The sequence below is a fragment of the Streptomyces sp. NPDC052396 genome (genome assembly GCF_044593195.1).
GTDB lineage: Bacteria > Actinomycetota > Actinomycetes > Streptomycetales > Streptomycetaceae > Streptomyces.
Map to the genome: position 1 here is coordinate 1 of NZ_JBIUAW010000002.1, position 109,324 is coordinate 109,324.

Genomic DNA, 109,324 nt, shown 5'->3' on the forward strand with positions numbered 1-109,324 from the left:
ACCGCCGCGATCTGGCACAACGACCAAGCCGGACAGCCCGTCATGCGCTCCCTCACCGCGTACGACCACTGAACCCCTTGGCATCAGTCATCTAGACGAGTCTTTCCGAATGCCTGCGGGCATGAGGCGAGGGTGCTCAAGATCCGTTTGTGACGACGAACTTGACCACCCTCGTGACCGCACTCTACGTGAAGATCGACGATGGCTGGGCCGGAATCGCCCGTCTCCCCGGCAGGCCGCCGAAGCTGAGTCACTCCGAGTTGCTGTGCCTGGCTGTCATGCAGGCCCTGCTCGGCTTTCACAGCGAGGCCCGCTGGCTACGGCACGTGCGCGAGCACTACCGCGGGATGTTCCCCTACATCCCGCAGGACGCCGGCTACAACAAGCGCCTGCGAGCGGCGCTGCCCCAGATCAAACGCCTCATCCGGACCCTGGCCCAGGACACCGACTTCTGGCACGAAACGTGAACGACACGCTCAAGGGACAGCTTGACCTGGAGCAACACGGCGGGCGCACCTGCGAGGGCGTCGCTGTGCGCATCGCGCAGCGCGTCCTCGCGCTTGCCGCCGCGATCTGGCACAACTTCCGCACCGGCCAGGCGGTCAGCCGCTCACTGACCGCCTACGACCACTGAACGCGTTCGGAAAGACTCGTCTAGGCCGAGGAAGACGTCGATGTTGCCGGTATCGATCACGTGCAGGCCCCTCCATCACGCTTTCGTCCGGCCTTGCCAGGGCACCGAGCTGCCACATCCACGTTACGGAGAGCTCTTCCGGCTTGGGCGAAGCCGGTGCTCAAGCCCCTCATCAGCGGTCCGTCGATGCCTCCGGGCCCGGTGACACCACCCCCCGGATCATCAACCGCAACAAGGGGGGAAGTCATACCGGACCCGAAGGCCGGAGGCCCCATTGCGGAGCCACGAAGAAGGTAACGGGGGGCATGACGCCAAGTGTCCTACCAGTTGTTGGTGCACTGCACGCCGTACAGCGCACCGCTGTCCTTGGCGAAGCCCACGCAGGCGCAGGCGCGGTAGCAGTAGTCGTCTTGTTGTCGCAGGCGGTGCCGTAGCAGCCCGCCGTGTAGGACGTGCTGGCGAGCGGGACCAGACCCATCACGACGGTCGCGGCCGAGACGGCGGCGACACGAGAAGCGATCTCGAGCATGGAATTTCCCTACGTGCAAGGGAATATCGGCGGGTCCCCTGAACGCGGAAATCGCCGAGAGGCTTCCTAGGGCGAGGGCTAGCAGCAATGTCGATCAACATAGCGGCGGGGTAAGTTGCTTGCCCAGGAAAGTGGAACGACCCTTACTGGATGCGGCCCCGACGTATCGCGCAACTGACGGCGACGGTCAGCCCGCCGCCCGCCCGGCATCGATCGTGCCCCCGATGGCCAGCAGGACGGCGGGCAGGACGATCAGCAGGAAGGCCATGGCCCAGCCCATCCTCTTCGTCGTCCGGCGCGCGACCTTCCTGCACAACAGGATCGCCAACGACAGGTACAGGAAAGCACCGAGGAAGGCCATGTACAGGAAACCCATGAGGAATTCTCCTTGTGAACGACAAGGGGGAGGGAGGCTGGCCCGTGCGGCGGTCCGGTCCCCCTCCCCTCGGCGTGATGTTAAATCACCTGCCGCTCCTCCCGGTTACCGGGTGAGGTTGACGTCGAACTCCTTTTCCGGCTCGTCGCAGTGCACCACCTTGCCGGGCCGGTTCCCGGGCCCGTCACCGAAGATCGGAACTGGTGCGTCCACGCCCCACGGGTTGCCTCCGTTTCCCCGCGTGCCCACACCGCACCAGGCATAGGCATTGCCATTGGGCGCGGTGCCGGGGAAGTTGGAGAAGTTCTTCCAGTCCCCGCCGCTGATCCGCTGGTCGGACGGATGGCCGAGGTTGTCCGTCATGCGGTCGTCGACGTACAGGTAGAGGTCGGGCATGTAGGACTGGTAGACGATGCCGTTGGACGGGTGTGCGTCGTCGTTCTTCAGGTAGTGGGTCGGCTTGATGGACCCGTCGGCGCAGAAGGCGGCGGCGATGTCCTGCCAGATCGGCGGCGCGTTGCCGATCATGGAGCCCCACATGTTGTTGTTCCAGGAGCCGCTGTTCTTGAAGAACATCGAGTAGACGTCCCCGGCGAACCGCCGCACCGCAAAGTTCGTCTCCGTATTGGAGTTGACCGCGTCCACCCACGCCTTGACATTGTCGTTGATCGACTTGTGCCCGACCATGGCCCGGTAGCCGTGTACACCGCCGCCGATGGCGCGGAAGTCCACGCACTGCTTGGCGTCGTCGAGATGCGCGGCACGGAAGTGCGGGAAGTAGGCCTGGCCCGGGGTGTCCCCGTCCTCATAGGGGTGGGAGATCTTGAAGTCGCCGTACTCCAGCGCGTCCTGCGTGCTGTAGTCGATGTCCGGCGCGGGAATGCCGTAGTCCGCCTCGATCGCCTTCATGATCTTGGTAACGAAGTAGGGCAGGTGGGCGTTGCCGACCCGGGTGCGGTAGTCCGACCCCACGCTGCCGTCGACGATCTTCCCGTCCTCGCCGACCACGAAGGTCACGCTCACATCGGACTTGATCTTGTAGCTGTTCGGGTCCTTGTAAGCCTCGGAAGCCGGCTTGGATGGGTCGGGACGCTCGTTGGCCATGGCCATCCACCTCGGGATCGACATCGCCGGGGCGGAGCCGTCGGCGTTCGGCTTCCACCCGCCCGCCTTGATGTCCTTCGCCCACTGCTCGGCCGCGTCATAGGTCTTCTGACCCGTGCACTCACCCACAGCCTCGGGGTCCTTGCACCGCGCCTCGTAGGTCAGGCCGAATGCCTCGACACCATTGCCGTTGTTGTTCCACAGCTGGGCCCGTTCGGCAAGCCCCAAACCCCAGTCGTAGAGCGACTTCATCGACCGCACGGGCGTGTTGAGCTGATTCACCGGCCAGTTCGAATTCAGCTCCTGGTTCGGGTCGAAGACCGCGGCGGCGGTCAGCGACCGCTGGACGAACTTGCCCTTGATCGGCTTGAACGCCACGGAGTTCCAGGCGATGTCCTGGTCGGCGGTGCCGTCCTTCGTATAGTTCGTCAGCTTCACCTTGGGCGTGGAGCTGAACTTATAGGCACCGAGCGGCACCCACTTGCCGTTGTTCGCGTTCTGGTCCACGACCCGCTCGTACGGACCGCCGACGGCACCGTCGATGACGTACTTGGCGCGCCGGGTCTGCGCCCCGGTGTCGGGGATGTACGCGTAGACCGCGGCGAGGTCGTAGGACTTGCCCGCCGTCCACTCGCCCTCGAGCGTCATCCGGTTGCCGTCGCCACCGAGGTGGTCGTCGTTACGGGTGCGGGTGTACCAGAAGTGGCCTCCGTGGCCGCCGCCGACCGAATGCAGATCGGCCTTCGCCTCGTAGTGCTTGTCCCAGTCGGGGTAGAAGGTGAACTCGAACTTGCCTGTCGACGACGCCTTCCCGCACTCCGACCAGGTCTCCGTGCCGGCCGGGATCGAGGCGACGACGTCGGCGCCGTCCGGAGCGCCACCGCACACCGGCTGGCCGTTCTTCAGTCGGTAGCCGCGGCCGGGCTCGGCGCGGAGCGTCTTGTACTTGATGCTCTCGTTGCCGCACGAGTCCTTGCAGTCCGGCTTCCAGGTGGCGTTCTCCTGGGTCCACCAGAACTGCCGGTAGCACGCCTCGTCGGGGCAGTCGATCGGCTTGCCGGCGTTACAGCCGTTGTTGCTGTTGCAGAAGGTGTCCAGCGGCGGGCTGACGCGAGAGCGGCTCTGGGGAGTGAGCCACCAGGCGGGCATGAAGCCCGCGGTAGTGTAGCCGGACTCGCCCTTCCAACCCTGCTTGCCGTCCGTGTCGTAGGAGAAACCGGTGTCGATGGACCAGGCGGCCCAGCCCACCACCTTCTCCTCGTACGGCCAGAACTGCGGGTGCGCCGCGTCGGCGATGTATTCCGTGCTCAGGGACGTGTCCATGAACGGGTGGTCCCAGGCGCCCTTCTTGTACATGGGGTTCGCCGGGTTGTTGTACCAGCCCAGGCCCCAGTGCCCGCCGTTCTTGCCGGCCTCGGACCTGGGGTTGAAGCCGAGGTTGTAGTTCCAGACGGCGGTGAACCAGTTCTCCACGCGGGACGGGTCGTCGTTGTTGACCGTGATCCGCTGTCCGTCCGTGTGGACCTCGTTCCACTTGTCGGCGAGGATCTTCATGGAGGCGGCGATGTTGGTGGCGTAATCGATCGCGATGATCTTCTGGAGCTTCGGGTCGAGGCTCGTCTCGACCTTCTGGCCCGTCACCTTGTCCGTCTTCTCATGCCCCTTCAGACGCATGCCGTCCGTGACCTGGCCGACGCCGTAACCGCAGTCGGATTTATCCCAGTTGATGCGCCAGTAGCCGAGCAGCGTGTCCTTGGTGCTGTGGCCGTAGTAGCCGTCCACGGCGGCCAGTGGGTTGCCCATCTGACCGGGGATCGAACCGGACTCGGCCTGCCACAGGTTGGACTCCTGGGCCAGGATGCCGAGGAGGACGTTGGCGGGGATCTGCCCGCCACCGTTCAGCGACGGGCGGGGGAACAACCCCTGCGGGTCGACCGTCCCCAGCCCGGCCTGGTCGCGGTAGCCGCCCTGGCGGAGCCAGGTGCCGCGCAGCTGCCCGCGCACGGCCATATCCACCGCCCACTCGACCTGGTTCGGCGTCGGCTGCAACGCCTGGACACTCATGTCGTTGCGGGAGACCGAGCACCAGCGGTCGGTGTCGGTCGGATCGTGCGAGACAGGCGCGTCGACGGGCCCGCCCGCCTTCACCGAGGCGAGGGTCAGCGTACGCGGCTTGGTGCCGCCGGTCAGCGCGGGCGAGAGACCCGCCTTGAGACGCGGCTGCGCCGAGGTCACCCGCTGTTCGACCTTGTCCCCCGTCGTCGTGGCGGTCGAAGTGACGGTCAGCGTGGTGTCGGCGTCCGCTACCCCGGGAGCCTTCCCGGAACGGGCACGCACGCCCGCCTCCGGCTCGTCCGCCTTGACGAAGCCCTTCCCGCCGCCCTTGATGCGAGTCAGTCCGGCGCGGACGCCGGGGGCGAGCACGGGGTCGACAGCGAGGCGGCCGAGGGAGGAGACGTCGGTGTTGGCCGGCGCGTCGATCCTGGTGATCCCGCTCCCCTCCACCTTGACGTCCTTGGAACGGCCGGTGAGGAAGGTGCGGCCCTGCGCACCGGTCACGAGGTCGAGGTCACCGAGGGCACCGGTGGCCACCGTGCGCGGTGCGCCGTGTCCGTTGTACACCTTTGCCTGCGCCGTCTTCGTGCCCTTGCGGTCCACGAAGCCGATCCGGCCGTCGGTCATGGGACGGATGTCGAAGGGAATGCTGTCGCCCTTGGCGAGCCGGCGGGTCTTCCCCTCACCGTCGATCCGGACGAGGTCGATGCCGAGGCCGGCGACGACCCCGTCCTTCGCCGGAGCCGCCGACGACACCTGCCCGCGCAGCTCACCCGTCTTCATGACCGTCCTGCCGGACGTGTCCACGGTGATCACCCGCGACTTCGTCTGCGACGCGTCGTTCATGTCGCGGTACTGGGTGAAGGCGGCGGTGTGCGTGGTGGTGTTGCAGGTGGGGTCGAAATAGGCGAGCGTGGCGGTGAACGGCAGCTTTGTCACCGCACCCGTCGTAGTGTTCACGATCGCCGTGAACGCGCCGCCCTGCATCAGGTCGGGCTTGTTGGTGAACGAACGTGGGGCGTACACGGCGGCGACGTGCGAGTCGTCCATGACGCACTGGTTGCCGATCCATGTATCGGCCGACATCCCCGGCTCGTTGAGGACGGCCGCCGTCTTCCACGCGTAAGCCTGGCCCGATTCCGCGGCGAGGATCCGCAGGCCGGCGGAGTCCGCCACGGCGGTGACGGCCTGGTCCTTCGACGTTTCCCAGTTCTTCCCGAGGTGCTTGTCGGGATCGGCGACCCGCCCTGAACCGGCCGGGTCCCCGGTTGATTTGGGACTGTCCGGCGGGGCATCCGGTACGGCGTGCGCCGCGGTGCCCTGTATCAGACCGGTCAGGACGGCAGCGGCCACAAGCCCCGCGATCCCGGCACGGGTCGGTCTTAACGGTTTCAATTCGTTTACTCCCTCTGCGCGTTGGCAGCCGGCGGAGAAGGGCGGAGAACCCCAGGTGACGCCGGTGCGAATGATGGGCGCGCCATGAGGCGCCCAAATAGATGATCTTGGCCATCGTGAGCAGCACATAAGCTCAGGGCACAACCCCTGTGTTCGCGGCGGCAGTTGATGCCCTGACGCAGAGAAACAGAGCCGATATAGGCAATTCCGGGCGTGCCGGAAAGGGCCGGCCCACCCCGCGCGCACGACAGCGACCGGCCTCTCGGTCGGGAAGCGCGATCCTTCCGGGACTACCTGCGCGTCGGCGGGGTCTACCGTTCGGCCGCGACGGCCGGGGACGCCATCGACCCCTCATCCACGAGCCTGGTTCCCCCCGAGCACAACAACGCGAGCACGGCTCAAGCGCGCCATGGATCCCCACCCCTGAACTCAAAAAATCGCCGACGGGCTCCTCGTGATGGAGGCCGTCGCATGTCGATCAATATGAAGGCCGATTAAGTCTGCTGTCCAGCAGGCCATAACCGCCCCGGCCCGCGGAAATCTCCGGCGGAAGCGGATCAGTTGTGGACCGCCGCATCCCTCAAGGACAAAAAGGCTGCCCCTGTTACCAGCAGGTACAGAGGGAGCCTCTTCGTGGAGCCGCTACGACGACAGTGGGCCGCCGTTGTTGAAATGGAGGCCGTCGCTCCCCTTCAGTCGCCGTTGCCAAACTGGGGGTTGAGCCTCCCGGTGTTCTTCGCCGACGGGCCCGTCGAGTGTCTGGCGCCTCGGGCGTCCTAGGTGCCGGTGGAATCGACCTGGCCCCTGCCTCGACGGGGGCAGGGGCCAAGCGGGTGCCAGCCTCACTCATGCAGGACGACGTCGCCCCCGAGTCACCGAGTGCACCTTGCCCGTTAGCGCGGTCTGCACGAAGACCAGCAGGACTTCGGAATTATTCCCAGTAAATGCGGTCGTCGCTCGAGTTGCACGGATACGTCTTGGCAAACGTGTAAATGCCCTCCGTATTGCCCGATCCGAGACACCTTCCTGTGGCAACATTTTTGAGTACCCAGCCCTTGGACCACTTCTCTTCGGACCAAAGCTGATTTTTGTTGTTCCTCGGGTTGTCGCACCTGCCAATATAGACGGAGCCCCTGGTGTTACTGTCTAGGCACCAAACTTGATCGTCGTTCAAATGCTCCATCCAGTTGTTGCCGAGAGAGGGCCAGATCTCGTCGTACCAGTAGTCCGGGTACTTCTCGCAGTTGTCCAGGAGCGCCCCGATCGTCGAGTCCGCAAAGAGGCACAGCCCGGTCTGCTTGTTCTTCCAGTCGATCTTGCCGTCGGCCGCCGCAGGTCCAGCTGTCGCGAAGGCAATTGCCGAAGCTGCCAGGGCGGCAACGGCGACACTGCGTAAGCTCATCTTCTTCATGGGAAACTCCTTACCTTCCGAATGTGTAGAGGCTTCCCAACCTGCATTCCCGGGAAGCCTGCTTGGGGGAGCATGCGGTACGGAGACTGCTCAGTCAATGCTGGAGCTTTATGACGAGGACAGCGCCGGAAGTTCGTCAATTCGCTCAGTGTATATGGAAGTTGACGTCCAGTCACGTGGTTTCGGGAGGCGCATCGTATGCGCGAAGCGGCCGCCGTACTCCAGGAGGAGTGCGGCGGCCGCTTCGTCGGTTGCGTCCCGCTCGGACTACGGGCTCGGTGTCATCCCGTTGAGGTGGAGCCCGTCGTCCCCATCTGGACCGCCGTTGTCACCCGGCGAGTTGGGATTCCGGGTGTTCGGTGCCGGCCTGGCCGTTGGGGTCGTCGGAGGCTTCGGCGTGTGCGGCGTCTCGGGCGTCTTCGTCGCCGGCGGGCTGGACGGCGATGGCGTCGACGGGGCGTGCGTCACCGGGGCGCCGTGGTGGCGGGCGGCGGCGGGGCCTGCGTGGCGGCGGCGTTGTCCGTCTCCAGGTCGAACTTCGCGGGGGCGCCGTCGCCGAGGGCGGCGTCGGTGTAGTCGGCCCAGACCTCGGCTGGGAAACCACTGCTGTTCATGGAGGGGGGAGACCACCGGCGCTGTAGAGCTGCTCCTGCTTGCCGCCGGGCCCTTCACCGAACACTCACGACCACCGTCGTGAGTGTTCGGCGTGTAGGCCGCGAACCGAGCCGCGTGGTCCTGCTCGGCTGTACCGGTCTTGCCGGCGGCCTGGAAGCCGTCGCTGCGGAAATTGTTGGCCATGCCTTGCCGACCACCGCGGCGACGGCGATCGGCCGGGCCCGTCTGCGACTGGGCCCGGAGCCGCTGAAGACGCTGTTTGCCCGGGTGTGCCGGCCGGTGGCGACCGAGGACACGAGCGGGGCCTGGTATCGGGGGTGGCAGCTGGTCGTGGTGTACGGCACCACCTTCGACGTGCCGGACACCGAGGCCAATGCCGCCTGCTTCGGCCGCCTGGGAACCAGCCGCAGACAGGAGAAGAGCGCCTATCCGCAGGTGAGGGCGGCCGCGCTGGCCGAGTGCGGCACCCAGGCTGTCTTCGCAGCCGAGGCCGGACCGCTGGCTGTCCATGAAACCGAGCTGGCCCAGCACCTGTTCGGCTGGCTCACGCTGGGCATGCTGCTGCTGGCCGACCGCGGCTTTCGCGGCTTTGACCTGTGGCGAGCCGCCACCGCAACTGGCGCAGACCTGCTGTGGCGCGGCACCCCCCCGCGTGACCCTGGCCGGGCCGACCAGGGTCAGACCGACCTGCCGGTATTGCGTCTAGCTAGGGGGCGCTCTGCTCGCCGCTGGGCGGGCGGCCCGGGCGACGCATGGCGCCCACGCCCCGTGGCAGCCGCCCGGCCTCGGCGAGCGCTCTGCGCAGCAGGAACTCGATCTGGGCGTTGGTGCTGCGCAGCTCCTCGCCCGCCCAGCGGGCCAGGGCGTCGTGCACCAGCGGGTCCAGCCGCAGCAGCACCTGTTTGCGCTGCCGCGGCCGGTCTCCTCCGGAGAGCTCGTCGGTCACTGGTACAGGGTGCCGGTGTTGAGGACGGGCTGGGCGGCCCGGTCGCCGCACAGCACCACCAACAGGTTGCTGATCATGGCCGCCTTGCGCTCCTCGTCCAGTTCCACGATGCCCTGTTCGCTGATCCGGGCCAGGGCCTGCTCGACCATGCCCACCGCGCCATCGACGATCAGCCGCCGGGCGGCCACCACGGCGCCTGCCTGCTGGCGCTGGAGCATGGCCGAGGCGATCTCGGGTGCGTAGGCGAGGTGTGTGAAGCGGCACTCGATGATCCGCACTCCGGCGGCCCGGACCCGTACGGCCAGTTCGGCGGCCAGCTTCTCGGTGATTTCCTCGGCGTTGCCGCGCAGCGAGAGGGCGTTTTCCTCGTGCCCGTCATAGGGGTACTCGATGGCGATGTGCCGCAGGGCCGTCTCGGTCTGGATGCCGACGAACTCCTGGTAGTCGTCCACCTCGAACAGGGCCTGCGCGGTGTCCGCCACCTGCCAGACCACCACGGCGGCCAGCTCGATGGGGTTGCCGTAGGCGTCGTTGACCTTCAGGACGGGCGTCTCGTGGTTGCGCACCCGGGTGGAGATCCGCCGCCGGCTGGTGAAGGGGTTGACCCAGCGCAGGCCCTCGGTGCGGATGGTGCCTCGGTAGCGGCCGAAGAGCTGGACCACCCGGGCCTCGCCGGGGGCCATGGTGTTCAGGCCGCGCATGGCGATAAAGGAGGCGATGATCAGCGCGACGCCGCAGACGATCACCGCAGCGGCCGGACCGTGATGACCGGCACTGCCGAGCGCCGCGCCGCCGACGATCGTGCCGATCCCCAGCAGCAGCCCGACCAGACCCAGCAGCAGGGCCAGTCCGCCGCCGATGTCCTTGGCCGGAATCTCCCGCGTCCTTGGCTGAGATGCCTGCTCAGCAGGTGTTTCTGGCATGGCGGTTCCCCCCTTGATGACAGCCTAGCAATGTGATAGCAGTTTATCGCCCTGTACGGTTTCCCGCATCGCGCCGTACCCGGGCCCGCCCCCCGGGGTGCTGTATGTCACGTTTGGCAAACGCTTGATCGATGGGCCTTTCGTGACCGTTGCGGTGTTAGCTTCGTGAGCTGGTTCGGGGGCGGACAGACTGGAGCTACGGGAGAGATGGGCCGAGCGGAAGCACGAAGGGCGCAGAAGAGTCGCGGCGCCCGCAGCGCAAGGGGTAAGAAGCCCAAGAAGACCGGCATACGCCGCTTCTTTACCTGGAAGAAGCTGCTCGCCTACTTCTTCGGTCTGATAGCCCTGGGAGTCGGCGCCTTCGCGGCGCTCTACTTCTCTGTGGACGTACCCGCCAACGGAAACAGCGCGGCGGAGGCGCAGAGCAACGTCTACCGGTTGTCCAACGGCAAGGTCCTCGCCCACCCCGGCAAGTTCAACCGCGAGGCAGTTGACTACGCGAAGATCCCGGCGAACATCAAGGACTCGGTGGTCGCCGCAGAGAACAAGAACTTCTGGACCGACCCCGGCATCGACTTCATGGGCACCAGCCGGGGCATCCTCTACACGCTGATGGGCAAGGGCACCCAGGGTGGCTCCACGATCACCCAGCAGTATGTGAAGAACTACTACCTGGACCAGCGGCAGACCGTTCAGCGCAAGGTCAAAGAGCTGATCATTTCGCTGAAACTGCAGCAGAACCATTCCAAGGAAGACATCCTCGCCGGGTACCTGAACACCAGCTTCTTCGGCCGCAACGCCTATGGCATCCAGGCGGCCTCGCACGCCTACTTCAACAAGGAGCTCGACAAGCTCAGCATCGAGGAGTCCGCCTACCTCGCCGCACTGCTCCAGTCTCCGAGCTCGTACGACGTGGTGGTGGGCAGCCCGGCCGGCAAGGCGGCGGCCATCGCCCGCTGGAACTATGTGCTGGACAAGCTGGTCGAGATGCACAAGATCCCGGCCGACAAGCGCAAGACCATGCAGTTCCCCAAGGTCATCTACCCCAAGGCCGACCCCGGCCTGGACGGTCAGAAGGGCTACATAGTCGACCTGGCCCGAGAACAGGCCAGCCAGATACTCAAGGCCCAGGGGCGCGATCTGGCCGCTGGTGGCTACACCATCACGGTCACCATCGATGACAAGAAGCAGAAGGCGCTGGAGAACGCGGTCAAGACTCAGCTGACCGACCAACTGCAGCCCAAGACTCGCAAGGCCGACCGAAACGCCCAGGCCGGTGCTGTCTCGGTGGATCCCAGGAGCGGGCAGATTGCGGCGATCTACGGCGGCCCGGGGGAGAAGGGGCCGAATCCGCACTGGATCAGCAACGCCACCCGCTCCGACTTCCAGCCTGGCTCCACCTTCAAGCCGCTGATCTACACGGCGGCGCTGAAGAACGGGTCCAAGACCCAGAGCGGCCAGCCGATCAATGCCAACACCATCTACGACGGCACCAACCAGCGGAAGGTGGTGGGCTCCAACGGCCAGCCGGTCCAGCCGCCCTACGCCCCCGAGAACGAGAACCAGGCCAGCTACGGTCCGGTGACCGTGCAGTCGGCGATGAACCAGTCGATCAACTCGGTCTTCGCCCAGATGGCCTGGGATGTCGGTCTGCACGACGTCAAGTCGCTCGCCGGCGACATGGGCATGAACATCAAGGACCCGGACTTCGTGGAGAAGCCCGCCATGGCGCTGGGCTCCATGGGTGCCAGCCCGTTGGAGATGGCCGGGGTCTACGCCACCCTGGACGCCCACGGCAAGAAGGTCTCCCCGACCATCATCAAGTCGATCAGCTGGAAGGGCTCGGACATCAGCCTGCCCAAGGCGGTCGGCGCCAGCGACCCCATCGACCGCAACACCGCCGACGGCGTCACCTCCCTCCTCCAAGGCGTGGTCAACGACGAAGAGGGCACCGGTAGCGTGGTCAAGAGCGACCGTTACGCGGTCGCCGGTAAGACCGGTACCTCCGAGGAGGACCGCTCGGCCTGGTTCACCGGCTACACCCCGGACCTGGTGACCTCGGTCGGCCTGTTCGGTGATTCCCCGGACGGCAAGCACGTCTCGCTCTACGGCGTCGGCAGCGACGACCCGACCAAGCGTGTCAACGGTGGTAGCTTGCCCGCCAAGATCTGGGACGCGTACACCTCGGCCGCGCTCGGCGACGACGCCACGCCCAAGTTCGACCTGGAGACCGAGGACGGGCCCGCCACGGCCGTCCCGTCGGCGCCGGCGACCACCGCGCCGCCGTCCCGTGTGCCGACCACGCCGACGCCCAGCCACTCGCCGTCGCCGACGCACACCCCGCCGTCGACGCCGACGACCACCCCCCACACGCCGTCGCCGACGCGCAACCCGCCGTCCCGCCGGCCGACGGGCCTGCCGTCGGACCCCACGGGTGATATCCAGGGCAATGACATCGGAGGCCCGGGAGGCGACCCCAACAACCCCAACAACCTCAAGCAGTAGAGCGGCATATGACGGCCGCCGTCCCCCGGACCCGGGGGACGGCGGCCGTCGTCGTTCTCAGGCGCCGTTGACCTTGATGGCGATCCGGTCGCCGGTCGCCTTGTCGATGTTGCGCCAGTACTGCAACGCCCGTTCCAGGACCGGCCTGCTCACCCCGGCCAGCAGGTGGCCGGCCACATTGGAGACGAGCCGTTCCCGTGCCGCGTCGTCCAGTACGGAGCGCACCATGGTGCCGGCCTGCCCCCAGTCGTCATCGTCGCGGTGGAGCTTGTACGCCTCGCGGACCATCTCGCCGGACGCCGCCCAGCCGGCCACCTCGCCGAAGCGGGTGGTGTCGGCGGCGGGGCCGCCATAGGAGTTGGGGGCGTAGGGGCGGGCGGCGCGGGAGGGTTCGTAGCGCATCGGGCCGTCCTTGGCGTAGGAGTTGACCACGGAGTGCGCCCGGTTGGGCGGGAGCTGGGCGTAGTTGGGGCCGATGCGGTAGCGGTGGGTGTCGGGGTAGGAGAACAGGCGCCCCAGCAGCATCTTGTCGGGGGAGGGGCCGATGCCGGGTACCAGGTTGGAGGGCTCGAAGGCGGCCTGTTCGATGTGGACGAAGAAGTCCTCGGGGTTGCGGTCCAGGGTCATCCGGCCGACCTCGATCAGGGGGTAGTCGCCGTGCGGCCACACCTTGGTGAGGTCGAAGGGGTTGAAGCGGTAGTCCGCGGCGTCCTCGAAGGGCATGACCTGGACGTACATGGTCCAGGACGGGGCGTTGCCGCTCGCGATGGCATCGGACAGGTCGCGGCGGTGGAAGTCGCCGTCGGTGCCCGCGAGTTGGTCGGCCTCGGACTGGGTGAGGTACTCGATGCCCTGGTCGGTCTTGAGGTGGTACTTGATCCAGTGCTTCCGGCCGGCGGCGTTGACCCACAGATAGGTGTGCGAGCCATAGCCGTTCATATGGCGCCAGGTCCTGGGGATGCCGCGGTCGCCCATCAGCCAGGTGACCTGGTGGGCGGACTCGGGGGAGAGGGTCCAGAAGTCCCACTGCATATCGTGGTCGCGCAGGCCGTTGTCGGGGCGGCGCTTCTGGGAGCGGATGAAGTCCTGGAACTTGATCGGGTCACGGACGAAGAAGACCGGGGTGTTGTTGCCCACCAGGTCGTAGTTGCCGTGCTCGGTGTAGAACTTGAGGGCGAAGCCGCGCGGGTCGCGCCAGGTGTCCGGGGAGCCCTGCTCGCCGGCCACGGTGGAGAAGCGGGCCAGCATCGGGGTCTGCTTGCCCGGCTGGAAGAGCGTGGCCTTGGTGAACTGGCTGATGTCGTTGGTCACGCGGAAGGTGCCGTAGGCACCGCCGCCCTTGGCGTGGACCACCCGCTCCGGGACCCGTTCCCGGTTGAACTGGGCCATCTTCTCGATCAGATAGTGGTCCTGGAGCAGGATGGGGCCGGTGTCACCGATGGTGAGCGAGTGCTCGTCGCTCTCCACCGGAATGCCCACATTGTTGGTGGTGTAGCGGTCGCTCTGGGCCGAGTCGGTCATGGGACGCCTCCCGGAACACATGAGGATGAGGGCGTCGTTGGTGCCGCCCTCCGCTCCGGCCCAGTGAACTCCCGTCGACAGCCCGTCGGCAACAGCACTAATGCGTCTGAGTGGGCAGCCCCAGTTCGAACCACACCACCTTCCCGGTGCTCAGCCGGGTGGCACCCCAGCGCCGGGCCAGCTTGTTGACCAGATAGAGGCCGCGGCCGCCCTCGTCGGACGGGCGGGCCTGGCGGAGCCTGGGCAGCTGGGGTACGTCGTCGCCGACCTCGCAGCGCAGGACATCGGTGCGCAACAGCCGTAGCGTGATGGGGCGTTCGGCGTACCGCACCGCATTGGTGATCACCTCGCTGACCAGCAGTTCCACCGCGTCGGTGAGGTCCAGCAGGTCCCAGCGGGCCAGCGCCCGGCGGGCCAGGCGGCGGGCCTGTCCGGCGGTCTGCGGGCGCGGGTCCAGGAACCAGTAGGCGACATCGCTGGGGGCTATGCCCTCGAAGCGGGCGGCCAGCAGCGCGATGTCGTCGTCCCGGTCGCCGGGGCCCAGCATGCCCAGCACCTCGTCGCACAGCGGTTCCAGCGGCGGCGGGTTGGGGCTGGTGAGGCGGGCCGTGTCGGTGAGGCGTTCGCGGAGTTGCTCTATTCCGGTCCATACGTCCCGGATGCGGGACTCCACCAGGCCGTCGGTGTAGAGGAGCAGGGTGGCGCCGGCGGGGGCGTCCAGCTCCACCGCCTCGAAGTCCACGCCGCCCACGCCGATGGGGGCGCCCGGCGGCACCCGCAGCACCTCGGCCCGGCCGCTGCGGTGCAGCATGATGGGCGGCGGATGGCCGGCGTTGGCGATCACGATGCGGTGCGAGACCGGGTCGTAGACCGCGTAGAGGCAGGTGGCCATCCGGTCCGAACCCAGCCGCTGGGCCTGCTCGTCCAGGTGGTGCAGCACCTCGGCCGGCGGCAGGTCCAGGCCGGCCAGGGTCTGCGCGGTGGTGCGCAGCTGGCCCATGATGGCGGCGGAGGTCATGGAGTGGCCCATCACATCGCCGACCACCAGGGCGATGCGGTTGCCGGGCAGCGGTATGGCGTCGTACCAGTCGCCGCCCACCCGGGCCGTCTCGGCGGCCGGCAGATAGCGGCTGGCCAGCCGGACGCCGGTGGGCTGGGGCAGCGAGTCGGGGAGCATGGTGCGCTGGAGCTCGTCGGCGATATAGACCTCGCGGCCGTAGAGCACCGCCTTGTCCACGCCCAGCGCGGTGTGGGTGGCCAGCTGGGCGGCCACCAGCAGGTCGTCGCCCTCGAAGGCGGGCCGGTCCGGGCGGCGGATGAAGACCGCCGCGCCGATCACCCGGCGCCGGCCGCGCAGCGGCGCCAGGATGGTGCGCTGTCTTTCCGGTATGTGCCGTCCGGCGCCCAGCAGTTCGGGGAGCGCCGCCCGGGCGGCGGGGGAGTCGCCGAAGACCGGCCGCACTCCGCGCAGCACCTCCGCGAGCGGCCCGCCTATCCGCACCTCGCAGCGCTCGGCGGCCTCCTCGGCCAGCTCCAGACCCAGTCCGGCGTCCTGGAGCGGCGCGCTGCCCTCCAGCGGCCCGGGGAAGCCGGCCGTCTCCAGGCCGCGGGCGTACTCCGGCAGCCGGTCGGTGCGGCGCAGCCGCAGCACCACCGGGCCCACCGGGCGCTCGTCGCCGACCGGCAGCGGATCGCGCAGATAGACCAGGATGGCGTCGGCGAAGGTGGGCACGGTGGCCCGGCACAGGCCCAGCACGATCTCGTCCAGGTCGATGCCACGGGCGATCCGCCGGGTGGCGGCCCCGACGAAGCGCAGCCGTTCGCCGCCGGGGACGCCGGGGGTTCTTCCCGGGCCGTCCGGACCGTGGCCGTCGATGCCGTCGCCGTCCGCGCCGTCGGTGCCGTGATCGCCGGTGCCGGGACCGCCTTCGGCGGAGGGAGCGCCAGCGTTGGATGGAGCGTTGGCGTCCGAGGGGGCGTCGGCGCCGGAGGGAGCGTCGGCGGCCCCGGCCTGGGGAGGGTCCCCGGCGTTGGACGGATCCCCGGCGTTGGGCACGTCCCCGGCGCGGGGCGCGTCCGCGGAGGACTGCCGGCCGCGGGTGCCGTGGGGGCTTGTGCCGTGCGGGCGGGGGCCGTCGTCGCGTCCGGACGGCGCGGACTCGCCCGCGGGGGTCCGGGCGGCGCCCGGAATGTCATCGGGGGCGCGGTCCCGCTCCGCGGAGTGGGCGGTGTCGCGCGCGGGGGCGTGCCCGGGAGCGTTCACCACCGTCGGCGGGGCGCAGGCGCCGTCCCGGGGGCGTGCGGTCTCGTCGCCGGGGCGGGGGTCGGGGCCGGCCGCCTGGCGGGGCTCGGTGCCGGGGGCGCGGCGCTGCGCGGGCGTGCCCGGCGTCCGCCGGACACCGGCGCCTGGCCGCCCCCCATGGGCGTTGGGATGCTCCGTCACGCGTGGAATTCCATCCGTCGGGGCTTTCACAAGCCCGGTCGCACAGGGCGCACCGCTTCAGGCGGTGCGTCGCAGGTTGAGGAAGAGCTGGATCTCGGGTGGGACGTCGGTGCTCGCCGGTGCGTACGCCGGCGAGCTCTCGCCGACGATCTCGAATCCCGCTTGGCGTACGACCTCGCGCAGGTCGTCCCGTAGATAGCCGGATACCCGGATGCTGTGGCCGAGGAACGGGATGGCGTAGTCGTCCACGTCCGCCTCCACCATGGACAGGGCCAACAGGCCGCCCGGACAGAGCAGTTGGTGCAGCATCCGCAGGGCGTGCGGGATTTCCGCGCGCGGCAGCATCAGCAGCGAGAAGAAGGCGGCGATCCCGTCGAAGGGGCCCAGCCGGCCGTCCCTGAGGTCGGCCAGGTCGGCCAGGTGGAAGGTGGCCTCGGGCACATGGGTCCGGGCCAGTTCCAGCATGCCGGAGGAGAGGTCGACGCCGGTGACCCGGTGGCCGGCCGCGGCCAGCTGGCGGGCGGTGGGCAGGCCGGTGCCGCAGCCCACGTCCAGCACTCGGGAGCCGGGCGGCAGTGACCCGGCGAGCCAGGCGCCGGCCGCCAGTTGGCCCTCCTTGTGCGGAAACGCCTCGTCATAGCGGTCGCCGATGGCGTCGAAGGCCTCGGCCTGGCCGCTGCGGTCCAGTCCCGAGCGGGCGTAGTCATCGTATTCCCGCAGGTCGTCACCGCTCACGGTCCGCCCTTTCTGCTCCTGTGGTCGATGTGATTGAGCGTCATTTGCCGTGCCGGAATGGCAGTTACGGGTCTTCGGGTCTCGCGGAGGACGATCCTACGGTTGCCCGGTGGGGAGACGGCAAGCATCCCAGTCCGCCGGCAGCGAGGGCACCGGCCAGGCGGGGTCCGGACGCCAGTGCTCCCAGCCGGAGGTGAACGGGGCGCCCCAGGCCTCGATGTGCTCGGCCGCCGCGTGCCCGGCCGCCCGTACCCGCTCGGCCTGGGCGGCGGTGAGCAGGCCCACTTGCTGGGCCCGGGCGAACTCGTCCTCGTCCTTCCACTCCCATCTGCGGTCCGGCTGGACGGCGATGTCCAGGAAGTGGTCCTCGGAGTCCACGCCCCGGGCCCACCGGGTGAGGGGTTCCTCAAGGTTCACGTACCAGTTGCGGAACTGCCAGTCGAGGTCCCAGAAGAGCCAGATGGACCAGGGTTCGCCGGGACGGGCCAGCTTCAGCACGCCGGGGCCGAACCAGGAATCGACCGCCGTGGTACGGGGCTTGGTGTAGCGGGTGGCCAGCGGTTCGCGGTAGAGCGGGGTGCCGTCGGCGAGCACCGGGCGGACGCACGAGGTGCCGGGCGCCATCCAGGCAGCCAGCAGATCGGGGGTGTCCTGCACCACGGTCATCGGCCGGCAGATGTGGATGCGGTCGGTGGCATTGCCCCGGTAGCGCCAGAGGATCTGGTCGCCCGGGGACCAATGGGGCTGCTGGGTCGTGGGGTCGGCCGCCGTCTCCGCTGTCATGGAGGGATCTTAGGGGCTGCGGGCGGCGGCCGCCGTGACGCAGTTCGCTTGGGCGGGGCTTGCGTTGGGTGGTGTCCCGGGGCGCTCCCGTTGTGCTCCGGAGGGCGCCCCAGCAGGGCACGTTCCTATGGGCGGGTCATCCGCAGCACGTCCAGCGCCTCGTCCAGCTGCTCCTCGGTCAGCAAGCCCCGCTCCACATGGCCCGATTCAAGGACCACCTGCCGGATGGTCTTGCGCTCGGCGAGCGACTTCTTGGCCACCCGGGCCGCCTCCTCATAGCCGAGGTAACGGTTCAGCGGGGTCACCACGGAGGGGGAGGACTCCGCGTACTCCCGGCACCGTTCCACATTGGCGGTGATGCCGTCCACCGTGCGGCCGGCCAGCAGCCGGGAGGCGTTGGCCAGCAGCCGGATGGACTCCAGCAGGTTCTTGGCCATCACCGGCAGCATCACATTGAGTTCGAAGTTGCCCGCCGCCCCGGCGGTGGCCACGGTGGCGTCATTGCCGACCACCTGGGCGGCGACCATCAGCACCGCCTCCGGGACCACCGGGTTGACCTTGCCCGGCATGATCGATGAACCGGGCTGCAGATCGGGCAGGTTGATCTCGGCCAAGCCGGTGCGCGGGCCGGAGGCCATCCAGCGGAGATCGTTGGCGATCTTGGTGAGGCCGGTGGCGATGGTGCGCAGCTGGCCGCTGGTCTCCACCAGGGCGTCCCGGGCGCCCTGCGCCTCGAAGTGGTTGCGGGCCTCGGTCAGCGGCAGCCCGGTGGCCGAGGCCACTTCGGCGATCACGGCGGCGGCGAAGCCGGGTGGGGTGTTGATGCCGGTGCCCACCGCGGTGCCGCCCAGCGGCAGTTCGGCCAGCCGGGGCAGGGCGGAGCGCAACCGCTCGATGCCATAGCGGACTTGGGCCGCATAGCCGCCGAACTCCTGGCCGAGGGTGACCGGGGTGGCGTCCATCAGGTGCGTCCGGCCCGACTTGACCACCTCGGCGAACTCCTCGGCCTTGCGCTCCAGCGCCCGGGCCAGGTCGTCCAGCGCCGGGATCAGGTCCCGGGTCACCGCGGCGGTGGCGGCGATATGGATCGAGGAGGGGAAGACATCATTGGACGACTGACTGGCGTTCACATGGTCGTTGGGGTGCACCGGCCGGCCGAGCCGTTCGCCGGCCAGGGTGGCGATGACCTCATTGGTGTTCATATTGGAGGACGTTCCAGAGCCGGTCTGGAAGACGTCCACCGGGAAATGGTCGTCCCAGCGCCCCTCGGCGACCTCGGTGGCGGCCGCGGCGACGGCCTCCGCCATGTCCTGGTCGAGCACCCCCAGACCGGCGTTGACCCGGGCCGCCGCTGCCTTGATCCGGGCCAGCGCCTCGATATGCGCCCGCTCCAGACGGGCGCCGCTGACCGGGAAGTTCTCCACCGCGCGCTGGGTCTGGGCCCGCCATTTGGCGTGTGCCGGGACGCGCACCTCCCCCATGGAATCGTGCTCGGTCCGGTACTGCTCGGGCTCGCTCATCGTCGCCCACCTCCTACCAGGCACAGCGTTTGTCTCGTTTCACATGTTCCCCAAGGGCACTATCAGCCAGTAAATACCGCGGGTAACAACAGAAATCGGGGAGGCTTCATGACACGCAGACCCACCCTGCGCTGTTCTCTCGCGGCCGTCGCGGCGTTCGCCGCCGTTTTCGGCGGATTGGCCGCAAACGGTCCCACCGCCCACGCGGAATCGCCCGGGGACACCAGCGCGCGGTTACGCGCCACCGCCCTGAGCCCGGAGCTGGAGCGGATACGGGCCGCGGAGTCCGTCAAGCTCTACGGCGACTCCGCCCAGCGTCCGCTCGCCGACCGCAAGACCTCGCTGATCTCACTGGGCGACAGCGAGATCTCCGGGGAGGGCGTGGGCGTCTATGAGCCGGGCACCCATGGCCCGCACAACTGGTGCGACCGCTCACCGGACGCGGCCATCCACCGCACCTCGATACCGGCCGATGTGACCTACAACGTCGCCTGCTCCGGCGCCTACACCGGCAACATCCGCATCGGCGGCAGCAAGCAGTACCCCGATGAGCTGGTGCAGAGCGACAATCTGGCGATCAAGGCCCGCAACACCCGGATCAAGCTGGTGCTGCTGGTGGCCGGTGCCAATGACGACCTTCAGTTCGGCCCGGTGATGACCGACTGTGTGACCCGCTTTGTCACCTTCCAGGGCCCGTGTGAGCCCAAGTACGCGCCGGGCTGGCAGGGCAGGGTGGACGCCCTGGTGCCCAAGGTCGAGCGGACGGTCAAGGACCTGCGGACGGTGATGACGCGGGCCGGGTACGCCGATGGCGACTACAAGCTTGTGGTCATGGGCTACCCCAGCCCCATCGGCCCCGATGTCGAGGACAACCCCCACTTCCCCGGCAAACTGCCGGGCGGCTGTATGGGATACACCTCGGACGCGGCCTGGGGCCGCAATGCGGCCGTACCCGCCTTCGAGCGCGGGATGCGCAAGGCGGCGCTGGCCTCCGGTGCGGTCTATCTGGACAACTCCCGGCTGTTCCACGGCCATGAGGTGTGCATGGAGAACACCTGGGCGCGCGGGCTGTGGATCGACCTGTCCAACCCCTTCCCGCCCGACGCCAATTCGGTGCGCCAGTCCTTCCACCCCAATGAGCGCGGGCACGGCGCCTTCGCGTCCTGCCTGAGCCAGCTCTACAAGTCCGGCTACCAGGAGGCGGGTTGCGCGGACCCGGCGAACACCGGCACACCGGTGCTGCGCCGGGGCGCCTGGGACGACGCGTTCCGGCCGCTGAAGAACTCCGCGACCGGCAGCTGTATGGACGCGTACGGGGTGAGCAGTGCGAATGGCACCGAGGTGGGGGGCTGGGACTGCAACGGCAACCGGAACCAGGGCTGGTGGTACGACGCCCAGCAGCAGTCACTGCACAGCGAGTTGACGCATGCCCGGTGTGTGGATGTGCCCAACGGTTCCTATGAGGCCGGTATAGGGCTGGAGTTGTGGAACTGCCATGGCGGCACCAATCAGCGGTTCACCGTGTCCGGCGGAACGATTCGGCCGGTGGGCGCGCCTGGGCTGTGCCTGACGCTGGGGTCGGCGAAGGACGCGGTGCGACTGCAGAAGTGCGCGGGTACGGCCGCCCAGCGCTTCGCGTAGGCGGCTTACCCCGGCCCCGGGGCGGGTCGCGCCGCCGGGGCCGGGGTCTTGTCCTCGGGTGCGGGCCCTAGTTGCCCGACCGCACCGGGATCGAGGTGAACGTCGGCGCCGGCGCCGGGTCCGTGAAGAAGTCATTGCCCTTGTCGTCGACCACGACAAACGCCGGGAAGTCCTCGACCTCGATCTTCCAGACCGCCTCCATGCCCAGCTCCTCGTACTCGAGGACCTCGACCTTCTTGATGCAGTCCTGGGCCAGGCGCGCCGCCGGCCCGCCGATCGAGCCGAGGTAGAAGCCGCCGTGCGCGGCGCACGCGTCGGTGACCTGCTTGCTCCGGTTGCCCTTCGCCAGCATCACCTTGGAGCCGCCCGCCGCCTGGAACTGCTCGACGTAGGAGTCCATCCGGCCGGCCGTGGTCGGGCCGAAGGACCCGGACGCGTAACCCTCCGGCGTCTTGGCCGGGCCGGCGTAGTAGACGGGGTGATCGCGCAGATACTGCGGCATCGACTCACCCGCGTCCAGCCGCTCCTTGATCTTCGCGTGTGCGATGTCCCGCGCCACGACCAGCGGGCCGGTCAGCGAAAGCCGGGTCTTCACCGGGTACTTGGTGAGCTCGGCCAGGATCTCGTCCATGGGCCGGTTGAGGTCGATCCGCACCACGTCTTCGTCGCCGAGGTGCTCGTCGGTCGTCTCCGGCAGGAACCGCGCCGGGTCCGTCTCCAGCTGCTCCAGGAAGACGCCCTCGGCGGTGATCTTCGCAACGGCCTGGCGGTCGGCCGAGCATGACACCGCGATGGCCACCGGGCAGGACGCGCCATGCCGCGGCAGACGCACCACCCGCACGTCGTGGCAGAAGTACTTGCCGCCGAACTGGGCGCCGATGCCGATCTTCTGGGTGAGCTCGAAGACCTTCTCCTCCAGCTCCTTGTCCCGGAAGCCGTGGCCCAGCGGGGAGCCCTCCTCCGGGAGTTCGTCCAGGTAGTGCGCGGAGGCGTACTTGGCGGTCTTCAGCGCGTACTCGGCGGAGGTGCCGCCGACCACGATCGCCAGGTGGTACGGCGGGCAGGCGGCCGTGCCCAGCGAACGGATCTTCTCCTCGAGGAACTTCATCATCGAAGCCTCATTGAGGACCGCCTTGGTCTCCTGGTAGAGGAAGGACTTGTTGGCCGAGCCGCCGCCCTTGGCCATGAAGAGGAACTTGTAGGCGCCGCCGTCGGTGGCGTAGAGCTCGATCTGCGCCGGCAGGTTGGAGCCGGTGTTCTTCTCGTCCCACATGGTCAGCGGGGCCATCTGCGAGTAGCGCAGGTTGAGCTTGGTGTAGGCGTCGAACACGCCGCGGGAGAGCGCCGCTTCGTCGCCGCCCTCGGTGAGGACCTGCTGGCCGCGCTTGCCCATCACAATGGCGGTGCCGGTGTCCTGGCACATGGGGAGCACCCCGGCCGCCGCGATGTTGGCGTTCTTCAGCAGGTCCAGGGCGACGAACTTGTCGTTGGGGCTGGCCTCGGGGTCGTCGATGATCTTCCGCAGCTGGGCCAGGTGCGCCGGGCGCAGATAGTGCTGGATGTCGTGGATCGCCTCTTCCGCCAGCTTGCGCAGCGCCTCCGGCTCGACCTTGAGGAAGGTACGGCCGTCCGCCTCGAAGGTGGACACGCCCTCGGAGGTGACCAGTCGGTACGGGGTGTTGTCCTCGCCCAGGGGCAGCAGATCCGTATAGGCGAACTCAGACGGGGCAGACATTGCGGCGATTCCTCACTCGGCAGGCAGCTTGGCTGGCGTCCTCGACAGCGTTCCCAGCGTAGGCCCGTCGGCCGGGGTGCCGTCTGTGAGGTAAGGCTCAGTCCCCCTGGGGAGGCTGTGACCCCTATCGCGATCTATCGCGTTTGGTCTACCCTGGGCGGGTGGACGAGTCAGCTCTGGAGAAGCAGGTGGCCAAGGTGCCGCTGACCAAGACCGCCCCCGCCGAGCCCGCACTGCGCGCTTCGGACGCGGATCGCGACCGGGTCGCGGAGATCCTGCGCGAGGCGCTGGCCGAGGGGCGGCTCACCGCCGAGGAACATGCGGAGCGGGTGGAGGACGCCTACCGGGCGCGCACCCTGGCCGAGCTCGAGCCGCTGCTGCACGACCTGCCGGCGGGGTACCGCCCGGCGGCCGCCCCGGCGACCGGGCGCCCGGTCCCGCCGGCCGGGCTGCCGGGCGAGGCGGGGGAGAACCTGATCGCGGTGTTCGGCGGCGCCGGGCGCAAGGGGCGCTGGCGGGTGCCGTCCCGGATCAATGCCTTCGCGGTCTTCGGCGGGGTGGAGATCGACCTGACCGAGGCCACCTTCGCCCAGCAGCATGTGGTGATCAACGCGGTGGCGCTGTTCGGCGGGGTGGAGATCAAGTTCCCGGAGAATGTCTCGGTGCGCTGCACCGGTACCGGCGTTTTCGGCGGCTATGACGTCCGTACCCATGAGGCGCCGGACCCGGACGCCCCCGTCATCACGGTCGCCGGGTGGGCCTTTTTCGGCGGGGTCGCCGCGAATCCCAAGCGCGGCAAGCGGGTCAGGAACCTGCGCGACTAGCGCGCAGGGCGCGGTGACGGGCGGTGTTCCGCTCATGGCAACGGTGTGAATAAGCACGCGCACAGCGGGTAAAGCTTGGTGCATCGTCTCTCGTACGGCTGCGGGTGCGAATGGCCGTGCAGGGTGAGACGGGCAAATGGTGACTCAAATCGGCCGAGCAAAGCCGTCGTCAGGAGTAGACCGTGCTGCTACCGCATCAGCCCCTGCAGGAAGCCGCCGTTCCGTCGCCGCGGATCGCCCCGCGGGATCAGGCAGGCCCCTGGCATTCGGAGGCGGTGTGCCGCCGGGATGAAGCCGGGCTCTTCTTCGCACCATCCAAGGAACCGACGGCCGCGCGACTGTCCCGTGAAGAGGCGGCCAAGCGTGTTTGCGCCCGTTGCCCGGTGATGGTCGAGTGCCGGGAGCACGCCCTGCTCCAGCCGGAGCCCTATGGGGTGTGGGGCGGGCTCACCGCTGCCGAGCGCCGGGTGGTGCTGGCCCGCCGGCGGCGGCGGGACGCGGAGTTGCAGCGCGCCACACGGATCGCCGCCGCGGGCTGAAGGGCGGTTCGATGTTCAACGGGCCGGGCCCCGCCGTCAACTCACGGCGGGGCCCGGCCCGTTGAACAGCGTGCCGAATGGCGTGCGTCAGCTGGGGCGCTCGAAGTCGACGGAGCTGTAGGCGCGCAGCTTGGACAGCCGGTGGGTGGATTCGATCTTCCGGATGGTGCCCGACTTGGAGCGCATCACCAGCGACTGGGTGGTGGCGGTCTCGGCCCGGTAGTGCACCCCGCGCAGCAGCTCGCCGTCGGTGATGCCGGTGGCGACGAAGAACACGTTCTCCCCGCTGACCAGGTCGTCGGTGTGCAGGACGCGGTCCAGGTCGTGTCCGGCGTCGAGCGCGCGCTGCCGCTCCTCGTCGTCCTTCGGCCACAGCCTGGCCTGGATGGTGCCGCCGAGGCACTTCATCGCACAGGCCGCGATGATGCCCTCCGGGGTACCGCCGACGCCCAGCAGCAGGTCCACGCCCGTGCCCTCGCGCGCGGCCATGATGGCGCCGGCCACATCGCCGTCGGAGATGAACTTGATCCGGGCGCCGGCCTCGCGGATCTCCTTGACGATGCCCTCGTGGCGGGGGCGGTCCAGCACCACCACGGTGACGTCCTCACAGGAGGAACGCTTCGCCTTGGCAATGCGGCGGATGTTCACCCCCACCGGAGCGGTGATGTCCACAAAGTCGGCCGCCTCCGGGCCGGTCACCAGCTTGTCCATGTAGAAGACCGCGGAGGGGTCGAACATGGTGCCGCGCTCGGCCACGGCCATCACCGAGACGGCGTTGGCCATGCCCTTGGCGGTGAGGGTGGTGCCGTCCACCGGGTCCACGGCCACATCGCACTCGGGGCCGGTGCCGTCGCCCACCCGCTCGCCGTTGTAGAGCATGGGGGCGTTGTCCTTCTCGCCCTCGCCGATGACCACCACACCGTTCATCGAGACGGTGCCGATCAGGGCGCGCATGGCCCTTACCGCGGCACCGTCGGCGCCGTTCTTGTCCCCACGGCCCACCCAGCGGCCCGAGGCCATGGCACCGGCCTCGGTGACCCGGACCAGTTCGAGGGCAAGGTTGCGGTCGGGCGCTTCCGGGCTGACCTCGAGCTGGGACGGGAGGTGATGATCGGTCATCGGGCGCACCTTTCTGGACGGCAATGGGCCGTGGGCCCCTCCCTGTCCCGGGTGGGCCAGGAGGGTGAGGGTGTCCATGACTTTATCCGCTCATTGCGAGAATGAGCAGAGCGCCCTACGCATGAGCGGCGTCAAGGGCGCGCCGGGCGCGCGGAGCCGTCCCGGCGTCAAGATCGGCCGGGCCATAGGGGACGATGGTGCCGTGGCAGGCAGGAACGGCAAGAATCAGACGGTCCGGAACATGGTGCTGTCGCTGGCGGTGGTGGTCCCCATGGCCGGGATCAGCTACCTCTTCATCCCGCACGACAGCCGCGGCATGGAGCCGGCCAGGACCGTCGACTACCGGGTGGAGCTGGACACGGCACGGCGCGCGGCCCCCTATCCGGTGCTGGCGCCCGAGGGGCTGCCCGGCACCTGGCGGGCGACCTCGGTGACGTACCGGGTCGACCAGCGCGACGGCAAGGTGTGGCACCTGGGCTTCCTGGACCCCGACGCCCAGTATGTCCAGCTGGAACAGAGCGATGGGCCGTCCGTCGCCTTTATCGACGACACCACCCAGCACGCGGAGAAGACCGGCCGCACCCAGCGGGTGGGCGACGCGCTCTGGCAGCGCTACGAGGGCCCCAAGTACAACGCGCTGGTGCGCCAGGAGCGCGGGGTGACCACGGTGGTGGCCGGCACCGCCTCCGAGGAGCGGCTGACGCAGATGGCCGCCGCGCTCAAGCCCGGGCGGAAGACCTCGGGCTGAGGCGGCGGCCGTCGGGGCCGGTGAGCCGGCCCGTCAGACGGTGGTGGCCACCTGGTCGAAGGACAGGCGCGGGGAGCGCGGACGGTAGGAGTCCTCGGCCGGCTTGCCGATGTTGATCACCATCAGCGGGCTGTGCTCGTCGTCCAGGAACTCCTTGCGCAGGGCCTCGGCGTCGAAGCCGGTCATCGGGCCGGCCGCCAGGCCGGCCGCGCGCAGGCCCAGGATGAAGTAGCCGGCCTGCAGCGAGCCGTTGAGCAGGGCGGAGCCCTCACGGACCGGGCGCTCGGCGAAGAAGACGTCCTTGGCCTGCGGGAAGGCCGGGAAGAGGGCGGGCAGTTCCTGGTGGAACTCATTGTCGGTGGCGACGATCACCGACAGCGGCGCGGTGCGGGTCTTGGCCTGATTGCCCTCGGCCATCACCGACACCAGGCGCTCACGGGCCTCGGCGGAGCGGACCAGCACCAGGCGCAGCGGCGACTGGTTGAAGGCGGTGGGGGCCAGCTTGATCAGGTCGTAGACGGCCTGGATCTGCTCGTCGGAGACGGGCTCCTCGGTGAAGGTGTTGGCGGTGTGGGCCTCGCGGAAGAGGAGGTCCTGGGCGGCGGCGTCAAGGGAGAGGGTCATGAGGTGACCCTAAGCCGAGATGTGTGAAGTTTCAACTAAAGCCGGGGCGGGTGAGAGCGACCTCACGCCATCCGCGGGCCGGCGCCGGTTCAGTCCTCGCCCGGCCCGGCCTCGGCCAGCGCCGCGTCCAGCCGGGCCCGGGCACCCTCCAGCCAGTGCCGGCACACCTTGGCCAGCGCCTCGCCGCGCTCCCACAGCGCCAGCGACTCCTCCAGCGAGCTGCCGCCCGTCTCCAGCCGGCGCACCACCTCGATCAGCTCGTCCCGGGCCTGCTCATAGCCGAGAGCGCTGAGGTCATCGGTGGTCTGTTCGGTGTCGGTCATGTCCGCCAGGGTATTGCCGGGTACGGACGGAGGGCGCCGACGCTACTCGGACACCCGCACCGTGAACTCGCCCTCGGCGACCCGGGCCCGCAGCTCCTCGTCCGCCGCCACCTCCTCCGGGGCCCGCACCACCGCCCCGTCCCCGCGCTGGAGCACCGCATAGCCGCGGCGCAGGGTGGCCGCCGGGGAGAGCGCCACCACCCGGGCATGGGTGTGCGTCAGCTCGGAGTCGGCCCGGTCCAGCAGATGGCCCAGGGTGCGCCGGGCCCGTCCGGTGAGCGCCTCGAGCTGCTCCTCGCGCTCGTCCACCATCCGCTGCGGGTGCTGCACACAGGGCCGGGCCCGCACCGCGGCCAGCCCTCGCTCCTCGCGGTCCAGCAGCGCGGTGACACAGCGCAGCGCCCGGTCGCGCAGCTGCCGCACCCGCACCAGTTCCTCGCCCACATCCGGCACCACCCGCTTGGCCGCGTCGGTGGGGGTGGAGGCACGCAGGTCGGCGACCAGGTCCAGCAGCGGGCTGTCCGGTTCATGGCCGATCGCCGAGACCACCGGGGTATCGCAGGCGGCCACCGCCCGGATCAGGTGCTCGTCGGAGAAGGGCAGCAGGTCCTCCACGCTGCCGCCGCCCCGGGCCACGATGATCACGTCCACCCCGGCCAGCGCGTCCAGCTCCCGCACCGCCTCGATCACCTTCGGCACCGCGTGCACCCCCTGCACCGGGACATTGCGCACCTCGAAGCGGACGGCGGGCCAGCGGTGCCGGGCGTTCTCCAGCACGTCCCGCTCGGCGGCCGAGGCGCGGCCGCAGACCAGGCCGATCAGCTGGGGCAGGAAGGGCAGCGGCCGCTTGCGCTCGGCGGCGAACAGCCCCTCCGCGGCCAGTGACCGCTTGAGCTGCTCCAGCCGGGCCAGCAGCTCGCCCACGCCCACCGGGCGGATCTCGGTGGCGCGCAGCGACAGCGAGCCGCGGGGCGCGTACCACTCGGGCTTGGCGTGCACCACCACCCGCGCGCCCTCCGAGACAATGTCCGCGACCTGGTCGAAGACCGCCCGGTAGCAGGTGACCGAGAGCGAGATGTCATGCGCCGGGTCGCGCAGCGTCAGGAACACCACCCCCGCTCCCGGACGCCGGGAGAGCTGGGTGATCTGCCCCTCGACCCACACCGCGCCGAGCCGGTCGATCCAGCCGCCGATCAGCCGGGACACCTGGCCGACCGGGATCGGGGCCTCGGGGGACGTCTGGAGAGCCATGCGGTGAGCGTAGCGGTGGGCCCGGTGACGGTGGCGGCCCGTACGATGGACCGCATGACCGCCAAGCCTGCCCGCAAGGTTCTGCTCGCCGCCCCCCGTGGCTACTGCGCCGGCGTGGACCGCGCCGTGATCGCCGTCGAGAAGGCCCTGGAGCAGTACGGCGCACCGGTGTATGTGCGCCACGAGATCGTCCACAACAAGTACGTGGTCAAGACCCTGGAGAAGAAGGGCGCGATCTTCGTCGACGAGACGGTCGAGGTGCCCGAGGGCAATATCGTCATCTTCTCCGCGCACGGTGTGGCCCCGGTGGTCCACGAGGAGGCCCGGCGGGGCAAGCTGGCCACCATCGACGCCACCTGCCCGCTGGTCACCAAGGTCCACAAGGAGGCGGTCCGCTTCGCCAAGGAGGACTACGACATCCTCCTGATCGGTCACGAGGGCCATGAGGAGGTCATCGGCACCAGCGGCGAGGCGCCCGAGCACATCCAGCTGGTGGACGGGCCCGAGGATGTGGCCGATGTCGAGGTCCGCGACCCGGACAAGGTCGTCTGGCTGTCCCAGACCACCCTCTCCGTGGACGAGACCATGGAGACCGTCGACGCCCTCAAGAACCGCTTCCCCAACCTGCTCTCGCCGCCCAGCGACGACATCTGCTACGCCACCCAGAACCGGCAGACCGCCGTCAAGCAGATGGGCGCCGAGGCCGACCTGGTGATCGTGGTCGGCTCCAAGAACTCCTCCAACTCGGTGCGCCTGGTCGAGGTCGCCCTGGGCGCCGGCGCCAACGACGCCCACCTGGTCGACTACGCCGAGGAGATCGACGAGGCGTGGCTGGAGGGCGTCAGCACCATCGGCGTCACCTCCGGGGCCTCGGTGCCGGAGATCCTGGTCCAGGGCGTGCTGGAGTGGCTGGCGCAGCGCGGCTTCGAGGACGTCGAGGTGGTCACCGCCGCCGAGGAGTCCATCACCTTCTCCCTCCCCAAGGAACTCCGCCGCGACCTGCGCGCGGAGGCCGCCGCCGCGGCCTCCGAGTAAGTCCCCGGGAGTCCCCGGGAGTCCCCGGGAAAACCTGGCAGTCCCGGGGAAATCCCCGGGCGAGTCCCATCGAGGGGTGGGCGCCGCCTCCGGCACGTAGCGTGGATGCCATGGACGTATTCGGCGTGGACATCGGCGGCTCGGGCATCAAGGGCGCGCCCGTCGACCTGACCCGCGGCGAGCTGGCGGGGGAGCGTTTCAAGGTGCTCACCCCGCAGCCGTCGACCCCGGACACGGTCGCCGCACGGGTCAAAGAGGTCGTGGACCACTTCGGCTGGAGCGGCCCGGTCGGCGTCACCTTCCCCGGGGTGGTGGTCCGCGGCACCACGCGCACCGCCGCCAATGTCGACAAGCACTGGATCGGGACGGACGCCGAGGCGCTGCTGGGCGAGCGGCTCGGCGCGCCGGTCACGGTGCTCAATGACGCGGACGCGGCCGGGCTGGCCGAGATCACCTATGGCGCCGGGCGGGGCCGCAAGGGCACCGTGATCGTGCTGACCTTCGGAACCGGCATCGGCAGCGCGGTGTTCACCGCCGGCCGTCTGGTGCCCAATACCGAGCTGGGCCACCTGGAGCTCAACGGCCATGACGCGGAGACCCGCGCCTCCAGCCGGGCCAAGGAGGACGGCGATCTGACCTGGCCCCGCTGGGCGCGCCGGGTGCAGCGCTATCTGGCGCATGTGGAGCGGCTGTTCTCCCCGGAGCTGTTTGTGATCGGCGGCGGGGTCAGCCGCAAGGCGGACAAGTTCCTGCCGCTGATCGAGGGGATCAGCGCCGAGGTCGTGCCTGCGCAGCTGGAGAACACCGCGGGGATCGTGGGGGCCGCGATGGCCGCTTCCGCTGCGCGATCCGTGCCAGCTTCCGCTGTCTGATCCAGGACATCCGGCGCACCAGTGCCACCAGGGTGGCCAGCAGGGTGCCGCCGTAGAGCCAGCCGGCCTGCAGCGACAGAAAGCCGACCAGCCCCATCAGCTGGCCGGTCAGTCCGCCGGCCCCGTCGCCGACCGGGACCGCGCCCACCGCGAAGGCGATGGGGACGCCCACCGGTGCGGCCATCCACTCGGCCGGCCGCACCATCAGCGCGCAGGTTGTGCAGGCCAGCAGGAAGCACATGCCGTAGGCGGCGGGCGAGCTGTTCAGCAGCGCCGAGTCCAGCGCGCCGGTGACCAGCATCGCGCCGGTGGTGAGCAGCCCGCCGCCCAGCCCGGTCAGCCGGGCCGCGGACAGCCGCCGCAGCACTCTGGGCAGTGGCGGCGGGGTGCGTCCCGTCCGCACCCGGTAAACCGTTCCTGCGGCGCCCTGGCCCACCGGGACGGTCGGCCGGGGCACCGGTGACGGACGACGGGGCCGGTGCTGGGTGCTGCGCGTACTGGGTCGCTCCACCCGTCCAAAGTAGGTTGAGAACCGGGAGGAATCCGGCGTTGGACACGCCGGTCACCGCGCGTCGGCCCGCGTGTCGGCTGTTTGTTCGGCGAGTCATTCGTGCGGGGCGGTGCGGCGGTGGCGCCCCGTAGACTGGTTCACCGGCCCGGCTGCGGGCCGCGGACCCGCCTTACTACAGGAAGTCGTCACGTGTCGCTCACGATCGGAATCGTCGGTCTGCCCAACGTCGGCAAGTCGACGCTGTTCAATGCCCTGACCAAGAACGACGTGCTGGCGGCCAACTACCCGTTCGCCACCATCGAGCCCAACGTCGGCGTGGTCGGCGTCCCCGACGCCCGGCTGGGCAAGCTGGCGGAGATCTTCGGCTCGGCGAAGATCCTCCCCGCCACGGTGGACTTCGTGGACATCGCGGGCATTGTGCGCGGCGCTTCGGAGGGCGAGGGCCTGGGCAACAAGTTCCTGGCCAACATCCGCGAGTCGGACGCCATCTGCCAGGTCATCCGCGCCTTCAAGGACGAGAACGTCGTCCATGTCGACGGCAAGGTCTCGCCCAAGGACGACATCGAGACCATCAACACCGAGCTAATCCTGGCGGACCTGCAGACCATCGAGAAGGTGCTGCCCCGCCTGGTGAAGGAATCCCGCATCCAGAAGGACAAGGCCGCCAAGGTCAAGGCGGTCGAGGAGGCCAAGGCCATCCTGGAGGAGGGCAACACCCTCTTCTCCGCGGGCATCGTCCAGGGCACCGAGAAGCACGAGCCGCTGCACGACCTGCACCTGCTCACCACCAAGCCCTTCCTCTACGTCTTCAACGTGGACGAGGAGGAGCTGAGCGACGAGGCCTTCAAGAACGAGCAGCGCGCCCTGGTCGCCCCCGCCGAGGCCATCTTCCTCAACGCCAAGCTGGAGGCCGACCTGGCCGAGCTGGACGACGAGGAGGCCCTGGAACTGCTGCAGTCCGTCGGCCAGGATGAGCCCGGCCTGTCCACCCTGGCCCGGGTCGGCTTCGACACCCTGGGCCTGCAGACCTACCTCACCGCCGGCCCCAAGGAAACCCGCGCCTGGACCATCAAGAAGGGCGCCACCGCCCCCGAGGCGGCCGGTGTGATCCACACCGACTTCCAGAAGGGCTTCATCAAGGCGGAGGTCATCTCCTTCCACGACCTGGTCGCCACCGGCTCGGTGGCCGAGGCCCGGGCGGCGGGCAAGGCGCGCATGGAGGGCAAGGAGTATGTGATGGCGGACGGGGATGTGGTGGAGTTCCGCTTCAACGTCTGACGGGTGACCGCCGGTTCAGGCGGATCAGGGACGGGCCGGGCTCTGGTGAGCCCGGCCTTTTTCGTTGGTCCCGGGCGGGATTTCCTGGCGGCGCAGGGGCGGCCTCTGGGGGCGCGCGGCGATATGAAGATCTTTCGCATCGTTGCGGATGTGCCTGTGGAGACGGTGGATCACGCCTGCATCGAGGTGTCGCCCACACGCCGTTGAGCTGCAATTCACCACATCTGGTGAATCCTTGGCCTTGAGTTGCGGTTGGCAACCGAGGGTTGCCAAGCTGTTGCGGACCGTCAACCTTTGGGAGTGGCCGTGGCTTTCGGTGACCAACCCGCCTACCTCCGTGTCGCCGGTGATCTTCGCCAGAAGATCGTCGCCGGTGAGCTGCCGCCGCACACCCGGCTCCCCTCCCAGGCCCGCATTCGCGAGCAGTACGGCGTCTCCGACACCGTCGCCCTGGAGGCGCGCAAGGTGCTGATGGCCGAGGGTCTGGTCGAGGGCCGTTCGGGCTCGGGCACCTATGTGCGTCCCCGGCCCGAGCGGCGCGCTGTGGTGCGCACCGGGTACCGCTCGGCGGGCGAGTCCTCGCCCTTCCGTCAGGAGCAGGCCGACGCCAAGGTCAAGGGCGCCTGGGAGGCGCGCAGCGACCAGCGGGTGGCGGACGAGGGGATCGCCGAGCGGCTGCGGATCGAGGTGGGGGCCCGGGTGATGCGCACCGAGTACCTCTACCGGGTTGCGGGGGAGCCGGCGATGCTCTCCACCTCCTGGGAGCCGCTGTCCGTCACCGGCCGCACCCCGGTGATGCTGCCCGAGGAGGGCCCGCTGGCCGGGCGCGGGGTGGTGGAGCGGATGGCCGCCATCGACCTGGTCGTGGATAACGTCGCCGAGGAGGTCAGCGCCCGCCCCGCGCTGGCCCAGGAGGCGGTGGCGCTGGGCGGGGTGCCCGGTCGCTGTGTGCTGGTGGTCTCCCGGACGTACTTCGCCGGCGGCTGCCCGGTGGAGACGGCGGATGTGGTGATGCTCGCCGAGCGGCACCGCATCGCTTATCACCTGCCGGTTAAGTAGCCGTTCAAGAACGGTGAACTGACTCGCGAGTCAGTTCAAAAGCCCTGGAAAATTCCTTCCATTTGGCCTCGCCGGGCGGTGGGATGTGCGGGACTGTGCCCCGCTGTGTCCGCATTTGCTGGGTGAGTGGTTCCTGTTGCAAAACTCACATAGGCCCAGCTCAGGGCCTTTTGGCAGGACCAAGTTGGCCAAATCGCTCGTACGATGGCGCGGTTTGTGTCCTGCTGTGGGGGAGATCAGAGAGCAAGGGAGTACCGGGGCGTTGAGTACCGAACAGGGTTCCCACACCCATTACCGCCGGTCCCTGGGACCGGTGGCCCTGACGGCCGTCGGCCTTGGGTCGATCATTGGTTCCGGCTGGCTCTTCGGTGCCCAGCGGGCCGCGGGCATCGCCGGCCCGGCCGCCATCGTCGCCTGGGTGATCGGCGCCGCCGTCGCCGTGACCATCGCGCTGACCTACAGCGAGCTCGGCGCGATGTTCCCCAAGGCCGGCGGCATGGTCCGCTTCGGCCAGTACTCGCACGGCTCGCTCGCCGGCTACCTGGCCGCCTGGGCCAACTGGCTGGCGATCGTCTCCGTCATCCCGGGCGAGGCGACCGCCTCCGTGCAGTACATGAGTTCCTGGAAGTGGGCCTGGGCCAAGGACCTCTCCGACGGCAAGATGCTCACCACCAGTGGTGTGGCCCTCGCCAGCGTCCTGCTGCTCTTCTACTTCTTCCTCAACTGGTTCGCGATCTCCCTGTTCGCGAAGACCAACACCGCGATCACCGTCTTCAAGGTCGTCGTTCCGGCGCTCACCGCCGGCGCCCTGATCTACGCGCACTTCGACACCCACAACATCCACACGGCGGGCGGCTTCACGCCCAACGGCTGGAGCTCGGTCTTCACCGCCGTCGCCACCTCCGGCATCGTCTGGGCCTACAACGGCTTCCAGTCCCCGCTGAACATGGCCGGTGAGGCCCGTAACCCGGGCAAGTCGCTGCCCAAGGCCGTCATCAGCTCCATCCTGATCGCGCTGGTCATCTACATCGCGCTCCAGGTCGCCTTCCTGATGGCCGTCCCCTCGCACGACCTGGCCTCCGGCTGGAAGGCGCTCACCTACAAGTCGCCGCTGGCCGACCTGGCCATGGCCTGGGGCCTGAACTGGCTGGCCATGGTGCTCTACGCGGACGCGTTCATCTCGCCCTCCGGCACCGGCATGATCTACGCCGCCACCACCTCGCGCATGATCCACGGCGTCCAGGAGAACGGCCACCTGCCCGGCATCTTCGGCAAGGTCGACAAGAAGACCGGCGTCCCGCGCCCGGCCCTGCTGCTCAACCTGGTGGTCGCCTTCCTCTTCCTGGCCGTCTTCCGCGGCTGGGGCTCGCTGGCCGAGATCGTCTCGGTGGCCACCGTGATCTCCTACATCACCGGCCCGGTGGCCGTGATGTCGCTGCGCCGGATCGCCCCGGACCTCAAGCGCCCGGTCAAGCTGCGTGCCATGCCGGTCATCGCCCCCATCGCGATGATCTTCGGCTCGCTGGTGCTGTACTGGGCCAAGTGGCCGCTCACCGGCAAGGTCATCCTGCTGATGGCGGCCGGCCTGCCGATCTGGGCCTTCTACGAGCTGCGCAAGCCGTGGGCCGAGCTCAAGCCGCACCTCAAGGCGGGCGCCTGGATGGTCGCCTACCTCTTTGTGATGGCGGCCGTCTCCTGGGCCGGCAGCACCAAGTTCAACGGCCAGGGCTACCTCCCCGAGGGCCTGGACATGGTCCTGGTCGCCGTGATCGCCCTGGCGTTCTACTTCTGGGGCGTGCGCAGCTCCTGGCGTAACCCCACCCTGGTGGAGACCGAGAAGGAGATGCTCGCCGCCCAGGAAGCCGAGGAGGCCAAGGAAGGCGAAGCGGCGGAGGACGCTCCGGTGGAGCCCGCCAAGACCCGCTAGTCACCCTCAGGTGGCCGAATGCGCATCTCTTCGTGAAAACCCGTATCCGCTGCGTAAAGGTCGGGCGTACGCTCGGGCATATGCGGACTGCGGTTTCTTCACAAGGCGCTGACGGGTGTGCGCCGGTGCGGTCCGCACCGGCGCACACTGCTACAGCCACCACGACGGAAGGGCAGGGACGATGACCGACAACGGAGCGGCCCTGCCCTGGCTGGTGATCCGCCAGGACGACAACGGCAACCGCTACCGCGTCGGCCGCTATGCCACCAAAACCGAGGCCGAGCGGGTGGCGGACCGTCTGGACGCCAAGGGTCACAAGCAGCTCTACATCGTGGAGCGGGTGAGCCGCGGCTGAGCTGCCGTGCGGACGCGGCAGGACGCGGCAGAGAGACGCAGTAGAGATATGTCGACCCCCATACCGGGTATGTGCTGATTATTCTCCCCAAACCGGTCAAGTGTGCCGGTGGGGCCGCAGCAGGTGTGGGAAGTGATCGGCGTGAGCGACAGCGCAAGGACTCTGGCGTCGGCCCCCGGGTTCGCCGAATGGACCTTCCCCGCCGAGGCCGGTGCGGTGCGCACCGCTCGTACCCTGGTGCGCGACACCTTGCACGAGTGGGGGATGTCCGCCCTGACCGATGTGACGGTGCTGCTGGTCAGCGAGCTCGTCACCAATTCCCTGCGCTATGCCAGCGCGCCCATCGGGGTGCGGATGAGTGCCCCGCGCGACGGAGCGCTGCTGGTGGAGGTCTCCGATCCGGCCCCCGAACCGCCCCGGGAGCGCAGCGCCCACCCCGAGGACGAGGGCGGCCGCGGTCTGCAACTGGTGGCACTGGCCTCGCGCCGCTGGGGTATCCGTCCGAGCGAGAACGGAAAGACCGTGTGGTTCGAACTGGGCTTGCCGGGCCGGGAAGCAGGGGAGGACACATAGCGGGTTGAGACCGTGCTGTGATCGTGAAGTCCGTGTCCCAAGGACTCCCTGTGCTGGATACTCGGCCTTCTGAATGCCGGTGCGAGCACATCAGCCGGAGGGGACGGGCACGTGAGCGAACAGCAGGCGGGTACTGCGGCGGACGGGACCGAGGGCACGGACGCCATGGTGATGTGGCAGAACAGCCCGCCCGGCTCCCTCTATGACTACATCCGCGTGGCCTCCTTCTCCCTGGACTCCGACGGGCGGATCGAGCAGTGGAGCGAACGGGCCGCCGAACTGTTCGGAATGGAGCCCGCCCAGGTCGTCGGCAGAGAGCCCCGCGAAGTGTTCGCCGCCGCCGCGTCAGATCAGGGGGCGCCGCGCCGGATCCCCATTTCGGGGGAATTCCCGGAGGGCGACCGGCCGTGGACCGGACTGGTCCCCTACCAGCGGGACGAGCGCCGGCCGGGCCTGGCCGAGATCTATGTGATGCCCAGTCAGAATGCCCGGGGCGAACGGGCGGCGCTCTGTGTGGCCGTCGATGTCCGGGCGCTCCAGGGGATAGAGACCGATATCGCGGCCTCGGAAGCCGTTTTCGGCCAATCTCCGCTGGGCTTCTTCTTTTTTGGTACGGACCTGCGACTGCTCAGGGTCAACGAGAGCTTTGCCCAGACCTTTGGCCGCCCCGCCGAATGGCACCGGGGCCGTACCCCGCATGACTTCCTGCCGCGCGGCGAGGCCGAGCGGCTGGCCGCGGCGCTGCGACAGGTGCTGGACAGCGGCCGGCCGGTGGCCGATCTGCAACTGGTCGGCCCGGTGCCCGGGCAGAGCGAGCGGCGCCGTTGGTCGGTGTCGCTGTACCGGCTGCACAGCGGCAGCGGCCGGCCGATCGGGGTGGCCGCCATCGCCACCGATGTCACCGGACGGCGCCGCGCCGAGCGCGAGGCGGCCGGGGTGCGGCGCAACCTGGCGCTGCTCAACGAGGCCGGCGCCCGCATCGGCACCTCCCTGGACCTGGAGACCACCGCCCGGGAACTGCTGGACGTGGCCGTGCCCCAGTTCTGCGACCTGGCCTCGGTCGACCTCTACCAGGGCCTGCTGGTCGGCGACGAGGCGCCGCCCGGGCTGGCCGACGGCAGCGCCGAGCTGCGCCGGGTCGCCCACGCCAGCGCCGTCTCCGGCGCACCCCGGGCCACCGACGACAAGCCCATCCAGGTCGGCGAGGTGCACCGCTACCCCTTCCACTCGCCCTGCGCGGGGGCGCTGCGCACCGCCCAGCCGCAGGCCATCCCCGGCCGGGAGGGCGCCGAGAGCCCCGAACTGGGCGACTCGGTGCGGTCCACCCTGGCGGTGCCGATGGTGGCCCGGGACACCGTGGTGGGCCTGGTGCAGTTCACCCGCACCAAGGGCAGTGAGCCCTTCGGCGAGCGGGACACCGCGCTGGCGGTGGAGCTGGCCTCGCGGGCGGCGGTGTGCATCGACAACGCCCGGCTCTACCGCCGGGAGCATGAGCGGGCGCTGATCCTGCAGCGCAGCCTGCTGCCTCCGGTGTCCCCGGAGGCGGCCGGCCTGGAGATCGCCTGCCGCTATCTGCCCGGGAACGCGGCCACCGAGGTGGGCGGCGACTGGTTCGATGTCATCGAGCTGCCCGGGCACCGCACCGCCCTGGTGGTGGGCGATGTGATGGGCCGCGGGCTGCGCGCGGCGGTGGCCATGGGCGAACTGCGCACCGCCGTACGGACCTTGGCCATGCTGGACCTGGAGCCGGCCGAGGTGCTCTCCCACCTGGACGAGATCGCGCATGGCCTGGGACGGCCGGGCGGCACCCAGTCCGCGCCGCGCGGCGTGCGGGGCAGCGTACGGCCCGCCGATCTGTCCGAGGTGTACCTGGCGACCTGTGTCTACGCGGTCTACGACCCGGTCACCCGGCGCTGCACGGTCGCCAACGCCGGGCATCTGCCACCGGTGCTGGTCGAAGAAGGCAAGCCCGCACGGCTGTTGGAGGTGCAGCCGGGGATGCCGCTGGGGGTGGGCGGCGAGCTCTTCGAGGAGACGGTGGTGGAGCTGCCGGACGGGGCGCTGCTCGCCCTCTACACCGACGGCCTGGTGGAGTCCCGCGACCATCCGCTGGACGAGGGGCTGCAGGCGTTCCGGGACGCGCTCACCGATCCGGCGCGGCCGCTGGAGGATGTCTGTGACCATGTGCTGGGCGCGCTGGACACCCACCATGGTGAGGACGACATCGCCCTGCTGATGGCCCGGCTGCGGGGGCTGCCGCCGGAGCGTGTGGGCGACTGGACGCTGCCGCCGGAGCCCCGTTCGGTGGCCCGGGCCCGTGAACTGGCCCGGCAGCAGCTGCCGTTGTGGGGGCTGGAGGCCCTGGTGGACACGGCTGAGTTGCTGGTGAGCGAGCTGGTGACCAATGCGCTGCGGTATGGGGAGGGGGAGATCCGGCTGCGGTTGCTGCTGGACCGCACCCTGGTGTGCGAGGTGTGGGACGGGGGACTGGTGCAGCCGCGGCGGCGGCGGGCGAATGACACCGATGAGGGTGGCCGGGGGCTGCAGCTGGTGGGGTTGTTGAGTGCCGCCTGGGGGGCGCGGCGGATTCCGCATGGCAAGACCGTCTGGTTCGAGCTCGCGTTGCCGGGCGGAGGGGGCGAAGTGCCGGACGCGGTGGAGGCGTTGATGAGTCTCTACTGACGGTGCAGGTGCCTGTGGGGCGTAACCCCCGACCCGTTGCCCGGCGACGGAATGCGGGGCTAAGGCCCCGCCAGGCGCCCCCGGGTCGCCCCGCCCCCGAAGGTCGCCGGCAGCAGGCCCGCCAGCACGATGCCCCCCAGCAGCGCACCCCCCAGCGCCCGGGTGGGCCGGCGTTCCGCCGTGGCCTGGTCGAACTCGGTGACCTCGTACTCGGCCAGCGCCCGGGCCTCCCGGGCCAGGGCGTCCGCCCGGCGGAGCGCCGCGGCCGCCGCCCCGGGCCGCCGGCCCGGCGACCGGCCCAGCGCCAGATGCCGCTCCGCCGCGGCCAGCCGGGTGCGCGCCCGGCTGCCGATCGCCCCCCGGTGGGTGTCGATGAAGTCCCGCGCCCCGGCCACCTCGGTCCGGGCCAGCAGTGCCGCCCGGGCCGCCCGCTCCCGCTCGCGGAGCCCGGCGGCCGCCGGGTCCCCGCCGGAGGCGTCCAGCTCGGCGGCCGCCAGGTCCACCCGGCGCAGCAGGGCCATCGGGTCATAGCGCCCGTTCCCGGCCTCCTTGTGTGCCAGGTCCAGCTCGGCCGTGGCGCGCGTCGTCCGCTGCCCGGCCTCGGTCCGCGCGGCCTCGGCGTCCGCCAGGGCGGAGCGCAACGCCCGTTCCGCGCCCTGGAGTTCGCGTATCCGGCGCAGCGCCGCCGTGGTGAGGGTACGGGTCTGGGACAGCGCCCCTTCGGCGGCGCGCAGTGAGACCGCCGCCCGGGTGGTGTCCTCGCCCAGCGCTCCGTTCAGGGCCCGCCGGGCCTCGGCCAGTGCGGCGGTGGCGAAGGTCAGCCGGTCCCGGGCCTCGTCCGGATAGGGGGCCACCGGAGCCAGGGCGTCCGGAGCGCAGCGCGGGGCGAGGTCGTCCAGGGCCTGCCGGGCGTCGCCCACCCGTGGTGCCAGGGCCTCGGCCGCCTCGGTGGCGGTGCGCAGCACCGCGGCGGCCTGGTTGCGCAGGTCGCGCAGCCGGTCGAAGGCCGAGGACTCGGCGTCCAGGCGCCGGTTGGCGCTGGTGCAGCGGGAGCAGATCTCGTCCAGGGTGTGCCGGCGGAACTCCTCGTCCGGGCAGGGTGCGTCGTCCAGCCGCTGGCGCAGCCGGAAGGCGTCGGCCAGCTCCTGGCGGGCGTAGCCGACCGCCTCGGCGAACGGCTGGGTGGCCCGCTTGCCCAACTGCGCTATCGCGAAGGTGAGTTCCTCGGCGCTGGTGCGTACCGCGTCATCGGTCTCCACCAGGTTCCGGGCGGCCTCCGCCTCCAGTTCGGGCAGCGGGGTGAGCGGCTGGGCCAGCCGGGCCAGGCCGGGGGTGGTGGAGCCGGCGGTGGCCAGGCGTTCCTGTTCCGCGCGCTCCTCCCGGCGCAGCCGGGTGGCCCGCCGGGAGCCCAGGCAGAGGCCGAGGACGCACAGGGTGAGTCCGCCGGCCACCGGCATCCATACCCGCCGGTCGCCGGGGAGCAGGGCGCCGCCGGGGTCGCTGCGGCCGGGGATGATCACCGGGGCGCGTACCGGGTTGCCGGTGAGCAGTGCGGCGTAGCCGTCGGCGGCGCCGATGGCCGCCCCGGCCCAGTCGTGCTGGGCCAGGGCGGGGGCGATGGCGATGGCGGCCACCTGGCTGACCTGTTCGGGGCGGATACCGGAGTCCGGGGCCACCGAGACGGCGAACTGGTGCTGGTAGGTGGCGATGGCCAGCAGGATGTCATGCGGTCCCAGGCCGTTGCGGTCCGCGGTGGCATCGGCCCAGTCATGGCCCAGCCGGCCGGAGAAGTCATGGACATAGGTGACGAACAGCCGCATCCGATGAACGGCGTGCAGGCGGTTGAGCGCCGTCTCGACCTGGATGCGCCGACGCCCCAGCGCGCCGACCGTGTCCGTGATCCCCCCTCGGGCGTCCAGGTCGAGGGGGGCGTCGGCGCGGGCGGCGGCCGCGGCCGGCAGCAGCAGGGCGAGCAGCGCGAGTAGCGCACTGATCAGGCACAGGCCGGGCGCACCCGGCCGGCCCCGCCACAAAAGCCGCGTCACACTTTGGAGCCTATGACCGGATTGTCGAGGCCGCTACCGGGAGCGTGTGTGGTATTACGCCCCGTGTTCACGCCCCCGGCGGCGGATTTTGCTCCCCAGCCACACCAGGGGGTCGTAGGAGCGGTCCACCACCCGTTCCTTGAGGGGGATCAGCGCATTGTCGGTGATCTTGATGTGTTCGGGGCAGACCTCGGTGCAGCACTTGGTGATGTTGCAGTAGCCCAGGCCGTGGTCCTCCCGGGCGGCCGCCTTGCGGTCCACGCCGGTCTCGGCCGCCGCGTCCAGCGGGTGCATGTCCAGCTCGGCCACCCGCATCAGAAAGCGCGGACCGGCGAAGGCCGGCTTGTTCTCCTCATGATCACGCACCACATGGCAGGTGTTCTGGCACAGGAAGCACTCGATGCACTTGCGGAACTCCTGGACCCGGTCCACATCCTGCTGCTTCATCCGGTACTCGCCGGGACCCACCCCCGGCGGCGGGACAAAGGAGACCACCTCGCGCGCCTTGGCGTAGTTGTACGAGACATCGGTCACCAGGTCCCGCACCACCGGGAAGGCCCGCATGGGCGTCACGGTGATGATCTCGGCGGGATCGAAGACCGACATCCGGGTCATGCACATCAGCCGCGGCCGCCCGTTGATCTCCGCGCTGCACGAACCGCACTTGCCCGCCTTGCAGTTCCAGCGCACCGCCAGGTCCGGGGCGGCGGTGGCCTGCAGCCGGTGGATGATGTCCAGTACGACCTCACCCTCGTTGACGGTGACATCGAAGTCGGCCAGACCACCGCCGTCCGCATCACCCCGCCACACCTTGAAGTGGGCCTGATAGCTCATGAGGTGAGCTCCTCGTCGGTCAGGTACTTGGCCAGCTCTTCCTTCTCGAAGAGCTCCATCAGATCGGTGCGCATGGGCACGGCGTCGATCCGCTCCAGCCGGATCCGCCCCAACGCCGGGTCCTCCACGGCCGGTTCGGTCGAGTCCTCGGCCAGCCGGCACACCAGGCTGACCCGGCGCCAGCGCCGGTCCATCGCCGGATGGTCGTCCCGGGTGTGGCCGCCCCGGCTCTCCTCGCGCTCCAGCGCGGCCCGGGCCACACACTCGCTGACCAGCAGCATGTTCCGCAGGTCCAGGGCCAGGTGCCAGCCGGGGTTGAACTGCCGGTGGCCCTCCACCCCGGCCCGCCGGGCCCGGGCCCGCAGACCGGCCAGCCGGCGCAGTGCCTCCTCCATCTCGGGCGCCTTGCGGATGATGCCCACCAGGTCGTTCATGGACTGCTGGAGCTCGGTATGCAGGGTGTACGGGTTCTCCCCGGCGCCGTCCGCAGCGTCCTCGGCGCCGAATGGGCGCAGCGCCTCCGCCTCCGCCGAGGCGATGTCGGCCTCGGAGACGCCGGGCCGGTCCCGGCCATCGAGCCCGGCGGCGTAGCGGGCCGCGTGCAGCCCGGCGCGCCGTCCGAAGACCAGCAGGTCGGACAGGGAGTTGCCGCCCAGCCGGTTGGAGCCGTGCAGCCCGCCGGCCACCTCGCCGGCCGCGAACAGCCCGGGCACCCCCACCGCGGCCGCGGTGTCCGGGTCGACCTCCACCCCGCCCATCACATAGTGGCAGGTGGGGCCGACTTCCATGGGCTCGGCGGTGATGTCCACATCCGCCAGCTCCTTGAACTGGTGGTGCATGGACGGGAGTTTGCGCTGGATGGCCTCGGCCGGCATCCGGCTGGAGACATCCAGGAAGACCCCGCCGTGCGGGGAGCCACGCCCGGCCTTGACCTCGGAGTTGATGGCCCGGGCCACCTCATCGCGGGGCAGCAGCTCGGGCGGGCGGCGGTTGTGGTCCGGGTCGGCGTACCAGCGGTCCGCCTCGGCCTCGGACTCGGCGTACTTCTCCTTGAAGACATCCGGGATGTAGTCGAACATAAAGCGCTTGCCGTCGCTGTTGCACAGCACTCCGCCGTCGCCCCGCACCGACTCGGTGACCAGGATGCCCTTGACGGACGGCGGCCAGACCATCCCGGTGGGGTGGAACTGGACGAACTCCATGTTGATCAGCCGGGCCCCGGCCAGCAGCGCCAGCGCATGCCCGTCGCCGGTGTACTCCCAGGAGTTGGAGGTCACCTTGAAGGACTTGCCGATGCCTCCGGTGGCCAGCACCACCGCGGGGGCCTCCAGCACAAAGAACCGGCCGGACTCCCGCTCATAGCCGAAGACCCCGCTGACCCGGCCCCGCTGCCGCAGCACCCGGGTGACCGTGCACTCCTGGAAGACCTTCAACCGGGCCTCGTAGTCGCCCAGTTCGCGCCGGTCCTCCTGCTGGAGCGAGACGATCTTCTGTTGCAGGGTGCGGATCAGCTCCAGGCCGGTACGGTCGCCGACATGCGCCAGCCTGGGGTACTCATGGCCGCCGAAGTTCCGCTGGGAGATGCCCCCTTCGGGGGTGCGGTCGAAGACGGCGCCCCAGGTCTCCAGCTCCCAGACCCGCTCCGGGGCCTCGCGGGCCAGCAGTTCGGCCATCCGCCAGTTGTTGAGGAACTTCCCGCCGCGCAGGGTGTCCCGGTAGTGCACCTGCCAGTTGTCATGCGCGTTGACATTGCCCATGGAGGCGGCGATGCCACCCTCGGCCATCACCGTATGTGCCTTGCCGAACAGCGACTTGCAGATCACCGCGCAGCGCAGGCCCTGTTCCCGCGCCTCGATGGCGGCCCGCAGCCCCGCCCCGCCGGCCCCGACCACGATCACGTCCCAGGGCTGGCGCTCCACCCGCGTCATGAGAAACACCTCGGCATCAGAAGAACCTCGGATCGTCGAAGGCGCCACTGGCGACCAGGTAGACATAGAAGTCGGCGGCCGCCACGCTCACCAGGGACGCCCAGGCGAGCTGCATATGACGGGCATTCAGCCGGCTGACCAGCCCCCACATCCGGTAGCGCACCGGGTGCTTGGAGAAGTTCCGCAGCCGGCCGCCGACGATATGCCGGCAGGAGTGGCAGGAGAGGGTGTACGCCCAGATCAGGGCGATATTGGCGAGCAACACCAGGGTGCCCAGGCCCATATGGCCCCAGTGACCGTCGGCGTCCCGGAAGGCGAGCACCGCGTCATAGCTGAGGATGCCGGCCACGATCACCGCGAAGTAGAAGAAGTAGCGGTGCAGGTTCTGCAGGATCAGCGGGAAGCGGGTCTCGCCGCTGTAGCGGGCGTGCGGCTCGGCCACCGCGCAGGCCGGGGGCGAGGCCCAGAAGCCCCGGTAGTAGGCCTTGCGGTAGTAGTAGCAGGTCAGCCGGAAGCCCAGCGGGAAGATCAGGATCAGCAGCGCGGGGGAGAGGCTCCACCAGGAGCCGACCAGATCCCAGTCCGCACCGCCCTTCATGGGCACGCAGTTGTGAGCGACGCAGGGCGAGTAGAACGGCGAGACATAGGGCGCCGCGTAGTAGTCGCCGTTGGCGAAGGCGCGCCAGGTGGAGTAGACGACGAAGGCGAGCAGTCCGGCCGCGGTGCCGGCCGGGGCCAGCCACCAGCGGTCCCGCCGCAGGTGGCGGGCGCCGATGGCGGCCCGGGCCGGGTGGAGCACACCGCCGGGGGCCGCGGTGCCGGGTCTGGGGTCAGTGCCAGTGGCCAAGGGGGACTCCGGGAGGAGTGGGGTGTGAGGGGGCGGGTCCGGCGGACGCCCGCTAGGGAGCCCGCCGGTCGCGGCAGCCGAGTCCTTCCTCGTCCGCGTCCCGCCACAACGAGGCGTCATACGGGGTGTCGGAGATCTGCACCATCACCGGGCGCGGCGCCTCGGCGGGCACGGTCTCCCGCAGTAGCGCGAAGTTCTCCCGCAGATGACCGGCGTCGGTGCGCATCCTGCGCAACTCCCGTTCGTCCTGGGGGAGATGGCGCGCCAGCCGGCCGAGCGCGCGGTCGAGGTCGTCCAGGCAGCGCTGAACTGCCGTCAAGTCATCGTTAAGGGACATGAATTGCCCTCACTTCCGCGGGTCGGCGGTTGCGGGTGGCGACGATGATGCGACAGAGAGTGTCGCGCGTCACACCCCTCGAGGGGAAGATAGCCGCCGTGATTGCGCCTGAGCGGACGCGTTCACCCGCTTGCACTACCCGGGAGGAAACCTTCGTCCAGGCGGGTGGCGCGCGGGTGTGCGACGCCGTGTCGGCCCGCCCGGTCCGGGGCGGTCGCTTTCAGTGGTAGGCGGGAGAAATGCGATCAGCGGCGTATTGCGCCGACCGAGGCGGAGGTTTCGTCGATGCCCGTCAGATGGCCGAGGTCCCCGAGGTACGTCCGGCCCCGCCGCACTGTGGCTCTCCTCCTCGCCGGCGCGCTGCTGCCGCTGCCCCTGCTGGCCGGCTGCGGGTCCGGCGGCGGGCAGGAGGCCGAGGACCCCGGGGTCCCGCCGGACATCGCCGCGGCCCCGCGCGCCAAGGTCGCCGACCGCGGCACCCTGACCTGGGCGGTGGACGCGCTGCCTGCCACTCTCAACGCCTTCCAGGCGGGCGCGGACCGGGGTACCCAGCAGGTGGCCGGCGCGGTGCTGCCCGCCCTGTTCACCCTGGACCGGCAGGGCCGGCCCCAGCGCAACCCCGACTACCTGCTGTCCGCCAAGGTCACCGAGCGCGAGCCCCGGCAGGTGGTGGTCTACCGGCTCAACCCCGGCGCGGTGTGGAGCGACGGCAAGCCGCTCACCGCCGCGGACTTCGAGGCCCAGTGGAAGGCGCTGCGCGGCCGGGACAGCTCCTTCTGGGCCGCGCACAACGCCGGGTACGAGCGGATCGAGCGGGTGACCCGGGGCGCGGACGACCGCGAGGTACGGGTCACCTTCGGCCGGCCCTACGCGGACTGGGCCGCGCTGTTCACCCCGCTGTACCCGAGAGCGGTGACCGGCAGCGGCGGCGCCTTCAATGACTCGGCGCGCGGGCAGCTGCCCGCAGCGGCCGGCCCGTTCCGGTTCCAGGAGCGCAACGAGGAGCAGGGCACCCTCACCCTGGTCCGCAACCCCCGCTGGTGGGGTGAGCGGGCCAAGCTGGACAAGCTGGTGCTGCGGGCGGTGCCCAGGGACCAGCGGGCCGCGGAACTGGCGGCCGGCCGGCTGGACCTGGCCGAGATCACCCCGGAGCTGGCCGGCCGGATCAGCCGGGACAACGCCCCGGCGGCCAAGGAGAAGTCGGACGACGCCAACAAGGCCGTCGCCGCGCTGCGCGGTCTGGCCGTACGCCGCTCGCTGGAGCCCGGCTACACCCAGCTCGCCCTCAATGGCGCCTCCGGGCCGCTGGCCGACGAGCGGGTACGCCGGGCGGTGGCCCGGGCCGTGGACCGCAAGGGGATCGCCGCATATGTACTGGGCTCCCTTGGCCTGCCCGCCCGGCCGCTGGGCAGCCATGTGCGGGTGGCGGGACAGCCGGGCTACCGGGACAACAGCGACGCCATCGGGGGATCGGACGCGCATGCCGCCCGCGATCTGCTGGCCGAGGCCGGCTGGAAGGAGGGCCCGGACCCGGCCAACCCGCCGCTGCACCGGCCCGGCCAGGCGGGGCCGGGCGCGGTGCCGGGCTCCGGGCACCGTCCGGATGACAAGGGCAACCCCCATGGGGAGCCGGCCGCACCGGCGGAGCTGGTCGGCGACGGCGCCGGCGGGCCGGAGCTCATCGAGGACCACCTCACCGAGGACCACAAGGCGGCGGAGGGCCGGGTCACCGCCGCCCCGGCCCGCTACAAGGACGGCAAGAAGCTGGTGCTCCGCTTTGTCCTGCCCAAGGGGGCCGAGGCCGAGCCGCTGCGGGAGGTGGGCTACCGGATCGCCCAGGAGCTGGACGGCATCGGCATCCGCACCGAGATCACCAAGGTCGAGGACACCGGGTTCTTCAAGGACCACATCGCCTCCGGAGACTTCGACCTGGCCCTCTACTCCTGGCCGGCGGGCGCCTTCCCGGCCACCGAGGCCCGGCCGATCTTCGCCAAGCCGAAGCCGGCGGCGGACGGCTCCCTGCAGGTGGAGCAGAACTACACCCGGGTGGGGACCGATCAGATCGACCACCTCTTCGACCAGGCGTCGGCGGAGCTGGACGCGGACGCGTCCCGGGATCTGGTGCAGACGGCGGACGCCCGGATCTGGGCGGCGGCAGCCGCCATTCCGCTCTATCAGCGGCCGCAGCTGGTGGCGGTGCGGGCCACTGTCGCGAACGCGGGTGCGTTCGGGCTGGCCTCGCCGCGCTATCAGGACATCGGCTTCCTGCGCTGAGGGCGCCCCCTCGGGGGCGCGGGGCGGCTGTGTCATGCGGCTCCGCCGGGTGGGCGCGACCGGCCACTTGCGGCCTGCACTCGGCAACGAATCCGCAAGCCCCGGTGTGTCCGCCCGCCCGGCCAGGGCCCCGCACCCGGCAACGACCCCGCAAGCCCCGGTGCGTCCGCCCGCCCGGCCAGGGCCCCGCACCCGGCAACGACCCCGCAAGCTCCCGTGTGTCCGCCCGCCCGGCCAGGGCCCCGCACTCGGCAATGAACCCGCAAGCCCCGGTGTGTCCGCCCGCCCGGCCAGGGCCCCGCACTCGGCAATGAACCCGCAAGCCCCGGTGCGTCCGCCCGCCCGGCCGGCACCTGGCAAGGAAACCCCAGGTCACGGCGCCCCCAAGATCCCAGGAAGCCCAAACCGCGGCGGCCCCGTACCATGGAGTGAGGCCGTGGCTTGAGCCCGGCAGGGCACGCGTACCGGACCGTACGCGCCGCCATCCACGAATCCGGGAGAAGCGCCGCAAGTTATGCCCACGCGCCACGACATCCGCAACGTCGCCATCGTCGCCCACGTCGACCACGGCAAGACGACCATCGTCGACGCCATGCTCAAGCAGGCGGGAGCCTTCGCCGCCCACCAGCTCGACTCCGTTGACGACCGCGTCATGGACTCGAACGACCTGGAGCGTGAGAAGGGCATCACGATCCTCGCCAAGAACACGGCGGTGAAGTATCACCCCAAGGACGGCGGGGACCCGATCACGATCAACATCATCGACACCCCCGGCCACGCCGACTTCGGTGGCGAGGTCGAACGCGGTCTGTCGATGGTCGACGCGGTCGTCCTGCTGGTGGACGCCTCCGAGGGCCCGCTGCCGCAGACCCGCTTCGTGCTCCGCAAGGCGCTCCAGCAGCGGAAGCCGGTCATCCTGTGCATCAACAAGACGGACCGCCCGGACTCCCGCATCGACGAGGTCGTCAACGAGACCTACGACCTCTTCCTCGACCTGGACGCCGACGAGGACCAGATCGAGTTCCCGATCGTCTACGCCTGCGGCCGTGACGGCGTTGCCTCGCTGACCAAGCCGGAGGACGGCACCGTCCCCGCCGACTCCACCAACCTGGAGCCGTTCTTCTCCGCCATCCTGGAGCACGTCCCGGCCCCGACGTTCGAGGACGACGCGCCGCTCCAGGCCCACGTCACCAACCTCGACGCCGACAACTTCCTCGGCCGTATCGCGCTGCTCCGTGTCGAGCAGGGCGAGCTCCGCAAGGGCCAGACCGTGGCCTGGATCAAGCGCGACGGCTCGGTCTCCAACGTCCGCATCACCGAGCTGATGATGACCGAGGCGCTCACCCGCAAGCCGGCCGAGGTGGCCGGCCCCGGTGACATCTGCGCGGTCGCCGGTATTCCGGACATCATGATCGGCGAGACCCTGGCCGACCCGGAGAACCCGGTCGCCCTGCCGCTGATCACGGTCGACGAGCCCGCGATCTCCATGACCATCGGCACCAACACCTCGCCGCTGGTCGGCCGTGGCGGCACCGGCAAGGGCGCGGACGCCAAGGCCGCGGTCAAGGACCGCAAGGTCACCGCCCGCCAGGTCAAGGACCGTCTGGACCGCGAGCTGGTCGGCAATGTCTCGCTCCGTGTCCTGGACACCGACCGCCCCGACGCCTGGGAGGTCCAGGGCCGTGGCGAGCTGGCGCTGGCCATCCTGGTCGAGCAGATGCGCCGCGAGGGCTTCGAGATGACCATCGGCAAGCCGCAGGTCGTCACCAAGCAGGTCGACGGCAAGACCTATGAGCCGGTCGAGCGCATCACCATCGATGTGCCCGAGGAGCACATGGGCGCGGTCACCCAGCTCATGGGCACCCGCAAGGGCCGGATGGACAACATGTCCAACCACGGCTCCGGCTGGGTCCGTATGGAGTTCGTCGTCCCGTCCCGTGGCCTGATCGGCTTCCGTACCGAGTTCCTGACGAACACCCGTGGTACGGGCATCGCCCACTCCATCCACGAGGGCCACGAGCCGTGGTTCGGCGAGCTGAAGACCCGTAACAACGGCTCCCTGGTCGCCGACCGCGCCGGTGCCGTCACCGCCTTCGCGATGACGAACCTCCAGGAGCGCGGTGTGCTCTTCACCGACCCGGGCACCGAGGTGTACGAGGGCATGATCGTCGGCGAGAACTCCCGCTCCGACGACATGGACGTCAACATCACCAAGGAGAAGAAGCTCACCAACATGCGCTCTTCTTCGGCCGACTCCTTCGAGGCGATCGTGCCGCCGCGCAAGCTGTCGCTGGAGCAGTCGCTGGAGTTCTGCCGCGACGACGAGTGCGTCGAGGTGACCCCGGAGGCGGTCCGCATCCGCAAGGTCGTCCTGGACCAGAAGGAGCGCGGCCGCTCCGCGTCGCGCGCCAAGCACGGCTGATCCGACTGCCGCAAGGCCCGGAACCCCGCCTTCCCCGGCGGTGGTTCCGGGCCTTTCGCTTGCCCGCCCAACTCGCTGATGGTTCGTCAGATTCGTGGCCGAGTGTCCGGATAGCGTGCGCTCCTCGCCGGATTCTGTGGCAACGGCCCTTTGATGCATGCCCATATGGGGAGCCTTTGTCCGTATATGAGGCGCCCGTCTGGGGTTGATGTGACCAAAGCGAGACCCTTTAAGTGTGGTTTACAGCGCGGACGTGCTCAATAGTGGGGCCATTAGCTCGGGTCAATGGGTCAGACGCTGTGGGGAGCGCCGACTCACGAGCACACTTGAGGTGCCGGTCCCTCTCCCGCTGTCAGGGGTGTCAGCGTGGGGCCGGTGCCTCTCTCGTAGTGACAGTGGACTCTGAGGAGGCAAACCCATGCGCGGTGCCAAGAGCGCCAAGTGGGCTGCGTGCGCGATAGTCGTGGCGCTGTCCGCGACCGCCTGCGGCGGTGGCAGCAAGAGCGGCAGTGACGACAACGCGGCCGTTGACCCCAACGGTGTGTTCTCGTACTACAACACCGAGCCGCAGAACCCGCTCATCCCGACCAACACCAATGAGGTCGGCGGGCATTACATGCTCACCAACCTCTTCCGGGGTCTGGTCACGTTCGACATCAAGAACAAGCTGATGATGTCGAACGCGCAGAGCGTGGACAGCGCGGACAACCAGCACTTCGACGTCAAGCTGAAGCCGGGCTGGAAGTTCCACAACGACGAGACGGTGACCGCCTCTTCCTACGTGGACGCCTGGAACTGGGCTGCCAACGTGAAGAACGCGCAGCTCAACTCCTCCTGGTTCGAGGACATCGCGGGCTATGGCGACGTCCACCCGGACAAGGGCGACCCCAAGGGCGACAAGATGTCGGGCCTGAAGGTCGTCAATGACAACGAGTTCACCATCGACCTGTCGCACCCGGTGTCCACTTTCAAGGACCGCCTCTTCTACGACGCCTTCTTCCCGCTCCCCAAGGCGTTCTACAAGGACCCCAAGGGCTTCGGTGAGCACCCCATCGGCAACGGGCCGTACAAGATGGACGGCAGCTGGGAGCACAAGGTCCAGCTGAAGGTCCGTAAGTTCGACGGCTACAAGGGCGATGACAAGCCGAAGAACGGCGGCATCGACTTCAAGTTCTACAGCAAGGACGACGCGGCCTACGCGGACCTGCTGTCGGACAAGGTCGACATCATGTACCAGGTGCCCAACTCCGAGGTGGGCAAGTACCAGGACGACCTGGGCGACCGCTCCGTCAGCCAGCCCTTCGGCGGTAACACCAACATCGCCTTCCCGCTTTACAACGACGAGTGGAAGAAGCCGGAGAAGGTCAAGGTCCGTCAGGGCCTGTCGATGGCGATCGACCGCGACACCATCGCCAAGACCGCGCTCAAGAAGAGCAAGGAAGCCGCCACCGGTCTGACGCCGCCCGGCATCGAGGGCTACCAGCCCGGCGCCTGTGGTGACTTCTGCAAGTTCGACCCGGCCAAGGCCAAGGACCTCATCAAGCAGGGCGGCGGCGTTCCCGGCAACAAGCTGGTCATCACCTACAACGCCGATGGCGCCAACAAGGAGTGGGTGGACGCGGTCTGCAACGACATCCGGCAGAACGCCGGTGTGGAGTGCGTGACCGACCCCAAGGCCACCTTCCAGGAGTCCCGTCAGCTGATCACGGACAAGAAGCTCAGCAACCCGTTCCGTATGGCGTGGGTGATGGACTTCCCGAACATCGCCAACTTCATCTCCGAGCAGTACCGCACCGGTGTCGGCGCCAATGACATGGGCTTCAGCGACACGGGCGCTGACGACCTGATGAAGAAGGCGGACGAGTCCAAGTCGATCGACGAGGCCAACAAGACCTACTTCGAGGCCGAGAAGAAGATCCTCCAGGAGCAGATGCCGTCCATCCCGCTGTTCGTCGACCACACCGTCGCCGGCTGGTCGAAGCGCGTGAAGAACGTGAAGTTCGACTACCAGCGCCAGGCGATCTGGACCGACGTCGAGGTCAAGAAGTAACCGGGACGCTGAAGTGACGCAGGCCCAGCGGCCGCCCTCCCTCCGGGACTTGGGCGGCCCCTGGGCCCGTCGGCGACAGGAGGAACCATGGGGCGCTTTGTCGCGAGGCGACTGCTCCAGATGATCCCGGTGTTCATCGGGACCACGCTGCTTATTTTCCTGATGGTGTATTCGCTGCCGGGCGATCCCGTCAAGGCACTCTTCGGCTCCAAGGCGGCCGACCCGGCGACGGTGGCCAGACTGCGCCATGAGTACGGGCTGGACAAGCCCCTGCTCCAGCAGTACTGGGACTACCTCACCGGACTTTTCAAGGGAGACTTCGGGCAGAGCTTCACCGGACGGCCGGTGGCCGACCTGATGGCCGAGGCATTCCCGGTGACCATCCGGCTGGCGCTCTTCGCCTTTGCCATTGAGGTGGTCTTCGGCATCGGGCTCGGTGTGCTCACCGGCCTGCGCCGCGGCAAGTTCCTGGACCAGGCCGTGCTGATCTTCACGCTGATCGTGGTGTCCATCCCGGTCTTCGTACTCGGCAACATGGCCCAGTTCATCATCGGTGTGAAGTGGAAGTGGGTCACACCGACCGTCCAGGACTCGACGGACCTCACCCAGCTCATTCTCCCGGCGGTCGTGCTCGCCCTGCTCTCGCTGGCGTATGTCACCCGGCTGACGCGGACGACCGTGGCGGAGAACCTCCGCGCCGACTACATCCGCACCGCCGTCGCCAAGGGCCTGCCCCGGCGCCGGGTCGTCGGGGTGCACCTGATGCGCAACTCGCTCATCCCGGTCGTCACCTTCCTCGGCACCGACCTCGGCATGCTGATGGGCGGTGCCATCATCACCGAGGGCATCTTCAACGTCCCCGGTGTGGGCAACACCCTCTACCACGCCGTCATCACCAGCGAAGGCCCCACCGTGGTCGGCGTGGTGACCGTGCTGGTGCTCGTCTACCTCGTGAGCAGCCTGGTCGTCGACCTGCTCTACGCAGTCCTGGACCCGAGGATCCGCTATGCCTGACAACAAGACCCCCCAGGCGAGCCCGACCAGCGCCGCGGGCACCGGTCCGAGCACGGTCGGCGAATTCGCGGACGTCTCCGCCGCCAGCGTGGCGACCGTCGCCGAACTCGCCGTCGAGGCGGGCAAGCAGGCGTCCACCGAAAAGGCCCGCAGCCTCGGCCAGGACGCCTGGCGCGAACTGCGCCGCAACTGGATCTTCTGGGTGTCCGGCGTCCTGCTGGTGCTGCTGATCCTGATGGCCGCCTGGCCGTCGCTCTTCACCGATGTGGACCCGCGCCACGCCGACCTGCGCAACCACTACCTCGGTGGGCCGCAGTGGTCGCACGTCTTCCAGGAAGACTGGTTCGGCTACAACGTCCAGGGCCAGAGCGTCTACGCGCGTACCGTGTACGGTGCCCGCGCCTCGATCATCGTCGGTGTCTGTGTGACCATCGCCGTCACCGTCCTCGGCGGCATCATCGGCATGATCGCCGGATACTTCGGCGGCTGGGTCGACACCCTGCTCTCCCGCCTCACCGACGTGTTCTTCGGCATCCCGCTGCTCCTCGGCGGCCTGGTGCTGCTCCAGGCGTTCACCAACCGCACGGTGTGGACGGTGACCTTCGCCCTCACGGCCTTCGGCTGGATGCAGATCGCGCGTGTGATGCGCGGTGCGGTCATCACCCAGAAGCAGGCCGACTTCGTCACCGCGGCCCGGGCGCTCGGCGCCGGCACCAACCGGATCCTCTTCCGGCACATCCTGCCGAACGTCCTCGGCCCGGTCATCGTGGTGGCCACCATCGCGCTCGGCGGCTATATCGCCACCGAGGCGACTCTGTCCTACCTGGGCATCGGCCTGAAGGACCCGACCGTCTCCTGGGGTGTGGACATCTCCGCCGCCCAGAAGGACGTCCGGGACGGCCCGCACGCCCTGATGATGCCGGCCAGTTTCCTGAGCCTCACCGTGCTCGCGTTCATCCTGCTCGGCGACGCGGTGCGCGACGCCCTCGACCCCAAGCTGCGCTGAGGGAGGCGTACGTGACCAGCACCACCGAGAAGACCGCGAACGTCCCCGAGCAGTCGGGGAAGGACGACGCGCCGCTGCTCGAAGTCCGTGATCTGCATGTGGAGTTCCACACCCGGGACGGCGTGGCCAAGGCCGTCAATGGCGTCAACTACTCGGTCCGCGCCGGTGAGACGCTCGCCGTGCTCGGCGAGTCCGGCTCCGGCAAGTCCGTGACCGCGCAGGCGATCATGGGCATTCTGGACATGCCTCCCGGGCGGATCCCCAAGGGTGAGATCCTCTTCCGCGGCCAGGACATGCTGAAGATGTCGGCGGACGAGCGCCGGAAGATCCGCGGCGCCAAGATCGCCATGATCTTCCAGGACGCGCTGTCCTCCCTCAACCCCGTGCTCTCCGTGGGCTACCAGCTCGGCGAGATGTTCCGGGTGCACCAGGGGATGTCCAAGAAGGACGCCAAGGCCAAGGCAATCGAGCTGATGGACCGGGTGCGCATCCCGGCCGCCAAGGAGCGGGTCAGCGACTACCCGCACCAGTTCTCCGGCGGTATGCGCCAGCGCATCATGATCGCCATGGCGCTGGCCCTGGAGCCGGACCTGATCATCGCGGACGAGCCCACCACCGCCCTGGACGTCACCGTCCAGGCCCAGGTGATGGACCTGCTCGCGGAGCTTCAGCGCGAGTACAACATGGGTCTGATCCTGATCACCCATGACCTGGGCGTGGTGGCGGACGTCGCCGACAAGATCGCGGTGATGTACGCGGGCCGCATCGTGGAGACCGCGCCGGTGCACGAGCTCTACAAGCGCCCGGCCCACCCCTACACCCGGGGCCTGCTGGACTCCATCCCGCGCCTGGACCAGAAGGGCCAGGAGCTCTTCGCCATCAAGGGCCTGCCGCCCAACCTGCTGAACATTCCGGCCGGTTGTGCCTTCAGCCCCCGCTGCCCCAAGGTGCAGGACATCTGCCGTACCGAGGTCCCCGCGCTGCACGACGTGGCCGAGCAGGACGGTACGGCGATGCCGGGCCGGCGGAGCGCGTGCCACTTCTGGAAGGAGACGATTCATGGCTGAGAAGGCCGACGAGAAAGAGCCGAACGTCTCCGACGTCAAGGTCAGCGACGCCAGCACCACCGCCGAGGTGGAGGCCGTCCTGGACGCCCCGGTGGAGCGCGGTGAGCCCATCCTCCAGGTCCGCAACCTGGTCAAGCATTTCCCGCTGACCCAGGGTGTCCTGTTCAAGAAGCAGGTCGGCGCGGTCAAGGCGGTCGACGGGGTCTCCTTCGATCTCTACCAGGGCGAGACCCTGGGCATCGTCGGTGAGTCCGGCTGTGGCAAGTCCACCGTCGCCAAGCTGCTGATGACCCTGGAGACCGCCACCTCCGGCGAGGTCTTCTACAAGGGCCAGGACATCACCAAGCTGTCCGGGCGCGCGCTGAAGGCCGTCCGCCGCAACATCCAGATGGTCTTCCAGGACCCGTACACCTCGCTCAACCCCCGGATGACGGTGGGCGACATCATCGGCGAGCCCTTTGAGATCCACCCCGAGGTGGCTCCCAAGGGCGACCGCCGTAAGCGGGTCCAGGAACTGCTGGACGTGGTCGGCCTCAACCCGGAGTACATCAACCGCTATCCGCACCAGTTCTCCGGCGGTCAGCGCCAGCGCATCGGCATCGCCCGCGGCCTGGCGCTCAACCCGGAGATCATCATCTGCGATGAGCCGGTCTCCGCGCTGGATGTCTCGGTGCAGGCACAGGTCGTCAACCTGATGGAGCGGCTGCAGGACGAGTTCAACCTCTCCTATGTCTTCATCGCCCACGACCTGTCCATCGTCCGGCACATCTCGGACCGGGTGGGCGTGATGTACCTGGGCAAGATGGCGGAGATCGGGACGGACGCCGAGATCTACGACCACCCGACCCACCCCTACACCCAGGCGCTGCTCTCCGCCGTCCCGGTCCCCGACCCGGAGGCGCGCGAGGGCCGCGAGCGGATCATCCTCACCGGTGACGTCCCGTCCCCGGCCAACCCGCCGTCGGGCTGCCGCTTCCGCACCCGCTGCTGGAAGGCGCAGGACAAGTGCGCCGAGGAGATCCCGCTGCTGGCGGTGCCGGAGGTGTTCGCGGGCAAGAAGACGCTCGCGGCGCACGAGTCGGCCTGCCACTTCGCGGAGGAGAAGGACGTGGTGCACGCGGCCTAGCCGCCACACCGACGGACAGGGGCGCCCGGACCGCAAGGTCCGGGCGCCCTTTTCGCTGCCCTCCCGGCGCCCCCGCTCCCTCGTACGGGCGGTTTCACCGCCTCGACCCGCGCGGTCAGTGGGGATGAAAGTGCGCAGAGACGTTGAACCGCTGATATTTGGCTCTACGCGAGACATGGGAAGCACCTGGGCAGCTTTGAGGAGGCACTCCATGCGTGGAGGCATGCGCGCCAGGGCCGCGGTGGCCCTGGGCGGCCTCGTGTTCGCCATGGCCGCGGCGGGGTGCGGCGGGGGCGGCGGTGCGGCGCCGGGGTGGGTGCGGGCCTCCTGGGGGGATCCGCAGAACCCGCTGGAGCCGGCCAACACCAACGAGGTGCAGGGGGGCAAGGTGCTGGACATGGTCTTCCGGGGGCTGAAGCGCTATGACCCCGGCACCGGAGCGGCCGTGAACATGCTGGCCGAGCGGATCGACACCGGGGACTCACAGAACTTCACCATCACTGTGAAGACCGGCTGGACCTTCAGTAATGGGGAGCCGGTCACCGCCAAGTCCTTTGTGGACGCCTGGAATTACGGGGCGCTGATCGACAACAAGCAGAAGAACGCCCCCTTCTTCGAGTACATCGACGGCTACGACAAGGTCCATCCGGCCAGTGGCGCCGCCAGTGCCAGAACGCTGTCGGGGCTGGTGCTGAAGAACGACCGGACCTTCACCGTCCGGCTGCGCACCAAGTTCTCCACCTGGCCCGACACCCTGGGCTATGCCGCCTATGCCCCGCTGCCCCGGGCGTTCTTCGACGACCACCGGGGATGGCTGAAGAAACCGGTGGGCAACGGGCCCTATGTCATCGACTCCTACACCCGGGGATCGGCGATGCGGCTGTCCCGGTGGGCGGGCTATCCAGGACCGGACCGGGCCGCCAACAACGGTGTGGAACTGCGGGTTTACACGGACAGCAACACCGCCTACACCGATCTGCTGGCGGACAATCTCGACCTGGTCGACGACATTCCCAGCACCCAGCTGAAGAACGTCGGAAAGGACCTGGACGGGCGCTATATCAACCAGCCGGCCGGGATCATCCAGACCCTGGACTTCCCGATGTACCGCGCCGACTGGACCAGGCCCGGGATGGAGAAGGTCCGCAGGGGCCTTTCCATGGCCATCAACCGTGAGCAGATCACGACCCAGATCTACCGGAGGACCCGTACCCCGGCGGATGACTGGACCTCTCCGGTGCTGGGGGCGAAGGGCGGTTACCGGGTCGGGCTGTGCCAGGACGCCTGCACCTATGACCCCGGAAAGGCCAAGCGGCTGATCCAGGAGGGCGGCGGGCTGCCCGGCGGCAGGGTGACCATCTCCTCCAATGTGGACACCGGTTCACACCGGCTGTGGATGGACGCGGTCTGTAACAGCATCAACAACGCACTGGGCAACGACAGTTCCTGCGTCGTCAATCCGATCGGCACCTTCGCGGACTTCCGCAACCAGATCTCCGACGAGCGGGTCAACGACATGTTCCGCTCCGGCTGGCAGATGGACTATCCACTGATCCAGAACTTTCTGCAGCCGCTCTACTACACCGATGCCTCCTCCAACTACGGGAAGTACAGCGACGCCCGGTTCGACGGACTCATCGACGCGGCCAACGCGCAGACCGACCGGGCCCGGGCCGTCGCCCAATTCCAGGACGCGGAAAGGATCCTCGCCCAGCAGATGCCCGCCATTCCGCTGTGGTACCAGAACGGCAGCGCCGGATACTCGGCGAACCTGTCCCAGGTGACGCTCAATCCCTTCAGCGTCCCCGTCTATGAGCGGATCACGGTCAAGTGAGCCGCTATGTGGCCCGCAGGCTGCTCCAGATGATCCCGGTGTTCATCGGGAGCACCTTCCTGATCTTCTTCATGGTCTACGCACTGGGCGACCCGGTGGCCGCGCTCTTCGGCGACAAGGCGCCGGACCCGGCGACCGCCGCCCGCATCCGCCAGGAGCTCTATCTCGACCAGCCGCTGTGGAAGCAGTACCTGCACTACATGGGGCAGGTGTTCGCCGGGGATTTCGGCACCGCCTTCAACGGTCAGCCGGTCACCGAACTGATGGGCACCGCCTTTCCGGTGACCCTGCGGCTGACCATTGTGGCCATCGCCTTCGAGATCGTCATCGGCATCGCCCTGGGTGTGCTCAGCGGACTGCGCCGCGGGCGCCCGGTGGACACCACGGTGCTGCTGCTGACCCTGGTGGTGGTCTCGGTGCCCACCTTTGTCAGCGGCTATGTGCTCCAGTACCTGATCGGGGTGCGGTGGCGGCTGGCCTCGCCCTCGGTGTCGCCGGAGGCCACTTTCGAGGAACTCCTGCTGCCCGGTGTGGTGTTGGCGCTGACCTCGCTGGCCTATGTCACCCGGCTCACCCGTACCTCGCTCGCCGAGAACGCCCGCGCCGACTATCTGCGCACCGCGGTGGCCAAGGGGCTGCCGCGCCACCGCATTGTGCTGCGGCATCTGCTGCGCAACTCACTGATCCCGGTGGTGACCTTTATCGGCGCCGATATCGGCGCCCTGATGGGCGGGGCCATTGTCACCGAGCGGATCTTCAATATCCGGGGCGTGGGCTTCCAGCTCTACCAGGGCATCCTGCGCCAGAACTCGCCCACCGTGGTCGGCTTTGTCACCATCCTGGTCATTGTCTTCCTGCTGGCCAATCTGCTGGTCGACCTCCTCTACGCCGTGCTCGACCCGAGGATCCGCTATGGCTGAACCCGATCCGCGCGGGGCCGGGGAGACCACCGGCCCCAGGGAAGTGATCAGCCCCGGCGCGGGAGGGGCCATGAGCATGGCCGCCGGCGAGGCCGAGACCCTGGAAGGAGGGCCGCTGCCGGGCAGCGCGGACAGCGGCAAGGCCCGCAGCCTGTGGTCCGATGCCTGGCACGACCTGCGGCGCAACCCGGTCTTCCTGGTCTCCGCCCTGGTGATCCTCTTCCTGCTGCTGATCGCCGTATGGCCCTCGCTGATCGCCGGCGGCAACCCGCTCCAGTGCGACCTGGCCAAGGCGCAGGACGGCCCCGCACCGGGCCACCCCTTTGGCTTCGACGCCCAGGGCTGCGATGTCTACACCCGTACCGTGCACGGGGCGCGGGCCTCGATCACCGTCGGGGTGTGCGCCACCACCGGGGCCGCGCTGCTGGGCAGCGTGCTGGGCGGACTGGCCGGGTACTACGGAGGCTGGTGGGACGGCCTGCTGTCCCGGCTGGCCGATGTGTTCTTCGGCATCCCCATCATCCTGGGCGGACTGGTCTTCCTCTCCGTGGTGACCGGCGCCTCCATCTGGCCGGTGGTGGGCTTTATCGTGCTGCTGGGCTGGCCGCAGATCGCCCGGATCGCCCGTGGCTCGGTGGTCACCGCCAAACAGCACGACTATGTCCAGGCGGCACGGGCGCTGGGCGCGAGCGACGGCCGGCTGCTGCTGCGGCATATCGCGCCCAACGCGGTGGCACCGGTGATCGTGGTGGCCACCATCGCCCTGGGCACCTATATCGCCCTGGAGGCCACCCTCTCCTTCATCGGGGTGGGGCTGCGGCCGCCCACCGTCTCCTGGGGCATCGACATCTCCAACGCCTCCACACTGATCCGCAACTCCCCGCACATGCTGCTCTGGCCGGCCGGTGCGCTGAGCCTGACGGTGCTGGCGTTCATCATGCTGGGCGACGCGGTGCGCGACGCCCTCGACCCCAAGCTGCGCTGAAGGAGGCGGAGTTGACCACCGCACTGCTGGAGGTACGGGACCTGCGGGTGGAGTTCCGCACCCGGGAGGGCATCGCCCAGGCCGTCAATGGCGTCAGCTGCACCGTGCACGCCGGGCAGACCCTGGCCGTGCTGGGGGAGTCCGGCTCCGGCAAGTCGGTGACCGCCCAGGCCATCATGGGCATCCTGGACTCACCGCCCGGCTTTGTCACCGGCGGCCGGGTGCTCTTCCAGGGCCAGGACCTGCTGACCATGGCCGAGGAGCACCGGCGGCGGCTGCGTGGTGCCAAGATCGCCATGATCTTCCAGGACGCGCTCTCCGCGCTCAACCCGGTGCTCACCGTGGGTGCCCAACTGGCCGAGATGTACCAGGTCCACCAGGGGACATCCGGCAAGGAGGCCCGGGCCCGGGCGGTCCGGCTGATGGAGCGGGTGCGTATCCCGGCGGCCCGGGAGCGGGCCGGCGACTACCCGCACCAGTTCTCCGGCGGTATGCGCCAGCGCATCATGATCGCCATGGCACTGGCCCTGGAGCCGGACCTGATCATCGCCGATGAACCGACCACGGCGCTGGATGTCACCGTCCAGGCCCAAGTAATGGATCTACTGGCCGAGTTGCGGCAGGAATACCGCATGGGCCTCATCCTGATCACCCATGATCTGGGGGTGGTGGCGGATGTGGCCGACACCATCGCGGTGATGTACGCGGGCCGCATCGTGGAGACCGCGCCGGTGAGGGAGCTGTACGCCGCACCCGCGCATCCCTACACCCGGGGCCTGCTGGACTCCATCCCGCGCCTGGACCGCAAGGGCCAACAGCTCTATGCCATCAAGGGGCTGCCGCCCAGCCTCACCGCCATCCCGGCCGGCTGCCCCTTCAACCCCCGCTGCCCCAGGGCCCAGGACATCTGCCGCACCGACCGGCCGCCGCTGTTCCCGGTGGCGCCGGACCGGACCAGTGCCTGCCACTTCTGGAAGGACACTCTCGATGCAGGCTGAGGCCATTCTTGAAGTGCGGGACCTGGTCAAGCACTTCCCGCTGACCCGGGGCGTGCTGTTCAGAAAACAGGTGGGCGCGGTACAGGCCGTCGACGGGGTCTCCTTCGATCTGCGGCGCGGTGAAACGCTGGGCATCGTCGGCGAGTCCGGCTGCGGCAAGTCCACGGTGGCCAAGCTGCTGGTGAACCTGGAACGGCCCACCGGTGGGCGGATCCGCTACCGGGGCGAGGACCTCACCCGGCTGTCCGGGCGGGCGCTGAAGGCCGTCCGCCGCAACATCCAGATGGTCTTCCAGGATCCGTACACCTCACTCAACCCCCGGATGACGGTGGGCGATATCGTCGGCGAGCCCTTCGACATCCACCCGGAGGTGGCACCCAAGGGAGACCGCCGCGGGCGGGTGCGGGAACTGCTGGATGTGGTGGGCCTCAACCCCGAGCACATCAACCGCTATCCGCACCAGTTTTCGGGGGGTCAGCGCCAACGCATCGGAATTGCCCGGGGGTTGGCGCTGCGGCCCGAGGTGATTGTGGCCGATGAGCCGGTATCGGCGCTGGATGTCTCGGTACAGGCGCAGGTCGTCAATCTGATGGAGCGGCTGCAGAACGAGTTCGAGCTGTCCTATGTCTTTATCGCCCATGACCTGTCCGTGGTGCGGCATATCAGCGACCGGGTGGCGGTGATGTATCTGGGGCGGCTGGTGGAGCTGGGCACGGAAGAGCAGATCTATGAACACCCCACACACCCTTATACGCAGGCCCTGTTGTCGGCCGTACCGGTGCCGGATCCGACGGCACGGGAGCGTAGGGAGCGGATTCTGCTGACGGGGGATGTACCGTCGCCGGCCAATCCGCCGTCGGGTTGCCGGTTTCGCACGCGTTGCTGGAAGGCACGGCAGAAGTGCGTGGAGGTGGAGCCGGCGTTGGAGGTTCCGCCATGGCTGGGGGAGGCGGGTGGGCCGGCGGCGCATCCTTCGGCTTGCCATTTTGCGGAGGAGCGGGGGGTGTGACCCTGGTTTGATCGGCTTCTGATCGACTGAGGGCGAAGTTTGGCAGATCTCCAACTACGCCTGATACATGGCAAGTTGAGCCATCTGGATGGTGTTAAGGTCTGCGTAGCGCACTCGAGTGCGCCCCCTTCCACGAGGGCCTTTAGGTCGGGATTCCGCTGCTGGGTATCCCGGCTCGGGGTACCTCCCGGCAGCCATGGGCTAAGGCTGCAAACGGCTGGAAAGGGGGCGCCAGTGGGGCGTCACCGGAAGATCCGCCCATCAATCTGGAAGCGCATTGCGCGGAAGGTGAGGGGGTGGTTCAGTGGCCGGTGACCTGCCAGTCCTCAGAAGAATTGAGGGCTGACAGGTAGGCCACATGCCGGTTCGGTCCTCGTCATGGGCTAGCCCCCCATGGCGGGGATCGTCTTGCTCCGCACCACCGTACCCGCTTCCGCCGCCCGGATCGAGTCGGGTGTTGCATCTCCGTGATGTACAGGGCCTGTTACCCCTATCGGGCGACCCGTACCGTACAGAGGTGGACTCAGGTCAGTCGGGCAGTGAAGCGGTTCAGGTGTCCCAGGGGCAGCGCGGCAGATATGTGTTCGCCGGAGGCTGTGCGGTGCTGCTGGCGGCGGCCTGCTTCGGCTGGGTCGTGGACAGCGCGCACCGTGCCGGGACCGGTGACTATCTCAAGGCCGCCTTTGACAGCAGCTATGGCTTCGTCGGCTACCGGGGCCGGATGGCGGACACGTACCACCTCTACCTGGGGGTGACGCTCGGCCTGTTCGGCATTCTGGCGCTGGCCGGGCGGCGGGTGGCCCGGGGCGGGCTGATGGCGCTCTCGGTGTTTATGGTGCTGCAGTCGGTGCGGTCGTTGATCGCCTTCCATGACGAGCGCTACCGGATGCTGTTCCAGCACGGCGCCGACCGGTGGATGTACAGCGTGCTGACGGATGGCGCCTGTGTGGTGGTCGGGGTGGTGATCCTGCTGACGCTCGCCTCGGCCTCCCCGGTGCGGCCGTACGCGCCGCCGCCGGCTCCCGGCTATGGACCGGCGTACGCGCAGCCGTACGCGTGGCCGCCGGCCGATGCCCGTCCGGCTCCGGGGTATCCGCCCATGCCGCCGCAGCCGCCGGCCGGCTGACGCCGGGGGCGAGTGCGGGCCGTCGGTGGCTGGTCGCGCCCGCGGTGGAGCCGCATATCGTGGCCGCCCCGCGCCCCTCGTGGGCCCGCCCGCGAGCCGGCCCGCCGCGCGGGCGTCAGAAGCCGTCGGACGGGCCCTGGCCGCCGCCCTCCGCCCCCGCGCCGTCCCCCGTCAGCGCCGGGTCCAGCACCACCTCCGTGTCCCGTTCCACCGTCGGCGGCTCCGGGAAGTGGCAGGCGGACAGATGGCCCTCGGTGCTGCCCTCGGCGCGCAGCAGGGGTGGTTCCTCGGTGGCGCACCGTTCGCGGGCCTTCCAGCAGCGGGTGCGGAAACGGCAGCCGGAGGGCGGGTGGATGGGGGAGGGGACATCGCCGGCCAGGCGGATGCGTTCGCGGGGCGGGGCGTCGATGTCGGTGGCCTCGGGGACGGCGGAGAGCAGGGCGTGGGTGTAGGGGTGGCGGGGGTGGCGGTAGATGTCCTCGCGGTTGCCCAGTTCCACGATCTTGCCGAGGTACATCACGGCCACACGCTGGGAGAAGTGGCGGACGACGGCCAGGTCATGGGCGATGAACAGGAAGGCGATGTTCAAATCGCGCTGCAACTGCTGGAGCAGGTTGACCACTTGGGCCTGGATGGAGACATCCAGCGCGGAGACCGGCTCATCGGCGACGATCACCTTGGGTTCCAGGGCCAGCGCCCGGGCGACGCCGATGCGCTGGCGCTGGCCGCCGGAGAACTCATGCGGAAAGCGGTTGTAGTGCTCGGGGTTGAGGCCGACGGTTTCCAGGAGTTCCCGGACGCGGGCCTCGCGGCCGCCCGGCGGGTTGATGTGGTTGATCTCCATGGGGCCGGCGATGATGCGGCCCACGGTCTGCCGGGGGTTGAGCGAGGAGTAGGGGTCCTGGAAGATCATCTGGATCTGGGCACGGATGGGGGCCAGTTCCCGCCGGCCGGCGTGGCTGATGTCCTGGCCCTGGTAGCGGATCCGTCCCCCGGTGGGCTCCAGCAGCCGGGTGAGCAGCCGGCCGGTGGTGGACTTCCCGCAGCCCGACTCGCCGACCAGGCCGAAGCTCTCGCCCTCTTGGATGGCCAGATCGATGCCGTCTACGGCCTGGACCGCGCCGACCGTGCGTTTGACGGGAAAGCCGCCCCGGATGGGGAAGTGCTTGGTCAGCCCCTCGGCGACCAGGATGTCGGTCATGGTGGGTGCTCCCTCAGCCCAGTCGGGGCTTGATCTGCTCGATGAAGACGGTGCGTTGCTGCTCGGCGGTGAGGTGGCAGGCCGCGCCGCGCCCGGCGGGCAGCTCGGGGCGCTGGGTGCGGCAGCGGTCGCCACCCGCCGTGGCCGGGAAGCCGCAGCGTGGATGGAAGGGACAGCCGGGCGGCGGGGCGAGCAGGCTGGGCGGGGCGCCCGGGATCGGGCTCAGCGGCTCGGCGACATCGGAGGTCAGCCGGGGCATGGAGCCCAGCAGGCCCCAGGTGTAGGGGTGTTGGGGGGCGCGGAGCACCTCGCGCACCGTGCCGCGTTCCACCGCCCGGCCCGCGTACATCACCAGCAGGTCGTCCACCGTGTTGGCCACCACCCCCAGGTCATGGGTGATCAGGATGATCGCCGAACCGGTCTGCTGCTGAAGCTCCTTGAGCAGGTCCAGGATCTGGGCCTGGACGGTGACATCCAGGGCGGTGGTCGGCTCGTCGGCGATCAGCAGTTCCGGGTCGCAGACCAGGGCCATGGCGATCATCGCGCGCTGGCGCATGCCGCCGGAGAACTGGTGCGGGTAGTCGTCCACCCGCAGCGCAGGGTTGGGGATGCCGACCTTCCGCAGCATCTCGATGGCCCGCAGCCGGGCGTCCCGCCGGGAGGCGCCGGTGTGCTTGCGGAAGGGCTCGGCGATCTGGCGGCCCACGGTGTAGTACGGGGAGAGCGCGGTGAGCGAGTCCTGGAAGATCATGGCCATCTTGTGGCCGCGCAGCTTCTCCAGGGTGGACTCGGCGGCGCCGGTCAACTCCTGCCCGTCCAGCAGGATTTCGCCCCGTACCTCGGTGCTGCGCGGGTCGTGCAGGCCGAGCACGGTGAGGTTGGTGACCGACTTCCCGGAGCCGGACTCGCCGACGATACCGAGCGTACGGCCGCGTTCCAGGTCGAAGGAGAGCCCGTCCACGGCCTTGACGATGCCGTCCTCGGTGGAGAAGCGGACATGGAGGTCGCGCACGGAGAGAAAAGCGTCGTGGGTCACGGCTGCGGGCTCCTCCTGGGCCAGAGGGTGGTTCGGGTCGGGGTGTGGCGCCGTCAGGCCAGTCGTACGCGGGGATCGATAAAGGCGTAGGCCGCGTCGACGAGGATGTTGGCGATGACGATCGCGGTGCAGCCCACCAGCATCACGGCCATCAGGGTCGGCAGATCGGTCTGGTTGACGGAGTCCACCGCCAGCCGCCCCAGGCCGTGCAGGCTAAAGGTGAACTCGGTGATGATGGCGCCGCCGAACAGCGAGCCCAGGTCGATGCCGAAGATGGTGACGATGGGGGCCAGCGCGCCCCGCCAGGCATAGCGGAAGAAGACCGTGCGCCCCTTGAGGCCCTTGGCGCGGGCGGTGCGCACATGGTCCTCGGAGAGCTGCTCGATCATCTGGGAGCGGGTCATCCGGCTGTAGTTGGCGATAAAGATGATGGAGAGCACCAGCCAGGGGATGAGCAGGCCGGTGAACCACTTCCCGGGGTTGTCGGTGAGCGAGTAGTAGGCGGGGTTGTCCAGCCAGTGCAGCTTGGTGACGAACACCGCCAGGGCGATCACGCCGACGAAGTAGATCTGCAGGGAGTTGCCGATCAGCGACAGCGAGCTGAAGAACTTGTCGATCCAGGTGCCCCGGAAGGCCGCGGCCAGCATGCCGATGCCCACGCCCACGGTCAGGAAGACCACCGCGCTGCCCAGGGTGAGGGACAGGGTGGTGGGGAAGCGGTCGGTGATGGTGCCCCAGACCGGCTGCTGGTTGGAGAAGGAGTAGCCGAAGCAGGGGGCCGGGCAGTGGCCCACCGGGAGGTCGCGGCCCGCGAAGATGCCCACCATGTAGTGCCAGTACTGGACCGGGATGGGCTGGTCCAGGCCCAGGTTCTTGTGGATCACGGCCAGGGCGTCGGCGGTGCAGTTCTTGCCGCAGGACATCCGGGCCGGGTCCGAGGGCAGCGCGAAGAACAGGAAGAAGGTGATGGCACTGATCAGCAGGATGATGACCAGTGCGCCCAGGGTGCGGCGGAGCAGGAATCTCAGCATGGCTGCGCGGCCCTTAGCGGTCGGAGGACGGGTCGGGCGGCCGGGCCCGCCCAAGGGCCCGGCCGGTTGCGGGCGTTACTTGACGAACACCGAGGTGGGGTCGGCGTAGCCGTACACCGGGTGGTACTTGACCCCGCCCAGGCCCGAACCCCACAGCGCGAACTGGAGGTTGGCGTAGGTGGGCACGGCCGGGACGTCATCGTTGAGGATCTTGTCCGCCAGCTTCATCCAGTCCGGGGCGGCCTTCTTCACATCCGGGATGGCGCTGATCCGGTCGATCTCGCTGTTGACGGCGGAGTCGTTGAGGTGGGCGTAGTTGGAGGCGCCGTCGGAGATGGTCCGGCCGTCGTAGAGCGGTTCCAGGACGGTGGACGCCACCGGCCAGTCCGCGCCCCAGCCGGTGCGGTAGATGTCGAACTTGTTCTTGGCCTCGCCGATGGCGTTCTCCCAGACGTTGGAGTCGATCTCCTTCTTCTGCACCTTGAAGCCGGCCCGCTCCAGGGCCTGGGTGATCACCACGGAGACCTTCTGCTGGACATCGGTGTTGGCGTAGGCGTAGACGATCTCCTGCCCCTCCTTGCCGGCCTCCTTCAGCAGCGCCCGGGCCTTCTCCGGGTCGCCATTGGGCTTGGCCTTCTTGCCGAAGGGGTCGCTGGGCTGGTAGCCGTCGACGGAGGGGGAGAGCAGATTGGTGGCCAGCTGTCCGGCCGTGGCCCCGCCGATCTGCTGGATGATCTGGCCGCTGGGCATGGCATAGGCGAGTGCCTTGCGGACCCGGACGTCCTTGAGCCGGTCCATGTTGAAGTCGATGACATCGAGGTAGGGCTGGAGCTCGATAAAGCGGCGGGACTTGGTGCCCTGGTCGCTGAGCACCTTCTCCACCATCTCCGGGGCCACCGCGTTGGTCCAGGACATGCCGTTCTTGTCGGGGCCCTGGGCGGCCAGCAGCCGCCGGGTGGAGTCGGTGGCCTGGTGGCCGAAGCTGATGTCGAACTTGTCGACGAACTGGTTGCGCAGCGGGTCGGTCCTGGGGTCCCAGTTCTCATTGCGGACGAAGGTGAGGGACTTGCCCACCTTGTAGTCGCCGACCTTGTAAGGGCCGTCGGCGAAGGGCGCGTTGTCGTACTTCTGCTTGGTGTCCTTGTCCGCCTTGATGGCGCCGACATTGGGCATGGCGGTGGCGAAGGGGGCGTCCGCGTGCGGCCGCTGGAAGTGGAAGATCACGGTTTTGTCGTCAGGGGTGTCCAGGACCGAGGACGGCAGGTGCTTGCCGTTGTACGGGCCGTCCGGCAGCGCCTTGCGGTAGCTGGTGCCGTCACCGGAGAGCCACTGCGGGATGTACTGGGGGCCGTCGGTCTCGAAGGAGGCGTAGAGCCGCTCAATGCCCCAGCGGACGTCCTGGGCGGTGATCGGCGAGCCGTCCTGCCACTTCAGCCCGTCCTTGAGGGTGAACTTCCAGGTCTTGCCGCCGTCGGAGGAGGTGCCGGTGTCGGTGGCCAGGTCGCCGACCACCTTGACATGCCCCTTCTCGTCGATCTTGTAGCCGGTGAGGGAGCGGTTGTAGAGCAGCTGGTTGATCAGCATGTCGCCGTAGTAGATCTGGCCCGGGTCCAGGTGGTGGAAGGCGTCCCGCTGCAGGACGGTGACCGTGCCGCCCTTCTTGGCGCCGGCCGGCTGGGGGGCCGGGCCGGTGGAGTCGTCCTTGGTGCCCAGGGAGAAGTTGGAGGAGACGTTCTTGTCCTCGCCCGGCCCCGCGCTCTTCTTGTCGCCTCCGCCGCCGCCCCCGCCGCTGCTGCACGCGGAGAGCACCAGGGCCCCGGCCGCGATGGCCACGGCCGTGTACCGGGCCCCTCTGCGGTTGACTGACGTCCTCATGGATGTAGCACCTGCCTGCCTGTGGGATGGGGACGGACGGTGGTGAGGCGCGGGGGACGCGGACCCCGGAAGAATCCCTAGCGTTTGGTGCGGGGGTCGAACGCGTCCCGGACGGAGTCCCCGAGCAGGTTGAAGGCGACCACAAAGGTGATCATCGCCAGCCCGGGGAAGAAGATGTAGGTGATGTCGCTCTCGTAGTACTTGGCGCCATTGGCGAACATCCGGCCCCAGTCGGGGGTGGGTTCCACGATGCCGACGCCGATGAAGGAGAGCCCCGCCTCGGCGGTCACCAGGGTGGGCAGCATCAGGGTGGACTGCACCAGGATCGGGGTCCACAGGTTGGGCAGCAGCTCCTTGATGATGATCCGCCAGGGCGAGGCGCCGGTGACCTTGGCGGCCTCCACGAACTCCCGTTCCCGCAGGCTGAGTACCTGGCCGCGGAGCAGGCGGGCGATGCCCATCCAGCCCAGTACCCACAGCACCAGGATCAGGGTGATGACCCTGAGGTAGGTCGGGGTCTCCTTCTCCGGGCTGACGAACATCGAGTAGACGACCGGGGTGAAGGCCACAAAGGACAGCTGCTGGGGAAAGGCCAGCAGCAGATCGATGAACCGGCCCAGGAAGTAGTCGGTACGGCCGCCCACATAGCCCGCCGTCACCCCGATCAGCACCCCGGTGACCACACAGAGCACGGTGGCGATGGCCGCGATCAGCAGTGAGGTGCGGATGCCGTAGACCAGCTGGGTCAGGACGTCCCGGCCCAGGGTGGGCTCCAGGCCGAACCAGAAGCGGCCGGAGATACCGCCGTTGGGCGCCACCGGATAGCCGAAGGGGTTCAACAGGCCGCTGTCGTCGAGGCCATAGGTCTCGGTGGGGTTCTTGCCGTAGAGCTTGGAGATCAGCGGAGCGGCGATGGCGACCAGGAAGAAGAAGACCACGATGACGGCGGAGATCACCCCCGTGCGGTCGCGTTTGAAGCGCCGCCACATCAACTGACCGGGAGAGCGGCCGACCAGGTCGGCCGTGGTGACCACCGGCTCCGCGTCGGCGGTTGCCACGGGGCTCTGGGCAGGACTCGTCATCGGCGCACATCCTCCGCCACGTCGGCTGGGAAACCTCGCGTGTGACTTCGAACACCTTGAGTTGAGCGGACTCTGGCAATGGAGTTACCGCGCAGTCAAGGGGGTTGCAGCGGACGATGCGCGGCTCCGCCGCATCTTGAGCGAAGGTTGTGCAGATCGAGGTGGCGGCGTGCTTGACACCCCGTCAAGCACGCCGCCGGCCCGCTCACTCCAAGGAGGTCTCAGGCCCCCAAGGACCGCTTGAGGAAGTCCACTTGGAGCAGCAGCAGGTTCTCCGCCACCTGCTCCTGTGGGGTCATATGTGTCACCCCGGACAGCGGCAGCACCTCATGCGGACGGCCCGCGGCCAGCAGCGCGGAGGACAGCCGCAGGGTGTGCGCGGCCACCACATTGTCATCCGCCAGGCCGTGGATCAGCATCATCGGCCGGTGTGGCGTGGCGGCTTCGGTCAACTCCCCGCCTTCCACCAGGGAGTTGCGGCGGTAGACGGCCGGCCGCTGTTCGGGCAGGCCCAGATAGCGCTCGGTGTAGTGGGTGTCGTACAGCAGCCAGTCGGTGACCGGGGCGCCCACCACGGCCGCGTGGAAGACATCCGGGCGGCGCAGCGCGGCCAGCGCGGCCAGGTAACCGCCGTAGGACCAGCCGCGGATGCCCACCCGGGTCAGGTCCAGCGGGTACTCGCCGGCCAGTGCGTGCAGGGCCGCCACCTGGTCGTCCAGGGTGGCGCCGGCGAAGTCCTCATGGATGGCCTTCTCCCAGTCGGGGGAGGTGTGCGGGGTGCCCCGGCCGTCCGCCACGATCACCGCGAACCCCTGGTCGGCGAACCACTGGGAGGTGAGGTGGGCGTTGCGGGCGGCCACCACCCGGGCGCCGTGCGGCCCCCCGTAGGGGTCCATCAGGACCGGCAGCGGGCCGTCGCCCTCCTGGTGGCCGGTGGGCAGCAGGACGGCGCATGGGATGCGGCGGGCGCCGGCCAGGGTGAGGCGGGGGCGCGCGGCGAGCGCCGGTGTCGCGGCGTAGGAGGCCACCGTGGCGATGCGCTTGCCCTCCCGCAGCACCGCGACCTCCGTGCCGTCGCGGTCGGCCGAGGCCGAGGCCAGCACGGTCAGAGTGCCGCCGCGGACCGCGTAGTGGCGGCCCGGAGCGGGCGAAAGGCGTTGCACGCCCCGGGAGTTGACGCGGTAGACATGTGCCTCGCCGGTCTCCGGGGCCTCGGCGGCGGGGCCCGCCGAGGCCAGCACCAGAATGTCGTCCGGGCCGATGTCCAGCACTTCCCTGAGGTGCAGCTCCGGCCCGGTCAGGGCGCGTTCGCCGACGAACAGCCGGCGGGCGCCGCCCGTGTCGCCGATGCGCACCAGCTCCCCGTCCGGCGTCCGGGCGGGCACCCCGGGGAACAGGTCCAGCCAGACCGGGTCCTCCTCGGTGTGCAGCACCCGGGTGGTGCCGGTGGCGGTGTCCACCTCCAGATACGCCTGGGTGCGCTGGTCGCGGGACTGGACCAGGAGCAGCGGGCGGCCGCCCTCGGACCAGTGCACCCGGGCCAGATAGGGGAAGCGCTCCTGGTCCCAGCCGATGTCGGTACGGGAGCCGTCCAGGCCCAGCAGGGCCAGGGTGACCCGGGCGTTGGCGGTGCCGGCCGCCGGATAGGCGACCTCGGCGGGGGCGGCGGCCGGGTTGGCCGGGTCGCTGATCCACCAGCGGGCGACGGGGGACTCGTCCACCCGGGCGGCCAGCAGGGCATCACTTTCGGGTGACCACCAAAAGCCGCGCGAACGGTCCATTTCCTCGGCGGCGATGAACTCGGCCAGCCCCCAGGTGATGCCCTCGGCCTCCGGCGCCGCCAGCGCGCGGTCCAGGCCGCCGTCCGCCCGCACCACGCGCAGGGCGCCGTCCGCCGCATAGGCGACATGGTGGCCGTCCGGGGACGGCCGGGGGTCGACCACCGGGCCGGGCACCGGGAGTTCGCGTGCGATGCCGGCGCGCAGCCCGGCCACGAAGAGCCGGCCGGACAGGGCGAAGGCCGCCAACTCCACTGCCGCGTCCACCGCATAGCCCACGATGCCCGCCGAGCCCTCCCGGCTGCGCTCACGCCGGGCGCGCTCCTCGGCGGGCAGTTCCTCCTCGGCGCCGCCCAGCAGGGCGAAGGGGTCGGCGGCGGTGAACTCCCGTCCGCCGTCCGGGTCCAGGACCCACAGCAGATTGGCCCGGTCGGTGCCGGAGCGGGACCGCAGGAAGACCACCCGCGCGCCGTCCGGCGACACGGTGAAGGCACGCGGGGCGCCCAGTGTGAAGCGCTGGGTGCGGGCGTACTGGCGAGGGAACGAGAGCTCTTCGGTCATGGCCGGGAGCCTACGGCCGTCACCCTTCCGAGCGGTGGCATGCGTTCGTGCGCCCCGTATTCGCTCCTGTACACCGAGTCAAGACCGCACGCGGAAAGTTATGATCGCTCACGCACAGTGGGTGAGAAATTCCCGCGGCATGCGCACGCCGGGCATCCGGTGCGCGCTTGCTGCGCTTTGCCGTTTGCGTCGTTTGTCGTTCGTTGGACCGCGTACCTGGAGGTGAACCGCTGTGGCACTCTCGATTTCGGCGGTGGTGCTGCTGGCGATCATCGTCTTCCTGCTGGTCCGGAAATCAGGGCTGAAGGCGGGTCATGCCGCGATCTGCATGCTGCTGGGCTTCTACCTGGCCAGCTCCTCGATCGCGCCCACCCTCCACCAGCTGACCACGAACGTGAGCAGCATGATCAGCAACATCAAGTTCTGACCGCCCGGTCCCGGAGCCGCGGGCGGCCTGCCCGGCGGGCGCGCGCGGCTCGTAGGCTGGTGCCATGACCGACCTTCCAGTCCGCCGGCTGCTCCTGGTGCACGCGCACCCGGATGACGAATCCATCAACAACGGCGCGACCATGGCCAAGTACGCCGCCGAGGGTGCCCTGGTCACGCTGGTGACCTGCACCCGGGGTGAAGAGGGCGAGGTGATCCCGCCCGGGCTGGCGCACCTGGCCGCCGACCGGGAGGACACCCTGGGCGGGTACCGGGCGGGCGAGCTGGCCGCGGCGATGAAGGAGCTGGGGGTCACCGACCACCGCTTCCTGGGCGGCCCCGGCCGCTACCGGGACTCCGGGATGATGGGCTCCGTACAGAACGAGCACCCCGGCTGCTTCTGGCGGGCCGAGGTGGACGAGGCCGCCGCGTCCCTCGTAGAGGTGATTCGCCAGGTGCGGCCGCAGGTGCTGGTGACCTACGATCCGGACGGCGGCTACGGCCATCCGGACCATATCCAGGCGCACCGGGTGGCGATGCGCGCCGCCGATCTGGCGGCCGAGAAGGCGTTCCGCAAGGACCTGGGCGAGCCGCACCAGATCGCCAAGATCTACTGGAACTGTGTGCCCCGCTCGGTGGTCGAGGAGGGCTTCGCCCGGCTGCGCGCCCAGGGCAAGGAGCTGTTCCCCGGTGTCGCCTCGGTGGACGATGTGCCGGGTGTGGTGCCCGATGACCAGGTGACCGCGGCCGTGCCCACCGCCGCCCATGCCGCGGCCAAGGCCGCCGCGATGCGTGCACACGCCACCCAGATCGCCGTGGACGGCCCCTTCTTCGCCCTCTCCAATGACCTGGGCCAGCCGCTGTTCGCCGATGAGTTCTACCGCCTGGTGCGCGGGGAGCCCGGGGTGGCCCAGGGACGGGAGCAGGACCTTTTCGCCGGAGTGGACGTATGACCGAGCAACTGAACGTCGGCCGCCTGCTGGGCTATCTGGGAATGCTGGTACTGGGTGCGCTGGTGGGGTTGGCGGGTTCGCTGGTGCAAGCGGGCTGGTTCCCGGGCGGGTTGCTGCTCGCCCTGCTCGCCGTCGCCGGGGTGACCTATGGCGGGGTGACGGCCACCGGTACCCGGGTGGGCGGCGCGGTGGCCGGGGCCGGCTGGCTGCTGGCGGTGCTGCTGACGCTGGGCAGCAGGCCGGAAGGAGACTTCCTGTTTCCGGCCGGACTGACCACTTATGTCTTCCTGTTGGGCGGAATGGTGCTCGCTGTGATGTGCGCCACGCTTGCCGGGGTGCCGCAACCGGGCAACGGCTCCAGCCGACTTGGCAAGTGAAGTGGTGATTTCCGCCTGAGGTCGCACCGCCACCGGAACAATGGATTCCGGTGACCGTGGCGCGCCCGGAGGGGTCCGCCGACGGGTGATCCAGCGGTCGCCGGGTATGCGCCCGCGGTGCCCAGTATGGTGGTGCCGCCGCCGAGCCCCCCTGACCTTGGGCATGGGCGACCCCTCAAGCGGTCAGAGGGCGGCGGAGAGTAACCGGGAGAACCTGCTTTGAGCCGTGAATCTGACAGTTCGTCCTCTGGGTCCCAGGGGCGCGGTGGCGCCGCGTACCCGTCGGGAACCCCGCCGTACGGAACCGAAGGACAGACGGCGGGCGCCAAGCCGGATACGCCGAAGACCGAGACCACGCTGACCACCCGGATCCGGATCAACATCCCGGGTTCGCGGCCCATCCCGCCGGTCGTCATGCGGACGCCGGTCGGTGACGAGGTATCGGGCGGGGATGCGCAGCCGCAACAACAGCAACGACAGCAGCAGCAACGGCAGGTGCCCGCGCCGCCGCAGCAGCGGCAGCCGCGGCCGCCGGCCGGTGCGGGGGCCGGTGCCGGTGCCGGTCAGCCGGGAGTGAGCGCCGCGCCGCGCGCCGCTGAGCCGTCGGCCGCGCCCGAGCCGGAGCGGCCGGCCGAGAAGACCGCCACCAGCGACTGGTTCGCCCCGCGCAAGTCGTCCGCGGCCACGCCGCCGGCCGCCGCCGCTACGCCGCCTGCTGCCACGCCCCCGCCCGCTGCCGCGGCGCCCCCCGCGGCGCCGCTGCCGCGCCGTACCCCGGGGAGCGGGATGCCGGGCGGCGGTGCGCCGCGCGGTGGGGTGTCCGGTGAGTCCGTATTCGGGGGATCCGTACCTGGCGGGACCGTGCCCGGTGGGCCGGTACCCGGTGGGCCCGTTTCCGGTGGGCCCGCTCAGCATCCGCCGGTGCCGGGCGACCCCTTCGCGGGGGCGCCCGCGCAGGGTGGCGGTGCTCCCTGGCCGGGCGAGGCCCCGGGCGCGGGCACGGGCTCGTACGGCGGCGGGGTGCCCTGGCCCGGTGAGGCCGCGCATCCGCCGGTGCCGGGGGACCCGTTCGCGGGCGCTCCGGGTGCTCCGGCCGCTCCGGTCCAGGGCGGCGGCGCGCCGTGGCCCGCCGGCTCCGCCGGTACCGGCGGGGTGCCGGTGCCGGGCGACCCCTTCGCGGGCGCCCCGGGGCAGGGCGGCGGTGCCGCCTGGTCCGTGGCCCCCGAGACCACCCAGCAGTTCGCCGCGCCGGAGACCACTCAGCAGTTCCCCGCACCCGGCCTCCCCGGCCAGGGGCCCAAGCTGCCCTTCCCGGTGCCCGGGGAGCGGACCGACACCCCGCCCCAGGGCATGCCGGCCGTGCCCCCGCCGCCTCCCGCGGCCACCGGGCCGCAGGGCGGCAAGAAGCAGGGCAACAAGAAGAAGGGCGGCCAGCAGCAGGGCGGGCAGCGGCAAGGCGGCCAGCAGCAGGGCGGCGGCGCCAAGGTGCCGCCCCCGGCCCGGGTGAACGCCGCCGCCGAGACCATGGCCGCCGGGATGCCGGCGGTGCCCGCGCCGGGCGGGGCCGGTGCCCCCCGGGTGCCGGGCGTTCCCGGCGCCGGGAAGCCGGCCGACAGCGGGGCGCCCCGGGTGCCCGTGCCCAAGCCCAAGCCCGGCCCGGCCGTGCCCAAGCCGCCGGCCGCGGACGGCGCCCCGGCCAAGGCCCCGGCCGCCAAGAGCGCGCCCAAGAGCGCCCCCAAGAAGAAGGGCCGTTCCAAGCTGGTGCTGCTGGGCGGCGGACTGGTCGCCCTGGTCGGTGTCGCCTATGGCGCCGGCCTGCTGATGGACCACGCCGATGTGCCCCAGGGCACCACCGTGCTCGGCGTGGACATCGGCGGCAGTTCCAAGGACCAGGCGGTGCAGAAGCTGGACGCCCGCCTCGGCGACCGCGCCACCGCGCCGCTGAAGGTGTCCATCGGCGGCAAGCAGGCCCAGCTCAAGCCGTCGGTGGCCGGGCTGTCCATCGACACCCAGGAGACCGTGCGGTCGGTGTCGGGACGGGACTACAACCCGGTCACCGTGATCGGCTCGCTGGTCGGCGGTAGCCGTAAGGCCGAGCCCACCGTGATCACCGATGAGGAGAAGATCACCGCGGCGCTGCAGGCACTGTCCGGTGAGGCGGGCGGGGCCAAGGACGGCACCATCAAGTTCGTCCCGGGCAAGGCGGTGCCGGTCTACGGCAAGCCGTACCAGGGCCTGGACATGGACAAGGCGGTCAAGGCCGTCTCGGACGCCTATCGCCAGCGCGCCGACACCGGCCAGGACACCGTGGTGGAACTGCCCAGCTCCGGGCAGCAGCCCAAGGTGAGCAAGGCCGAGGTCGACCGGGAGATGAAGGAGTTCGCCGAGCCGGCCATGTCGGGCCTGGTGACCATCGAGACCTCGGACCACCTGCACAGCATCCAGTTCGGCCCGGACCGCTCGCTGCCGAAGATCCTCTCCGTGAAGGAGGTGGGCGGCAAGCTGGTGGAGAGCTACAACCTGGAGGCGCTCAAGGAGCTCTACGGCCAGAAGTTCGCCGGGGTGATGGTGCAGCGGGCCGAGGGCAAGACGCCGGTCATGCCGCAGGACGTGGCGGGCGCGCTGGGCAAGGCGCTGCGCGGGAAGACGCCCGCCGAGCGGGTGGGCGTCATCCAGCTCAACGCCAGCTGAGCCGCCCCTGCCGTGCGTTGGTCATGACAGATGTCATGGCCAACGCACGACGGTCGGCACTGCACAGGTGCCCATCGGCCCCGTGAAGATGGACGCATGACCACGACAGCTTCCACGTTCACGGGGGACGGGCGGCGTACGGGTGGGGCACCCGTCGTCAGCTTCGCGAACGTCAACAAGAGCTATGGCGCCGTCCAGGCCGTAGCCGACCTCAACATCGAGCTCCACCCCGGCGAGACCGTCGCCCTGCTGGGCCCCAATGGCGCGGGCAAGTCCTCCACGCTGGACCTGCTGCTGGGACTGCGCAACCCCGACTCCGGCTCGGTGCGGCTGTTCGGCACCACCCCGCAGCGCGCCATCGAGCAGGGCAAGGTCGGGGCGATGCTGCAGAGCGGCAGCCTGATGGAAGAGGTCCGGGTCCGCGAGATCATCAAGCTGGCCTGTGACCTGCACCCGCGGGCCTACCCGGTGGAGAAGGTGATGGAGCAGGCGGGCATCACCGAGATCGCCGACCGGCTGGTCAACAAGCTCTCCGGTGGCCAGGAGCAGCGGGTGCGGTTCGCGATGGCGACCGCCGGCGCCAATGAGCTGATCGTGCTGGACGAGCCCACCACCGGCATGGATGTGAGCTCCCGTCAGCAGTTCTGGGGCGCCATGCGCCGGCAGGCCGACGAGGGCCGGGCGATCCTGTTCGCCACCCACTATCTGGAAGAGGCCGACGAGATCGCCGACCGGGTGATCGTGCTGCACCGCGGCCGGGTGCTGGCGGACGGCTCGGCCGCCGAGATCAAGGCCCGGGCCGGTGCCCGGAAGATCTCCTTCGACCTGGACGGGGAGATTCCGGAGGCCACTCTGCGGCAGCTGCCCGCCCTGTCCACCCTCTCGGTCTCCGGCCGCACCGTGCGGATCCAGTCCCATGACCCGGACGCCACCGTGCACTCCCTCTACGGGCTGGGCCTCTACCCCCGCAACCTGGAGGTCGCGGGCCTGGGCCTGGAGCAGGCCTTTATCGCCATCACCGACGCCGCGACCGCCGAGGAGGGCGGGGCCCGATGAACACCCTGATCAAGCTTGAGGTCTCGCGCACCCTGCGCAACAAGAAGTTCATGTTCTTCTCGTTGCTCTACCCGGTGATGCTCTATCTGATGATCTCTGCGGGCGTGAAGACCAAGGCGCCGGTCGGCGACACCAAGCTGAGCTTCGCGCTGCTCTATATGGTCTCCATGGCCTCCTTCGGCGCCATCACCTCGGTCCTGGTGGGCAACAGCGAGCGGATAGCCAAGGAGCGGGAGAAGGGCTGGACCCGCCAGCTGCGGCTGACCGCGCTGCCCGGCCATGGCTATGTGGCGGCCAAGATCGCCTCGGCCGCGGTGGTCTCGCTGCCGTCGATCCTGGTGGTCTTCGCCACCGGCGCCCTGTTCAAGGGCGTCCGGCTGGACGCCTGGCAGTGGCTGGCCCTGATCGGCACCATCTGGGCGGGCAGCTGTGTGTTCGCGGCGCTGGGCGTGGCCATCGGCTACGCGGCCACCGGTGACGCGGTGCGGCCCATCGCGATGATCGCCTACTTCGGTCTGTCCATCATGGGCGGCCTGATGTTCCCCACCACCGGCTTCCCCACCTGGCTGAAGCACATCGCCGAGTACCTGCCCACCCACGCCTACGCCGGTCTCGGCCAGGCCATCGAGCGCGGCGACACACCGGGCGGCAAGAACCTGGTGATCCTCGTCAGCTACCTGGTGATCTTCGCGGGCGCGGCGGCCTGGCTGTACCGCAAGGACACCCGGAAGAGCTGACCGGAACGGGTAGGGGGAATCCATGGTGAACAGCGCGCACGAGGAGCTGTCGGACAGCGGCTATCTGCGAGTGGGCCTGCCGCCGGAGAACCGGCGGCAGGCGGTGGCCAAGGCATGCTGGGCGCTGCTCTACCTGTCGTACCTCGCCTTCACCATCGCCGACCTGACCAGCGGGCGGCACTCCGCGCCCGCCACGGCGCTGGGCGCCCTGGGGCTGGCCGTCTATCTGGCCGGCTACGCCTATCTGCTGTTCAGCCGGCGGCCCCCCGACCGGCTGCCCCGCCCCAAGCTGGTGGTGCTGGCCGGACTGTTCGCGCTGAGTGTGCTGCTGACGGTCACGCTCGGCGGGGCGTGGCTGCCGCTGATGGTGTACGTGGCGGTTTCCAGCGGGGTGCTGCTGCCGTTCAAGTGGGGCATGCGGGCCGTCGTCGCCATCGCCCTCACCACGGCGGGGCTCGGCCCGCTCACCGGCCTGGAGCCGGTGGCCACGGTATGGATCGTGCTGGCGCTGCTGCTGAGCGGCGCCGGGATGGCGGCGGTGGCCCAGATGGGACGGACCATGCGTGAACTGCGCGAGGCCCGGGCCACGGTGGCCCACCTGGCTGCCAACGAGGAGCGGCTGCGGCTGGCCCGGGACCTGCACGACCTGCTGGGACACTCGCTCTCGCTGATCACCCTTAAGAGTGAGCTGGCCGGACGGATGCTGCCGGACGCCCCCGAGCAGGCCGCCCAGCAGGTGGCCGACATCGAACGGGTCAGCCGGCAGGCCCTGGTGGACGTACGGGAGGCGGTGAGCGGATTTCGCCGCCCCACCCTGGGCGGCGAGCTCGCCCACGCCCGTACCGCCCTGGCCGCCGCCGGGATCGTCGCAGACCTCAGCCGGGCCCCGGACTGGCACCCGGACCTGGCGCCGGACGCGGAGGGGGCGCTGGCCTGGGCGCTGCGCGAGGCGGTGACCAATGTGGTGCGGCACAGCGCGGCGCGGCGGTGCGAGGTGGAGCTGGCCGAGGCGGCCGACGAGCTGTGCCTGACCGTCATCGACGACGGCCGCGGCCCGGAGCGCCCGCATGGCAACGGCCTGACCGGGCTGGCCGAGCGGCTGGCGCTCACCGACGGGCGGCTGCAGACCGGGCAGGGGGCCCGCGGCGGCTTCGCCCTGCGGGCCTGGGTGCCGCTGACCCGGCGGGTGCCCGCCGAGCCGCCGGCCGGGGAGGACGCCGAAGCGGCCGACACCCGTCCGTGACCGCACGTGGGCGGGCGGCGGCTGTGCGGGCCCCTACCCTGTCTGCGTGACAGCTCAACCCGCCGACGCCGCTTGCCGGCGGACCATTCGCGTGCTCCTCGCCGAGGACCAGTCCATGGTGCGCGAGGCGCTGGCGGCGTTGCTGGGGCTGGAGGGTGACATCGAGGTCGTGGTCCAGGTGGCCCGCGGCGACGAGGTGCTGGACGCGGTCCGCCGCACCCCGGTGGATGTGGCCCTGCTGGACATCGAGATGCCCGGTGCCACCGGCCTGGAGGCGGCCGAACTGCTGCGCGGGGAGCTCCCGGAGCTCAAGGTGGTGATCCTGACGACCTTCGGCCGGCCCGGCTATCTGCGCCGGGCGATGGAGGCCGGGGCCGCGGGCTTCCTGGTCAAGGACGCCCCGGCGGCCCAACTGGCGGACGCGCTGCGCCGGGTGCTGCGCGGGGAGCGGGTCATCGATCCCATGCTGGCGGTGGCCGCGCTCACCGAGGGGGCCAACCCGCTGACCGAGCGGGAGCGGGCGGTGCTGCGCGCCGCCGCGGACGGGGGCACCAACGCGGAGGTCGCGGCGGCGCTGCACCTGTCCCACGGCACGGTGCGGAACTATCTGTCGACCGCCATTCAGAAGACGGGGGCCCGCAACCGGGCGGACGCGGTGCGGATAGCCCGGGAGAAGGGCTGGCTGTAGGGCCGGCTGTGCGGCCGACTGCAGGAGATGCCCCCAAGGGGCGTGTGCCGGCGGTCAGTTGAGCATCGCCCGGGCGGCCAGCGCCTGGTGGCGGACCGTCTCCGCCGCCTCCGGCTGCACCGTCGCCAGCACCTGGGCGTACTCCTCCAGCTCCCGGGCGCCACGGATGAAGTCGCCGCGCTCCACCAGCAGTTCCGCGTGCTCATAGCGCAGCCGGGCCGGATGGCTGGGCAGCAGCAGGGACAGCTCCACCGCCCACAGCCGGACGCCGCTGCGCTCGGGCCGGGCGGCGGCCCAGGCACGGATGTTGTTGAGCACCCGCAGCACGATCTCCAGCGGATCGGCGGGGGCGAACGCGGTGGCCGGCAGCGGGGCGCCGGTGGCCCCGGCGACCAGTTGCCCGGCCTCCTCCTCGGTCAGCAGCCGCCCGCCGTCAAAGGGGTCGGCCAGCGCGTGGACGCCATAGGGGTCGCCGAAGCCCACCACGAAGTGGCCGGGCAGCGCCACCCCGTACACCGGCGCCCCGGCCCGCCGGGCCACCTCCAGCCACACCACCGACAGCAGGATGGGCAGCCCGCGCCGCCGTCTGAGCACCTGGTCCAGCAGCGAGGACTCCAGCCGCCGGTACTCCGCCGGGGTGCCGTGGAAGCCGCAGTCCACGCCCAGCAGCCGGGCCAGCGCGGCCGCCCAGCGGGTGGGCTCCGCGTAGCGGCCCAGCGCGGGCAGCAGGCCGGCCAGCCGGTCCAGCTCCATCTGTGCCGAGTCGAAGCCGGCCTCGTCCAGGGCGGGATCGGCCTCGGCGGCGATCAGCAGGCACAGCAGGGCCAGGTCCGGCCGCTCCTCCCGGGCGGCCGCGGCGAAACGCCTGCGATTGCCGCTGTCAGTCATCTCCGCCGTCCGAGGTGCCCGGTGTCCGGTAGTGGTAGGCGAGCCGGGTGGTGAAGCCCAGCCGGTCGTACAGGGCGGCCGCGGCCTCGTTGTCCGTCTCCACCTGGAGGTACGCGGCCGAGGCGCCCTCGGCGAGCGCCTGCCGGGCCAGCCGCGCCATCACCAGTGTGCCCAGCCCCTGCCGCCGGGCGTCGCCGGTCACCTGCAGGGCGGCGAAGCCGGCCCAGCGCCCGTCGATCACACAGCGGGCTATCGCGGCCGGGCCCCGCTCGCCCGGCACGGTGGCGAACCAGACCGAGGGCCCGCCGGTGAGCACCGCCCGGGCCTGCTCGTCGCCGCCACGGCCGTATGCCGCCAGCCAGGCCGCGTCCGGCTCCCGGCCGAGCGTCACCGGACGCTCGTCGCCGGGGTCCGCGTCGGCGATGGGGGCCAGCGCGGCGGTGCGCAGTACGGCGGACCGCTCGACCCGCCAGCCGCGCCCGGCCAGCTCCGCGTCCAGGGCCTCGTCGGCGGCCGGATCCCCGGTGCTGATCTGGATCCGCGGGGGCAGTCCGCGCTGCCGGTACCACTCGGCCGTCCGGTCCACCGCCTCCGGCAGCGGCAGTCCGCAATCACCCAGCGGCAGCACGGAGTTGGCGCGGGCGGTGAAGCCGCCGGCCGCGCGCAGGGTCCACTCGCCCAGCGGCGCACTCTCCACCGGGGGCCAGCCGCGTGCGGCGACCCGGAGCAGCTCGGGTACGCTCGCGGCCGGACCGCGCCGCCGCGGCGGGGTGGGCGGCACCACCTTTCCGGCCACCAGCGCGGTCTCCGCGATCTCCACCGTCTCGCCACCGCGACGTGTGATCCGCAGCACACCGCCGCTCCAGGAAGTCAGCACGCCGACGGTGTCGGTGAACCGCTCCAAGGAGCCTCGACGGTCGGTCCAAGACCGCACGGACACCCTTTTTCCCACATCAGCGGCATTGATCCGCACTTCGAGCCGTCCGCCCGTGGTGAATTCCACAGCTCTGCCCGCCCCTCTTGTTCGTCAAGTGCCCGGGAACGGAGATACTAGGTGTGGGCATCGACGACGCCGCGCTCCCGCGCGAGATGACCCCTACCGAGGAGGAACGACAGCGTGACCTACGTCATCGCGCAGCCTTGTGTCGACGTGAAGGACAAGGCGTGCATCGAGGAGTGCCCCGTCGACTGCATCTACGAGGGCTCCCGGTCCTTGTACATCCACCCGGACGAATGTGTCGACTGCGGTGCCTGCGAGCCGGTCTGCCCGGTTGAGGCGATCTTCTACGAGGACGACACCCCGGACGAGTGGAAGGACTACTACAAGGCGAACGTCGAGTTCTTCGACGAGCTCGGTTCGCCCGGCGGCGCCTCCAAGCTCGGCCTGATCGAGCGGGACCACCCCTTTATCGCGGCGCTGCCGGCGGACATCAACCCGCAGCACTGACGAAGCCGCCCCGGCCCCGTACGGCCTCGCCGTACGGGGCCGCGACGTTCGCCGTCCCCGCCATCTCCCGGACGGACCACCAGCACCAGAGAGCGAGCGACCCGTGAGCCCCGTCTCCTCCCGCCTCCCCGTCTTCCCCTGGGACCGCCTCGAGCCCTACAAGGCCACCGCCGCCGCCCACCCGGACGGCATCGTGGACCTGTCCGTCGGCACGCCGGTGGACCCGGTGCCCGCGGTGGTCCAGCGGGCCCTGGCCGCGGCCGCCGACAGCCCCGGCTATCCCACGGTGTGGGGCACGGCCGCGCTGCGCGAGGCGCTGACCGGCTGGGTGGAACGCAGGCTGGGCGCGCGCGGGGTGGCGCAGGAGAATGTGCTGCCGGTGGTCGGCTCCAAGGAGCTGGTGGCCTGGCTGCCCACCCAGCTGGGCCTGGGCCCGGGCGACAAGGTGGCCTACCCGCGGCTGGCCTACCCGACCTATGAGGTGGGCGCCCGGCTGGCCGGCGCCGACCCCGTGGTCTACGACGAGCCCACCGAGCTGGACCCCAGCGGGCTGAAGCTGCTGTGGCTGAACTCCCCGTCCAACCCCACCGGCCGGGTGCTCTCCGCCGAGGAGCTGCGCCGCACCGTGGCCTGGGCGCGGGAGCACGGAGTGCTGGTGGTCAGCGACGAGTGCTACCTGGAGCTGGGCTGGGAGGCCGACCCGGTCTCGGTGCTGCACCCGGAGATCTGCGGCGGCTCCTTCGAGGGGCTCGTCGCGGTCCACTCGCTCTCCAAGCGCTCCAACCTGGCCGGCTACCGGGCCGCGTTCATCGCCGGTGACGCTGCGGTGCTGGGCGAGCTGCTGGCGATCCGCAAGCACGGCGGGATGATGGTCGCCGCCCCGGTGCAGGCGGCCACCGTGGCCGCGCTGGCCGATGACACGCATGTGGCCGAGCAGCGCGCCCGCTATGCCCACCGCCGGACCGCGCTGCGGGCCGCCTTCGAGGGCGCGGGCTTCCGCATCGAACACAGCGAGGCGTCGCTCTACCTGTGGGCGACCCGCGACGAGCCGTGCTGGGACACCGTGGCGGACCTGTCCAAGCGCGGCATCCTGGTGGCTCCGGGGGAGTTCTACGGCGCGGCGGGCGAGCGGTTCGTGCGGATTGCCTTCACCGCCACCGACGAGCGCGTACAGGCGGCGGTCCAGCGGCTGTCCGAGTAGGGCTACGCCGCGCCGCCCGGCGTGACTACGCGCAGGGGCCCGGGAGATCTCTCTCCCGGGCCCCTGTGACGTGCTGGTGGCGTGCCTGCTCAGCCGAGGGAGGGCAGGGTGTGCGGCAGCTGGTCGGTGACGCCCGCGCCGCCGCCGGTCAGGCCGCCGCCCTTGGTGACGCCCTGAGCGGCGCCGCCGACGGCCGAGCCCGCGGAGCCCGCCAGCTCACCGGTGGTCCGCTGGGTGGTCCTGGCGGTCTTGCCGACGGTGCCCACCGCCTGGCCGGTGGCCGGAACGGCGGTGTGCGCCGCCTTGCCCGCGACATCCGTCGTCATGGCACCGGCCTGCTGGGAGGCACCCTCCACGGTGTTGCCGAGGTGGGTACCGTCCACCGCGGTCAGCCCGCCCAGGTCGGGGGCCTGGGCGAGGTCCGCAGCGTTCGCGGCACCGGCCGCGCCGACAAGCGGAGCGGCACCCGCTGCGACGAGCAGGGCCGCCCGGGCGATGCGACGCGTGAGGGGGAGGGACATGTTGCTCCTTCGACGGTTGCGATCCTTTGCTGTCCGGCGAGCGGACGCAGTGACTACGGCCTGAGCCCCGGGAAGGTTGCGGTGCGCCAAGGTAAAGAGTGAGCAATGCGTCGCATTATCGGCTCTATGAACAATCGGGCAATCCCGGCCCGGCGCGGGTGGGCGTATTAAGCCGACAACCCTTTGTTGTCCAGGAGCGTTCGCCGAACACGGCCCTGGTGGGCCTCATCGGTGGCCATGGCAACCTGCCGCACCGCCGGATGCCCCGCACGGGGGCGCCTTCGCACTACTGCGCGGTGGTGATCCGCACCTCGGCCGAGGAGTCCTGGGTGTCATCGGCCTTCTGCCAGCCGGCCCGGGAGCTCTTGGCCGTCCACTCCCGGCCGTTGAACACCACCCGCTCGATGCGCAGTTCGGCCGCGTGCGCCACCGCCCAGGAGGCCAGCTCCCAGCCCTGCCGCTGCACCGCGTCCTGCTCCGTGGAGACGGGCCGCACCTGCTGGACGGGGACCGCCACGGTGCGCGGGCCGCCGGCCGAGCCGCCCTTGCCGCCGGAGCCGGCCGGACCGGAGGGCTCCACCGTCCCGGCGAACTCCTTACGGAGCTTGCTGCGCACCGCTCCCGGATCGCCCGGCTTGCCGTCGCTGGGGCTGGTCGAGCAGGTGAAGGCGGCGCCCATCCGGCCGGTCAGCGCGGCCGACAGCCGCGTGGCGTCCGTCTCATGCTTGGCGTACGCCTGCGGGAAACCGCTGTGCTGCACCCGCTGCGCGGCCACCGTCAGCGGCAGCCGGGACCAGCCCGGCACCTGCTTGAGCTGGTCGTAGAACGCCCCGGACGAGTACACCGGGTCGGTGATCTGCGCGGCCGTGCCCCAGCCCTGGGTAGGCCGCTGCTGGAACAGCCCCAGTGAATCCCGGTCGCCATGGTGGATGTTGCGCAGCCCCGACTCCTGCATGGCGGTGGCCAGCGCGATGGTCACCGCCCGCTCGGGCAGCCCCCGGGTGGTGCCCACCGCCGTGATGGTGGCGGCGTTGACAGCCTGTTCGGGGTCGAGCGAGTACGTCCCGCCATCGGCCGTGGCGGTGCAGCGGGGGGCACCCGGGCCACCCGTCAGGAAGTGCGCCACCAGGTAGCCGATCAGCGCCAGAAGCACGGCACAGGCGGCCGCGACACGCAGCAGCCGGCCGCGAGAGGTGACGGGGATCCGGGACATGCGGCCCACGTTACTTGACGGACGGGAAGAGAGTCCGAGCCGGGCGGGCCCGTCGCGGCGGCGGCTAGAGTCACCTCCATGGAGCACGCCGCACTGGACCTGTCCCTGGACGCCGCCGCCCTGACCGCCCGCCTGGTCGACTTCCCGTCGGTGAGCGGCACCGAGCGGCCGCTGGCCGACGCCATCGAGCAAGCCCTGCGCGGCCTGGGGCACCTGACGGTGCACCGGCTCGGCAACAACATCGTCGCCCGCACCGAACTCGGCCGCGCCGAGCGGGTGGTGCTGGCCGGGCACATCGACACCGTGCCCATCGCGGACAATATGCCCTCCCGGCTGGACGGGAACGGCATCCTGTGGGGCTGCGGCACCAGCGACATGAAGTCCGGGGTGGCGGTGCAGCTGCGCATCGCCGCCACGGTGTCCGCGCCCAACCGCGACCTCACCTTCGTCTTCTACGACAACGAGGAGGTCGCCGCCCACCTCAACGGCCTGGGCAAGGTCGCCGAGGCCCATCCCGACTGGCTGGCCGCCGACTTCGCGGTGCTGCTGGAGCCCTCCGACGCCCAGGTCGAGGGCGGCTGCCAGGGCACCCTGCGGGTGCTGCTGCGCACCAAGGGCGAACGGGCCCACTCCGCGCGCTCCTGGATGGGCTCCAACGCCATCCACGCCGCCACCCCCATCCTGGCCCGGCTGGCGGCCTATGAGCCCCGGCGGCCGGTGATCGACGGGCTGGAGTACCACGAGGGCCTCAACGCGGTGCGCATCGAGGGCGGCGTGGCCAACAACGTCATCCCCGACGAGTGCATGGTGACGGTGAACTTCCGCTACGCGCCGGACCGTACGCCCGAGCAGGCACTGGAGCACATCCGCGAGGTGTTCGCCGGCTGCGGGGTGGACGAGCTGGTGGTGGACGACCACTCCGGCGGCGCCCTGCCCGGCCTGGCCCACCCCGCGGCGGCCGCCTTTATGGAGGCCGTGGGCGGCACCGCCCAGCCCAAGTTCGGCTGGACGGACGTCTCCCGGTTCAGCGCGCTGGGCGTGCCCGCGGTCAACTACGGCCCCGGGGACGCGCTGTACGCGCACAAGCGGGACGAGCATGTGGCGGTGGAGCGCATCCACCACTGTGAGCAGCGGCTGCGGGCCTGGCTCACCGCCTGATCCCCCGGCCTCGGGTGTCCTAGGCTGAACCGCACGATCCTTTCCCGCCGACGGGCGGGCGGGGCCAGGCGGAGGGAGCACACCGATGGTCAACTCCGAGGGGGCGCGCGTGCGACGGGAGCAGCGCCGCGGGCCGGTGCTGCGCCGGCACGGGCAGATGCAGCAGGGCACCACCGACCAGCATCTGCTGGACACCAGAGGCACCGCGGACTGGGTGCACGAGGACCCTTTCCGGGTGCTGCGCATCCAGTCCGAATTTGTGGAGGGCTTCGGGGCGCTGGCCGAACTCCCCCCGGCCATCAGCGTGTTCGGCTCCGCCCGCACCCAGCGGGGCAGCGCCGAGTACGAGGCGGGGGTGGCCATCGGGCGGGGTCTGGTGGAGGCCGGCTTCGCGGTGATCACCGGCGGTGGCCCGGGGGCCATGGAGGCCGCCAACAAGGGGGCGATGGAGGCCGGCGGCGTCTCCGTCGGCCTGGGCATCGAGCTGCCCTTTGAGCAGGGCATCAACCCCTATGTGAACCTGGGGGTGGACTTCCGCTACTTCTTCGTCCGCAAGACCATGTTCGTCAAGTACGCCAGTGGCTTTGTGGTGCTGCCCGGCGGACTGGGCACGCTGGACGAGCTGTTCGAGGCGCTGACCCTGGTGCAGACCAAGAAGGTCACCCGCTTCCCCATCGTCCTCTTCGGTACCGACTACTGGCGCGGACTGGTCGACTGGCTCCAGAACACCCTGGTGGCCCAGGGCAAGGTGGGAACCCAGGATCTGCACCTGTTCCATGTGACGGACGATGTGGAAGAGGCGGTCGGGCTGGTCACCAAGGAGGCGGGGCCGTAACCGCCGCCGGGTTGCCGCCCCGGTGCGGCCCCGCCGCGCGGGCTAGGCCAGCCCGCGCCGGGCCACCGCCGGCGTCCGGTGCCCGGCGATGGACGCCACCATGTCCAACACCTGCCGGGTTTCGGCGACTTCATGCACCCGGTAGACCCGGGCGCCCAGCCAGGCCGAGACCGCCGTGGTGGCCAGGGTCCCCAACAGCCGTTCCTTGACCGGCTTGTCCAGCGTCTCGCCCACAAAGTCCTTGTTGGACAGCGAGACCAGCACCGGCCACCCGGTCGCGGTCATCTCGCCCAGCCGCCGGGTCGCCTCCAGCGAGTGCCGGGTGTTCTTGCCGAAGTCGTGCCCGGGGTCGATAAGGATCCCGTCCCGCCGCACCCCGAGCCGCTCGGCCCGCTCGGCCAGCCCCACCGTTACCCGCAGGATGTCCGCCATCACATCCTCGTACTCGGTGCGGTGCGGCCGGGTACGCGGCTCCACGCCCCCGGCATGGGTGCACACCAGCCCGGCCCCGTACCGTGCCGCCACCTCGGCCAGCCGGGGATCGACCCCGCCCCAGGCGTCGTTGAGCAGGTCCGCGCCCGCCTCGCACACCGCCTCGCCGACCTCGTGCCGCCAGGTGTCCACACTGATCACCACATCCGGGTGACGCCGGCGCACCTCGGCCACGAAGGAGACGGTGCGCCGGGCCTCCTCCTCGGCGGTCACCTCGGCGCCGGGCCCGGCCTTCACCCCGCCGATGTCGACGATGGCGGCACCCTCGGCAATGGCCTGCGCCACCCGGGCCAGCGCCGGCTCGTCCTGGAAGGTGGCGCCCCGGTCGTAGAAGGAGTCCGGCGTCCGGTTGACGATCGCCATGATCACTGGTTCCTGAGCGTCGAACTCGCGTCGTCCCAGCCGCAGCATTTCCCGCACTCCCTCTCGATGGTCCCGAGCGACCTTAACCGTCAGTGCGGCATGGCACGATCGGAGTGAACGGATCGACAGGGGAGATGGTCGTGTTCTGGTTCTTGCTCATCGCGCTGATCGTGGTGGTCGGCGCGGTCACGCTCGCCGTGCTGGGCGGGCGCGGCGGGGTGCTGCCCGAGGCTCCGCCGGACCGGATCGCCTGGCCGCTGCCCCAGGGGCGGCCGCTGGCCCGCGCGGATGTGGACGCACTGCGCCTGCCGGTGGTGCCGCGCGGCTACCGGATGGCGGACACCGATGATGTGCTGGACCGGCTGGCCGCCGAGCTGGCCGAGCGGGACGCCCGGATCGCCGAGCTGGAGGCGGCGCTGGCCGGGGCCCGGGCGGCCGCCGAGGTCCCCCCGCGCCGTCCGGACACCGGCCCGGGCGCCCGGGAGGACGAGCGGCCGCGCGATGCCCGGCCGGGTCCCGGGCAGGACGGCGGTGAGCGGTCATGACCGGGCGGGGAACGGTCCTGGGGCCGGACGGGCTGGCGCGCTGCCCCTGGGGCCTGGAGGCCGAGTCGATGGCGGACTACCGCGCGTACCACGACACCGAGTGGGGCCGCCCGGTGCACGGGGACGACGCCCTCTATGAGCGGATATGTCTGGAGGGCTTCCAGTCCGGGCTGTCCTGGCTGACCATCCTGCGCCGCCGGGAGGGCTTCCGGGCCGCCTTCGCCGGGTTCTCCATCGCCGCGGTGGCGGCCTTCACCGAGCAGGACGCCGAGCGGCTGCTGGCCGACCCCGGCATCATCCGCAACCGCGCCAAGATCGCGGCGGCCATCGGCAATGCGAGGGTCGCCGCCGCTTGGGGGCCGGGGGAGCTGACGGAGCTGGTCTGGTCGTATGCGCCGGAGCCCAAGGCGGCGCCGCGCACCACCGGGGATGTGCCGGCGGTCACCCCGGAGTCGACCGCCCTGTCCAAGGAACTGCGAAAGCGCGGGTTCCGGTTTGTCGGGCCGACGACGGCTTATGCGCTGATGCAGGCCTGCGGTCTGGTCGACGATCACTTGGCGGACTGCCATGTGCGGGGGGCGAGCGCCCGTTAGCCGGGTGCGGGCCGGTGGGGGTTGATCGCGCAGTTCCCCGCGCCCCTTACGGGGCGCTTTCGGTCACCTTCGGGTGCGGGCTGTCGGTGGCTGGTCGCGCAGTTCCCCGCGCCCCTGAGGGGTGCTCCCCTCATCGGCCCACGAACCGTGGCTTCTCCTTCTTCAGGAAGGCCTCCACCGCGATCAGGTGGTCCTCGGAGTCACCGGCCACCGACTGCAGCCGCTCCTCCACGGCCAGGGTCTCGGCCAGCGAGTGGTCCGCGCCATGGGCCACCGCCTCCTTGAGCGCGGCATAGGCGCCGGTCGGGCCGTCGGCCAGCCGGCGGGCCACCGCCAGTGCCCGGCCGGCCAGCTCGGCCGCGGGCACCACCTCGTTGGCCAGGCCCAGCCGGTGCGCCTCGGCGGCGTCCACCGAGCGCGGGAAGAGCAGCAGGTCCATGGCCCGGCCGTGCCCCACCAGCCGGGGCAGGGTCCAGGACACCCCCGAGTCGGCGGTCAGCGCCACCCCGGCGAAGGAGGTGTTGAAGCTCGCGGTGTCCGCCACCACCCGGTAGTCCGCCGCGAAGGCGAAGCCCGCCCCGGCGCCGGCCGCCACCCCGTTGACCCCGGCCACCACCGGCTTGCGCATGCCGGCGATCGCCAGGGTGATCGGGGTGTAGTGCTCCCGGACCGTGTCCATGGTCCCGGCGGTACCCCGCTCCCGGTGCTCGGTGAGGGTGGTGATGTGCTCCTTGAGGTCCTGCCCCACACAGAAGGCGCGTCCGGTGCCGGTCAGCAGCACGGCCCGTACCGCGGGGTCCTCGGCGGCGTCGCGCAGGGCGTCGCGCAGCGCCACCTTGGTGGCGGTGTCCAGCGCGTTCATGGCCTCGGGGCGGTTGAGAGTGATCGTCGCAAGCGAGTCGGTCACCTCGTAGAGCACGGTGTCGGCCATGGGGCGTCCCCTCTTCTGTGATTCACCGGCGTCGGTCGCCGCGGGCCAGCTTGCCCGAGATCATCGGGGACCGATATGTGACCTGCGTCAAAGAATCGGGTCCCGGCAGGGGAACCGGTCCGGGGCAGCGGCGGCGGGCAATCGGCGAATTGAGTGGTTTTGCCGGATCGAGTTGCCGAAGGGATGCCGACCGATGTTGGTCATTGGGTCGCACGATGCGGGATAATGGCCTGGAAGCAATGTGTTCGATGCCGGTGACACGTGGGTTGTCGGCTGCGACGGGCTGGTTTCAGGAAGGGGAACGAGCATGGCGGCCATGAAGCCGCGGACGGGCGATGGCCCGCTCGAGGTGACCAAGGAGGGGCGGGGCATCGTCATGCGGGTTCCGCTCGAAGGCGGCGGTCGTCTCGTCGTCGAGCTGACCCCCGATGAGGCCAAGGCTCTCGGTGAGGCCCTGGATAAGGTCGCCGTCTGACCTCAGTCAGGCCTCGGTCTTTCACTGCCCCGGCAGGCCGCTCACGCGGCCCCGGGGCAGTGGCGTACGCGGAGCCGGCCGGCCCCGACGGTACGGTCGCCGGCGCTCAGCCGCGCCGGACCGCGCACAGCAGCCCGTCGCCCACCGGCAGCAGGGACGGCAGCAGCACGGTCGACTCCCGTACCATGCGCAGCAGTTCGCGCAGGTGCTGGACCTCGGCCGGCGGAATGGCGGTGTCCACGGTGCGGCCGTCGGCGAACACGCCCTCGAAGCAGACCAGTCCGCCGGGCCGCAGCAGGCGCAACGATTCCGCTAGATAGTCCAGGTACTCCAGCCGGTCTCCGTCGCAGAACACCAGGTCGTATCCGCCGTCGGCCAGGCGCGGCAGCACCTCCAGGGCGCGGCCGGGGATAAAGCGGGCCCGGTTGCCGGCGAACCCGGCGGCGCGGAAGGCCTGCCGGGCGAACTGCTGGCACTCCGGGTCGCTGTCCACGGTGGTCAGCACGCCGTCCGGGCGCATTCCGTGCAGCAGGTGGAGACCGGAGACGCCGGTGCCGGTGCCGATCTCGGCGACCGCTTTGGCGTCCACCGTCGCGGCGAGCAGGCGCAGCGCCGAGCCGGTGCCGGAGGACACCGAGGGCAGCCCGGCCTCCAGGGCCCGCTCCCGGGCCCAGCGCAGTGCCGCGTCCTCGATGTGCTCGACGCCGTACGCATCGGCGAACGCCCAGCTCATCTGCCGGTTGCCGGTAATGGCCCTCTCCTGTCCCCATGGATCGACGCAACCGTGACTGTATCCGCTGCCCCCGGGAACCCGCAGATGGGACCGCGCGTTAGGAGGGGAAGAACAGCATGAGCACGCTGAACGGAGAGGGCGGGCAAGGGGCGTTGGGGGGTTCGGCGGCGGAGCCTCGGACCAAGACCAAAAAGCGGGTCAAATTTCCTTATCCGGAGCTAACGGGCGAGGTGGATATGGTAGGGGCTCCACTGGACACCACCAGAGCCGACAGGGGAGGTGCGGCTACGGCCGTCGACCGTCGGGGAGTGCTGAGGCGCTTTCTCAGGTCCGCCGTCGAGCCGAAATCCGTGACCAACACCGCTGACCGCCCAGGCCCGCACGACTCCGCCACCGCGACCTTCGCCACCGATGCGGATCCGGCGGCGTGGACTCCTCCCACCTGGGAGGAGATTGTCAGCACCCACAGCGCACGGGTCTACCGCCTCGCCTACCGTCTGACCGGTAATCAGCACGACGCCGAGGACCTCACCCAGGAGGTCTTCGTCCGCGTCTTCCGCTCGCTGTCCACCTACACTCCGGGGACCTTCGAGGGGTGGTTGCACCGCATCACCACCAACCTCTTCCTGGACATGGTCCGCCGCCGGCAGCGCATCCGCTTCGACGCGCTGGCCGATGACGCGGCCGAGCGGCTCCCCAGCCGTGAGCCCTCTCCCCAACAGCACTTCAACGACACCCACTTCGACGCGGACGTCCAGCAGGCGCTGGACACCCTGGCGCCGGAGTTCCGCGCCGCGGTCGTCCTGTGCGACATCGAGGGTCTGTCGTACGAGGAGATCGCGGCCACGCTGGGCGTCAAGCTCGGCACCGTGCGCAGCCGTATCCACCGGGGCCGTTCCCACCTGCGCAAGGCGCTCCGGCACCGCTCGCCCGCCGCCCGGGCCGAGCAGCGTGCGGTGGCCGCGGTGGCTCCGGGTGTTCCGCTGAGAGGGGAGGTCGGGATCGCGTGAGCGGTTCAGGCGGTCAGTCCCCCGCCGAGCAGCATCTCGGCGACCGCCTCGCGGCCCTGGTCGACGGCGAGTTGGGGCATGACACGCGGGAGCGGGTGCTGGCGCACCTGGCGACCTGCTGGAAGTGCAAAGCGGAAGCCGACGCCCAGCGCCGGCTCAAAAGCGTGTTCGCGGAGGCCGCGCCACCGCCGCTCTCCGAGGGCTTGCTGGCCCGGTTGCAGGGCCTGCCGGGTGCCGGCCTCGGCGGTGAGGACGACGAGCCGGGCGGGCCGGATTCCGGGGGCCGGGGAAAAGGCGTTTTCGGCGTCCGGGCCGAGGCGTACGCCCTGCTTCCGGCCCCGGGGAGAGCCCGTGACCGTGGCTTTCGGATCCATGAGGTCGGACGCTCGCGCGGCCGCCGGTTCGCCTTCGCGGCGGCCGGTGCGGTGTCGATCGCGGCCTTCGCCCTGGTCGGGGCCCAGCCGCTGGAGACGGCGGTGGAGGCCCCGCGGGCCCGGGCCGAGGACCCCCAGGTTTCGGCCACCTCCCTGGCCTGGGCCCCGCGTTCCGGTGCCGCCGGCGGCCGGCGGACCGGACCCGTGACGACCGGCACCCGCCCGCTGCGGCCCATGGGGCCGCCGCTGCCGCGCACCCTTGTGGCGACACCTCCGCCCCTCCCGACGCCACCGCCCTCGGTGGACCGGATCCACGCCGTTCGGTGATGCGCACCTGACAGGCCGGGTGCGCTGTGTCCGTCCGTCCGGACCTGGTTGAATCGCTGGTGGGCCGCGCATCCCAGGGGGTGTGGCAGGCCCGCCGGACGAGCTGTGGGGGAGAGGGATGGACGAGGGGAAGGCGCCGGCTGCCGGCGCCAAGCCGCACTGGTGGAGCCGTCCGCGTCAGCCGGTGGATGACGCGACCGGCGCGGAGCGGCCGGAGGCCCTCGGCGGGGAGCAGACGCCCTCCGGTGCGGCTGCCCCCGCGGACGCCGCGCCCCCCGTCGATGCACCCCTGCACGCGCCGGATCCCTATGGCACGCCGCCGTACGGCCACCCCGGTCCCTGGGCGCCCGCTCCTCCGGTCCAGCGCCCCACACCGACCCCGCCGCACGGCACCATGGCTCCGTTCCCCGGCACCCCGTTCCCGCCCCCGCCGGCCGCGCCGGCTCCGGGCGGCACGGAGGTGCCCCCGGGCGCCCCGGCCGCGCCGCCCACCGGCCTTCCCGCCGTCCCGCCGCCCCCGGCCGCTCCCGGTAACGGGCCGGTGCCGACGGGCGGTTCGCCCGTGCCGCCGCCGGGGGCCGGTGCCCGGTCCGGGACCTTTGACCTGCCGCCCGGCGCACCCCTGCCGCCGGGCACCCCGGCCGCGTCGTCCGCCGGCGGCTTCGCCGCCGCCCCGCCGGGTGGGGCGGCTCCCGCCTCCCCGGCCGGTCCGGCGGCGCACCCCGGAGCGCCACTCGGCACCCCACCGCCGCAGGGGCCCTGGCGGTATGACCCCTGGGCCCAGGACAGCCGGCCGCCGGAGCCCGGTGCCAAGGCGGCGCCCGGGCGGAACAGGATCATCGGCGGGGCGCTGCTGGTGGCACTGGTGGCGGGCGGCGTCGGCGGCGGCGTCGGGGCGTATCTGGAGCGCGACGGCCGGATCGGCCAACATGTGACCTTGCATCAGTCCCGGCCGGACCTGGGGGACCGCGACCCCGGCAGCGTGGCCGGGATCGCCGCCCGGGTGCTGCCGGGCGTGGTAACCATCCATGTGCGCGGCAGCAGTGCCCAGGGCACCGGCACCGGCTTTGTACTGGACAAGCAGGGCCACATCCTGACCAACAACCATGTGGTGGAGCCAGCCGGATCGGGCGGCGCCATCACGGTGACCTTCAACGGCGGGCAGACCGCCAAGGCCACCGTGGTGGGCCGGGACGGCGGCTACGACCTCGCCGTGATCAAGGTCGCCGGGGTCTCCGGGCTGACCCCGCTCCCCCTGGGCAACTCCGACTCGGTCCGGGTGGGCGACTCCGTGGTCGCCGTGGGAGCGCCCTTCGATCTGGCCGGCACCGTCACCACCGGCATCATCAGCGCCAAGGAGCGCCCCATCACGGCCGGCGGCCACAAGGGCGATGGCAGCGATGTCAGCTATGTGGACGCGCTGCAGACCGATGCCCCGATCAACCCGGGCAACTCCGGCGGCCCGCTGGTGGACGCCAGGGGCCGGGTCATCGGCATCAACAGCGCCATCCGCTCGGCCGGCGACTCCGAGTCCTCGGGCGGGCAGGGCGGCAGCATAGGACTGGGCTTCGCCATACCCGTCAACCAGGCCAGGCGGGTGGCCGAGGAGCTGATCAACACCGGTAAGGCCACCCATCCGGTGATCGGCGTCTCGCTGGACATGGAGTACTCCGGTGACGGGGCCCGGGTGAACGACAAGAGCGCCGGCGCGGTCACCCCCGGCGGCCCGGCCGACCAGGCGGGCATCAAGCCACAGGACGTGATCAAGAAGGTGGATGACGTGCCCGTGCACAGCGGCCAGGAGCTGATCGTCAGGGTGCGCAGTCACCGCCCGGGTGACCGGCTCACCCTGACGGTGGAGCACGCCGGGCAGCAGCGGACCGTCCGGCTCACCCTGGGGTCCGCGGACGCCGGCTGACCCGGGCGGCCGCCTCCCGGCCGGCCCGTTCCCCCGTTGTTGGCCTGGGCGTCTCCCGCCGGACCCGTCCGGCCAGGTACCGTGATAGGCGGCCTGACCCGTGGCCGCCCACGATCAAGGAGCTGCAAGGTGCTCGACATAGGACCTCTCGAGCTGGTCTCGCTCGTCGTCCTCGCCATCCTGATCTTCGGGCCGGACAAGCTGCCCAAGATGATCCAGGATGTGTCGCGCACCCTGCGCAAGGTCCGGCAGTTCTCCGAGAACGCCAAACAGGACATCCGCTCCGAGCTGGGACCGGAGTTCAAGGACTTCGAGTTCGAGGACCTCAATCCGAAGACGTTCGTCCGCAAGCAGCTGGAGAAGGACGAGTACGGGCTCAAGGACATCCGCAACGGCTTCGACCTGCGCTCCGAGGTGGGCGAGGTCACCGACGCGGTGAACGGACGGGAGTCCCAGGAGACCCCGGCCCCCGCGGCCGGCGGCCCGGACCTGGTGAAGAAGCCGCAGCGGCTGCAGCCGGGCGAGCGCCCTCCGTTCGACGCCGACGCCACCTAGGACGCCCTGGAACGCGCGCCGCCGGGTTCGCCCGGCGGCTCTCCCTTACGGATCAGCGCGGGCCCCGTATGCCGGGCGCCATTGACGCCGGTGGCTATCCTCCCTTTGTTTGGGGTGACGTAGCCCGTTGTAACGGGCCGGACACGACCACGGGCCAATGAGGAGGCACCGCGCAGATGGAGACCACGAGTCGGGCCGCGACGGCCGCAGCGTCCGCGGAAGACTCCGCGCCCCAGGAGGTGCCCCGGCACCAGCCCGGCATCCGGCGGTCGGTCGACGGCTATCTGCTGGCCTCGTTCCCCTGGTACGGCCTGGACGAGGCGTTCACCGGCCGGCGCTGGCTGATGCAGGTCGGCACCGCCGCGGACGGCACCATCGAGCATGGCTCGACCGGCCATGGCACCGAGCCCACCCTGCGCACCGACTGGAACGGCAAGCCGGACAAGGCGGCCCGCACCGAGAAGTTCTCCGGCGCCCAGCGCTTCGCCGTGGTGGTGACGGTCGCCAGCCGCCCGGTACGCCGCAGCGCCGACGGCACCGGAGTGCTGGAGGCCACCTCGGTCTCCTCGGCGGCCTGGCTGGCCGGCTCGGGCCTGCTGTCCTACACCTGGCCGGCCCATATGGAGCGCGCGCTGCGGCAGAGCTGGCTGGACCAGCAGACCACGCTGGCCTGGGAGCTGGCCGACCACCTGGACGAGGAGCCCTGGAGCACCCTCTCGCTGCCGGTGGACGGGGTGGCCACCGACTTCCGCTACCGGGAGTCCGACTACGGCTGGGTGCTGGCCGGCTCCGCCCAGGACGGAGCCGTCAACATCGGTGCCTATGGCCGTGGGATGAGCGCGTACGGCATGGGCTTCGCGGTGGTCAGGGACATCACCGACTACGGGCGCTGAGGCGCCCGCCCGGGAACCCGGTTCAGAACTTGTTGCGCGGCGTGATGCCCAGCGACATCCCGGACAGCCCGCGCTGCCGGCCGCCCAGCCTGCCCGCGATGGCGCGCAGCGCGCTGCCCGCCGGGGAGTCCGGGTCGGTGAGCACCACCGGCTTGCCCTCGTCGCCGCCCTCGCGCAGCCGGACGTCGATCGGGATCTGCCCCAGCACGGGGACGGTGGCGCCGATGGTCCTGGTCAGCCCGTCGGCCACCATCTGGCCGCCGCCGGTGCCGAAGACGTCCACCATCTCGTCGCAGTGCGGGCAGGGCAGCCCGGACATGTTCTCCACCACGCCCACGATCTTCTGGTGGGTCTGCACCGCGATGGACCCGGCGCGCTCGGCGACCTCGGCCGCGGCCTGCTGAGGGGTCGTCACCACCAGGATCTCGGCGTTGGGCACCAGCTGGGCCACCGAGATGGCGATGTCACCGGTGCCCGGCGGCAGGTCCAGCAGCAGCACATCCAGGTCGCCCCAGTAGACGTCCGCCAGGAACTGCTGCAGCGCCCGGTGCAGCATGGGGCCGCGCCAGACCACCGGGGCGTTGCCCGGAGTGAACATCCCGATGGAGATGACCTTCACGCCGTTCGCCGAGGGCGGCATGATCATGTTCTCCACCTGGGTGGGCCGGCCCTCCGCGCCCAGCATCCGCGGCACCGAGTGGCCGTAGATGTCCGCGTCCACCACGCCGACCTTGAGGCCGTCCGCGGCCATCGCGGCGGCCAGGTTGACGGTCACCGAGGACTTGCCGACGCCGCCCTTGCCGGAGGCCACACAGTAGACCCGGGTCAGCGAACCGGGCCGGGCGAAGGGCACCTCGCGCTCGGCCTGGCCGCCGCGCAGCGCGGCCGCCAGCTCCCGGCGCTGCTCATCGCCCATCACATCCAGCTCGACGGTCACACCGGTGACGCCTTCGACGCCCTCCACCGCCTCCCGCACCCGGGTGGTGATGGTGTCGCGCATGGGGCACCCGGCCACCGTCAGATAGACCGCCACCGCGACCGTGCCGTCCGCCGCGATCTCCACGGATTTGACCATGCCCAGTTCGGTGATCGGCCGGTGGATCTCGGGGTCGTTCACCGTCGCGAGCGCGGTGCGCACCGCCTCTTCGGCGGGGACGGAAGCCTGGGTTTCGGTAGCCATGCCCTGATGGTACGGCGCACCACCGACCCCTCGGAAAGGGCGGTCAGCGGTCGCGTTCCTCACTCTCCTGCGGGAATACCCGGCGCTGTTCCATCTCCTTGATCAGATCCTGGAACTCGGCGCGGATCCAGTCGCGGGTGGCGACCTCGCCCAGGCCCATGCGCAGCGCGGCGATCTCCCGGGTGAGGTACTCGGTGTCCGCGATGCTCCGCTCGTTCTTCTCCCGGTCCTGCTCCAGGTTGACCCGGTCCCGGTCGTCCTGCCGGTTCTGGGCCAGCAGGATCAGCGGGGCGGCGTAGGAGGCCTGGAGGGAGAGCACCAGGGTCAGGAAGATAAAGGGGTACTGGTCGAAGCGCACACTCATCGGCGCCGAGGTGTTCCAGACCACCCAGATCACGATGACGACCGTCATCCAGATGATGAACCGGCCGGTGCCCAGGAAGCGGGCGATCTCCTCCGAGGTGCGGCCGAACGCCTCCGGGTCGTACTCCGGCAGCCAGCGCCGTCGCTTGACCTGCGGCTGGTCCAGCCGGGCGCGTGGCGGCCGGTGTGGGGTGGTGGCGGAACGCTCCTTGGCGCGTTCCTTGGGCCGTTCGGCGCGGGGGATGAGCCCGAACTCGCGGGCGCGGTCAGTGGCCATGGTCCGCCTCCGGCATCTCGCTCATCTCGCTCATGCCCAGCGCTCCCTGGTGCAGTTCCGTCTCCCGCCAGTCCTCGGGCAGCAGGTGGTCCAGGACGTCGTCCACGGTGACCGCGCCCAGCATCGAACCACTGGCGTCCACCACCGGCGCGGCGACCATGTTGTAGGTGGCCAGATAGCTGGTGACGGCGGGCAGCGGGGTGTCCGGGGCCAGCGGCCGAAGATCGGTATCGGTGATCGAGCCCACCAGGGTGGACGGCGGGTCGCGCAGCAGCCGCTGGAAGTGCACCAGGCCCAGGTACTTGCCGGTGGGTGTCTCGTCCGGCGGCCGGCACACATAGACCTGGGCGGCCAGCGCGGGGGACAGGTCGGGGTTGCGCACCCGGGCCAGCGCGTCGGCGACGGTGGCGTCCGGGCGCAGCACGATGGGCTCGGTGGTCATCAGGCCGCCCGCGGTGTGCCACTCATAGGACATCAGCCGGCGTACGTCGGCCGCCTCGTCCGGCTGCATCAGCGTCAGCAGCCGTTCCTTGTCCTCCTCGGGCAGCTCGGACAGCAGGTCGGCGGCGTCGTCCGGGTCCATCTCCTCCAGGACGTCGGCGGCCCGCTCCTCCTTGAGCTTGCCGAGGATCTCGATCTGGTCGTCCTCGGGCAGCTCCTCCAGGACGTCCGCCAGCCGGGCGTCGTCCAGCGCGGCGGCCACCTCGGCGCGGCGCTTGGGGGAGAGGTGGTGCAGTACGCCGGCCAGGTCGGCGGGGCGCATCTGCTCAAAGGTGGCCACCAGGTTGGCGGCCCCCTGGCCGTGCTCCTCCAAGGAGAAGCCGGTGACGGCGGACCACTCCACGGTCAGCTGCTCGCCCTTGCGGCGCAGCGGTCCGGTCTTGCCGACCCGGACGAAGACCTTGTCGATCTGCCAGTCGCGCCGGGACTGGAGCTGGGTGATGCTCACATCCAGGACGGTGGCCTCCTGGCCGGTGTCCACCAGCTTCACCTTGCGGTCCAGCAGTTCGCCCAGCACCAGGGTCTCGCTGGGGCGCTGCTCGAAGCGCCGCATATTGATCACGCCGGTGGTGATTACCTGGCCGGATTCCACACCGGTCACCCGGGTCATGGGGATGAAGACCACCCGCCGGCTGGCCACCTCGACCACCAGGCCCAGCACGCGCGGTGGCCGGGCGCCGATCCGGAGCATGGCCACCACGTCGCGGACCCGGCCCACCCGGTCGCCGTTGGGGTCGAAAACCGCCACCCCCGACAGGTGCGAAACAAACACCCTGGCGCTCGCCGCCATGCCGCGCACCTCCCTTGGGACCCTCTGGCCGCTTCCGGCCATGTGATGTGTCCTGTTCAGGCTAACGTGGCCGGTTGCACGCTGCCGCAGCGAGGGCCCGGACGGCCGGTGGCACGAGTACGCTGCCCTACTCCGGGCGTCGCCGGGCCCATGACGGGAGGCAGGAGCACAGGTGCGAACGCGGAACGCGGCCGGGGTGATGGCCCTGTGCCTGGGGCTGGCCACCGGGCTGACGGCCTGTGGCGGGGGCGAGGACCCCGACGCGGGCACCAATGGCGTGGGCAAGCTGGCCCCCGCGACGATCCAGGACAAGGCGCGGGCGGCGGCCCGGCAGGCGGACGCGGTCCATCTGTCCGGCAGTGTGCTGTCCGGCAGCGCGGGCGGCCAGGGCCGCAGCTACCGGATCGATATGCGGCTGAAGAAGGACGGCGGCACCGGCCGGGTCACCTCCGACGCCGGCTCCTTCGAGCTGCTGCGGGCCGGCGACGAGCTGTTCCTCAAGGCGGACGGGACCTTCTGGAACCGTGGCGACGGGGCCACCGGCGGCGCCGGCGCGGCCGGCAAGCTCAACGGCAAGTATGTGAAGGTGCCCACCGGCGACCCCGCCTACCAGCAACTGCGCGGCTTCACCGACAAGAACGTGCTGCTGGACGGCCTGCTGGGCCTGCACGGCAAGCTCTCCCGCGGTGCGCACACCACGGTCGGGGGCGTCCGCGCCATCCGCGTCAACGGCACCGACGCCAAGGGCACCGGCGGCACCCTGGATGTCTCCCTGGCCGGGGAGCCCTACCCCCTGCGGGTGCGCCGGGCCGGTGGCGCCGGGCAGGTGGAACTCGGCGAGTGGGGCAAGGACTTCGCGCTGTCCCTGCCGGAGAAGGGGCAGCGGGTCGACTTCGGGGGCGCGGGGGCGGGCAGCCGGATCCCGACGGGGAACTGAGGCCCGTTACGGCCGGCCGCGCCGCCGCCCGCGCAGCAGCTTCGGCAGCGCGGCCGGCATGGGCCGCCGCGTGGTCACCTCGGTCGGCAGCGGCACGGCCGCCAGCGAGCCATCCGGCGACGGTGCGGTGTCGCCCGTCGGCTCCAGCCGCAGCACCCGGCACTCGGCCGCCCACCGCTCCTCAAGGCCCTCCGCGTCAGGAGCGTTGAGCCGCTTGCCCTTCAACTCGGCCACGGCGGCGGCCCAGTTGTCACTCCGGGCGGGCAACTCGCCCACCCGGGCGGCCCAGTTGACCAGCCGCCCGCCCTGGTCCTTGCTGCGCACCATGACCATCGCGGAGGCGCCGTCGGTCAGGCCGAGATCGTCCAGCGGCTGCTCACCGGGTCCGCCCACCACACAGGCGGCGCCCTCGTGCCAGACATGCCACAGCGCACGGGCGGGCCCCACCGGTCCCCGCACCCAGATGAGGCCGGACTTCTTGGTGGCCTCTTCGATCAGTGCCTGCGTCAGCGTCATACGCTCACTCTATGACCCCGCCCAGCCACCGGGCGCCCCAGGACTACAGCCACCCGTTGCGCTTGAAGCCCCGGTGGATCGTCACACAGATCGCCACCGTGACCACCATCACCAGCGGGTACCCGTACTTCCAGTGCAGCTCCGGCATCTCGTCGAAGTTCATGCCATAGACCCCGGCGATCATCGTCGGCACCGCGCAGATCGCCGCCCAGGACGTGATCTTGCGCATGTCCTCGTTCTGCGCCACCGAGGCCTGGGCCAGATTGGCCTGGAGGATCGAGTTGAGCAGGTCGTCGAAGGACACCACCTGCTCATGCACCCGGTCCAGGTGGTCGGCGACATCGCGGAAGTACTTCTGGATATCGGGCTCCACCAGCCGCACGGTCCGCTCGCTGAGCAGCCGCATCGGCCGCATCAGCGGGGTGACCGCCCGCTTGAACTCCAGCACTTCCCGCTTGAGCTGGTAGATCCGCCCCGCGTCACCGCCCCGCGAACCCCCCTTGCCGGCCGGCGAGAAGACATCGATCTCCACCTCGTCGATATCGTTCTGCACCGCGTCGGCGACGGCTATATAGCCGTCCACCACCTGGTCCGCGATGGCGTGCAGCACCGCCGACGGGCCCTTGGCCAGCAGCTCCGGGTCGTCCTCCAGCCGCAGCCGCAGGGCGCGCAGCGAACCCTGGCCGCCGTGCCGCACGGTGATGATGAAGTCCTCGCCGAGGAAGCACATCACCTCGCCGGTCTGCACCACCTCGCTGGTGGCGGTCAGTTCGGCGTGCTCCACATAGTGGATGGTCTTGAAGACCGTGAACAGGGTGTCGTCATAACGCTCCAGCTTGGGCCGCTGATGCGCGTGCACCGCGTCCTCCACCGCCAGCGGGTGCAGCCCGAACTCCTCGGCGATACCGGCGAATTCCTGCTCGGTGGGCTCATGCAGCCCGATCCAGGCGAAGCCGCCCTCGGCCCGTACCCGGCGCATCGCCTCCGCCGGACCGCAGTGCGCGCCCACCCGCCGGCCCCCGCGGTAGACCGCGCAGTCCACCACCGCACTGCCCGCGGCGGGGTGGCACGGGGCCGGGTACGGCCCCGGGGTACCGGCCCGGCGCAGGGCGGGGCGGACGGCGGCGCGCAGATCGCGGATCATCGACAAGACGGGCTCCATTCACGGGCCGGCCGCCGGCCGGGGCGCGGGTGCGGCGGCGCCGGGACGGGCACGCGCGAGGGGCGTATGTCCACAGGGCGGTACCGGGCGCGGAGCCGGCGGCGGTTCGCAGAGAACGTGCAAACGGGAGGTGGCGGCGTTCCCCCGTCAAGTGCCGCGGGCGCGAAGGGAGTTCCGTTTTCCGGTGGCGAAGGGCCGGACGGGAAGCGGTCAGCTCACCGGGTGCGGGTCCGGGGCGGGCGGACGGGAGAACTGTCGGTACTGCACGGTCGACCAGGATCCATCGCAGCCCCACCTCCTCCGGCCGGTCCCCCTGGGGACAGTCATGTCTCGCTGACCAGCGGCCAAGGCTAGCAGCCGGGTTGACACCCCTGTCCCCCCTTGGTGTGTTCGATACTCGTTCTATGCTCGGCACATGTCTGATGTGCTCGCCCTGGTCGAGGCCCGGCTGTGCTCCGCGCTCGGCGACGTGGATGCCCGTGCCGCGGTGACCTTCCTCGGTACGGACCGCATCGAGGTCCTCCGCTTCACCGGCCATGCCGGTGACGATGTGGTCCGCTACGCCACCCTCGGTATGTCCGCCCAGCCGATGACGGACCCCACCTCAGCCCTCGCCGACCCGGTGCGCGGTCCGCGCGCGGAGCTCGTCCTCTCCGTGCGCCCCGGCCGCGCGGACACCGACCAGGTGCTGCGCCCGCTGGCCGTGCTGGCCGCCTCCCCCCAGGTGGAGGGCGTGGTGGTGGCGCCGGGCGCCTCGCTGGACACCGGGGAACCGCTGTGGCCGGGTGCCCCCTTCACCTCGGTCCTGGTCGCCGAGCCCGGCGGCCTGGTCGAGGACCTGGAACTCCCCGAGCCGATGGACCCGGTCCGCTTCCTCCCCCTCCTCCCGATGACCCCCAATGAAGCGGCCTTCAAGCGGGTGCAGGGAGCGGCCGCCCTGGAGGAGCGCTGGTTGCGCCACGGCACCGACCTGCGCGACCCGCTACGCCGGGGAGTGCCGCTGAGCTGAGCGGCCCGGTGAGGGGTGCGGGGCGGCTGCGTGATACGGCTCGCCGCGCGGGCGCGGTCAGCCACCGACGGCCCGCACTTGCAGAACGGCACCACCCCGGGATCGCCCCCCAAGCCGCGCATGCGAACTCCCTCCGGACGGGTGATCGTCCTTGACGCGGTGACGGGTCGGGGAGGACCGTTGGACCCTATGAGGGGCGAACCCAGTTGCCCGAAGTGCGGTGGCCGGGTGCGAGCGCCCGGTCTCTTCGCCGACTCCTGGCAGTGTGCCGTGCACGGTTCGGTGCACCCTCTGCAGCCGGTCGTCCCGCCGAGCGTGGAAGCGCTGGCCGTAGTGATCAAGCGGGCCCGGGTCCCGGTGTGGATGCCCTGGCCGCTGCCGGTCGGCTGGCTGTTCACCGGTGTGGTCTGCGCCGGCGACGACCGAGGCGGTGGCCGGGCCACCGCGCTGGCCTGCTCCGGTCCCGGCCCCCTCGGCGGCCCCGGGGAACTGCTGCTGATCGCCGAGGAGCTGGGGGTGGGCCTGGGCGCCCGGTACGCCGGCATCGACGGACCCGACCCCGGGCCGTATATGAAAGTGGACGGTCCCCCGCAGGCCAGACTGCTGGCGGCCGGGCGCCCCAGCCACCTCTGGCATGTGGCGGGCGCGCCCGTCGACCGGGCGGTGTTCGCCGGTGAGGCGCGCGGGCTGTGGCTGTGGGCCATCGCCTGGCCGGAGACCTCGGCGCTGCTGATGTACGACGAGTTGGTGATCACCGACCTGCGGGACGCGGGCGCCGAGGTGGAACTGGTGCCCTGCGGGGCGCTGTCCCCGCGCATCCTGGCGCCCTGAGGCTGCCGGGCGGGCGGGTGTCGCCGGTTATCCTGAACCGGTCCCGTCCTTTTCCATGCCGTCACCGTCATGCCGTCACCGTTGGGAGTACTGCGTCGTGCGTATCGACCTGCACACCCACTCCACGGCTTCGGACGGTACCGACACCCCCGCCGAGCTGGTCCGCAAGGCCGCCGCCGCGGGGCTGGACGTGGTGGCGCTGACCGACCACGACGGCACCGGCGGCCACGCCGAGGCCATCGCGGCCCTGCCCGCCGGGCTCACCCTGGTCACCGGCGCCGAACTCTCCTGCCGCCTGGGCGGCATTGGGGTGCACCTGCTCGCCTACCTCTTCGACGCCGCCGAGCCCGAGTTCGCCGCCGAGCGCGAGCTGGTGCGCGACGGCCGTGAGCCGAGGGCCCGCGCCATGGTGGCCAGGCTCCGTGAACTGGGCGTGCCCATCGCCTGGGAGCGGGTGGCCGAGCTGGCCGCGGGTGGCGCGGTGGGACGTCCGCATGTGGCCACCGCCATGGTGGAGCTGGGCGTGATCGACAGCGTCTCGGACGCCTTCACCGAGCAGTGGCTGGGCAATGGCGGCCGGGCCTATGTGGAGAAGCACGAGTCCGACCCCTTTGAGGCCATCCGCCTGGTCAAGGCGGCCGGCGGGGTCACGGTGCTGGCGCACCCGCTGGCCGTCAAGCGCGGCCGCTGCCTGTCCGAGACCTCGATAGCCGAGCTGGCCTCGGCCGGTCTGGACGGCGTCGAGGTGGACCACATGGACCATGACGCCGCCACCCGGGCCCGGCTGCGCGGCCTGGCGGCCGAGCTCGGCCTGCTGACCACCGGCTCCAGCGACTACCACGGCAGCCGCAAGAGCTGTGAGCTCGGAGAGTTCACCACCGACCCGGAGATCTACGGCGAGATCACCCGCCGCGCGACGGGCGCTTTCCCCGTCCCCGGCGCGGGTGGCCGGCCCCTCCGCTGATCCAACGGCCGTCCCACGGCCGCATCCTGCTCCCTTCCATACCCCCCGTAACTCCCGTACCGGGCGCGCTCCAGGGCGCCCGTACGCGCGTTTCGCACTCTCACAAGGCACCACCGTGTTCGACTTCGCTGTCTTCGGCTCCCTCTTCCTCACCCTGTTTGTGATCATGGATCCCCCCGGGATCACCCCGATCTTCCTGGCCCTCACCGCGGGCCGTGCCGCCAAGGTCCAGCGCCGGATGGCCTGGCAGGCGGCCGCCGTGGCGTTCGGCGTGATCACCGTCTTCGGCATCTGCGGCCAGCAGATCCTGGACTACCTGCACATCACCACCCCCGCCCTGATGATCGCGGGCGGTCTGCTGCTGCTGCTGATCGCCCTGGACCTGCTGACCGGCAAGTCCGAGGAGCCGACCCAGACCAAGGACGTCAATGTCGCCCTGGTGCCGCTGGGCATGCCGCTGCTGGCCGGCCCCGGCGCCATCGTCTCGGTGATCCTGGCGGTGCAGCACGCCAACTCCGTCGCCGCCCAGGTCTCGGTGTGGGCCGCCATCGCCGCCATGCATGTGGTGCTCTGGCTGGTGATGCGCTACTCGCTGCTGATCATCCGCGTGATCAAGGACGGCGGAGTGGTCCTGGTCACCCGGCTCGCGGGCATGATGCTCTCCGCGCTGGCCGTGCAGCAGATCATCAACGGCATCACCCAGGTGATCAGCCACCACCGGTGAGGCCCCGGATATGCGCGACGCCCCCGTACGGAACGTTCCGTACGGGGGCGTCGCGCATATCGGCGGCGGTGGGGGTCACCGCGTCCCGGTGTCGGCCGGGCGGATATAGATGCGTTGGCCCACCGAGGCGGCCTGCTGCACGATCCGGTTGACGGAGGCGGCGTCTACGACAGTGCTGTCGACGGCGGTGCCATCGACGTCGTCGAGGCGCATGATTTCGAAGCGCAAGGCTTCTCCCTTCGTCGTGATCCTCCTGAGGAGAACTGAATGAACAGTGACGCGCGCGACTGCGGTGGCGGCGCGTTACACAGCTCTAGAACGAAGGTGCCCTCTCAAACATTCCCTACGCTAAGGAAATTTTTAACCTCACTAATGACCAGTCGGATCGCCGGACCCGGAACGGAACGACCCCCCAACATGACTGAGGAACGACCCCCGACATGACTGACGCGAACCCGTCCGCCCCTGAGCCCGCCCCCCTTGACCTGCGTGCCGTGGCCGCCGGCATCGAGCGCACCAATGAACTGCTCACCCGGGTGCTCGCCGAGGTGGCGACCACCCCTTCCACCCATGCCGTCTTTGTGGACGCGGGCTATGTCTACGCCGCCGCGGGCCGCCTGGTGGCCGGCACCGAGGACCGGCGGGCCTTCGAGCTGGACGCCGAGGGGCTGATCGAGGCCTTTATCGACAAGGCCCGCACCATCTTCCCGGACAGCAGACTGCTGCGCGTCTACTGGTACGACGGCGCCCGCCGCCGCATCCACACCCCCGAGCAGCAGTCCATCGCCGAGCTCCCGGACGTCAAGGTCAGACTGGGCAATCTCAACGCCAACAACCAGCAGAAGGGCGTGGACTCCCTGATCCGCTCCGACCTGGAGTCGCTGGCCCGGCACCGGGCCATCAGCGACGCGGTGCTCATCGGCGGGGACGAGGACCTGGTCTCCGCGGTGGAGGCCGCCCAGGGCTATGGCGCCCGGGTGCACCTGTGGGGCATCGAGGCGGCCGGTGGCCGCAATCAGGCCGAGCCGCTGCTCTGGGAGGTGGACAGCCAGCGCACCTTCGACCTCGACTTCTGCAAGCCCTATGTCTCCCGCCGGACCGGCTATGAGTCCTTCGGCGAGGCCGTCGCCCGTGGCCCCGCGCCCAGCCGGGACGATGTGCGCTTTGTGGGCGCCCGGGTGGCGGCCCAGTGGCTGGGCTCCCGGGGCCATGACTCGCTCTCCGAGCTGCTGCCCGGCCACCCCTATCTGCCCGGCACCGTCGACCAGGAGCTGCTGGTGGAGGCCGAGTCGCTGCTGGGTCTGTCGCTGCGCGGCCATGCGGACCTGCGCCGGGCGCTGCGGGACGGCTTCTGGGACCACCTGCGGATGCAGTTCTGACCCGAGCTTCCCATGGGGCCCGATCCGGGCGTGCCGGAGTGCGCGCGGGGGGACCGGATGGAACCCTGGGGGCTATGGGCGGCTGCCGTGGCATGCGCGGACGGCCCGTTTTCCCTTACGGAGCACACAACAGGAACGAGGCGATCGGCCATGTCGGCTTCCGACCGCGCGGGGCCCGGGACGCCCTGCTGGGTGAGCCTGCAGACCGGTGACCTCGCCGGTGCCCAGGGCTTCTACGGCACGGTGCTGGGCTGGACCTTCCGGTCGGGCTCGCTGGGCGAGAACTTCCTGGTGGCCCTGAGGGAGGGCAAGCCGGTGGCGGGCATCGGCAATGTGGCCCGGTCCATGAGCGTGCCGGTCTCCTGGACCGCGTACTTCGTGGTGGACGACGCCGACGCGGTGGCCGCCCGGATCAGGGAGCGCGGCGGCACCGTGGCGGTGGGGCCGCTGGCCTTCGGCAGCGGCCGCGCGGTGCTGGCCTCCGACCCCGACGGCGCCGTCTTCGGCTTCTGGGAGGGCCGGGTGCTGCCCGGCTGGACGATCGGCAGCGGTGCCGCCCCCGCCTGGCTGGAACTGCGCACCCGCAATGGCTTCGACGCCGCCCAGTTCTATGGCGCCATCTTCGGCTGGGACAGCCAGGACACCGACCTGGCCTACGAGGACGACGCGGTGATGGTGCGGGTGCACGGCCACACCGTGGCCTGCCTGCGCGGCGGCGGCGTGGAGGCCGCGCCCGACCCCCGTATCCGGCCGCGCTGGCATGTCTACTTCTGTGTGGACGACGTGGAGCAGGCGGTACGGGCGGCGCTGGCGGCCGGCGGCGAGCTGGCCCAGGAGGCCGGCCCGCACGGCGAGCGCGAGGCGACCCTGCGCGACCCCGAGGGCGGACTCTTCACCGTCACCTCGAACCGGATCGCCTGAGCTCCTCCCAGAACCCGGTCAGGGCCTCGGCGGTGGCGGCCGGGCGCTCGGCGGCGGGGGAGTGACCCGCGCCCGCCACCACCGTGCGCACCGCGGACAGTTCCTTGGCCATGGCCTCGATCTCCGGCACCGGCCAGGCGTAGTCCACCGCCCCGCACAGCACATGCTTGGCCAGCGGCACCCGGGCCAGCTCCCCGACCCGGTCCGGCTCGCTCATCAACTGCCGTCCGGTGACCACCAGTTGCTCCGGGACCGTGGCCAGCCAGCGCCGGTGCAGAAACTCGCCCAGGGCCGGCGGCGCGTCCGGGTCGGCGGCCTCCGCCTCCATCCGCTGCATCTCCAGCCACACCTCCGCCGGACTCATCCGCAGCTCGGCCAGCGCATGCACCAGCAGCCCGGTACGGGCCCGCTGCGACTCGGCGATGCTCGCCCGGCCGCTGCTCATCAGGGTGAGCGAGCGGTACGGGGCCGCGTCGTCCAGCACCGCGGCCCGGGCGATCAGCCCGCCCAGCGAGTGCCCCACCAGATGCACACCATCGCCGAGGGCCGCCGCCTGGGCGCGCACATCCAGCGCCAACTCCCGCTGGGCGTAGGCCGCTTCGTCCCCAGGGCCGCCGCTCTCGTACTGTCCCCGGCCGTCCACCGCCACCGCCCGGTAGCCCGCCTCGGCGAGCGGCCCCAGCACCGCGATGAAGTCCTCCTTGCTGCCGGTGAACCCCGGCACCAGCAGCACGGTGCCGCGCGGCGGCCCGTCCGGACGGGCGTCATGCACGGCGAACTCCCCGCGGGCCGTGGCCAGACGGTAGGCACGGGCACAGGGGGGCAAGGTGAGAAAGGGCGGCCTGCTCATGCCCCGAGGCTAACCTCCACGTCCGAATGCCGCCGGACCCGGGCGAGGATCCGGCCGACGATCGGTACATGTCTACTACGCACTCAACTGATCACAGGGTCGCCCTGGTCACCGGCGGCAGCCGAGGCATCGGCGAGGCGGCCGTGCTGCGGCTGGCCGCCGCCGGGGCCGATGTCGCCTTCACCTACCGCTCGGAGGAGGCCCGCGCCGCCGAGGTGGCCGCCAAGGCCGAAGCGCTGGGCCGCCGCGTCCGGGCGATACGGGCCGACGCGGCGGACCCGGCGGCGGTACGAGCCTCGGTGGCCGAGACCGTCACCGCGTTCGGGCGGCTGGACATCCTGGTCAACAACGCGGGGGTGGGGGTGATCGGGCCCATCGGGGAGATGACCGCCGACGATGTCGACCGGGTCCTCGCGGTCAACATCCGGGCCGTCTACCTGGCGACCCAGGCCGCGGTGGCCCACCTGGGGCCGGGCGGCCGCGTCATCACCATCGGCAGCTGTATGACCGAACGCGCCGCGTTCCCCGGCGGCTCGCTGTACGCCATGAGCAAGGCCGCGCTGACCGGACTGACCAAGTCCCTGGCCCGCGAGCTGGGTTCGCGCGGCATCACCGTCAACCTGGTCCAACCCGGCCCCATCGACACCGAGATGAACCCCGCCGACGGCCCGTCGTCCGCCACCCAGGCGGCGTTCACGGCCGTCGGCCGCTATGGCCACGCCTCCGAAGTGGCCGACCTGATCGCCTATTTGGCCGGCCCGGAGGCCGGCTATGTCACCGGAGCGGCAGTCGCGGTGGACGGGGGCTTCGCGGCGTAGCGTGCGGGCCTGCTGTGACATGCGGCTCCGCCGCGGAACGGCCCGTGGCCGGCCACCTGTTCAGGTGACCGGCCACGGGTGCGTGGGCGACGCTCAGCTCTCGGCGGCGACGGCCTTCTTGGCGGTACGGGTCCGCTTGGGCTTGGCCTCGGCCTCGCCGTCCACGGCGGCGACCGCCTTCTTGGCCGTGCGGGTGCGCTTGGGCTTGGCTTCCGCCTCGCCGTCCACGGCCGCGACGGCCTTCTTGGCGGTACGGGTCCGCTTGGGCGCGGCCTCCGCCTCGGCATCCACGGCCGCGACCGCCTTCTTGGCGGCGGTGCGGGTCCGCTTCGGCTTGACCTCGGCCTCGCCGTCCACGGCGGCCACGGCCTTCTTGGCCGTCCGCGTGCGCTTCGGCTTGGCCTCGGCGCCGTCAACCGTGGCCGTCACGGCCGCATCGACGACATCCACGGCGGCCACGGCCTTCTTGGCGGCGGTGCGGG

At 70.4% G+C, this 109,324-nt stretch carries 97 protein-coding genes and 2 pseudogenes; 55 read left to right on the forward strand and 44 right to left on the reverse strand.

Translation table 11 applies throughout. The features are described 5' to 3' along the window. Window positions 1–149 precede the first annotated feature (149 nt). Window positions 150–634: pseudogene (locus tag ACIHFE_RS05060) on the forward strand (hypothetical protein). Between the two features lie 716 nt (window positions 635–1,350). On the opposite strand, the gene ACIHFE_RS05065 reads toward ACIHFE_RS05060, so the two are convergent. From ACIHFE_RS05065 to ACIHFE_RS05090, 6 genes are all read right to left on the reverse strand, one after another. After that, window positions 1,351–1,539 (reverse strand): hypothetical protein, encoded by a 189-nt coding sequence (locus ACIHFE_RS05065; RefSeq protein WP_400104419.1) that lies wholly within the window; start codon window positions 1,537–1,539, stop codon window positions 1,351–1,353. A gap of 105 nt (window positions 1,540–1,644) precedes the next feature. Then, window positions 1,645–6,222, reverse strand: a complete 4,578-nt coding sequence (locus ACIHFE_RS05070) for a hypothetical protein (RefSeq protein WP_400104420.1) — start codon at window positions 6,220–6,222, stop codon at window positions 1,645–1,647. An 802-nt stretch (window positions 6,223–7,024) separates the two neighbouring features. Beyond that, window positions 7,025–7,504, reverse strand: a complete 480-nt coding sequence (locus ACIHFE_RS05075; RefSeq protein ID WP_400104421.1) for a hypothetical protein — start codon at window positions 7,502–7,504, stop codon at window positions 7,025–7,027. A 464-nt stretch (window positions 7,505–7,968) separates the two neighbouring features. Then, window positions 7,969–8,118, reverse strand: a complete 150-nt coding sequence (locus ACIHFE_RS05080) for a hypothetical protein (RefSeq protein WP_400104422.1) — start codon at window positions 8,116–8,118, stop codon at window positions 7,969–7,971. Between the two features lie 707 nt (window positions 8,119–8,825). After that, the gene (locus ACIHFE_RS05085) at window positions 8,826–9,065 is read right to left on the reverse strand and encodes a hypothetical protein (RefSeq protein WP_400104423.1); all 240 of its coding nucleotides are present in this window, start codon (window positions 9,063–9,065) and stop codon (window positions 8,826–8,828) included. Continuing rightward, window positions 9,062–9,988, reverse strand: coding sequence for an SPFH domain-containing protein (locus tag ACIHFE_RS05090; RefSeq protein WP_400104424.1), 927 nt, complete (start codon window positions 9,986–9,988; stop codon window positions 9,062–9,064). The genes ACIHFE_RS05085 and ACIHFE_RS05090 overlap by 4 nt, the downstream gene beginning before the upstream one ends. Window positions 9,989–10,195: 207 nt before the next feature. Between ACIHFE_RS05090 and ACIHFE_RS05095 the strand changes: the two genes are divergently transcribed. After that, on the forward strand, window positions 10,196–12,493 hold the full coding sequence (locus ACIHFE_RS05095) for a transglycosylase domain-containing protein (protein WP_400104425.1): 2,298 nt from the start codon (window positions 10,196–10,198) through the stop codon (window positions 12,491–12,493). A 57-nt stretch (window positions 12,494–12,550) separates the two neighbouring features. Here the strand turns inward: ACIHFE_RS05095 and ACIHFE_RS05100 are convergent, their stop codons facing one another. The 5 genes from ACIHFE_RS05100 to ACIHFE_RS05120 all read right to left on the reverse strand — a co-directional run bounded on the left by ACIHFE_RS05100 (window position 12,551) and on the right by ACIHFE_RS05120 (window position 19,495). After that, complete coding sequence (locus ACIHFE_RS05100; RefSeq protein WP_400104426.1) at window positions 12,551–14,014, reverse strand: catalase; 1,464 nt, start codon at window positions 14,012–14,014, stop codon at window positions 12,551–12,553. Between the two features lie 97 nt (window positions 14,015–14,111). Next, entirely contained in the window at window positions 14,112–16,457 is a 2,346-nt protein-coding gene (locus ACIHFE_RS05105; RefSeq protein WP_400104427.1) for a SpoIIE family protein phosphatase, read from the reverse strand. 57 nt (window positions 16,458–16,514) lie between these two features. Continuing rightward, on the reverse strand, window positions 16,515–17,192 hold the full coding sequence (locus ACIHFE_RS05110; RefSeq protein ID WP_400104428.1) for a class I SAM-dependent DNA methyltransferase: 678 nt from the start codon (window positions 17,190–17,192) through the stop codon (window positions 16,515–16,517). 96 nt (window positions 17,193–17,288) lie between these two features. Further along, complete coding sequence (locus ACIHFE_RS05115) at window positions 17,289–17,975, reverse strand: DUF402 domain-containing protein (protein WP_400104429.1); 687 nt, start codon at window positions 17,973–17,975, stop codon at window positions 17,289–17,291. 125 nt (window positions 17,976–18,100) lie between these two features. Continuing rightward, window positions 18,101–19,495, reverse strand: a complete 1,395-nt coding sequence (locus ACIHFE_RS05120; RefSeq protein ID WP_400104430.1) for a class II fumarate hydratase — start codon at window positions 19,493–19,495, stop codon at window positions 18,101–18,103. A gap of 108 nt (window positions 19,496–19,603) precedes the next feature. On the opposite strand from ACIHFE_RS05120, the gene ACIHFE_RS05125 reads away from it, so the two are divergent. Then, window positions 19,604–21,136, forward strand: coding sequence for a ricin-type beta-trefoil lectin domain protein (locus ACIHFE_RS05125; protein ID WP_400104431.1), 1,533 nt, complete (start codon window positions 19,604–19,606; stop codon window positions 21,134–21,136). A gap of 67 nt (window positions 21,137–21,203) precedes the next feature. On the opposite strand, the gene ACIHFE_RS05130 is transcribed toward ACIHFE_RS05125, so the two are convergent. Further along, window positions 21,204–22,871, reverse strand: a complete 1,668-nt coding sequence (locus ACIHFE_RS05130; protein ID WP_400104432.1) for a fumarate hydratase — start codon at window positions 22,869–22,871, stop codon at window positions 21,204–21,206. A 161-nt stretch (window positions 22,872–23,032) separates the two neighbouring features. On the opposite strand from ACIHFE_RS05130, the gene ACIHFE_RS05135 reads away from it, so the two are divergent. Further along, the gene (locus ACIHFE_RS05135) at window positions 23,033–23,695 is read left to right on the forward strand and encodes a DUF1707 domain-containing protein (RefSeq protein ID WP_400104433.1); all 663 of its coding nucleotides are present in this window, start codon (window positions 23,033–23,035) and stop codon (window positions 23,693–23,695) included. 182 nt (window positions 23,696–23,877) lie between these two features. Then, a complete protein-coding gene (locus ACIHFE_RS05140; protein ID WP_400104434.1) occupies window positions 23,878–24,234 on the forward strand; it encodes a WhiB family transcriptional regulator in 357 nt (118 codons plus the stop codon). A gap of 87 nt (window positions 24,235–24,321) precedes the next feature. On the opposite strand, the gene glpX is transcribed toward ACIHFE_RS05140, so the two are convergent. Continuing rightward, window positions 24,322–25,353: a class II fructose-bisphosphatase gene (gene glpX, locus ACIHFE_RS05145; protein ID WP_400104435.1), complete on the reverse strand. Its 1,032-nt coding sequence runs from the start codon at window positions 25,351–25,353 to the stop codon at window positions 24,322–24,324. A 202-nt stretch (window positions 25,354–25,555) separates the two neighbouring features. Here glpX and ACIHFE_RS05150 point away from each other — a divergent pair, with 202 nt between their 5' ends. Further along, the gene (locus ACIHFE_RS05150) at window positions 25,556–26,101 is read left to right on the forward strand and encodes a DUF4245 domain-containing protein (protein WP_400104436.1); all 546 of its coding nucleotides are present in this window, start codon (window positions 25,556–25,558) and stop codon (window positions 26,099–26,101) included. Between the two features lie 33 nt (window positions 26,102–26,134). Here ACIHFE_RS05150 and ACIHFE_RS05155 read toward each other — a convergent pair whose 3' ends face one another. The 3 genes from ACIHFE_RS05155 to xseA form a co-directional block, all read right to left on the reverse strand. Further along, window positions 26,135–26,725 carry a malonic semialdehyde reductase gene (locus ACIHFE_RS05155; protein ID WP_400104437.1) on the reverse strand — a complete coding sequence of 197 codons (591 nt, stop codon included), beginning with the start codon at window positions 26,723–26,725 and terminating at the stop codon, window positions 26,135–26,137. Between the two features lie 89 nt (window positions 26,726–26,814). Continuing rightward, complete coding sequence (locus tag ACIHFE_RS05160) at window positions 26,815–27,048, reverse strand: exodeoxyribonuclease VII small subunit (protein ID WP_400104438.1); 234 nt, start codon at window positions 27,046–27,048, stop codon at window positions 26,815–26,817. Window positions 27,049–27,090: 42 nt separating this feature from the next. Continuing rightward, window positions 27,091–28,299: an exodeoxyribonuclease VII large subunit gene (gene xseA / locus ACIHFE_RS05165; protein ID WP_400104439.1), complete on the reverse strand. Its 1,209-nt coding sequence runs from the start codon at window positions 28,297–28,299 to the stop codon at window positions 27,091–27,093. A 45-nt stretch (window positions 28,300–28,344) separates the two neighbouring features. Here xseA and ACIHFE_RS05170 point away from each other — a divergent pair, with 45 nt between their 5' ends. Beyond that, window positions 28,345–29,334, forward strand: a complete 990-nt coding sequence (locus tag ACIHFE_RS05170; protein WP_400105009.1) for a 4-hydroxy-3-methylbut-2-enyl diphosphate reductase — start codon at window positions 28,345–28,347, stop codon at window positions 29,332–29,334. Between the two features lie 110 nt (window positions 29,335–29,444). Further along, window positions 29,445–30,206 (forward strand): polyphosphate--glucose phosphotransferase, encoded by a 762-nt coding sequence (gene ppgK / locus ACIHFE_RS05175; RefSeq protein ID WP_400104440.1) that lies wholly within the window; start codon window positions 29,445–29,447, stop codon window positions 30,204–30,206. On the opposite strand, the gene ACIHFE_RS05180 is transcribed toward ppgK, so the two are convergent. Then, window positions 30,103–30,717, reverse strand: a complete 615-nt coding sequence (locus ACIHFE_RS05180; RefSeq protein WP_400104441.1) for a DUF6542 domain-containing protein — start codon at window positions 30,715–30,717, stop codon at window positions 30,103–30,105. The genes ppgK and ACIHFE_RS05180 overlap by 104 nt on opposite strands. Before the next feature lie 189 nt (window positions 30,718–30,906). Here ACIHFE_RS05180 and ychF point away from each other — a divergent pair, with 189 nt between their 5' ends. From ychF to ACIHFE_RS05210, 6 genes are all read left to right on the forward strand, one after another. After that, the gene (gene ychF, locus ACIHFE_RS05185; RefSeq protein ID WP_400104442.1) at window positions 30,907–31,995 is read left to right on the forward strand and encodes a redox-regulated ATPase YchF; all 1,089 of its coding nucleotides are present in this window, start codon (window positions 30,907–30,909) and stop codon (window positions 31,993–31,995) included. Window positions 31,996–32,301: 306 nt separating this feature from the next. Beyond that, on the forward strand, window positions 32,302–33,054 hold the full coding sequence (locus tag ACIHFE_RS05190; RefSeq protein ID WP_400104443.1) for a GntR family transcriptional regulator: 753 nt from the start codon (window positions 32,302–32,304) through the stop codon (window positions 33,052–33,054). Window positions 33,055–33,316: 262 nt separating this feature from the next. Continuing rightward, window positions 33,317–34,981, forward strand: a complete 1,665-nt coding sequence (locus ACIHFE_RS05195; RefSeq protein WP_400104444.1) for an APC family permease — start codon at window positions 33,317–33,319, stop codon at window positions 34,979–34,981. A 181-nt stretch (window positions 34,982–35,162) separates the two neighbouring features. Next, window positions 35,163–35,336 carry an SPOR domain-containing protein gene (locus ACIHFE_RS05200; protein WP_400104445.1) on the forward strand — a complete coding sequence of 58 codons (174 nt, stop codon included), beginning with the start codon at window positions 35,163–35,165 and terminating at the stop codon, window positions 35,334–35,336. A 132-nt stretch (window positions 35,337–35,468) separates the two neighbouring features. After that, on the forward strand, window positions 35,469–35,909 hold the full coding sequence (locus tag ACIHFE_RS05205) for an ATP-binding protein (RefSeq protein WP_400104446.1): 441 nt from the start codon (window positions 35,469–35,471) through the stop codon (window positions 35,907–35,909). 171 nt (window positions 35,910–36,080) lie between these two features. After that, window positions 36,081–38,591 (forward strand): SpoIIE family protein phosphatase, encoded by a 2,511-nt coding sequence (locus ACIHFE_RS05210; RefSeq protein ID WP_400105010.1) that lies wholly within the window; start codon window positions 36,081–36,083, stop codon window positions 38,589–38,591. A gap of 59 nt (window positions 38,592–38,650) precedes the next feature. Here ACIHFE_RS05210 and ACIHFE_RS05215 read toward each other — a convergent pair whose 3' ends face one another. The 5 genes from ACIHFE_RS05215 to ACIHFE_RS05235 are packed head-to-tail and all read right to left on the reverse strand — an operon-like array spanning window position 38,651 to window position 44,582. Then, complete coding sequence (locus tag ACIHFE_RS05215) at window positions 38,651–40,636, reverse strand: TPM domain-containing protein (protein ID WP_400104447.1); 1,986 nt, start codon at window positions 40,634–40,636, stop codon at window positions 38,651–38,653. A gap of 54 nt (window positions 40,637–40,690) precedes the next feature. Next, window positions 40,691–41,470 (reverse strand): succinate dehydrogenase/fumarate reductase iron-sulfur subunit, encoded by a 780-nt coding sequence (locus tag ACIHFE_RS05220; RefSeq protein ID WP_400104448.1) that lies wholly within the window; start codon window positions 41,468–41,470, stop codon window positions 40,691–40,693. Next, entirely contained in the window at window positions 41,467–43,398 is a 1,932-nt protein-coding gene (locus tag ACIHFE_RS05225) for a fumarate reductase/succinate dehydrogenase flavoprotein subunit (RefSeq protein ID WP_400104449.1), read from the reverse strand. The genes ACIHFE_RS05220 and ACIHFE_RS05225 overlap by 4 nt, the downstream gene beginning before the upstream one ends. Window positions 43,399–43,414: 16 nt before the next feature. Then, window positions 43,415–44,245, reverse strand: coding sequence for a hypothetical protein (locus tag ACIHFE_RS05230; protein WP_400104450.1), 831 nt, complete (start codon window positions 44,243–44,245; stop codon window positions 43,415–43,417). Between the two features lie 52 nt (window positions 44,246–44,297). Further along, window positions 44,298–44,582, reverse strand: coding sequence for a hypothetical protein (locus ACIHFE_RS05235; protein ID WP_400104451.1), 285 nt, complete (start codon window positions 44,580–44,582; stop codon window positions 44,298–44,300). 285 nt (window positions 44,583–44,867) lie between these two features. Here ACIHFE_RS05235 and ACIHFE_RS05240 point away from each other — a divergent pair, with 285 nt between their 5' ends. The 13 genes from ACIHFE_RS05240 (at window position 44,868) to ACIHFE_RS05300 (ending at window position 62,413) form a co-directional block, all read left to right on the forward strand. After that, window positions 44,868–46,856: an ABC transporter family substrate-binding protein gene (locus ACIHFE_RS05240; protein WP_400104452.1), complete on the forward strand. Its 1,989-nt coding sequence runs from the start codon at window positions 44,868–44,870 to the stop codon at window positions 46,854–46,856. 514 nt (window positions 46,857–47,370) lie between these two features. Beyond that, a complete protein-coding gene (typA, locus tag ACIHFE_RS05245; protein WP_400104453.1) occupies window positions 47,371–49,278 on the forward strand; it encodes a translational GTPase TypA in 1,908 nt (635 codons plus the stop codon). A 418-nt stretch (window positions 49,279–49,696) separates the two neighbouring features. Further along, the gene (locus tag ACIHFE_RS05250) at window positions 49,697–51,328 is read left to right on the forward strand and encodes an ABC transporter substrate-binding protein (protein ID WP_400104454.1); all 1,632 of its coding nucleotides are present in this window, start codon (window positions 49,697–49,699) and stop codon (window positions 51,326–51,328) included. Window positions 51,329–51,415: 87 nt separating this feature from the next. Further along, a complete protein-coding gene (locus ACIHFE_RS05255; RefSeq protein WP_400104455.1) occupies window positions 51,416–52,342 on the forward strand; it encodes an ABC transporter permease in 927 nt (308 codons plus the stop codon). Further along, window positions 52,335–53,348: an ABC transporter permease gene (locus ACIHFE_RS05260; protein ID WP_400104456.1), complete on the forward strand. Its 1,014-nt coding sequence runs from the start codon at window positions 52,335–52,337 to the stop codon at window positions 53,346–53,348. Before ACIHFE_RS05255 ends, ACIHFE_RS05260 begins: the two co-directional genes overlap by 8 nt. An 11-nt stretch (window positions 53,349–53,359) precedes the next feature. Then, the gene (locus tag ACIHFE_RS05265) at window positions 53,360–54,415 is read left to right on the forward strand and encodes an ABC transporter ATP-binding protein (protein ID WP_400104457.1); all 1,056 of its coding nucleotides are present in this window, start codon (window positions 53,360–53,362) and stop codon (window positions 54,413–54,415) included. Then, the gene (locus tag ACIHFE_RS05270; RefSeq protein ID WP_400104458.1) at window positions 54,408–55,541 is read left to right on the forward strand and encodes an ABC transporter ATP-binding protein; all 1,134 of its coding nucleotides are present in this window, start codon (window positions 54,408–54,410) and stop codon (window positions 55,539–55,541) included. The genes ACIHFE_RS05265 and ACIHFE_RS05270 overlap by 8 nt, the downstream gene beginning before the upstream one ends. 211 nt (window positions 55,542–55,752) lie before the next feature. After that, window positions 55,753–57,375: an ABC transporter substrate-binding protein gene (locus ACIHFE_RS05275; RefSeq protein ID WP_400104459.1), complete on the forward strand. Its 1,623-nt coding sequence runs from the start codon at window positions 55,753–55,755 to the stop codon at window positions 57,373–57,375. After that, window positions 57,372–58,295, forward strand: coding sequence for an ABC transporter permease (locus ACIHFE_RS05280; protein ID WP_400104460.1), 924 nt, complete (start codon window positions 57,372–57,374; stop codon window positions 58,293–58,295). The genes ACIHFE_RS05275 and ACIHFE_RS05280 overlap by 4 nt, the downstream gene beginning before the upstream one ends. After that, window positions 58,288–59,280 (forward strand): ABC transporter permease, encoded by a 993-nt coding sequence (locus ACIHFE_RS05285; protein WP_400104461.1) that lies wholly within the window; start codon window positions 58,288–58,290, stop codon window positions 59,278–59,280. Before ACIHFE_RS05280 ends, ACIHFE_RS05285 begins: the two co-directional genes overlap by 8 nt. 11 nt (window positions 59,281–59,291) lie before the next feature. Continuing rightward, window positions 59,292–60,278: an ABC transporter ATP-binding protein gene (locus tag ACIHFE_RS05290; protein WP_400104462.1), complete on the forward strand. Its 987-nt coding sequence runs from the start codon at window positions 59,292–59,294 to the stop codon at window positions 60,276–60,278. Beyond that, the gene (locus ACIHFE_RS05295) at window positions 60,268–61,287 is read left to right on the forward strand and encodes an ABC transporter ATP-binding protein (RefSeq protein ID WP_400104463.1); all 1,020 of its coding nucleotides are present in this window, start codon (window positions 60,268–60,270) and stop codon (window positions 61,285–61,287) included. Before ACIHFE_RS05290 ends, ACIHFE_RS05295 begins: the two co-directional genes overlap by 11 nt. A gap of 517 nt (window positions 61,288–61,804) precedes the next feature. After that, a complete protein-coding gene (locus ACIHFE_RS05300) occupies window positions 61,805–62,413 on the forward strand; it encodes a hypothetical protein (protein ID WP_400104464.1) in 609 nt (202 codons plus the stop codon). A gap of 115 nt (window positions 62,414–62,528) precedes the next feature. Here the strand turns inward: ACIHFE_RS05300 and ACIHFE_RS05305 are convergent, their stop codons facing one another. From ACIHFE_RS05305 to ACIHFE_RS05330, 6 genes are all read right to left on the reverse strand, one after another. After that, window positions 62,529–63,614 (reverse strand): ABC transporter ATP-binding protein, encoded by a 1,086-nt coding sequence (locus ACIHFE_RS05305; RefSeq protein WP_400104465.1) that lies wholly within the window; start codon window positions 63,612–63,614, stop codon window positions 62,529–62,531. 13 nt (window positions 63,615–63,627) lie between these two features. Next, window positions 63,628–64,650, reverse strand: coding sequence for an ABC transporter ATP-binding protein (locus ACIHFE_RS05310; protein ID WP_400104466.1), 1,023 nt, complete (start codon window positions 64,648–64,650; stop codon window positions 63,628–63,630). Window positions 64,651–64,703: 53 nt separating this feature from the next. Next, window positions 64,704–65,681, reverse strand: coding sequence for an ABC transporter permease (locus ACIHFE_RS05315; RefSeq protein ID WP_400104467.1), 978 nt, complete (start codon window positions 65,679–65,681; stop codon window positions 64,704–64,706). 75 nt (window positions 65,682–65,756) lie between these two features. Continuing rightward, on the reverse strand, window positions 65,757–67,556 hold the full coding sequence (locus ACIHFE_RS05320) for an ABC transporter substrate-binding protein (protein WP_400104468.1): 1,800 nt from the start codon (window positions 67,554–67,556) through the stop codon (window positions 65,757–65,759). A 77-nt stretch (window positions 67,557–67,633) separates the two neighbouring features. Then, on the reverse strand, window positions 67,634–68,638 hold the full coding sequence (locus ACIHFE_RS05325; RefSeq protein ID WP_400104469.1) for an ABC transporter permease: 1,005 nt from the start codon (window positions 68,636–68,638) through the stop codon (window positions 67,634–67,636). 221 nt (window positions 68,639–68,859) lie between these two features. Further along, the gene (locus ACIHFE_RS05330) at window positions 68,860–70,977 is read right to left on the reverse strand and encodes an alpha/beta fold hydrolase (RefSeq protein WP_400104470.1); all 2,118 of its coding nucleotides are present in this window, start codon (window positions 70,975–70,977) and stop codon (window positions 68,860–68,862) included. 232 nt (window positions 70,978–71,209) lie between these two features. Between ACIHFE_RS05330 and ACIHFE_RS05335 the strand changes: the two genes are divergently transcribed. The 3 genes from ACIHFE_RS05335 (at window position 71,210) to ACIHFE_RS05345 (ending at window position 72,733) form a co-directional block, all read left to right on the forward strand. Next, window positions 71,210–71,404 carry a hypothetical protein gene (locus ACIHFE_RS05335; protein ID WP_400104471.1) on the forward strand — a complete coding sequence of 65 codons (195 nt, stop codon included), beginning with the start codon at window positions 71,210–71,212 and terminating at the stop codon, window positions 71,402–71,404. Between the two features lie 64 nt (window positions 71,405–71,468). After that, on the forward strand, window positions 71,469–72,356 hold the full coding sequence (gene mshB / locus ACIHFE_RS05340) for an N-acetyl-1-D-myo-inositol-2-amino-2-deoxy-alpha-D-glucopyranoside deacetylase (protein ID WP_400104472.1): 888 nt from the start codon (window positions 71,469–71,471) through the stop codon (window positions 72,354–72,356). Then, window positions 72,353–72,733 (forward strand): DUF6113 family protein, encoded by a 381-nt coding sequence (locus ACIHFE_RS05345; RefSeq protein WP_400104473.1) that lies wholly within the window; start codon window positions 72,353–72,355, stop codon window positions 72,731–72,733. The genes mshB and ACIHFE_RS05345 overlap by 4 nt, the downstream gene beginning before the upstream one ends. 563 nt (window positions 72,734–73,296) lie before the next feature. Here the strand turns inward: ACIHFE_RS05345 and ACIHFE_RS05350 are convergent. Beyond that, window positions 73,297–73,455 (reverse strand): hypothetical protein, encoded by a 159-nt coding sequence (locus tag ACIHFE_RS05350; RefSeq protein ID WP_400104474.1) that lies wholly within the window; start codon window positions 73,453–73,455, stop codon window positions 73,297–73,299. A 199-nt stretch (window positions 73,456–73,654) separates the two neighbouring features. On the opposite strand from ACIHFE_RS05350, the gene ACIHFE_RS05355 reads away from it, so the two are divergent. The 5 genes from ACIHFE_RS05355 (at window position 73,655) to ACIHFE_RS05375 (ending at window position 79,148) form a co-directional block, all read left to right on the forward strand. After that, window positions 73,655–75,424: a hypothetical protein gene (locus ACIHFE_RS05355; RefSeq protein ID WP_400104475.1), complete on the forward strand. Its 1,770-nt coding sequence runs from the start codon at window positions 73,655–73,657 to the stop codon at window positions 75,422–75,424. Window positions 75,425–75,520: 96 nt separating this feature from the next. Next, a complete protein-coding gene (locus ACIHFE_RS05360; RefSeq protein WP_400104476.1) occupies window positions 75,521–76,480 on the forward strand; it encodes an ABC transporter ATP-binding protein in 960 nt (319 codons plus the stop codon). Continuing rightward, entirely contained in the window at window positions 76,477–77,217 is a 741-nt protein-coding gene (locus ACIHFE_RS05365; RefSeq protein ID WP_400104477.1) for an ABC transporter permease, read from the forward strand. Before ACIHFE_RS05360 ends, ACIHFE_RS05365 begins: the two co-directional genes overlap by 4 nt. 22 nt (window positions 77,218–77,239) lie before the next feature. Next, entirely contained in the window at window positions 77,240–78,460 is a 1,221-nt protein-coding gene (locus ACIHFE_RS05370; RefSeq protein WP_400104478.1) for a sensor histidine kinase, read from the forward strand. 46 nt (window positions 78,461–78,506) lie between these two features. After that, window positions 78,507–79,148 (forward strand): response regulator transcription factor, encoded by a 642-nt coding sequence (locus ACIHFE_RS05375; RefSeq protein WP_400104479.1) that lies wholly within the window; start codon window positions 78,507–78,509, stop codon window positions 79,146–79,148. Between the two features lie 54 nt (window positions 79,149–79,202). Here the strand turns inward: ACIHFE_RS05375 and ACIHFE_RS05380 are convergent, their stop codons facing one another. Then, entirely contained in the window at window positions 79,203–80,036 is an 834-nt protein-coding gene (locus ACIHFE_RS05380; protein ID WP_400104480.1) for a transglutaminase-like domain-containing protein, read from the reverse strand. After that, window positions 80,029–81,039, reverse strand: a complete 1,011-nt coding sequence (locus tag ACIHFE_RS05385) for a GNAT family N-acetyltransferase (RefSeq protein ID WP_400104481.1) — start codon at window positions 81,037–81,039, stop codon at window positions 80,029–80,031. Before ACIHFE_RS05385 ends, ACIHFE_RS05380 begins: the two co-directional genes overlap by 8 nt. Before the next feature lie 114 nt (window positions 81,040–81,153). Between ACIHFE_RS05385 and fdxA the strand changes: the two genes are divergently transcribed. Both fdxA and dapC read left to right on the forward strand, forming a co-directional pair. Further along, window positions 81,154–81,483 (forward strand): ferredoxin, encoded by a 330-nt coding sequence (fdxA, locus tag ACIHFE_RS05390; protein ID WP_400104482.1) that lies wholly within the window; start codon window positions 81,154–81,156, stop codon window positions 81,481–81,483. Between the two features lie 103 nt (window positions 81,484–81,586). After that, window positions 81,587–82,684, forward strand: a complete 1,098-nt coding sequence (gene dapC, locus ACIHFE_RS05395) for a succinyldiaminopimelate transaminase (RefSeq protein ID WP_400104483.1) — start codon at window positions 81,587–81,589, stop codon at window positions 82,682–82,684. A gap of 89 nt (window positions 82,685–82,773) precedes the next feature. Here the strand turns inward: dapC and ACIHFE_RS05400 are convergent, their stop codons facing one another. Then, the gene (locus tag ACIHFE_RS05400; RefSeq protein ID WP_400104484.1) at window positions 82,774–83,205 is read right to left on the reverse strand and encodes an ATP-binding protein; all 432 of its coding nucleotides are present in this window, start codon (window positions 83,203–83,205) and stop codon (window positions 82,774–82,776) included. A gap of 286 nt (window positions 83,206–83,491) precedes the next feature. Then, window positions 83,492–84,418 carry a hypothetical protein gene (locus ACIHFE_RS05405; protein WP_400104485.1) on the reverse strand — a complete coding sequence of 309 codons (927 nt, stop codon included), beginning with the start codon at window positions 84,416–84,418 and terminating at the stop codon, window positions 83,492–83,494. A 78-nt stretch (window positions 84,419–84,496) separates the two neighbouring features. Here ACIHFE_RS05405 and dapE point away from each other — a divergent pair, with 78 nt between their 5' ends. Beyond that, a complete protein-coding gene (gene dapE, locus ACIHFE_RS05410; RefSeq protein ID WP_400104486.1) occupies window positions 84,497–85,576 on the forward strand; it encodes a succinyl-diaminopimelate desuccinylase in 1,080 nt (359 codons plus the stop codon). 85 nt (window positions 85,577–85,661) lie between these two features. Next, window positions 85,662–86,411: a TIGR00730 family Rossman fold protein gene (locus ACIHFE_RS05415; RefSeq protein ID WP_400104487.1), complete on the forward strand. Its 750-nt coding sequence runs from the start codon at window positions 85,662–85,664 to the stop codon at window positions 86,409–86,411. 42 nt (window positions 86,412–86,453) lie between these two features. Here ACIHFE_RS05415 and folP read toward each other — a convergent pair whose 3' ends face one another. Then, a complete protein-coding gene (folP, locus tag ACIHFE_RS05420) occupies window positions 86,454–87,314 on the reverse strand; it encodes a dihydropteroate synthase (RefSeq protein ID WP_400104488.1) in 861 nt (286 codons plus the stop codon). 86 nt (window positions 87,315–87,400) lie between these two features. Between folP and ACIHFE_RS05425 the strand changes: the two genes are divergently transcribed. Continuing rightward, complete coding sequence (locus ACIHFE_RS05425) at window positions 87,401–87,811, forward strand: hypothetical protein (RefSeq protein ID WP_400104489.1); 411 nt, start codon at window positions 87,401–87,403, stop codon at window positions 87,809–87,811. Further along, window positions 87,808–88,404: a DNA-3-methyladenine glycosylase I gene (locus ACIHFE_RS05430; protein ID WP_400104490.1), complete on the forward strand. Its 597-nt coding sequence runs from the start codon at window positions 87,808–87,810 to the stop codon at window positions 88,402–88,404. The genes ACIHFE_RS05425 and ACIHFE_RS05430 overlap by 4 nt, the downstream gene beginning before the upstream one ends. A gap of 130 nt (window positions 88,405–88,534) precedes the next feature. Here ACIHFE_RS05430 and ACIHFE_RS05435 read toward each other — a convergent pair whose 3' ends face one another. Beyond that, window positions 88,535–89,335, reverse strand: coding sequence for an enoyl-CoA hydratase/isomerase family protein (locus ACIHFE_RS05435; RefSeq protein WP_400104491.1), 801 nt, complete (start codon window positions 89,333–89,335; stop codon window positions 88,535–88,537). 307 nt (window positions 89,336–89,642) lie between these two features. Between ACIHFE_RS05435 and ACIHFE_RS05440 the strand changes: the two genes are divergently transcribed. Beyond that, window positions 89,643–89,810 (forward strand): DUF3117 domain-containing protein, encoded by a 168-nt coding sequence (locus ACIHFE_RS05440; protein WP_400104492.1) that lies wholly within the window; start codon window positions 89,643–89,645, stop codon window positions 89,808–89,810. A 106-nt stretch (window positions 89,811–89,916) separates the two neighbouring features. Here ACIHFE_RS05440 and ACIHFE_RS05445 read toward each other — a convergent pair whose 3' ends face one another. Continuing rightward, window positions 89,917–90,543, reverse strand: a complete 627-nt coding sequence (locus ACIHFE_RS05445; RefSeq protein WP_400104493.1) for an O-methyltransferase — start codon at window positions 90,541–90,543, stop codon at window positions 89,917–89,919. Between the two features lie 236 nt (window positions 90,544–90,779). Between ACIHFE_RS05445 and sigE the strand changes: the two genes are divergently transcribed. The 5 genes from sigE (at window position 90,780) to ACIHFE_RS05470 (ending at window position 95,620) form a co-directional block, all read left to right on the forward strand. After that, window positions 90,780–91,553 carry an RNA polymerase sigma factor SigE gene (sigE, locus tag ACIHFE_RS05450; protein ID WP_400104494.1) on the forward strand — a complete coding sequence of 258 codons (774 nt, stop codon included), beginning with the start codon at window positions 90,780–90,782 and terminating at the stop codon, window positions 91,551–91,553. Then, window positions 91,550–92,254: a zf-HC2 domain-containing protein gene (locus ACIHFE_RS05455; RefSeq protein WP_400104495.1), complete on the forward strand. Its 705-nt coding sequence runs from the start codon at window positions 91,550–91,552 to the stop codon at window positions 92,252–92,254. The genes sigE and ACIHFE_RS05455 overlap by 4 nt, the downstream gene beginning before the upstream one ends. Before the next feature lie 118 nt (window positions 92,255–92,372). Then, window positions 92,373–94,172 carry a S1C family serine protease gene (locus tag ACIHFE_RS05460; RefSeq protein ID WP_400104496.1) on the forward strand — a complete coding sequence of 600 codons (1,800 nt, stop codon included), beginning with the start codon at window positions 92,373–92,375 and terminating at the stop codon, window positions 94,170–94,172. 129 nt (window positions 94,173–94,301) lie between these two features. Then, window positions 94,302–94,727, forward strand: coding sequence for a sec-independent translocase (locus ACIHFE_RS05465; RefSeq protein ID WP_400104497.1), 426 nt, complete (start codon window positions 94,302–94,304; stop codon window positions 94,725–94,727). A gap of 176 nt (window positions 94,728–94,903) precedes the next feature. Continuing rightward, window positions 94,904–95,620 carry a hypothetical protein gene (locus ACIHFE_RS05470; protein ID WP_400104498.1) on the forward strand — a complete coding sequence of 239 codons (717 nt, stop codon included), beginning with the start codon at window positions 94,904–94,906 and terminating at the stop codon, window positions 95,618–95,620. A 22-nt stretch (window positions 95,621–95,642) separates the two neighbouring features. On the opposite strand, the gene ACIHFE_RS05475 is transcribed toward ACIHFE_RS05470, so the two are convergent. The 3 genes from ACIHFE_RS05475 to ACIHFE_RS05485 are packed head-to-tail and all read right to left on the reverse strand — an operon-like array spanning window position 95,643 to window position 98,731. Next, a complete protein-coding gene (locus ACIHFE_RS05475) occupies window positions 95,643–96,800 on the reverse strand; it encodes an Mrp/NBP35 family ATP-binding protein (protein WP_400104499.1) in 1,158 nt (385 codons plus the stop codon). Between the two features lie 43 nt (window positions 96,801–96,843). Further along, on the reverse strand, window positions 96,844–97,440 hold the full coding sequence (locus ACIHFE_RS05480; RefSeq protein ID WP_400104500.1) for a DUF1003 domain-containing protein: 597 nt from the start codon (window positions 97,438–97,440) through the stop codon (window positions 96,844–96,846). Further along, a complete protein-coding gene (locus ACIHFE_RS05485) occupies window positions 97,430–98,731 on the reverse strand; it encodes a magnesium transporter MgtE N-terminal domain-containing protein (RefSeq protein WP_400104501.1) in 1,302 nt (433 codons plus the stop codon). Before ACIHFE_RS05485 ends, ACIHFE_RS05480 begins: the two co-directional genes overlap by 11 nt. A gap of 172 nt (window positions 98,732–98,903) precedes the next feature. Between ACIHFE_RS05485 and ACIHFE_RS05490 the strand changes: the two genes are divergently transcribed. Beyond that, window positions 98,904–99,668, forward strand: coding sequence for a hypothetical protein (locus tag ACIHFE_RS05490; RefSeq protein WP_400104502.1), 765 nt, complete (start codon window positions 98,904–98,906; stop codon window positions 99,666–99,668). Between the two features lie 6 nt (window positions 99,669–99,674). Here the strand turns inward: ACIHFE_RS05490 and ACIHFE_RS05495 are convergent, their stop codons facing one another. Both ACIHFE_RS05495 and ACIHFE_RS05500 read right to left on the reverse strand, forming a co-directional pair. Continuing rightward, window positions 99,675–100,184 carry a hypothetical protein gene (locus ACIHFE_RS05495; protein ID WP_400104503.1) on the reverse strand — a complete coding sequence of 170 codons (510 nt, stop codon included), beginning with the start codon at window positions 100,182–100,184 and terminating at the stop codon, window positions 99,675–99,677. Window positions 100,185–100,227: 43 nt separating this feature from the next. Beyond that, window positions 100,228–101,334: a magnesium and cobalt transport protein CorA gene (locus tag ACIHFE_RS05500; RefSeq protein ID WP_400104504.1), complete on the reverse strand. Its 1,107-nt coding sequence runs from the start codon at window positions 101,332–101,334 to the stop codon at window positions 100,228–100,230. Window positions 101,335–101,761: 427 nt separating this feature from the next. Here ACIHFE_RS05500 and ACIHFE_RS05505 point away from each other — a divergent pair, with 427 nt between their 5' ends. The 4 genes from ACIHFE_RS05505 to ACIHFE_RS05520 all read left to right on the forward strand — a co-directional run bounded on the left by ACIHFE_RS05505 (window position 101,762) and on the right by ACIHFE_RS05520 (window position 104,874). After that, window positions 101,762–102,355: a suppressor of fused domain protein gene (locus ACIHFE_RS05505; protein ID WP_400104505.1), complete on the forward strand. Its 594-nt coding sequence runs from the start codon at window positions 101,762–101,764 to the stop codon at window positions 102,353–102,355. A gap of 189 nt (window positions 102,356–102,544) precedes the next feature. Further along, a complete protein-coding gene (locus ACIHFE_RS05510; RefSeq protein ID WP_400104506.1) occupies window positions 102,545–103,186 on the forward strand; it encodes a DUF6758 family protein in 642 nt (213 codons plus the stop codon). A 97-nt stretch (window positions 103,187–103,283) separates the two neighbouring features. Then, window positions 103,284–104,150, forward strand: a complete 867-nt coding sequence (locus ACIHFE_RS05515) for a PHP domain-containing protein (RefSeq protein ID WP_400104507.1) — start codon at window positions 103,284–103,286, stop codon at window positions 104,148–104,150. 115 nt (window positions 104,151–104,265) lie between these two features. Then, complete coding sequence (locus tag ACIHFE_RS05520; RefSeq protein ID WP_400104508.1) at window positions 104,266–104,874, forward strand: MarC family protein; 609 nt, start codon at window positions 104,266–104,268, stop codon at window positions 104,872–104,874. 75 nt (window positions 104,875–104,949) lie between these two features. Here the strand turns inward: ACIHFE_RS05520 and ACIHFE_RS05525 are convergent, their stop codons facing one another. Further along, a complete protein-coding gene (locus ACIHFE_RS05525; protein WP_400104509.1) occupies window positions 104,950–105,102 on the reverse strand; it encodes a hypothetical protein in 153 nt (50 codons plus the stop codon). A gap of 212 nt (window positions 105,103–105,314) precedes the next feature. Between ACIHFE_RS05525 and ACIHFE_RS05530 the strand changes: the two genes are divergently transcribed. Together ACIHFE_RS05530 and ACIHFE_RS05535 are read left to right on the forward strand one after the other, a co-directional pair. Further along, entirely contained in the window at window positions 105,315–106,253 is a 939-nt protein-coding gene (locus tag ACIHFE_RS05530) for an NYN domain-containing protein (RefSeq protein ID WP_400104510.1), read from the forward strand. A 150-nt stretch (window positions 106,254–106,403) separates the two neighbouring features. After that, the gene (locus tag ACIHFE_RS05535; RefSeq protein WP_400104511.1) at window positions 106,404–107,174 is read left to right on the forward strand and encodes a VOC family protein; all 771 of its coding nucleotides are present in this window, start codon (window positions 106,404–106,406) and stop codon (window positions 107,172–107,174) included. Here ACIHFE_RS05535 and ACIHFE_RS05540 read toward each other — a convergent pair. Further along, entirely contained in the window at window positions 107,152–108,024 is an 873-nt protein-coding gene (locus ACIHFE_RS05540) for an alpha/beta fold hydrolase (protein WP_400104512.1), read from the reverse strand. The genes ACIHFE_RS05535 and ACIHFE_RS05540 overlap by 23 nt on opposite strands. A gap of 68 nt (window positions 108,025–108,092) precedes the next feature. On the opposite strand from ACIHFE_RS05540, the gene ACIHFE_RS05545 reads away from it, so the two are divergent. Further along, window positions 108,093–108,842, forward strand: coding sequence for a 3-oxoacyl-ACP reductase family protein (locus ACIHFE_RS05545; RefSeq protein ID WP_400104513.1), 750 nt, complete (start codon window positions 108,093–108,095; stop codon window positions 108,840–108,842). Window positions 108,843–108,935: 93 nt separating this feature from the next. Here ACIHFE_RS05545 and ACIHFE_RS05550 read toward each other — a convergent pair. After that, window positions 108,936–109,324 (reverse strand): annotated as a pseudogene (locus ACIHFE_RS05550) (ATP-dependent helicase); the annotation flags it as partial.

Coding starts and splice junctions, on each gene's coding strand:
- ACIHFE_RS05065 (WP_400104419.1), bottom strand. CDS start 1,539: ATGGGTTTCCTGTACATGGCCTTCCTCGGTGCTTTCCTGTACCTGTCG.
- ACIHFE_RS05070 (WP_400104420.1), bottom strand. CDS start 6,222: ATGTGCTGCTCACGATGGCCAAGATCATCTATTTGGGCGCCTCATGGC.
- ACIHFE_RS05075 (WP_400104421.1), bottom strand. CDS start 7,504: ATGAAGAAGATGAGCTTACGCAGTGTCGCCGTTGCCGCCCTGGCAGCT.
- ACIHFE_RS05080 (WP_400104422.1), bottom strand. CDS start 8,118: ATGAACAGCAGTGGTTTCCCAGCCGAGGTCTGGGCCGACTACACCGAC.
- ACIHFE_RS05090 (WP_400104424.1), bottom strand. CDS start 9,988: ATGCCAGAAACACCTGCTGAGCAGGCATCTCAGCCAAGGACGCGGGAG.
- ACIHFE_RS05095 (WP_400104425.1), top strand. CDS start 10,196: ATGGGCCGAGCGGAAGCACGAAGGGCGCAGAAGAGTCGCGGCGCCCGC.
- ACIHFE_RS05100 (WP_400104426.1), bottom strand. CDS start 14,014: ATGACCGACTCGGCCCAGAGCGACCGCTACACCACCAACAATGTGGGC.
- ACIHFE_RS05115 (WP_400104429.1), bottom strand. CDS start 17,975: ATGACAGCGGAGACGGCGGCCGACCCCACGACCCAGCAGCCCCATTGG.
- ACIHFE_RS05120 (WP_400104430.1), bottom strand. CDS start 19,495: ATGAGCGAGCCCGAGCAGTACCGGACCGAGCACGATTCCATGGGGGAG.
- ACIHFE_RS05125 (WP_400104431.1), top strand. CDS start 19,604: ATGACACGCAGACCCACCCTGCGCTGTTCTCTCGCGGCCGTCGCGGCG.
- ACIHFE_RS05130 (WP_400104432.1), bottom strand. CDS start 22,871: ATGTCTGCCCCGTCTGAGTTCGCCTATACGGATCTGCTGCCCCTGGGC.
- glpX (WP_400104435.1), bottom strand. CDS start 25,353: ATGACCGATCATCACCTCCCGTCCCAGCTCGAGGTCAGCCCGGAAGCG.
- ACIHFE_RS05155 (WP_400104437.1), bottom strand. CDS start 26,725: ATGACCCTCTCCCTTGACGCCGCCGCCCAGGACCTCCTCTTCCGCGAG.
- ACIHFE_RS05160 (WP_400104438.1), bottom strand. CDS start 27,048: ATGACCGACACCGAACAGACCACCGATGACCTCAGCGCTCTCGGCTAT.
- xseA (WP_400104439.1), bottom strand. CDS start 28,299: ATGGCTCTCCAGACGTCCCCCGAGGCCCCGATCCCGGTCGGCCAGGTG.
- ACIHFE_RS05170 (WP_400105009.1), top strand. CDS start 28,345: ATGGACCGCATGACCGCCAAGCCTGCCCGCAAGGTTCTGCTCGCCGCC.
- ppgK (WP_400104440.1), top strand. CDS start 29,445: ATGGACGTATTCGGCGTGGACATCGGCGGCTCGGGCATCAAGGGCGCG.
- ACIHFE_RS05200 (WP_400104445.1), top strand. CDS start 35,163: ATGACCGACAACGGAGCGGCCCTGCCCTGGCTGGTGATCCGCCAGGAC.
- ACIHFE_RS05210 (WP_400105010.1), top strand. CDS start 36,081: ATGTGGCAGAACAGCCCGCCCGGCTCCCTCTATGACTACATCCGCGTG.
- ACIHFE_RS05220 (WP_400104448.1), bottom strand. CDS start 41,470: ATGAGCTATCAGGCCCACTTCAAGGTGTGGCGGGGTGATGCGGACGGC.
- ACIHFE_RS05225 (WP_400104449.1), bottom strand. CDS start 43,398: ATGACGCGGGTGGAGCGCCAGCCCTGGGACGTGATCGTGGTCGGGGCC.
- ACIHFE_RS05235 (WP_400104451.1), bottom strand. CDS start 44,582: ATGTCCCTTAACGATGACTTGACGGCAGTTCAGCGCTGCCTGGACGAC.
- ACIHFE_RS05240 (WP_400104452.1), top strand. CDS start 44,868: ATGCCCGTCAGATGGCCGAGGTCCCCGAGGTACGTCCGGCCCCGCCGC.
- typA (WP_400104453.1), top strand. CDS start 47,371: ATGCCCACGCGCCACGACATCCGCAACGTCGCCATCGTCGCCCACGTC.
- ACIHFE_RS05250 (WP_400104454.1), top strand. CDS start 49,697: ATGCGCGGTGCCAAGAGCGCCAAGTGGGCTGCGTGCGCGATAGTCGTG.
- ACIHFE_RS05255 (WP_400104455.1), top strand. CDS start 51,416: ATGGGGCGCTTTGTCGCGAGGCGACTGCTCCAGATGATCCCGGTGTTC.
- ACIHFE_RS05260 (WP_400104456.1), top strand. CDS start 52,335: ATGCCTGACAACAAGACCCCCCAGGCGAGCCCGACCAGCGCCGCGGGC.
- ACIHFE_RS05270 (WP_400104458.1), top strand. CDS start 54,408: ATGGCTGAGAAGGCCGACGAGAAAGAGCCGAACGTCTCCGACGTCAAG.
- ACIHFE_RS05275 (WP_400104459.1), top strand. CDS start 55,753: ATGCGTGGAGGCATGCGCGCCAGGGCCGCGGTGGCCCTGGGCGGCCTC.
- ACIHFE_RS05285 (WP_400104461.1), top strand. CDS start 58,288: ATGGCTGAACCCGATCCGCGCGGGGCCGGGGAGACCACCGGCCCCAGG.
- ACIHFE_RS05295 (WP_400104463.1), top strand. CDS start 60,268: ATGCAGGCTGAGGCCATTCTTGAAGTGCGGGACCTGGTCAAGCACTTC.
- ACIHFE_RS05305 (WP_400104465.1), bottom strand. CDS start 63,614: ATGACCGACATCCTGGTCGCCGAGGGGCTGACCAAGCACTTCCCCATC.
- ACIHFE_RS05315 (WP_400104467.1), bottom strand. CDS start 65,681: ATGCTGAGATTCCTGCTCCGCCGCACCCTGGGCGCACTGGTCATCATC.
- ACIHFE_RS05320 (WP_400104468.1), bottom strand. CDS start 67,556: ATGAGGACGTCAGTCAACCGCAGAGGGGCCCGGTACACGGCCGTGGCC.
- ACIHFE_RS05325 (WP_400104469.1), bottom strand. CDS start 68,638: ATGACGAGTCCTGCCCAGAGCCCCGTGGCAACCGCCGACGCGGAGCCG.
- ACIHFE_RS05330 (WP_400104470.1), bottom strand. CDS start 70,977: ATGACCGAAGAGCTCTCGTTCCCTCGCCAGTACGCCCGCACCCAGCGC.
- mshB (WP_400104472.1), top strand. CDS start 71,469: ATGACCGACCTTCCAGTCCGCCGGCTGCTCCTGGTGCACGCGCACCCG.
- ACIHFE_RS05345 (WP_400104473.1), top strand. CDS start 72,353: ATGACCGAGCAACTGAACGTCGGCCGCCTGCTGGGCTATCTGGGAATG.
- ACIHFE_RS05360 (WP_400104476.1), top strand. CDS start 75,521: ATGACCACGACAGCTTCCACGTTCACGGGGGACGGGCGGCGTACGGGT.
- ACIHFE_RS05365 (WP_400104477.1), top strand. CDS start 76,477: ATGAACACCCTGATCAAGCTTGAGGTCTCGCGCACCCTGCGCAACAAG.
- ACIHFE_RS05370 (WP_400104478.1), top strand. CDS start 77,240: ATGGTGAACAGCGCGCACGAGGAGCTGTCGGACAGCGGCTATCTGCGA.
- ACIHFE_RS05380 (WP_400104480.1), bottom strand. CDS start 80,036: ATGACTGACAGCGGCAATCGCAGGCGTTTCGCCGCGGCCGCCCGGGAG.
- ACIHFE_RS05400 (WP_400104484.1), bottom strand. CDS start 83,205: ATGTCCCTCCCCCTCACGCGTCGCATCGCCCGGGCGGCCCTGCTCGTC.
- ACIHFE_RS05405 (WP_400104485.1), bottom strand. CDS start 84,418: ATGTCCCGGATCCCCGTCACCTCTCGCGGCCGGCTGCTGCGTGTCGCG.
- dapE (WP_400104486.1), top strand. CDS start 84,497: ATGGAGCACGCCGCACTGGACCTGTCCCTGGACGCCGCCGCCCTGACC.
- ACIHFE_RS05415 (WP_400104487.1), top strand. CDS start 85,662: ATGGTCAACTCCGAGGGGGCGCGCGTGCGACGGGAGCAGCGCCGCGGG.
- folP (WP_400104488.1), bottom strand. CDS start 87,314: ATGCTGCGGCTGGGACGACGCGAGTTCGACGCTCAGGAACCAGTGATC.
- ACIHFE_RS05425 (WP_400104489.1), top strand. CDS start 87,401: ATGGTCGTGTTCTGGTTCTTGCTCATCGCGCTGATCGTGGTGGTCGGC.
- ACIHFE_RS05430 (WP_400104490.1), top strand. CDS start 87,808: ATGACCGGGCGGGGAACGGTCCTGGGGCCGGACGGGCTGGCGCGCTGC.
- ACIHFE_RS05435 (WP_400104491.1), bottom strand. CDS start 89,335: ATGGCCGACACCGTGCTCTACGAGGTGACCGACTCGCTTGCGACGATC.
- ACIHFE_RS05440 (WP_400104492.1), top strand. CDS start 89,643: ATGGCGGCCATGAAGCCGCGGACGGGCGATGGCCCGCTCGAGGTGACC.
- ACIHFE_RS05445 (WP_400104493.1), bottom strand. CDS start 90,543: ATGAGCTGGGCGTTCGCCGATGCGTACGGCGTCGAGCACATCGAGGAC.
- sigE (WP_400104494.1), top strand. CDS start 90,780: ATGGTAGGGGCTCCACTGGACACCACCAGAGCCGACAGGGGAGGTGCG.
- ACIHFE_RS05460 (WP_400104496.1), top strand. CDS start 92,373: ATGGACGAGGGGAAGGCGCCGGCTGCCGGCGCCAAGCCGCACTGGTGG.
- ACIHFE_RS05470 (WP_400104498.1), top strand. CDS start 94,904: ATGGAGACCACGAGTCGGGCCGCGACGGCCGCAGCGTCCGCGGAAGAC.
- ACIHFE_RS05475 (WP_400104499.1), bottom strand. CDS start 96,800: ATGGCTACCGAAACCCAGGCTTCCGTCCCCGCCGAAGAGGCGGTGCGC.
- ACIHFE_RS05480 (WP_400104500.1), bottom strand. CDS start 97,440: ATGGCCACTGACCGCGCCCGCGAGTTCGGGCTCATCCCCCGCGCCGAA.
- ACIHFE_RS05485 (WP_400104501.1), bottom strand. CDS start 98,731: ATGGCGGCGAGCGCCAGGGTGTTTGTTTCGCACCTGTCGGGGGTGGCG.
- ACIHFE_RS05495 (WP_400104503.1), bottom strand. CDS start 100,184: ATGACGCTGACGCAGGCACTGATCGAAGAGGCCACCAAGAAGTCCGGC.
- ACIHFE_RS05505 (WP_400104505.1), top strand. CDS start 101,762: ATGTCTGATGTGCTCGCCCTGGTCGAGGCCCGGCTGTGCTCCGCGCTC.
- ACIHFE_RS05510 (WP_400104506.1), top strand. CDS start 102,545: ATGAGGGGCGAACCCAGTTGCCCGAAGTGCGGTGGCCGGGTGCGAGCG.
- ACIHFE_RS05530 (WP_400104510.1), top strand. CDS start 105,315: ATGACTGACGCGAACCCGTCCGCCCCTGAGCCCGCCCCCCTTGACCTG.
- ACIHFE_RS05535 (WP_400104511.1), top strand. CDS start 106,404: ATGTCGGCTTCCGACCGCGCGGGGCCCGGGACGCCCTGCTGGGTGAGC.
- ACIHFE_RS05540 (WP_400104512.1), bottom strand. CDS start 108,024: ATGAGCAGGCCGCCCTTTCTCACCTTGCCCCCCTGTGCCCGTGCCTAC.
- ACIHFE_RS05545 (WP_400104513.1), top strand. CDS start 108,093: ATGTCTACTACGCACTCAACTGATCACAGGGTCGCCCTGGTCACCGGC.